Below are 107,879 nucleotides of genomic sequence, written 5' to 3'. Positions count from 1 at the left end.
ACGTGGCTCGGCGCCAACGGGCTGGGCTGGGTCGTCACCTTCGCCGTGGGCGCCGGGTTGTACGCCGCGCTCGGCGGTGCGAGGATCCGCCGATGACCGGCCGTCTCGTCCACACCGGACAGGCCATCGTCGACCTCGTGATGCGGGTCGAGGCGCTGCCGCCGCCGGGTGGCGACGTGCTCGCCTCCGACGTCCGCTTCACCGCGGGCGGCGGGTTCAACGTGATGGCCGCGGCGGCCCGCGCCGGCGCGGCGGTCGTCTACGCGGGGGAGCACGGCACCGGACGCTTCGGCGACCTGGTCCGGGAAGCCCTGACGGCCGAGGGGGTCGAGCTGGTCCAGCTCCCGGCCGCGCCGGACACCGGGGTGTGCGTCGTCCTGGTCGACGCGGCGGGGGAGCGGACGTTCATCACCGAGACCGGCGCCGAGGGCACCCTCACCGCCGAGCACCTGCGCCGCGTGCGGCCGCGGACCGGAGACCTGGTGTACGTCACCGGGTACAGCCTCTTGCGCGAGTCCAACCGCGACGCGCTGCTGGAGTGGCTGCCCTCGGTGGGGGACCACCGGGTGCTGCTGGACCCCGGGCCCCTCGCCGCCGACGTGGCCCCGGACGTCTGGCGGGCGGTGCTGCCGCACGTGGACATCCTCTCGTGCAATGCCGCCGAAGCCGCGATGATGTCCACTGTGGACGAAGTGGGAGACGTGCCGGTGCGGGTCACGCGCGTCGGCGCCGAGGGGTGCGACGTCGTCGAGAACGGGGTGACCGTGCGCGTCCCCGGGTTCCCGGTCGACCCGGTGGACACCAACGGTGCCGGGGACGCCCACGCCGGCGTGCTGGCGGCGGAGCTGCTGCGCGGAGAGTCGCTCCTCGTCGCGGCCGAACGCGCGAACGCCGCGGCCGCGATCGCGGTCCGGCGGTATGGCCCGGCTACGAGCCCCTCCCGCGCGGAGGTCGATGAGCTACTGGTTCGCCAGCAGGAACTCGGTCACCGCGGGTAGGACCGCCTCACCGACGTGCCCCACCCCCTCGACGACGTCGAAGCGCACGTCCGACCCGGAGTCCCTGAGCGCCGCGGCCAACGTCCGGGCCCGCGACAGCCGATTGGCCCCACCTTCGCTAACCATCCACGCGATCGCCGCGGGGTCCGCGTCGAGCGAGCCGATCACGATCTGGACCGGGACCCGCGTGAACGACGCTTCGCCGCCGGGCAGGGCGATCCGGCCCGGCGCGCCGATCGACACCGCCGACAGGCGCTCGGGGTGGCGGTACAGGAACCGGTGGGCGAACTGGCCGCCGCCGGAGAAGCCGTGCAGGAAGAACGCCGACGCGGCCACGTTCCAGCGGTGCGCGACCTCGTCGACCATGTCCAGCAGCACCTGGTCGAAGCGGATCCCCGCGTGCTCGAGAACCTTGTAGCCGTCGACGTCGTCGGGTGCGCTGATGCCCGCCGGGAACAGCGGCGTCATGACCACCGCGCGCTCGGCCCGGGCGAGCGCGGCCAGCCCGTCGAGGTAGACCTTCGTGCGCCGGCGCGTGCCGTGGACGAACACCCACAGCTTCGGCCGCTCGTCGTCGCGGATGTCCTCCGGGACGAACAGCGTGTAGGAGAACCGCGGGTCGGCCTGCGCGGCGAAGGCCGGCGTGTACCCGGTCAGGAGCCGGCGGCCGGCGTGGTCCGGGGGCAGCTCGGCGAGCCGGACAGCGAGAGGCGTCACGCTCGCAACCTAGGAGCGGCGCGGCACCCGGGCAACGCCACCGGCGGAAAGGCAGCCTTTCACGCCGGGAAAGCCAGCCGCTCCGGCAGGCGGGCGGCCAGGTGGCCGATCAGGTCGCTCGTGCGCCGCGGCACGTGGACGTCGTCGGCCAGCAGGGCGTAGATGTCGGCGGGCGGCGTCGGCACGCCGGGCAGCACCCGCACCAGCGCGCCGCTGTCCAGGTGGGACCGGATCTGCCACTCCGAGCGCATGACGATCCCGCGGCCCCGCAGCGCCCAGTCGGTCACGATGTCGCCGTCGTTGCTCGACAGGCTGCCGCGCACCCGCACCTGGCGCGGCTGGGCGGCGCCGCCGAAGCGCCACACGGCGAAGTCGCCCTCGTTCTCGCGCAGCACGATGCAGTCGTGGGCGGCCAGGTCCTCGATCCGCTCGGGGACGCCGCGGCGGTCCAGGTAGGACGGTGCCGCGCACGGCACCCGGCGGTTGCGGGCCAGCCGGCGCATCCGCAGCGTGGAGTCCGGCGGCGCGCCGACGTGCACGGCCAGGTCGAACTCGCGCCGGTGCGGCCGCAGGGGCAGCGCCGAGGTGTGGAGCCGGATCCGCACGCGGGGGTGCAGCGCGGTGAACTCGCCGACGAGCGGCGCGACGTGCGCGCGGCCGAGCCCGAGGGTCGCCTGGACGACGATCGAGCCCCGCAGGTCGCCGGCGGGGTGGCTGACCAGGTCGTCGAGCTCGCGCACCTGGTCGAGGATCGCCTCGACGCGCGAGGCGTACAGCTGCCCCTCGGAGGTCAGCGTGAGCCGGCGCGCGCCGCGGTGCACGAGCCGCACGTCGAGCCGGCGTTCCAGCGCCTTCAGGCGCTTGCTCACCACCGGCAGCGACACGTCCAGCTCGCGCGCGGCGGCCGTGAGCGTCTCGCTGACGGCGACCACGTGGAAGAAGCCGAGGTCGTCGAGTCTTTCCATGAGAGAAAGGATAGGTTGCCGCCGGCGTTCTTGCCGGGGCGCCGCGCGGCCGCCCACAGTGGAGGGACCCCCACGGCGAGGAGCGTCTCGTGAACCACCGCATCGCGGTCATCCCCGGCGACGGCATCGGGCGCGAGGTCGTCCCGGAAGGCCTGCGCTGCCTGCGCGCCGCCGCCGACGTCCACGGCTTCGAGCTGGAGACCACCGAATTCGGCTTCGCTTCCGCCGAGTACTGGCTGGAGCACGGCGAAATGCTGCCGCCGGACTGGCAGGACGTGCTCGCCGGCTTCGACGCGCTCTTCTTCGGCGCGGTCGGGTGGCCTGAGGTCGTCCCCGACCACGTGTCGCTGTGGGGCAGCTTGCTGAAGTTCCGCCGCGGGTTCGACCAGTACGTCAACCTGCGGCCGGTCCGGCTGCTGCGCGGGGTGCGCGGCCCGCTGCGCGGCCACGGGCCGGGCGACATCGACTTCCTCGTCGTCCGGGAGAACACCGAAGGCGAGTACTCCAGCATCGGTGGCCGCATCTTCGAGGGCACCGACCGGGAGACCGTGCTGCAGGAGACGGTGATGACCCGCGTCGGCCTCGACCGCGTGCTGCGCTACGCCTTCGACCTCGCCGCCACCCGGCCGCGCAAGCACCTGACGTGGGCGACCAAGAGCAACGGGATCTCCATCTCGATGCCCTACTGGGACGAGCGCGCGGCCGCGATGGCCGCCCACTACCCGGACGTCACCGCGGACAAGGACCACATCGACATCCTCGCGGCCAAGTTCGTGCTCAGCCCGCGGAACTACGACGTCGTCGTGGCCAGCAACCTCTTCGGCGACATCCTGTCCGACCTCGGGCCCGCGTGCACCGGCACGATCGGGATCGCCCCGAGCGCCAACATCAACCCGGACCGCACCTGGCCCAGCCTGTTCGAGCCGGTCCACGGGTCGGCCCCCGACATCGCCGGGCAGGGCATCGCCAACCCGATCGGCCAGATCTGGAGCGGCGCCATGATGCTCGACCACCTCGGCGAACCGGAAGCCGCCGCGCGGGTCGTCGCCGCGATCGAAAGCGTGCTCGACGAGCAGCCGGACGTGCTCACCCCCGACCTCGGCGGCCCGGGGACGACCGAAGGGCTCGGCACGGCGATCGCCGAGCGCATCGCCGTCGGGCAGCGGGTCACGGCATGAGCGGCTTCGACCCGATCGGCCTGGAGGTCCGCTGGGACCGGCTCGCCGCCGCGACCGACGAAGCCGCGTCGACCATGCTGCGCACCGCGTTCTCGACGATCATCCGCGAGTCCAACGACTACACCGTGGTCCTGATGGACCGCCGCGGCCGCACGATGGCCGAGTCGCGGGCCGGCATCCCGGGCTTCGCGGCTTTGATGAGCACGCTGACTTCCCTTGTCCTGGAACGGTTCCCGGCCGACGAGTGGCAGGACGGCGACGCCGTCATCACCAACGACCCGTGGATCGCGACCGGGCACCTGCCCGACATCGCCATGCTCGCGCCGATCTTCCACCGCGGCGTGCTCGCCGGCTTCACCGGCACCGCCGCGCATTCACCCGACATCGGCGGTACGCCGTCGCTCGGGGCCACGGACCTGATGTCCGAAGGCTTGCTCATCCCGCCGCTGCGGCTGTTCCGCGCCGGCCGGGTCGAGCAGGGCGTCAAGGACTTCCTGCTGGCCAACGTCCGCCTGCCCGCCGAGCTGTGGGGCGACCTCGAAGCGCAGGCCGCCGCGCACGCGGTCGGCCGGCGCCGCGCGCAGGAGTTCCTCGAGGACTTCGGCGAGCCCGACTTCGGGGAGTTCGCCGACCAGGTGCACGCCATGACCGAGGCCGCGATGCGCGCGGCGATCCGCGAGCTGCCCGACGGCGTCTACCGGGCGGGTGTCGACGCGGACGGCGTCGAAGGCCACCCGACGCACATCGAGTGCGCCGTGACGATCAGCGGGGACGCCGTCGGGATCGACTACACGGGGACTTCCCCGCAGGTCCCGTTCTCGACCAACTCCACGCTGAACTACACCCGCGCGTACTCGGTGTACCCGCTGAAGATCCTGCTCGACCCGGCCACGCGCACCAACTGGGGCTCCTACCGGGCGATCACCGTGACCGCGCCCGAGGGCACGATCGTCAACCCCGTGTTCCCCGCGCCGGTCGTCGCGCGGCACCTGACCGGGCACCTGCTCTCCTGCGCGATCTACCGCGCGCTCGCGCCGGTGCTGCCGGACCGCGTCATCGCCGACAGCGGGGGAGCGCCCGCGCTGCGCGTCCGGTTCGCCGGGGTCGACGACGCCGGCCGCCCGTTCGCGCAGATGCTCTTCGCCAACGCCGGGATGGGTGCGTCGCAGGACGCGGACGGCCTCTCGGCGACGGCGTTCCCGACCAACTCCGGCAGCGGGAGCGTCGAGGCGATGGAAGTCGCGTCGCCGCTGCGGTTCGTCCGCAAGGAGCTGCGGGCCGGGTCCGGCGGGCGGGGACGGCGGCGCGGCGGGCTCGGGCAGGACGTCGAGGTGCACAACCCGACGAGCCGCCCGGTGCAGCTGGTGCTGCTCGGCGACCGCGAACGGCACCCGGCCCTCGGCGTCGCGGGCGGGGAGGCCGGGGCGCCCGCCCAGGCCGTGCTGGACACCGGGGAGCGCGTGCCGCTGAAGTCGGTTTCGCAGCTCGCCCCGGGCGCTTCGGTCGTCATCTCGTTCGCCGGCGGCGGCGGGTTCGGCACCCCGGAGGCGGGCCGATGAGCCGCACCGTCCGGATCGGCGTGGACGTCGGCGGCACGTTCACCGACCTGCTGCTGCACGACCCCGCCCGCGGCCTGACCTGGCCGGGCAAGCTGCCCACCACCCCGCACGCGCCGCACGACGCGATCACCGCCGGCATCACCCGGCTCCTCGCGGAGACCGGCACGCCGCCGGACGCCGTCGCCGGGGTCGTCCACGGCACGACCCTGGTGACGAACACCCTGCTCGAACGCACCGGCGCGGTCGTCGGCCTGCTCACCACCGAGGGGTTCAGCGACACCCTGGAGCTGGCTCGCGAGACCCGGTTCGACACGACCGACCTGCACGCGCGCCCGGCGTCCCCGCTGGTTCCCCGGCACCGGTGCCGGGGCGTGCCGGGCCGCCTCGCCGCCGACGGCACCGAGCTGGCCCCCCTGGACGACGACGCCGTCTTGGTCGAGGTGCGGGACTTGCTGACCCACGGCGTCGAGGCGGTGGCCGTCGCGCTGCTGCACTCCTACCGCGACGACCGGCACGAACGGCGGGTCCGCGAGCTGCTCGCCCGCGCCCACCCGGACCTGCCGGTCACGCTCTCCAGCGGGGTGACCCCGGTGCTCGGCGAGTACGAGCGCGCGAGCACCGCGTGCCTCAACGCCTACGTCCAGCCGCTGGTGGCGCACTACCTCGACGCGCTGCGGGACGACCTGACCGCGCTGGGCATCGACGCGCCACTGCACGTCATGCTCTCCGGCGGTGGCGTCACGACCCTGGCCGACGCCAAGGAGTTCCCCGTCCGCCTGCTCGAATCCGGTCCCGCGGCGGGCGCGATCGCCGCCGCCGCGGTGGCCCGCCGGGCCGGCGAACCGGACGTCCTGTCGTTCGACATGGGCGGCACCACCGCCAAGATCGCGATCGTGAGCGGCGGCGCACCGCGGCGCAAGCACGACTTCGAGGCGGGCCGCGTCGACAAGTTCAAGCCGGGCTCGGGCCTGCCGGTGAAGCTGACCGTCGTGGACCTGATCGAGATCGGCTCGGGTGGCGGCTCGATCGCCGCCCCGGACGCGCTGGGCCTGCTCAAGGTCGGGCCGCGCAGCGCCGGGTCCGTGCCGGGACCGGTCGCCTACGGCCGCGGCGGCGAGCGGCCGACCGTCACCGACGCCGATCTCGTGCTCGGCTACCTCGACCCGGACGCCTTCCTCGGCGGCGAGATGCGGCTGCGCACCGCCGAAGTCCACAAGGCGGTGGCCCGGGAAGTGGGTGACCCGCTGGGCCTGGACGAGACCGGCGCGGCCGCGGGCATCGTCGAGGTCGCCACGGCGAGCATGGCCGCGGCCGCCCGGATGCACCTGGCCGAGCACGGCCGCGACCCCGCCGGGTTCGCGCTGGTGGCCTTCGGCGGCGCGGGACCCGTGCACGCCTACGGCCTGGCGAAGCAGCTGAAGATCGGCCGCGTGATCGTCCCGATGCGGGCCGGCGTGATGTCGGCGTACGGGTTCCTCGTCGCCGCGCCGACCGTCGACCAGTCGCGCAGCCTGCCGTCCCCACTGTCCGAAGTGGACTGGAACCGCGTGGAGGCCCTGTACGAGGAGATGGCCGAGCAGGCCGGCGCGGTACTCGGCACCGGGGTGCGCTCGCGGCGGTCGGCCGACCTGCGGTACCTGGGCCAGGGCTCCGGGATCGAGGTCGACCTGCCCGGCGACGGTCGTCTCCGTGACGCTTTCGAAGACGCTTACCGCGCGGCGTTCGGGCGGACGCTGGACGGACCCGTGGAGGTCGTCACCTGGCGCTTGTCGGCCCGGTTGCCCGGCCACGACATCGAGCTGGGGTGCGAGCCCGCCGACGGCGACCCACGGCGCGGGGAGCGTGACGTGCACTTCCCCGGCCACGGCCGGCTCCGCGCGACGGTCTGGGACCGCTACCGGCTGCGGCCGGGCGCGGAAATCGCCGGACCGGCCGTCTTCGAAGAGCGGGAGTCCTCCTGCTCCTTCGGGCCGGACTGCCGGATCCGCGTCGGCGACGACCTGACGCTCTTCGTCGACCTCGGCTGAGTCACCGGCCGGCGAGCAGGTCGCCGAGCCCGCCTCGAGCGTCTTCGAGCACCAGCGCCTCGGCCCGCGCCGAGTCGCCGGCCCGCAACGCGCGCACGAGCGCGCGGTGGGTCGTGTAGCGGTCCAGGCCGAACGTGTCGTCCACGCTGACGCGTTCGATCACGCGCGAGCGCCGTTCGGGGTAGGAGAACACCCGGGTCTGGTCGAGCAGGCGGACGAGCACCGGGTTGCCGGCGCACGACTCGACGAGACCGTTGAAGAGCTGCATGGCGTCGAAGAGCCGGCCGACGTGCTTGTCCACGTCCTGCCCGGACTCGTGGCGCTGCTTGATGAGGATGAGCAGGTCGTCGGCTTCGTCGAGGATCGCGTCGAGCCCGTCGAGCTGCTCGGGCGTCGCGTGCCGGGCGGCGAAGCGCGCCACCATGCCGCGCAGGCCCACCTCGACCTCGGCGAGGTCCTGGATGGCGACGCCGCCGAACATCGCCACCTTGACCGTGCGCGGGCCGGACCGTTCGAGGAGGCCGTCCTGCTCGAGGCGCCGGATGGCCTCGCGGACCGGCGTCGGGCTGACCGACAGCTGTTCGGCGAACCCCCGTTCGGTGACCTTCTGGCCCGGACGCAGCTCGCCGGTGGTGATCGCGTCGCGGATCGCGCGGTACACGCGGTCGGCCAGCGTGTCGGTCTGCAGTGCTTCGCCCCTCATGAGCCCAGCCTACTGGCCATCGCAAAACACGTTTGCAACTATTGACCATCTTGCTATAGCAAAAGTACGGTGGCGGGCATGCCCAAGGGAAGGTGCCGACGATGACGTTGACCACCCCGCGCGTCCGGGCGGGACGCATCACGTTCTTCGTGGCTCTGGCGGTCTTCGCGCAGGAGTCGACCTGGAACCTCTACGACTCGCAGGTCCCGCCGCTGCTGCGCGAGCACGTCGGCAGCGCCGCGCTCATCGGCGCGCTGATGGGCATGGACAACCTGCTCGGCATCTTCATCCAGCCGTGGATGGGCAACCGCTCGGACGGCACCCGGACCTCGTGGGGCCGGCGCATCCCGTACCTCGTCGTCGGGATGCCGGTGGCGGCCGTGCTGTTCGTGCTCATCCCGCACGCCGCGGCCTCGCTGCCGCTGCTGATCCTGGTGATGTTCGGCTACGCGCTGGTCGCGAACTCGTTCAAGCCGATCGCCGAGTCGCTGCTCCCGGACTACATCGGCCCCGAGCGGCGCAGCCGGGCGAACGCGGCGGTCAAGATCGCCTCCAGCATCACGGTGATCGTCGCCGCGCTGATCAGCATCTTCCTGATCGACGACTTCCCGAAGCTGTCCTTCGCCATCCCGGCGGTGCTGATGCTCGTGTCGGTGGGCGTGCTCGCCTGGCGGGTGCGCGACAGCAAGTCCCCGGCCTACCGAGCCGCGCTCGAAGAGGACCGCGCCGGGCACACCGAGAACGCGCCGCGCGTGCGGATGCGGGACGTCCTGCTCGACCTCGTCCGGGACACCGACCGCAGCCGGCTGCTGGTGATCCTGTCCGTGCTCGCCTTCGGCAGCGCGTGGTTCGCGTCGCGGTCGCTCATCACCAACTACGGCATGGAGACGCTGGGCATGTCCCGCGGCGACGCCGGCGGGCTGACCCTGCCCAGCGGGCTGGCGTTCATCGTCGCCGCCTACCCGGTGGCGCTGTGCGCCGAACGCTTCGGCCGGCTGCGCGTGATCCTGATCGGGATGACCGTGTTCGCCGCGGCGATGGTGCTCGGCACGCTCGTGCGGACGCCCACCGGCACGGTCACCGCGATGTGCCTGGCGGCCGCGGGAGCGTCGGCGTTCATGGTCAACATGGCGGTCGTCCTGTGGAACCTCGCGCCCTCGGCCCGGGTGCTCGGCACCTACACCGGCCTCTACACCGTCGGCTGGGCGGGCGGCGGGTTCCTCGGGCCGGCGCTGGTCGGCGGCATGGTCGACGTGACCGGGTGGCCGTTCCTGCTGCTCGACATCGCGGTCGTCACGGCGGTCGCGGTGCTCCTGGTGGCCCGGATCGCTTCGCTGCAACGACGTCGCACCGACGGACGCGCGCTGTGAGGCGCGTGCTGGTCACCGCGGACTACCTGCGTCCCGGCGACGAGGTGGACGAGTACCTGCGGGGGGCCGGGCTGGAAACCGCGTACTCGCCGATGATCGGCAAGCGCGATCCCTCGCAGCTCGTCGCGGCGCTCGACGGGATCGACGCGGCCTTGGTGGCCAACGAGCCGTTGACCGCCGAGGTGCTGGCTCGCGCTCCGAAGCTGCGCGTCATCGTGCGGACCGGCGTGGGGTACGACTCCATCGACGTCGAAGCCGCGGCCCGGCAGGGGATCAGCGTCAGCAACCTGCCCGGCGTCAACGCCAACGCCGTGGCCGAGTACACGTTCGGGCTGCTGCTCGCCGGAGCGCGGCGGCTCGTGCAGTCGGCTTCCGGGGTCGCGGCGGGGAAGTGGCCGCGCGAGGACGGCCACGAGCTGCGCGGGTCGACTCTGGGGCTCATCGGGTACGGCGCTTCGGCTCGGGCGGTCGTCCCGCTGGCTCGCGCGTTCGGCATGACGGTGGTCTGCACGTCCGGCCTGCGGGGGCCGGACGTCCGGTTCGTCGACCTGCCCGAGCTGCTGTCCACTTCGGACTACGTCTCGGTGCACACCTCGTTGACCGACCGGACGCGGGGCATGCTCGACGCGGGGGCGTTCAAGCGGATGAAGCCGACGGCGTTGCTCGTCAACACCGCGCGCGGCGCGATCGTCGACGAGGACGCGCTCGTCGCGGCCGTGCGCGCCGGCGAGATCGCCGGCGCGGCGCTCGACGTCGTGTGCGAAGAACCGTTGCCGGACACCAGCCCGTTGCGCGGGGTGGACGGGATCGTCGTCTGTTCGCACCTGGCCGGGCAGACGGCCGAAGCGCGCCGGGCCGCGGGCCTGCGCGGCGCGGAAGAACTGGTCGCGGCCCTCGACGGCCGGGCCCGGCACGTCGTGAACGGAGAGGGATGAGGGACATGGAGAAAGTGCGCGTGCTGGCGCCGAGCGGGATGCTCGGCGCGGGCTGGGACCACGCGACGGTCGAGCGGGGGATCGCCCTGGGCGCCGACGTCATCAGCATCGACGGCGGGTCGACCGACTCGGGCCCGTACTACCTCGGCGCGGCGAAGGCCAAGACGACCGCGAAGGCCGTCGCGCGCGACCTGCGCAGCCTGTTCACGGCCGCCGCGGGCGCCGGGATCCCGGTGATCGTGGGCTCGTGCGGGACGAGCGGGACCGACGCCGGCGTCGACTGGGTCGCCGGGATCGCCGCCGAGGTGCTCGCGGAGGAGGGCCTGGACCTGAGGGTCGCGAAGATCTACAGCGAGCAGGACGCGGCCGAGCTGAAGGACCACCTCGGCTCCGGCCGGGTCCACCCGTTGCCCCCACTGGGTGAGCTGGCCGCGGAGACGTTGGAGAGCTGCACGCACATCGTCGGCGCGATGGGGCACGAGCCGATCGTCGAGGCGTTGCGCGCGGGCGCCCAGGTCGTGCTGGCCGGGCGCGCGACCGACACGGCGGTGGCGGCCGCGTTCCCGCTCATGAAGGGCATGCCGGCCGGGCCGACGTGGCACGCCGCCAAGATCGTCGAGTGCGGCGGCCAGTGCACCGACAACCCGCGCGCGGGCGGCGTCCTGGCGACCATCGACGCGGACGGCTTCACGATCGAGCCGCTCGACCCGGGCGCGGCGTGCACGCCGATCCTGGTGGCGGCGCACATGTTGTACGAGACGGCGAACCCGCATCAGATGCGCGAACCCGACGGCACGCTCGACGTCCGCGAGGCGGTGTACACGGCGGTCGACGACCGGATCGTGCGGGTCACCGGGTCTCGCTTCCACATCGCGGACCAGCACACGATCAAGCTGGAGGGCGCGCGGATCACCGGGTACGAGACGATGTCGTTCTCGGCGATCCGCGACCCGCTGGTGCTCGCCGACATCGACGAGTGGGCGTCGCTGATGCGCGCGTTGATCACGCAGCGGGTGGGTCAGACGCTGGGTCTGGCGGACGACGAGTACGCGTTCGACCTGCGGCTGTACGGCCACAACGCGGTGCTCGGTGCGCTGGAACCGGAGAGCGGGCCGCCGCGCGAGGTGGGCGTGATGCTGCTGGTGAACGCGCCGGACCAGGCGACGGCGACGGCGGTGGCGAAGATCGCCAACCCGCTGATGCTCCACCTGCCGACACCGTCGATGGACTACTTGCCGAGCTTCGCGTTCCCGTCGTCCCCGGCGGAGGTCGAGCGCGGCGCGGCGTACGAGTTCGTACTGAACCACGTCGTCGACTGCGCGCCGCTGGACCTGTTCCGGATCGAGTTCGAGGGGAAGTCCCATGCCTGACACGACTTTGGCGGAGCTGGCCCACGAGGTGCGCTCCAAGAACGCGGGCCCGTTCTGGGTGACGCTGGAGCTGTTCATGAGGGACGCGGACGGCTACCGCGTGGCGGCGGACGAGACGTTCTTGAACGAGCGCGTGGTGGCTTCGCTGTACCGGGTGGACGAAGAGACGATCCAGATCTTCCGGATCCCGTCGTTGAACGTCGTGAAGATTTCGTTCCCGCGGCCGGTGAGCCAGGGGTCTTTGCTGGACAGGGACATGCACGCTGGACAGCACCACGTGCCGCTGGCGCGGATGGTGGTGCCGCGCGTCGTCGGGTGAGGTGCGTGGCCGCGCGATGATGGCCGGTCAGGTGGGGAGGGGGCGTCGGCGCTGCGGGGGAGTGCCCGCGGCGCGGATCCGGCCGACTAACGCGCACGGATTCGCGTGGGCGGCGCTGGCTCGCGCGGGCTTCGTTCCCGCGCCCGGTGAGCCAGTGGTCTTTGCTGGACCGGGATATGCACGCGGGGCAGCACCACGTGCCGCTGGCGCGGATGGTGGTCCCGCTCAGCTGAACAGGCGGGGGAACAGCCGGCGAACACCGCTCCGCAGGTCGTCGAGCGCGTCCTCGGCGCCGATGATGTGGCGCTGCAGGGCCTGCTGGAACAGGCCGTCGAACAGGGCGTACGCCTCCGGCGGTGTGCACGTCGGCTCGACCCCCGCCAAGTCCGCGTACGCCCGGACGTTGCGCCAGATCATCTCCTGCAGGCTCGCGTCGATCTCGGCGACGTCGTCGCGGAACGCTTCCTCGAACAGGGACTGCGAGCGCAGGTCGTACCAGAGCCGGTGCATGAGCGGCGCCTCTTCGAGCGCCGCCGCCAGCCCGTCCGCGCACGCCGCGGCCAGCTCGTCGGTGGTGGCCGCCCCGCCCACGCCGCCTTCGTAGCGCTTCACGCACGCGGCCTTGTACCGCCGCACGCAATACGTGATCAGCTCGACCTTGTCGGCGAAGTAGTAGTGCAGCAGCCCGTGCGAAAAGTCGGTGTGCTCCGCGATCGTGCGCAGGCTCGTGCGGGCGTAGCCGAGGTCGGCCAACGCCAGCAGGGCCGCGTCGGCGAGTTCGCGACGGCGGTCCTCGAACTTGTCGACTCGGGTGCGGCGCCGGACGGCGGCTGCGCTGGTCACCGGCCGAAGATACCACCGAGCGGTTCTCTGACCAATCGTCCAAGAAAATCTTGACATTCGTCCAAACGGCGGCCAAGGTCGTGTCCAGCGACCGACGCAGCTCGAGAGGGACGACGATGTCTCTGTACTTCTACCTGGAAAAAGGCGCCTCCCTGGACCCGGACGCGCCTTGCCTGACCCTCGACGGGAACTCCCTGTCCTACGGCCAAGTGGTCGAGTTCGCCGAGGCCGTCGCCCGCGCTCTGCGGCGCTCCGGCGTGCGGCCGGGGGACAAGGTCGGCATCCTCTCGGCCAACGACCCGACCGCGTTCAGCTGCGTCTTCGGCATCGCCCGCGCGGGTGCCGTCTGGTGCCCGATCAACCCGCGCAACGCCGCCGGCGAGAACGCCGAGCTCCTGGACCTGTTCGACTGCTCGACCTTGATCTTCCAGCCCGGCTTCGAGGACCTGGTCCGCCAGATCGCCCCGAAGCTGCCGAAGCTGACCACCCTCGTCCGCCTCGGCGAAGGCGACGACTTCGCGCCGGGCTTCCCGGACTGGCTCGACGCCGCCCGAGACGATCCGAGCGCCGAGGCGGACCAACCCGGTGACATCGCCGCGCTCGTCGGGACCGGCGGCACCACCGGACGGCCCAAGGGCGTCATGCTCACCGGCCGCAACCTTGAGGCGATGTCGGCGATCACGCTGATGAGCTACCCCTTCGACGGGCGCCCGGTGTACCTGGCCCTGGCCCCGCTCACCCACGCGGCCGGTGTCCTGTGCTTCCCCATCCTCGCCCGCGGCGGCGAAGTCGTGATCATGGCCAAGCCCGACGTCGGCCGGTTCCTGGAGCTGATCGAACGCCACCGCGTCACCCACACGTTCCTGCCGCCGACGCTGATCTACATGGTGCTCGGCCACGAAGCACTCGACCGCACTGACCTGTCGTCCCTCCAGTGCTTCTGGTACGGCGCGGCCCCGATGTCGACGGCGCGGCTGACCGAGGCCCTCGACCGCATCGGCCCGATGGCGCAGCTGTTCGGCCAGTCCGAGGCCCCGATGATGATCTCGACGATGTCGCCCGCGGACCACCGCCGACCCGACGGCACCGTCCACACGGGACGGCTGGCCTCCGCCGGCCGCCCCTCGCCGCTGGTCACGGTCGCGATCCTCGACGAGGACGGACGCCCTGTCCCGCAGGGGGACCGCGGGGAGATCTGCGTGCGCGGCTCGCTCGTGATGGCCGGCTACTACCGCAACCCCGAGGCCACGGCGGAGGCGTCCGCGCACGGCTGGCACCACACCGGCGACATCGGGTTCCTCGACGACGAGGGGTTCCTCCACATCGTCGACCGCGCCAAGGACATGGTCATCACCGGCGGCTTCAACGTCTACTCCGCCGAGGTCGAACAGGCCGTGATGGCCCACGACGCCGTCCGCGACTGCGCCGTGATCGGCCTGCCCGACGACAAGTGGGGTGAACGCGTCACCGCCGTCGTCCAGCTGCAGCCCGGCCGGGAGCTGGACACCGGCGAGCTGATCGCGTTCGTCAAGGACCGCATCGGCAGCGTCAAGGCGCCGAAGCAGATCGAGATCTGGCCGGAGCTGCCGCGCTCCACCGTCGGCAAGGTACTGAAAGCCGACATCCGCTCCACCTTCACCGAACGCAGCAAGGAGGCTGTCCGACCATGAAACTCGCGCTCTACCTGCCGAACTTCCGGGACAAGGTGACCGTCCGGGAGCTCGAAGACCTCACCGCGCTCGCCGAAGACCTCGACTTCGACTCCGTCTGGACGCTCGACCGGATCATCGTGCCGGAGGCGTCGGACCGAGGGGAGATGCAGTACCCCTTCGGAATGCTGGACGAAATGGGGAAGCAGCTCCCGGTGAGCTCGCGGGGCGAGTTCCTCCAGGGCATGCCGCTGCTCCCTTGGCTCGCCGCGAAAACCTCGAAGGTCCGGATCGGCATGAGCATCATCGACACGCCGTACCGTTCCCCCGGCGTGCTCGCCGCGGAGCTGGCCACCATCGACCACCTCTCGGGCGGCAGGCTCAACGTCGCCGTCGGTTCCGGCTGGATGCCCGAAGAGTTCGCCGCCGCCAGCGCCGCGCACATCTTCCCCAAGCGGCACAAGCACGTCCGCGAAACCCTGGAGATCATGCAGGGCATCTGGACCAACGAGGTCTTCGAGTACCACGGCGAGTTCGCCGACTTCGAGCCGGCCGGGTTCGGGGCCAAGCCGGTGCAGAAGCCGCACCCGCCGATCTTCTTCAGCGGTCTCAAGGACCCGAAGCGCTCCGCCGCGCGCATCGCGAAGTACGGGCTGTCGGGCTGGATCGGGATCCAGGACTCGCCCGAGGACATCCGGCGGTGGCGCACCGAGATCCAGCGCGAGCTCGACGAGCTCGACACCAAGCGGTCGGTCGACGACCTCGAGATCTCCAGCATGATCTGGTTCGTCATCACCGACCAGGACATGGACCAGACGCCCCGGGGCAAGGGCACGAACCTGCTCGTCGGGTCGGAAGCGCAGATCACCGACCAGCTCAAGCGGTACAAGGAAGCCGGGCTGACCATGCCGTTCCTGTGGCCGCCGTTCGCGGACGTCCCGGTCGCGAAGACGCTCGACGACCTGAAGCGTCTCAAAGAAGAGATCCTGCCCAAGATCGAAGCGATGTGAGAGGAACCAGCATGTCCGAACTCGAGGGAAAGCGCGTCTTCGTCACCGGGTCCGGCGCCGGCATCGGCAAGGCGATCGCGGCGCTGTTCACCGAACGCGGCGCCCGGGTCGTGGTCAGTGACATGAACGCCGACGCGGCCAAGCAGGCGGCCGAGGAGATCGGCGCCGCCGGCGTCGCCAACTGCGACGTCACCGACGAGGGCCAGGTCCAGTCGGCCATCCAGCAGGCGGTCGACCTCCTCGGCGGTCTCGACGTCCTGGTCAACAACGCCGGGATCGAGGTCTCCTCGCCGCTGCTGCAGCAGTCCACCGAGAGCTTCGACAAGATCTTCGCGGTGAACGTGCGCGGCACGTTCGTGACGATGAAGGCGGCGACCCCGCACCTGATGGAGTCCAAGGGCAACATCGTCAACATCGCTTCGATCGCCGGCGTCGGCGGCAGCCCGCTGCTCGGCTCCTACTGCGCGACGAAGGCGGCGGTCATCCAGCTGACCCGGGTCGCCGCGGTGGAGATGCGCCCGGCCGGCATCCGCGTCAACGCGGTCTGCCCGGGCTTCGCCGACACCGCCATGGTCGAGCGGCTCGTCCCCGACTTCGAGGCGGCCACCCAGGTCCCGTTCAAGGACCTCGTCGCGGCCAAGCAGGGCCGCCTCGGCACGCCGCAGGACATCGCGGAGGTGGCGGCGTTCCTCGCGTCCGACCGGGCGACGTGGATCACCGGCAGCCACTACGTCCTCGACGGCGGGCTGACCGCTTCGCTCGTCTGACGGCCCCCGGCCGGCGGGTCCGCGAGTGGCGGACCCGCCGGCCGTCTTGCTTTAGGAGATTGGCTTAACCCTCGGTACCTGCCGCGTCACGCTCGGGCGAGCCGCGATGCCGCGTCGTCCCGTTGTCGACGAACTGTCGACGAGGTGTGCGAGCGTCGCCGCATCGTCCGGGGAATTCGGGGTGGGGCCCGCTCCCGGGGCGGTCCGCGTGGCCGGTTGCCACGCGGCAGCCGACTTGGGGGATTGCCGTGGGGAGAACGGATGCCGCCGTCGTCGCGGAGCGCTGCTCGGCGGACGGTGAACCGGTCCTGGTGCCGGTGGACGATTGGCAGTGGTTCGACCGGGCGTCCCGGCCGAACCACGCGCGTCGACCACGTCGGAACCACGGACGGAGGTCGGCATGACCACCTTCGTCCAACCGGTCGACGTCGTCATCGACACCGGCGCACTCGTGCCGGTGGCCCGGCGCTCGCCCGGCGTCGTCGCGGTCGTCGGTGACGCCGACGGTGCCACCGCGCCCGTGTCGACGCCGCTGGTGATCACCGGCCACGCCGACGCGATCGCCCTGTTCGGCAAGGCCGGCGCCGCGACGCCGCTGAGCCGCAGCCTCGACCTGGTCCTCGCGCAGGACCCTCGGCCGAGCAAGATCTACGGCGTCCGCACGCCGGCGGCGGGGAACTACGCGGCCGCGCTCACCGGGCTGGAGGCCGCCGACGACGTCACGTTCGTCTGCCTGGCCGGGGAGACGAACGTCGGCTCGGCCACCGACGGTGCCACGCCCGCGACCGGGCTGCGCGCGCTGGCCGAGCACGTGGAAACCCTTTCGGCGGCGGGAAACCGGCGGCTGGCGGTCGCGATGATCGACCCCGCCACCGCGCCGTCCGCGACCTATGTGGACACCGTGCTGGCGGCCAACTCCTACGGCGCCCTGAGGAGCGCGACCGGCCGGATGGTCCTCGTCGCCGCGCGGGGCGCTACCACCGACGAGACGGCCGACCCGAACCCGGTCGCCGACGCGGCCGCCGCCGTGATGGGGGCGATCGCCGGCCTGGCCCCGGCCGCCGGCGTCGTGCTCGAACGGGTCCGCGGCCTCACGATGCCGATCACGCAGCAGTACGCGCCGTCGGAGGTCACCGGGCTGGCCGGCCAGGGCGTGATCCCGTTGGTCGACCCGGCGCTGGGGCCCGGCACCGGGCTGTTCCTGGGCGACGGCGGCACGTTCTCGTCCGACCCCGCCCGCACCTACGTCGACATCTGCCGGGTGCTCGACGACGTCGAGTTCCGGCTGCGGGCCGGGCTGGCCGGCGACGCGAGCATCACGAAGGCCGGCCTCACGTCGGTGCGGGTCCGGGTGGAGGGCATCCTCGGCCCGCTGCAGCTCGGCGAGGTGATCGACGACTTCTCCGTCACCATCCCGCTGCTGGCGATCCTCGCGCTGCCGGAAAGCGCCCGCACCGCCGCAGAAGAGGCCCAGGTGGTCACCGCCCGGCGGACCCGGCAGGTGTCCGTCCTCATCGGCATCACCTACGGGCCCGCGGTGCACCGGCTCAACGTGACTCTCGCCGCCCGGCGCTGAGCAGGAACGGCTACTGAATCTTGTTCCGGGGAAGCAAAGGGGAATGCGCATGATGCGAATCCGACGGCGGGCGCTGCTGGTGACCGCGGCGATCGCCACCTTGTCGATAGGGACCGCGGTGGTCGTGTCGGCGGCCGCGGTGCCCCGGGCCGGCTCGGGGGCGGGCGGGTGCTTCGACCCCGTCGCCTTCGGGGCGGTGCCGGACGACGGCCTGGACGACCGCGCGCCCGTCCAGGCCGCCCTCGACGCGGCGAGCGCCGCGGGCGGCGGCACGGTCTGCCTGGGCAGCGGGCGGTGGCGCGTGTCCCGCGCGCCGGCCGGGTCCTACGACCGGTTCGCCGCGCTGTCCACCCACGGCGCGCACGTGACGCTCACCGGCACCGGGCCGGGCTCGGTGCTCGAATTGGTCGGCGACCAGCAGGCCGCCGCCGTCGCGGTGGTCTCGCTCGACCCGGGAGCGAGCGACGTCACCGTGCAGCGGCTCCTGATCGACACGTCGGCGGCGAGCAACACCGACGAGCAGACGCACGCGATCGCGATCGGCTCCGGCGTGTGCACCACGGCGAACGGGACCTGCTCGATGCCGGTCTCCGACGTCACGGTCCGCGACGTCGTCTTCGCCCACCCGGCGACGCCCGGGTCGCGCAAGGGCGACTGCATCCGGGTGCTCGGCAACACCGCGGCCACCGCGGTCGAACGCGTGACGATCTCGGGTGGGTCATTCGTCAGCTGTGCCCGCTCGGGGATCGGGGTGCAGCGCAACGTGCTCTCGCTGGCAGTGCTGGGAAACCACTTCGGCGAGCAGATCGGCGATACCGCCTTCGACGGGGAAGCCACCGGCGGCGACTGGGACGACGGCCTGCGGCTCGAGGGGAACTCCTTCGCCGATTCGACGGTGAACTTCAGCGCGTCGCTGACCTCCTACCGGCACGCGACGATCACCGGGAACACCTTCGCCGGCAAGGGACTTTCCCTCTACCGGACCGAGGACGTCGTCGTCGCGGACAACACGTTCGACGTGACCGCGGTGAGCGGTGCCGGGGTCGTCGACTCCCAGAACGTGGCCACCGGCGACAAGATCGCCGGCAACATCATCCGGCGCCACGGCGCGTCCGGCCCCGGCATCCGGATCACCCCGCACAGCGGCGGGATCCCGGCCCAGGTGACGGTCACCGGCAACACGATCGTGCTCGACGGCGACGCGGACGGGATCTACGGCGACTCGGTGCACGAGATCGGGGTGCGCGACAACGACATCACGTTCACCGGAGCCGCGCCCGACGGTTCGGGAGTCACGCTCCAGGGCATCAGCGGGCCGATCGAAGACGCGATGATCACGGGCAACACGGTGGCGGGCGCGAGTCCCTACTTCGCCGCGATCCGTCTCGACTCCCGGCCGGAACCGTTCCGCGGCGTCACCGTCGCGCTGAACTCGGCCCGCGGCGCCGCCCGGTCGCTGCAGTGCTCGCAACGGGCGCCCGGCGGGTTCCCGCCGTCGATCGTCTCGACCGGCAACCGGTGGCCCGTCGCGCCGACCTGCCCGGTTGCCACGCTCCAGCCGGGGCAATGACCGGCACGTGACCGAAGGGAGAACCGACCATGGCCAGGGGAACCGACGTCCATCCGTTCTACCAGCGCGGCCTTCGCTGGGACCAGGTGACCGACCTCGCGTTCGCGTGGGTCAAGGTCTCCGACGGGGGAGCGCCCTACAGCCGCAAGGAAGGGAGCGTGGTCTACCGGCCGGACACCCACGTGGCCGGCGCTAAGTCGCGCGGGATCCCCGTCGGCGGCTACCACTACGCCCAGCTCACCGCCGGTCCGGAGGAGCAGGCCGACCTGCTGCTCGCCGAGGTCCGGCGGCTCGGCGCGACCGGCGTCGCGCCGATGCTGGACCTCGAAGCCCCGTTCCGCCCCGACGCGGGGGCGCGGGACTTCGGGACCGCGTTCTGCGGGTGCGTCGCGGCGGCGGGGGTCCGGCCGGCCGTCTACATGAGCGCGTCGTTCGCCGCCGCGCTGCGCCCGGACCGGTGGGAGGTGCCGGGCCTGGTCATCGTGATCGCCCGGTACGGCGCGCGCCCGGAAGCCCCCGGCGCCGGCCGGTACCCGGGCCGCTACGACGTCCACCAGTACACCAGCGGCGGCAGCCTGCCCGGCTCGGCCGGCGCCGTCGACTTCGACGAGTCCTACACCGACAACCACCTCGACCCGGAGGGTGCCATGCCGTTCACCAGCGACGACTTCGTCCAGTTCATGTGGGGCAACGTCTTCGACAGCGCCGGAAACCGCAACTACGCCCAGTTCGTCAAGGACCTGGACGCCAAGATCACGGCGCTGGGCTCCTCGCTCGACGCCGTCACCAAGCTCATCACCGACAGCTCGGCCCACCCGGTCGACCCGCAGCAGCTCGCCGCGGCGCTCGAAGGGAAGCTGGTCGCCGAGCTCGTGCCGGCCGTCACCGACGCGGTCACCCGGGCGGCCGGCACCGAGACGGCCGACGAGGTCCGGCAGATGCTCGTGGAGCGCCTCAGGTCCCCGGCCTGACTCAGGAGCGGCAGAGCAGCGCGTCCGGCGTCCGGCTCGAGCCCACCCGGCCGGTGTACGCCACCCCGGCGATGTATTCGCCCGGCGCGCACTGTCCCTTGTAGTTGCCCGAAGCGAAGTCGCCGCCGGGGTCGCCCGCCGGGCGGTTGTCGCCGCGGTCGAACCAGACCGTGCGGCCGGCGCGGCCGAGCGGGGCGGGGGAGCGGCCGCACAGCACCGCGGAAACCGCCGCGCCCCGGAGGCTGTAACCGACCACGGCGTGGTCGGGCGGGCACTGCGCCTTCGTGTACCCCGACGCCCAGTCGGTGTCCACATAGGACTCGTCGCGGACGGTCGTGTAGGCCGTGGGCGTGGGCAGCGTGCCGGTGCAGAGGCCGCGGCCGCCGGTGTGCGCGAGGCCGGTGAGGCGCTGGCCGTCGGGACAGACGCCCTTGCGGCCGCCGGAATCCCAGTCGCCCAGCGCCCGGACCGTGCGCGACTCCGGGAAGTCGGCGTAGTCCAGATTGAGCATCGACCAGTGTTCGGCCGGCGCGATCTGCCCGGTCCGCGACGGCGCGGTCACCAGCCGCTGCCAGGCCGGGCCGCGCCAGTCGGTGCCGTCGAGGACGTCGATGCGGTGGCCGGCCGCGTCCCAGGCGAGCAGCGACCAGCCGTCACCCGAGCCGTTCGTCTGGAAACCCACCGCGGGCCAGTAGGCGAAGTCGGTGTCGGTCTCGGCGAGGTAGCTCACGAAGTTCTCGAACCAGGCCCGGGAAGCGGCGTCGGTGGTGCCGCGGCCCTCGCCGAACTCGCTGATCCACAGCGGCGCGGTGTAGTGCTTGCCCGTGTCCTGCTCGACGAAGAACGCCTGCCGGTACAGGGTGTCGCGCAGCTCCTGGGGTGAGAGGTCGCGGTAGCGCGGGTCGTGGGTCTCGCCGACGCCGGTCGCGCCGGAGTGGTTCGGGCCGGTGTAGCCGTAGAAGTGCGCCGAATACACGAGCTTCCCGGAGTCGACGAGCGTGTGCGACAGCGTGCGGGCGGGCTCCAGCGTGGGCCGCCCGTGGGCGAAGCCGTCGATCGGCAGGCCGGTCCAGTTGATGCCTTCGACGATGATCAGCAGGTCGCGGTTGGCCTCGGTGAGGATGCGGTCGCCCACCTGCTGGCTCGCCCGCTGCCAGTCCTTGTCGTTGCCCCAGCCCCAGTTCGGGTCGTCGAAGACGTTGCGGCGGACCTCGTTGTAGAGATCGGCGCCGACCACCCGCTTGTTCGCGGCGTAGCGGCGGGCCATGAACAGCCAGTCGTCCTGCCACTGCTGTTCGGACTGCGCGGTGTTCCAGCGCTCGTTGCCGTCGAGCCCGCAGCACCAGCGCGACGTCGTGGTGTGGTTGTTGAGGATCACGGCGAACCCGCGCGCGGTGAGCCGGTCGACGACGCGGTCGTACACCTGCAGCGGGGTCAGGCCGTGCAGGCCGGGGTTGGCGGGCAGGTCCGGCACCGGCCGCGTGTCGTGGATCATCGCGTTGGAGAACTGCAGCCGCACGCTGTTGAGGCCCAGCTGCGCGAGCCCGTCGATCACGGTGTCGATCGAGGCGCGGTCCAGCCCGAGCGGGGTCTGGTAGGCGATCTCGCCGGCGTGGTGGTTCGCGGGGTCGTTCACGTCGCCCGACCCGGTCCACGTCCCGCTCCCGCCGTGCCAGTTGGCGGACTTCAGCTTGAAGCGGTCGCCGTTCGCGTCGACGATGTAGCGCCCGCGGGTGCTCAGCGGGCCCGCGAAGGCGGGCGGGTCGGCGGCGGCCGACGCCGGTGGCGCGGGAGCGACGACGAATCCGGCGGCGGACAGCACGGTGAGCACGACACCCAGGAACCTCACGGGCGGAGGTTAACCAACCTACCCGCCGGTTGCATACGGCCAGGTGGATCAACCCGGCGGTGGACAGGACCACGCGAACGTGTTGGGCTGGGGGTGACTTTCCGCCCCGCGACGCCTCGAGGAGCCCGGTCTGAGCCTGTGGGAGTACCTCCGCGAAAACTGGATCGACGTCGTCAACGACGCGATCCTGCACGTGGACCTCACCCTCGCGGCGGTGGCGCTGGCCGTGCTGGTGGGGATGACCGTCGGCCTGCTCACCTACCGCCGCCGGTGGCTCGGCTCCCTGGCGACCACCACGACCGCGGCGTTCCTGACCATCCCCTCGATCGCCCTGCTGGGCATCCTGATCGGCCCGTTCGGGCTGGGGCTGACCAACGTCCTGTTCGCCCTGGTGCTCTACGCGCTGCTGCCGATCACGCGCAACACGATCGTCGGGCTGCGCGGCGTCGACCCGGCCGTGGTGGACGCGGCGCGCGGCATGGGCCTCGGCCGCGCGCGGGTGCTGTGGCGCGTGCGGCTGCCGCTGGCGTGGCCGGTGATCCTCTCCGGCATCCGCGTCTCGACGCAGATCACCATCGGGATCGCCGCGATCGGCGCGTACGTCAAGGGTCCCGGGCTGGGCAACGAGATCTTCGACGGGCTCGGCCGGTTCGGCGCGGTCAACTCGCTGAACCAGGTGCTGACCGGGACGCTCGGGATCGTCGTGCTGGCGCTGCTGTTCGACCTGGCCTTCGTGGTGCTCGGCAAGCTCACCACGCTGCGACGCCGGCGCGTCCCCGAAGCGGCGCCGGCGCAGGCAGTCGGCACCGCGGGCGAGACGATCGAGCTGCGGGAGGTCAGCAAGATCTACCCCGGGCGGGCGCGGCCCGCCGTCGACCGCCTCACGCTGCGGATCCCGGCGGGCGAGATCGTCGTGCTGACCGGGCCGTCGGGGTGCGGCAAGACGACGACCATGCGGATGATCAACCGGCTCGTCGAGCCCACCTCGGGCGCGGTCACGATCGGCGGCACCGACGTGACGGCGCTCGACGTCGACGAGCACCGGCGCCACACCGGGTACGTCATCCAGCAGGTCGGGCTGTTCCCGCACCTGCGCGTGGACGCCAACATCGGTGTCGTGCCGCGAGTGCTCGGCTGGACCCGGCGCCGCGTCGCCGGCCGCGTGCGGGAGCTGCTCGACGTCGTCGGCCTCACCCCCGAGCACGGTCTCCGGTACCCGCGTGAGCTTTCCGGCGGCCAGCAGCAGCGCGTCGGCGTGGCGCGGGCGATGGCCGCGGACCCGCCGGTGATGCTGATGGACGAGCCGTTCGGCTCCACCGACCCGATCACGCGCGCCCGGCTGCAGGACGAGTTCCTGCGCCTGCAACGGGAAGTGCGCAAGACGATCGTGTTCGTCACCCACGACTTCGACGAGGCGCTCAAGCTCGGCGACCGGATCGCCGTGCTGCGCCCGCGCTCGGAGATCGCGCAGTACGACACGCCCCAGGCGATCCTCGCCGCGCCGGCCGACGACTACGTCGCGTCGTTCGTCGGCTCGAGGCGGAACCTGAAGCGGCTGGCGCTGATCCCGGTGTCGCACCTGGAACTCCGGCCGGTGACCGGCGGACTGCCCGCGGTTCCGCGGGAAGCCACGCTGCGGGACGCGCTGGACACGATGGTGCGCACCGGCAGCACCGAGGTCGCGGTCACCGAGAACGGCACCGCGCTGGGGGTGTGCGACGTCGCCGGCCTGCTCGCGGCGCTGCGGCCCACCGACGAGACACCGCTCGCGGTCACCGCGACGCCCGCTCCGGCGCCGGACCGCGAGCCGCCGGCCCGGCCCCGCCGTCGGCTCGGCCTGCTGGTCCGCCCGGCGCTCATCGCCCTCGCCCTGCTGGCGCTGTTCCTCCTCGTGCGGGCGCAGCCGATCGACTCGATCGAGCAGCGGTACCTCAACGCCGGCGAGATCTTCACCGAACTGGGCGCGCACCTGCGGCTCACGCTGATCTCGACGGTGTGCACCCTCGCCATCGCCCTCCCGCTCGGCGTCCTGCTGACCCGCCCCGGCGCCCGGTGGCTCCGGCCGATCGGCCTGGGCCTGGGCAACCTCGGCCAGGCGATCCCGTCGATCGGGCTCGTCGTGCTGCTCGCGCTCTGGATCGGCACGGGCACCGCGACGGCGGTGACGGCGCTGGTCGTCTACGCGACCTTGCCGGTGCTGCGCAACACGATGGTCGGGCTCGACGGCGTCGACCCGACCCTCGTCGACGCCGCGCGCGGCATGGGCATGACGAAGACGGCGATCCTGTGGCGGATCGAGCTGCCGCTGGCCGTCCCGGTGATCCTCGCCGGGATCCGCACGGCGCTGGTCCTCACCGTCGCGAGCGCGACGCTGGCGACGTTCATCGACGGCGGCGGTCTCGGCGGCGGGCTCGTCGCCGGGATCGGCCTGTACCGCCCGATCCTGAGCCTGACGTTCGGCATCGTCGTCGCCGCGCTGGCGCTGTTCGCCGACTGGCTGGGCCTGGTCGCGGAGGAGGTCCTGCACCCGCGCGGCCTGTAACCGACTCAAGGAGGACGTCCCATGCGACGCACGACTGCCGCTGTTCTCGCGCTCGTCGCGGTGCTTGCCGCGGGCTGCACGATCGGCAAGGACCAGACCGGCGCCCAGGTGGGCGAGGGATCCATCAAGAAGATCGACGCGCTGAGCGGCGCGCAGATCCGCGTCAGCTCCAAGGAGTTCGACGAGCAGCTGCTGCTCGGCCAGATCGCGCTCGTCGCGTTGCAGGCGGCCGGGGCGAGCCCGCAGGACAAGACCAACATCACCGGGTCGAGCAACGTCCGCCAGGCGCTCACCAGCGGCGCGGTCGACCTGTACTGGGAGTACACCGGCACCGCGTGGATCAGCTACCTCAAGCAGACCAAGCCGATCGCCGACCCGCAGGCCCAGTACGACGCGGTCAAGCAGGCCGACGCGGCCAACGGCGTCACGTGGTGGGCCCGCTCGCCCGCCAACGACACGTACGCCATCGCGGGCAACCCCGCGACGGTGGCCAAGACCGGCGTCAAGACGGTGTCGGACTACGCGGCGCTGGTGAACAAGGACCCGGGAGCGGCGTCCACCTGCATGGGCCCGGAGTTCAAGAGCCGCGACGACGGCTTCCCGGGGCTGGCCAAGACCTACGGGTTCGCGTTGCCCGACGCGCAGGTGCACCTGCTCAACGACGCCGTCGTCTACCCGAGCATCGGCAAGGGCGACCCGTGCGGCTTCGGCTCGGTCGCCTCCACCGACGGGCGCGTGGCCGGGCAGAAGCTGGCGGTGCTGGACGACGACAAGCACTTCTTCCCGACCTACAACCCGGCCATCGCGATCGCGGCCGGCGTCGCGGGCAAGTACCCGCAGCTCGAGCAGCTCTTCACCCCGATCGCGGCGAAGCTCGACACGGCGACCCTCACGGACCTGAACAAGAAGGTGAGCGTGGACGGCCAGAAGCCGGCCACCGTCGCGCACGACTGGCTCAAGGCCGCGGGCTTCATCGGCTGAGCGGGCGGGGCGTTCTTCGCATTCCGCCGAAATGCCGCGGCGGACGCCGGTGATCTGTCATGATCCGGCGAAGCCCCGTACCGCGAAGGAAGTGACGATGTCGGCCGAAATGGACCAGCTGATCGCCCAGTTCGAGACCTTCCAGTCGAAGGTGCGCCAGGCCGAAGCCCGGTTCGCCGACGTCGGCGACATGCAGGAGCGGATCGCCCGGCTCGAGAGCACCGTGACCTCGCCGGACGGCACGGTGACGGTCGTCGCGGGGGCCGGCGGGACCGTCACCGACCTGCGGCTCACCGCCGGGGCGATGCACCTGGAAGCGGGCCAGCTCGCCCAGCGGATCATGGCCACCCTGCGCCAGGCCGCGGCCGGGGCCGCCCAGCAGCAGGCCGGCATCGTCGACGAGGCGTTCGGCGACCAGCTCGGCGTGGACGTCAGCGGGCAGGTCCGGCAGGCCCAGGCCGAGGCGTTCGGAACCGCGGCGCCGGAACCCGCGTCGGAGCAGCAGGCGCCGCGGCCGCGACGCCGTCCCGCTCCGGGGGACGACGACGACTTCGACCAGGGCCCGATCCTCCGCCGCTCCTGAAACCGACCGAGGGAACTTCCGCGATGTCAGACGGAATCCAGACCAACATCGACGCGATCTCCGGATACGCGCGCCAGCTGCCCTTCTACGAAGGCGAAGCGGACAAGTTCGGCGCCAAGATCGACGCCGCCGACGTGACCGACACCGCCTGGGGCGTCGTCGGGATCTGGGCCAAGCAGGGCTACACCGACCGCCTCGGCGAGCTGCGTTCGCTGCTGGGCGAGCTGAAGGACGGCGTCGACGGCCTCACCACCAAGATGACCAAGGCCGCCGACATGTACCGCGGGACCGAAGAGGCGGGCGTGATCGCGTTCGGCCGGTACGAGGCGGAGATCGACGCGATCGGGGGGCAGGGCAAGTGACCGAGCCGAAACGGAGCATCGCCGACGCGCTGGACGTCCAGCCGTACGACGAGAGCACGAGCGCCAACCTCGACCGCGCGGCGGAGGCCACGCCGGTGGTCGGCACGCTGTACAAGTCCGGCAAGTCGATCGCCGAGCACGCCCAGCAGGCCGCCTCGGCGGACGGCGTGGGGGAGCTGGCTTCGGCGGGCAAGGCGCTGGTCGGTGACGGCGCGGGGTTCGTCGCCAGTGCCGCCACCGACATGGTCACCTTCGCGATGGACCCGATCGGCTGGCTGGTCAGCCACGGGCTCAACATGCTGCTCGAGCTGGTCCAGCCGCTGCAGGACGCGCTGCACGCGGTCACCGGCGACGGCCCGGCCATCGGGCACGCGTCGGAGAACTTCAGCACCATCGCGCACGGCTTCGTCGCCCTCGCCGAGGACTTCGAGAAGACCGGCGACACGGCGCTGGCCGAGTGGGTCGACGAGGCGGGCAAGGCGGCCAAGGAGGCGCTCGGCGACTTCTCCTCGGGCATCCGCGGCGTTGGCTCGGCGGCCGGGTCGGTCGCCGAGGTGCTGCAGATGTGGTCGATGGTCATGCAGGTCATCGAAGAGGTGATCAAGGCGATCATCACCGAGCTGGTGTCCTGGCTGATCACCATCTGGCTACCCGCGCTGGCCGCGTCGGTGATCAGCTTCGGCAGCTCGGTCGCCGCCGCGATGACGGCGTCCATCGCCAAGGCCGCGAGCGTGCTGCAGAAGGTCACCCGCTACCTCGGCAAGTTCGGCAAGCTGCTCGACACGTTCATCGAGTTCCTCGCGAAGTACTCGACGAAGGTCGTGGAGATGACGCGGAAGTTCCGGCTCGGCCGGTACGCCGGGGAGTCGCGGTTCGGCCTGGACACGCTGGAGAACACCGCGCGCGTGCCGTTCACGCCCGGCAACCGCGCGCTGACCACGATGTTCGGCACCTCGGTCGGCGCGAGCCCGCTGGTCGCGGGAGCGAGCGTGAAGGCCGGCATCGCCGCGGGCAAGACGGCGTTCAGCGAAGGCAAGGAAGCCGTCACCCCGGAGGAGGACGAACCGTGGTTCGACAAGAGCGCGATCGGCGGGGACCAGAGCCCGGAGGAGACCCGGCGGAACTTGGACATCTAGCGCGCAAGGCCGTCGAGTTCGGCGACCGCATGGAGTCCGCCGCCGACGCCGCGCAGGTGCGCCCCGGGTTCCGGGAGCGCGTCGAGACGGTGCTGCGTGAGCACTGGCGGGAGCCGGTGATCGGGCTGCGCCTGGGCGACGCGGACCTCCGGTTCGCCGTCCCCGGCCGCCGTCCGGACGGCACGGTCGAAGGCGAAGGGCTGGTCCGGGAAGGCTTCTTGACCGTCGCACGCGGGATCGGCGCGGCGGTGGGGTTCGTCGCGTACCTGGCGAGCGCGGCGGGGAGCGGCGGCGGCAAGGGCGAGCGTGCGGTCCACGTGACCGGCCCGGCGGACGCCCAGGTCCTCGAGCCGCTCGACCTGCTGCGGCGCGCGAAGGGCCCGTGGCTGGTCTGCTCGCCGACGTCGGTCGCGCTGGTGGAGACCGGTTCGACGTACCTGGACCCGGCCGACGCGCCCGAGCCGCGGATCCTCTGGGAGGCCAGGGGAGCGGACGCCCCGGCGGTCAGCTTCCGCAAGCGCACGCTGACCTGGCCGGACGGCTCGCGGTTCGCGTTCCCGTTGCGGAGCCGGACCGAAGACCAGTACCTGCGACAGTTCCTCTCGCACCCGGACGAGGTCCGCTGGCCGGAGTGACCGCCGGAACCCTCGGTGTGCGTCCGGACACGCCAGGTGACTACTCTGTTCGGAGTAGTGCGTCACCTGGTGGAGGTCCCGGTTGGTTCCCGCCCGTCGCTGGCTGGTCATCGCGGCCGTCTGCGCTGTCGTCCTGGCCGCTGTGTACTTTCTCGCCGTCCGGACGGTTCCGGGTCAGGCGCTGGAGAACGCCGCGTTGCGCGGAGCCGACGAAGCCGCCGCGCGCGACCAGGCCGCCGCCGACGGCACCCTGAGCCGGATCACCGTGTACTCGCTGGCCGCCGCCGTCGTGGTGGTCGCGCTCGTCGGCCTGCTGCGCCGGCGGGCGGACCTCGCCTTCGCCGCGGTGGGCGTGATCGTGGCCGGGCAGCTCGTGACGCAGGTGCTCAAGCGGTACGTGCTGCCCCGGCCGTCGCTCGTGCCGCTGACCGGGCACTACGCCGAGAACAGCCTGCCCAGCGGGCACACCGCGATCGCGATGACCGTGCTGTTCGCCGCCCTGCTCGTCGTGCCCTACCGCTGGCGCGGCGTGACGCTGGTGCTCCTGCTCTCCTGGGCGGTCGGCATCGGCGCGTACACGGTGACGGCGAAGTGGCACCGGCTCTCCGACACCCTCGCCGCCGACGCGATCGCCCTCGGGCTCGCCTGCCTGGCGTCGTGGTGGCTCGCGCGTCGCGGGGCCGTGCACCGGAACGACGGGCCGCGCCGGATCCCGCGGGTGCTCGTCGTGACCCTCGCCGCGCTCGGCGGAGCGGTGTTCCTGGCCCTCGGCACCCTCTTGCTCGGCGCGGCGCTGATCGGCGGCGGCTACGACGAAACCGTGCGGGACAACGCCTGGGTCGTCTACCTGGCGGCGAGCTCGTTCGCCTCCTTCGGGTCCATCGCCGCGGCGCTGGTGTTCCTCGCGACCTGGCGCCGGCTGGAGATCGCGTGAACCCGGCGCTGCTCCCGCTCGCCGCGGCCGTCTTCTGTTTCGCGGTCTTCCTGATCAGCTTCCTGCTCGACCGCCGCAAGCTGCGCAACGGCTTCTACCTGTTCTTCGCGCTCGCGTTCTTCGGGCTCGCCCTGCTCGCGCTGCTGGCGTCGATCTCGCCGGAGGCCGCGGCGATCGTCGCGTTCGGGCTGTTCGCGCTGATCCCCCTCACGATCGTGGTGCTCGCGGTGTTCCTGATCGGCAACGGCGTGACGATGCTGCGCCGCGAAGGCCGGCGCCCGGCGAACCTGCTGTCCCTGGCCGCCGGGGCCGGCATCGTGGCGCTGATCGTCTTCGGCTTCGTGGTCGGGCAGCTCGGCTGGGCGCCCCTGGAAGCGGTCCGCGACAGCGTCGACGGGATCGTCGCGTACGCGTCGTTCCTGTTCGTCTGCTTCCTGCTGTACTCCCTGGTCTACGGCCGCGTCCGCAGCCGCCGCCCGCTCGACTTCGTCGTGGTGCTGGGTTCCGGCCTGCTCGGCGGCAAGAACGTGCCACCGCTGCTGGCCGGCCGGCTGGACCGCGGGGTGCGGGTCCTTTCCGCCGAGGACCGCAAGGGCCGCGCGCCGCTGCTGGTCACCTCGGGCGGCCAGGGGCAGGGGGAGGACCTGCCGGAGTCGCACGCGATGGCGGACTACCTCGTCGCCCACGGCGTCGCCCGCGAGCGGATCGTGCTCGAAGACCGGTCCCGGACCACGCGCGAGAACCTGGCCTTCAGCGCCGGGCTCATGCGCTCGCGAAAGCCGGGCTACCGCTGCGTGGTGGTGACGAACAACTTCCACGTCCTGCGCGCGGCCCTGATCGCCCGCGAGGTGAAGGTGAACGGCCAGGTGATCGGCGCCCCGACGGCGTGGTACTTCTGGCCGAGCGCGACGTTGCGCGAGTTCGCGGCCATCCTGGTGGACCACCGGATCGTCAACGGGATCGTGTGCGCGGCGATCATCCTCGCGAGCGTGCTGAAGGCCTTCTAGCCGGGTAAGTCCGGCAGTGTGAGCGCCGAGTGCTCGGGCCGGGGCGTGGGCGCCGGTGCCTTCGTGAGCTGCCGGAGCGCGGCGTTGCGCCGCTCGAGCGCTTCCGCCGTGGTCGGGAACAACGTGGCCTTGCCTTCCCCCACCAGGGCCTGGTTGCGTTCGACGAAGCCGCGCAACCGGCTCTCGTAGGCCGCGAACGCCGCCGCGTGGTCCGGGATGGTGGCCAGGGCGTGCCCGAGCACGTACGCGCCGACCAGGGCGAGGCTGGTGCCCTGGCCGGTCAGGAAGGACGGGGCGTGGGCGGCGTCGCCGACGAGCGCGACCCGGCCGTCCGTCCACCGCGGCAGGTGGATCTGGCTGACGACGTCGAAGAACAGGTCGTCGGCTTCGCGCATCGCCGTGACCATGCGCGGGATCTCCCAGCCCTCGCCCGCGAACGTCGCGGCCACGAGATCGCGTTGGGCCTCGGGGTCCCGGAACGCCTCGATCGGCGGGTCCGTCCTGGCGAAGACCAGGAAACCGTGGATGTCCTTGCTTTCGAGGACGGCGTAGAGCGCCGCGCCCTTGCCCGGGGTGCTCCACGCGAGCCCCTCGCGGTAGAGGCCGAAGTCGTTGGGCATGGTGAAGCCGGCGAAGCTGTAGCCCAGGTAGTGGTGGAACTGCTTTTCGTCGCCGAAGACCAGCCCGCGGGTGGCCGAGTGCAGGCCGTCGGCGCCGAACACCAGGTCGTAGGTGGCCTGGCGGCCGCTGCGGAAGGTGACGTCGACGCCGCCGGCGTGTTGCGCCAGGGTCTCGATGCTGTCCTCGAACCGGAAGTCGGCGTCGTCGCGCACCAGGTCGTACAGCGTGCTCGTCAGGTCGCCCCGGCGGACCTCGACGTCTTCGCCGTCGATGCCGCCGACGATCGCGTTGGGCTCCAGCGAAGCCACTTCGCTGCCGTCGGTGTCGAGAAAGGTCAGCCGGCGGGAATCGATGTGCAGGTCCCGCAGGCGGGGGAGGATTCCCATCCGCCGGGCGGCGTCCAGGGCCGTGCCGCGGACGTCGATCGGGTAGCCGCCGTCCCGGATCGTGGCGGACTTCTCGACGACGGTGACCGCGAACCCGGCCTTCCGCAGCCAGAAGGCCAGCGCGGGGCCGGCGATGCTCGCGCCCGAGATCAGGACGGACCGTGGTGTGGTGTTCATGGTGACCCCCGATAGCTAAGTTAGGTATCTATGTTGCGGGTGCGACAATGCCGGAGAAGATCAGCGGTATGACGTAACTATATACCTAAGTTAGCTATCTAAGAGGTGTGATGGCCGCCACAGACGCCGGTGACGAGCTGCGTTCCGTGCTGCCGCGGCTCGTGCAGCTGGGCAACCTGATGAACCGCAGCGGCCTGGGGGAGCGGGCGATGAAGCAGATCGGCGCCGACCTCGACCGGCCCGGGCTGTCGATCCTGCTGGCTCTGCACATGACCGGTAAGGCGATGCGCGTCGGCGAGATCGCGGACCGGATGCAGGTCGCCGGGCCGCACGTCACGCGGCACCTGCACGTGCTCGAACGGCGCAAGCTGGTGAGCGGCCTGGCCGACCCCGACGACCGGCGCGCCCGCCTGGTCGAGCTGACCCCGGACGGCGCCGACCTGGCCGGCCGGTACGTCACGACCCTGCTCGGCTGGTTCGGCGACGCGCTGTCCGGGTGGGCCCCGGCGGACCGCCGGACTTTCTTCGACCTGCTACTGCGGTTCACCGACGACCTGGCGGCTTTCCTTTCCGCGGAGACTGAAGAGGACTGATCCCGCCCGGCTTCTTCGCTGTGGGCGAAACGCGGTAACGCATTCCGTGCAAGGACGTTTCCTGCCGTTTTCTGATATCCTTGCCGTGTTCGAACCATTGGTTCCGGTGAAATCCCTCTTTTCGACGCAGCTGCGCAGTTCTCTTGTCCGGTGCGCCAAGAAGTAAAGGGGAACGTCCATGAACGACGCTGTTCTGGCCCAGACCGCCAACATCAATCCCGGCCTCGCCGCGATCGGCTACGGGCTCGGCGCGATCGGCCCGGGAATCGGTGTCGGCCTCATTTTCGCGGCCGTCATCAATGGTACCGCCCGTCAGCCGGAAGCGCGAGGAAAATTGCAGACGATCGGCTATTCGACCTTCGTGCTGAGCGAAGTCCTCGCGTTGATCGGCATCGTCGTGTACTTCATCGCCTCCACGAAGTGAGCCCGCCCGCCGCATGCGCCCGGTCGTCGCCGGGCGCGTGCGGCGAGCTCGGGTACGTGGGTTACGTTACAGATGTTGCACGTAACTGAATCGAGGGCTACCGTCGATCGCACCGGGCACTCGAGCCCGAACCGGAAGGCGGGAGTCATGACCGAAGTCATCGCGGGCGTGGAGGTCCCCGACACCCCTGCGGTCGCCGAGGCGACGCGGCACCTCCAGGCGACGGCCGGGCCGCTCGTCTACCACCACTCGCGCCGGGTCTACTTCTTCGGCCGGATCCACGCCGAGCGCCTGGGCGCGGACCCGGACCCCGAGCTGCTCTACCTGGCGGCCATGTTCCACGACACCGGCCTCGCGACCCCGTTTTCCGAGGCGGAGCAACGGTTCGAGGTCGACGGGGCCGACCACGGGCGCCGGTTCCTGCTCGACCGCGGGTTCTCCGCGGCCGCCGCGGAGACCGTCTGGACGGCGATCGCGCTGCACACCACGCCCGGCATCCCCGGCCGGATGGGCCCGGAGATCGCCACGACGCACTTCGGCGTGCTGACCGACATCGTCGGGTTCGGCCTCGGTGAGCTGGACGACGGCCGGGTGGCGGAGATCGTCGCCGCGCACCCGCGGGGCGACTTCAAGAACGAGTTCCTGGCCGCCTACTTCGAGGGTCAGAAGAACCGCCCGGACACCACCAACGGCACCGTGAACGCCGACGTCATCGAACACTTCCTCCCGGGCTACCGGCGCACGACGACCGTCGAGCGCGTCCTCGGCTCCGCCTGGCCGAGCTGAAGCGGAGAAACCATGAAAGCCATCACCGTCACCGACCGCGACGCGGGCGTCGCCGGGTTCACCCTGACCGACCTGCCCCACCCGCACGCCGCCGAGAACGACGTCGTCGTGCGGGTCCACGCGGCCGGTTTCACCCCCGGCGAGCTCACCTGGCCCGCCACGTGGACCGACCGCGCCGGTCGCGACCGCACGCCCAGCGTGCCCGGGCACGAGCTGTCCGGCGTCGTCACCGAGCTGGGTTACGGCACCACCGGGTTGACCGTCGGCCAGCGGGTCTTCGGCCTCGCGGACTGGACGCGCGACGGCTCCCTGGCCGAATACACCGCCGTCGAGGCGCGCAACCTCGCGCCGCTGGCGGCGGACATCGAGCACACCGTGGCCGCGGCACTGCCGATCTCCGGGCTGACCGCGTGGCAAGGGCTGTTCGACCACGGCGGGCTCACCACCGGCCAGACCGTGCTGATCCACGGCGCCGCCGGCGGGGTGGGATCGATCGCCGTCCAGCTCGCCTCGGAGGCGGGCGCCCGGGTGATCGCGACCGGCCGCGCGGCCGACCGCGACCTGGCGCTCGGCCTCGGCGCCCACGCCTTCCAGGAGCCGGAAGCCGACCTGGAGGAGCAGGCCGACGTGGTCCTCGACGTGATCGGCGGCGAGGTGCTGGCGAAGTCGGCGGCACTGGTACGCCCCGGCGGCACGCTGGTGACGATCGCCGAGCCCCCGACGGTCCGGCCGAAGGACGGCCGCGCGGTGTTCTTCGTGGTCGAACCCGACCGCGTCCGGCTCGCGGACTTGGCCCAGCGGGTGCGTGACGGACGGTTGAAGCCCTTGGTCGGAGAGGTGCGCCCGCTGGCGGAGGCGTCCGACGCGTTCTCCCGGCGGCGTCGCACCCCCGGCAAGACGATCATCCAGGTGGCAGCGGACTGAGGAGCCGAGCGGGTGTGGCCGTGGTGGACCCACGCCACGTTCGCGGATCTGGCTCGGCGAGCGCGGGGCGGTAGTTTGACGTCTCCGGTCGGAGCGGTGCACCCGTTCACCAAGACGGCCGACGTGTTCGCCCGGCGGCGTCGAGTCCCCGGCGGGAGGAGCATCCGCATGGCAGCAGGCTGAAGAGCCGAGCCGGTGTGACCGCGGTGGACCGGCCCACGCTCCAGCTGCCGCTGGCGGAGGCGTCCGACGCGTTCGCCCGGCGGCGTCGCGTGCCGGGTAAGACGATCATCCAGGTGGCAGCGGACTGAGGAGCCGCGCCACGAGCACCCCTGCTCGCGGCGCGGCTCCGGGGAAGGTCAGCGGTTCTCGGCGGCGCAATACCTGTCGTGCGCCGGATGCGAGCCGCTGACCAAGAACTCCGTCACCGTCGTGTTGCCGCACCCGTTCGGCCCGAACAGGTACGCGCCGTGGCCGCCCTGGTCGATCGTCACCATGCGGGCGCGGTCGCCGAAGGCCGCGCGCAGCTTGCGGGCGCCCGCCAGCGGTGTTCCCGGGTCACGCTCGTTCTGCACCATCAGCACGTTCGCCGGCCCGCGGCCGGTGATCCGCACCTTCGGCTCCACCGGCGCCGACGGCCAGAACGCGCACGCCGCGATGTTCGCCGTCGCCGCGCCGAGCAGCGGGTAGCGGATCCGGTCGATCGCCACGTCCACCTGGTAGCCCGCCACCGACCTCGGCCAGGACGAATCCCCGCACAGCACGGCGAACCGGGCCGCGAAGAGGTTCTCGGCCGAATCGTCCGGCGTCAGGCCCGGCGTCTTCGGGGCCCGGCCCTGGTCGAGGGCCTGCCAGTTCTCCGCCAGCGGCTTCAGGTTCGTGCTGTACAGCCCCTCGAACGTCAAGCCGCGGAACAGCGATCCGGTGATGCCCTCGACCGGCTTCCGGTCCAGCCGCGCCGCCAGCTCGTGGAACTTGGCGGTCACCCGCGCCGGCGAAGTGCCGAGCCCGTACTCCGGGTGGGCCGCGGCGAACTTCGCGAAGTCCGGGAAGCGGTCCTCCATCCCGCGGCCGAAGTTGCGCATCGCGTCGATGTCGTAGCCGCCCGGCCCGAGGTTGCTGTCGAGCACGAACCGGTCGCTGCGCTCGGGGAACATGCTCGTGTACACCGCGCCCAGGTACGTGCCGTAGGACGCACCCAGATAGGACACCGTGGACTCACCGAGGGCCGCGCGGATGCGGTCCATGTCCCGCGCGGTGTTCGCCGTCGTGACGTACGGCAGCATCGGCCCGGTCCCGGCGTCGGCGCACTGCTTCGCTTCCGCCTTCGCGACCGCCGCCTGTTTGACGACGTCCGCCGGGCCGTTCGCGTACGGCAGGTTCCCGACCATCATCTGGTCGAGGGTCAGATCGCAGGTCACCGGCGTGCTGTGCCCGACGCCGCGCGGGTCGAAGCCGATGATGTCGTACTCGTCGAGCACGCTCTGCGGCAGCTTCACGAGCTTCAGCAGCTGCGGGTAGTCCAGCCCTTCGCCGCCGGGGCCGCCCGGGTTGGTCAGCAGCACGCCCCGTCGCTTGTCCGGGTTCTTGCTGGGCAGCCGCGACACCGCGACGTCGATCGTGCGGCCGTCCGGGTTCCGGTAGTCCAGCGGCACCTTCATCGTCGTGCACTGAAGGTCCGGCGTCGGGAAGGCGCCGGCCGGGCACGGGCCCCAGTCGAGCGGTGCCGCGGACGCCGCCGGCGCCAGGACGGTCGTGCCGAACACGGCCAAGGCCGCGGCGAGCAAGGTCTTGCGCATCGGAGTTCCCCTCTTGTCGTTCCGGCCGCCGGTCAGCGGCGCGGTTCCCAGCGGAAGAGCCGCGTGGCCAGCGCGACGGCGACGACGACCCAGGCCAGGGTGGGTCCGAACAGGACGAGCGAGTCGGAGAGCGGGACGCCGCCGTTCCAGGCGTTCAGCACCAGCTCGGTCGCCGAGCCGCCGGGCAGCAGGCGCTTGAGCAGCGTGAGGTCCCCGGTGCCGGTGACCCCGACCCAGCCGGACACGGCGATGACGCCGAGGCTGACCGGCAGCGTGGTGACCTGCGCGTGTTCGGGCGAGTTCGTCAGGCCGGCCGTGGCCAGGCCGAGCGCGAGCATCATGGCCACGACGGACACCACGGCCACGACCAGCAGCAGCGGGTCCGCCGGCGACCCGGCGACCATCGCGAGCGCGCCCAGGATGACGGCGATCTGCAGCACCGAGAGCACGGTGATCGGCAGCAGCAGCCCGCCGAGGATGCCGGCGTCGCCCGCCGCGGTGGAGCGCAGGCGCTTGAGGAACAGGTTCTGGCGGCGGGACGCCAGGGTGGTCACCGTCGTGGTGTAGAGCCCGATGCCGGCCACGAAGAACAGGGCCAGCGTGGCGATGTAGCCGAGGCTGCCGATTTCGGTGAAGAGGTCGTGCTTGGCGATGAAGAACGCGCTGAGCGCGGCCGGCAGCACCAGGGCGGTGACCAGGACGAGGCGGTTGCGGAAGATCTGGATCAGCTCGCCACGAGCGATCGTGAGCATGGCAGAGGTCCTCTTCTCAGGAGTGGTCGATGGCGCGGAAGACGTCGTCGAGCCGGGTCGGCCCGGCCTGGAGGTCGCGCAGCTCCACGGCGTTGTCCTGCGCCCAGCCGAGCAGCGTGTGCAGGTCCTTCTGCAGGCCGAAGGTCTCGACGAGGAACTTGCCGTCCGCGCCGCGCTTGGCGAGCAGCGGCGGCGACGGCGCGTGCGGCGGGAGTCCGAAGTGGATGGTGGCGGGCAGGGTCCGCGTCAGCTCGGCGACGGTGCCCTCGCGGTGGAAGGCGCCCTGGTGCATGAGCCCGATGCGGTCGGCGCGCTGCTGGGCTTCTTCGAGGTAGTGGGTGGTCAGGACGACGGTCGAGCCGTCCTCGCGCAGCCGGTCCACCGCGTCCCAGAGCGCGTCGCGGGACTGGATGTCGAGGCCGGTGGTGGGCTCGTCCAGGAAGACCAGCTCGGGGGTGCCGTACACGGCGGTGGCGAAGTCCAGCCGCCGCTTCTCGCCGCCGGAAAGCTGGCCGACCTTCGTCGTGGCCTTGCGCGTGAGGTCGACGACGCCGAGCACGCGGCCGACGTCGTCGGTGCGTTCGGTGAGGCCCCCGATCAGCCGGACGGTCTCCCGCACGGTCAGGTCGGGGGAGAACCCGCTCTCCTGCAACATGATTCCCATCCGCGGCCGCACCGCGGCGCGGTCGCGGGGGTCCTTCCCGAACACGCGCACGGCGCCCGAGGACGGCGCGCGGTGACCTTCGACCGTTTCGAGGGTCGAGGTCTTCCCGGCGCCGTTGGTGCCGATCAGCGCGTAGAGCTCCCCGCGTTCCACCTGGAACGAAAGGTCTTTGACGGCGGCGAACCCGCCGTAGGTGAGGTTCAGGCGATCGACGTCGATGACGGGTGTCGTGGACATGCTCCGATTCCAGCGGACCGCGCCGCCGCCGGGCAGTGTGCTGACGTCACCCAGATGTATGACGCAGTGTCACTGGTGCGGCCCGCCCGGCCCGATACGCTCGGATCATGGAGGTGCCGACGATCGCGCGCAGGAGCTCCTGGACCGGCGGGGCGGTCCAGGAACGCCTGCGCCGGATCAACCTGATCACCACGATCCCGCCGCTCGCGTTCGTCGGCGTGCTGCTGCTGGTGTTCACCGCCCGGACCTGGTGGCACGTCGTCATCCAGCTCGTGGGGCTGGTCGCGGCGCTGGCGACCGCCGAGCGCTGGACCGCGGGCGACTACCTGCGCGTCGCGCGGCCCAGCCTGGTCGTCACGGCCGTGGTCTGGCTGGCCGGGGCGCTGACCGACGACAGCGCCGCGTTCTACGGGCTGTCGCTGGTGGGGTCGTTCCTCATCCCGCCGCTGCGCCGCCACCGGATCGCGGCCCTCTTCGGGCTCGGCGCGCTGGTCGCCGTCGTGGGTGCGGCGAACCTGCTGGTGCACGACGACCGCGTCGGGCCGCGGCTGGTGCAGTACGTCGCCGTGCCCGCGGTCGCCATGCTGATCTCGACCGCGTTCATGTTCGCCAGCCAGCGGTTCTTCGACCTGATCGCGGAGCTCGAGCAGTCGCGCGAGCGGGAGGCGGAGCTGGCCGTGATCCGGGAGCGCGTGCGCTTCGCCGGCGACCTGCACGACATCCAGGGCCACACGCTGCACGTGGTGAAGCTGAAGGTCGCGCTCGCCGAGAAGCTGCTGGACAGCGACGTCGACCGGGCGCGCGAGGAGCTGGTGGAGGTGCGCAGCCTGGTCGGCGACACCATCGTGCAGACCAAGGAGCTGGCCTACGCCCAGCGCCGGCTCAACCTCTCCGCCGAGCTGGAGAACGCGAAGAACCTCTTCGAGGCGGCGGGCATCCACGTGCGCGTCGAGCGGGAGTCCGAAGTGGACGATCGGGTCGGAGAGCTGCTCGGCCAGGTCCTGCGCGAGACGACGACCAACATCCTGCGTCACGCGCAGGCGCGGCAGGTGCGGATCACCCTGTCCCGGTGCGGGATCGCGATCGTCAACGACGGCGCGAACGAGGACGGGCCGCCCGAGCTCAGCGGGCTCTCGGCGTTGCGGCACCGCCTGGGGGAGAACGGCGGCGAGCTGGAAGTGTCGCGGACGGACGGCCGCTTCCTGACGGCGGCGACGTTCCCGGCGATGAAGACCCGGGAGGACGGCCGATGACCACCGTGGTGCTCGCCGACGACGAAGCCCTGCTCCGGAAGGCTCTGGCGGCGCTGCTGCCGCTGGAGGGCGAGATCACGGTGCTCGCCGAGGCCGAAGACGGCGAGGAAGCGGTGGCGGCCACGTTGCGGCACCGCCCGGACGTGCTCGTCATCGACCTCGAAATGCCCACTGTGGACGGTCTCGGCGCCGTCGCGGAGATCCGGCGCGCGCGGCCGGAGCAGGTGATCCTGATGCTGACCCGCCACGCCCGCCCCGGTGTGCTCCGGAAGGCGCTGAAGCTGGGCGTGCAGGGGTTCGTGAGCAAGTCGGCGGAGCCGGCGCACATCACGTCGGTGATCCGGACGCTGCACGCGGGCAAGCGCTGGATCGACCCGGACGTCTCCGCGCTGGCGGTCGTCGACGACTGCCCGCTGACCGACCGCGAGCTCGACGTCCTGCGCGCGACGCGGGAGGGGTTTTCGGTGGCCGACATCGCGGGGCAGCTGCACCTGGCGGAGGGCACGGTCCGCAACTACCTGTCCAACGCGATGCAGAAGACCCAGACCCGCACCCGCCACGAAGCGGCGCGCTACGCCCGCGAGCACGACTGGCTCTAGCCGGCGCGCTCGAGGAATGTCGCGCCGGCCTTCTCCGCGGGGTCGTCAGCCGACCGGGAACTTGACCGCCGTCAGTTCCTCCGAAACCGCCCACAGGCGCTGCTGGATCCCGGCGTCGTAGGACTGCGGGGTGGACGCCACCACCTGCGGACGCCCGCGATAGCCGCCCACGCCGGCGGGGCCGTAGTACTGGCCGCCGAGCGCGGCGGGGTCGGTCGCCGCCCGCAGGGTCGGGAGGGCGCCGCGCTCCGAGCTCTGCGTGAACAGCGGGGCGACCAGCGGGAAGAGCGCGCGGGCGATGGCGGGGGTGTTGCGCATCAGCTCCGTGCGCGCCACGCCGGGGTGGGCGGCGATCGACGTCGTCGTGCCGTGCGGGGCGAGGCGGCGCTGCAGCTCGTAGGCGAACATCAGGTTGGCGAGCTTGGCCTGCCCGTAGGCCGCGACGCGGTCGTAGGACTTCTCCCACTGCAGGTCGTCGAAGTGGATCGAGGCGCGGATGCGGTGGGCGATGCTCGCGACCGTCACCACGCGGGAGCCCTCGACCGGCAGCAGCAGGTCGAGCAGCAGGCCGGTGAACGCGAAGTGCCCGAGGTGGTTCGTGCCGAACTGCAGCTCGAAGCCCTCCCGCGTGGTCTGCTTCGGCGGGTACATGACGCCGGCGTTGTTGATGAGCAGGTCGATCTTCGGCAGCGTCCCGTGCAGGTCGGCCGCGGCGGCCCGGACCGAGTCCAGCGAGCCCAGGTCCAGCTGCTGCACCGTGACGTCGGCGTTGGCGCCGAGCCGGGCGGCGGCCTGCTTGCCCTTTTCGACGTCGCGGACGGCCAGCACGACCGTCGCGCCGCGCTCGGCCAGCACCTTCGCGGTGTCGAACCCGAGTCCGGTGTTGGCCCCGGTGATGACGGCGACGCGGCCCTTCTGGCTCGGGACGTCGCGTTCGGTCCAGTTCTCGCCCATGGCGGTTCCCTCCGTGGCGGCCCTTTCGGACCGGTGGTCTGTTATGAGGACGACGCTAAGGAACCGTCGGTCTGTTGTCAAGAGACTGCCGGTCTTCAATTTCGCCCGCCGGGCGTTAGGCTGGATGGCATGACGTTCCAGCGGGCCCGCAGCGCCGAGCAGAGAGAGGAACGGCGCCGCACGATCCTCGACACGGCGCTGGCGATGCTCGACGAGATGCCGGTGGCCGACGTGAGCCTCAACGAGCTCAGCAGGCGGGTCGGGCTCGCGAAGTCGAATGTGTTGCGCTACTTCGAATCCCGTGAGGCGGTGCTGCTCGAGCTGCTCGACCGGGCGCTGTCGGACTGGCTGTCCGAACTGGCCGGCGAACTGGCCGCGGGAGTCGAGCCGGACCGGCCGGCGGGCGAGCGGGCCGAGCGGTTCGCAGCGGTCGTGGCCCACTCGCTGGCGAGGCGCACGGTGCTGTGCGACCTCATCGGCGCGCAGGCGGGTGTTCTGGAACACAACGTGTCCACCGGCGCCGTCGTGCGCTTCAAGCGGTCCGCCTTGGCCGGGCTCGGCGCGATGGCGGAGCAGGTCCGCCGGTACGTGCCGGAGGTCGGCGAGGAGGCGGCGTCAGTGTGCCTGCTGGCCATGATCCTGACCGGTGGGCTGTGGACGCACTGCCGGCCCTCGCCGAGCGCGCTCGCGGCGTACGAGGTGGACCCGGCGTTGGCGGCGCTGCACCTGGACCTGGCCCCGGCCCTGGCGAACGGCTTGGCGCTGCTGATCGGCGGCGCGATGAGGCGGAACGAGTCGGCCGCTCGAGCAGGCTGAGAGCGCACGTTTCTTTCCCGGGTTTGCGGGTAAGCTCATTTGCTAGCATGTGGGCATGCCCGACCACGCCAAGCGGCAGTTCAGCGTCTACCTGCCGGCCGAGCTCATCCGGCGGGTGAAGCACGCCTCCGTCGACGCCGACGAATCCCTTTCGGCCTACGTCGAGCGCGTGCTCGAGGACCACCTGCGACGAAGCGAGGAACGCCCGTGATGCGAGTGCTGCCGATCCGCTACAGCTCGGACGTCGAGGCCATGACGCGGTTCTACGCGGTCCTCGGCCTGACGCCCGGGCCGGTGTCGCGGCCCGGGGGCTGGGTCGAGATGCCCGCCGACGCCGGGATGCTGGCCCTCCACCGCGGCGACGCGGGCCGCTGCGAGCTGGCCTTCGAGACCGACGAGCCGCTGGAAGACGTCGCGAACCGGCTGCGGGCGGCCGGGTACGCACCCGGGCCCGTCCTCGACGAAGGGTTCGGGCGCTCGCTGCGCGTCCCGGATCCCGACGGCGTCCCGGTGCAGATCAACGCGTACGACCGCGAGCTGTACACATGACCGTGCTGCCGCGGGGAACGCTCCTCCTCGCGGTGGGGATCGTCGCGCTCGAGTTCGCCGCGGCGGTCACCGGCTTCGTCGCTTCCACGCTCCTGCCGGTCGTCGCCCGGGACCTGGCCGCGGAGGACCGGCTCGGGCTGCTGATCGCCGGCTCGACCCTGGGGTTGTTCGTCGCGCTCCCGCTGGCGAGCCGGGTGCTGGGCCGGCTCGGCACGCGGGGCACCCTCGCCGCCGGGATGCTCGCCTACGTCGGCGGCCTCGTCGTGGCGGCCACCGCCCAGGGCGCGTGGGCGTTCGCCGTGGGGCAGCTGTGCACCGGGCTCGCCAGTGGCCTGCTCGCGGTGTTCGGCGTGAGCTCCGCGATCCGGCACCTCGACGAGCGGCTGCGCCTGCGGGTGATCGCGGCGTCGTCGGCGATGTGGATCGGGCCCGCACTGGTCGGTCCGGCCGCGACGCTCGGCCTGGACCACCTCGTGGGGTGGCGCTGGACGCTGCTGGTGCCGGTGCCGTTCGTCCTCTTCGGACGATTGCTCGTCGTGCGCGCCGTCCGCGACGACCCGCCCGCCGACGCCGCGACGCGGCCGCTCGGACGCACGCTGCTGGTGCCGCTGGGCGCGGCGGGCGTCGTGCTGAGCGCGGGGTGGTGGCCGCTCGCGCTCGCCGGCGCGGTGGTCGCCGCGGCCGGGATGGTCGCGATCCTGCCGGCGGGAACGGCCCGCCTCCGGCCCGGGACGCCCGCCGCGCTCGCGGCCATGGTCCTGTTCGCCGTCGGCTACTTCGGCGCCGACAGCCTGATCACCGTCCTGCTGACGACGGGGTACGGGGCCGGCCTCGGCCAAGCCGCGATCGTCCTGAGCGCGGCGCCGCTCGCCTGGGCGGTGACCAGCCTGTTCGCGCGACGGTTCCCCGCCACCGGCTTGAGCTTGACCGCCCTCGGCACGGCGGTGCTGGCCACCGGCGCACCGTTCGCCGTGGTGCTCGCCGCGTGGACGGCGGCCGGGATCGGCGTCGGGCTCGCCTATCCCGGCCTGTACGTCCGGGCGACCACCGCGGGGCCGGGCGGTCTCACCGCGACCGAGCTGGCCACCGCGGTGATCACGGCCGAGTGCGTCGGCCAGCTCCTGGGCCGCGCGATCGGCGGCACCCTGAGCTCGGCCGGCGGGTTGTTCGCTTCCTACGTGGTGTTCGCGGTCGCGCTGGCCGCGGCCGCCGCGGTCAGCCGCCGGTGACCGGTCGCCCGGTCAGACGACCTCGGCCAGCTTCCCGGTGGCGACGTCGAACACGAAGCCCCGCACGGAATCCTTCTTCGGGACGAACGGGCTGTTCTTGATCCGCGCGATCGACTGGCGGACGTCCTCGTCGAGGTCGCTGAACGCCTCCGCGGCCCAGGCGGGCTTGACGCCGACGTCCTCCTGGATCGACTTCTTGAAGTCGTCGTCGGTGAAGGTGAGCATGCCGCAGTCGGTGTGGTGGATGAGGATGATCTCCTCGGTGCCGAGCAGTCGCTGGCTGATGGCCAGCGAACGGATCTCGTCCTCGGTGACCACGCCACCGGCGTTGCGGATCACGTGGGCTTCGCCCTCGTTCAGGCCGAGCACCCCGTAGACGTTGATGCGCGCGTCCATGCAGGCGAGCACGGCGACGTGCTTGGCGGGCGGCAGCGGCAGCGGCCCGGTGAAGTTCGCGGCGTAGTCGGCGTTGTTGGCCAGGAGCTCGTCGGTGACCGACATGGTGATCCTTCCGGCGGAGAAGCGGATGCGCCGAGTGGACCCCTTGCCGGCACCCGGACGCAATCGCGCCCAGGGCTTGGGACGTCGTGCGGCTACGGCGTGCGGAATGCCCGCCGGTAGGCACCGGGCGTCGTCCCCACCTGAGCGCGGAACCGGCGGCGCAGGTTGACCGCCGAAGTCAGGCCGACCCGGGCCGCGATCGCCTCCACCGGGAGGTCCGTCTCCTCCAGGAGCGTGCGGGCCTCCGTCACCCGGCGGGCCAGCAGCCACGCGCCCGGGCTCGTGCCGAGCTTCTCGGCGAAGCGCCGGGCCAGCGTGCGGGGCGAGACACCGGCGTGCGCGGCCAGGTCGCGCACCGGCAACGCCGTCCCGAGCCGGTCACCCGCCCAGGCCAGCAGGCCGTCCAGGGCGTCCGGGGGCGGGGGAGGCGGGGCGAACTGCGCCTGGCCGCCTTCGCGGTGCGGTGGCATCACCATGTGCCGCGCGACCAGGGCGGCGTGCGCGGCGCCGTGGTCCTTCCGGACGAGGTGCAGGCACAGGTCGATCCCCGCGCCCGCCCCGGCGCTGGTGGCGACGTCGCCGTGGTCGACGTACAGCACGTCCGGCTCCACGCGCACCTCGGGGAACTCGCGCCGCAGCTGCTCGGCGCGGCCCCAGTGGGTCGTCGCGGACCGGCCGTCCAGCAGGCCCGTGCGGGCGAGGGCGAACACGCCGGAGCAGATGGTGACGAGCCGCGCGCCGCGGGCGTGGGCCCGCAGCAGCGCGCGGCGGCAAGGAGGCCTCGACCGGGGCCCAGCCGGGGATGATCACGGTGCCGGCGCGGTCCAGTGCGGACAGGCCGCGCGAGACGGACATCGCGTACCCGGCCGTCGTCGGCACCGGCCCGGGCGTCTCCGCGCACACCTCGAACTCGTAGTGCCGGGGCACGCCCGCCCGCGGCGTGCCGAAGACCTCGGCGGCACAGCCCAGCTCGAACGTCGACTGCACCGGCCGCACCAGGGCCACCACGCGATGCATGGCAGGAAAGTACCCCGAAGTGTCTTCCCGGACACTGGCCCGGCCCCTCCGGCACGGGCATCGTGGCGCTCATGCACCCCGAGATCCTCGAGCAGGACGGCTACACCTGGGCCACCGTCCGGGAAGCACCCGTCCGCGAACTGTTCCCCGGCATCCGGTTCCGTCCACTGTGGACCGGGCCCACCGGCGCGCACGCCGGGGTACTGGAGATGGACGCCGGCACGTCGTGGCCGCGCCGGGACGTCCACGAACCCGGGCCGGAGGAGGTCTACGTCGCCGCGGGCACGTTCGACGACGGCGCGCGCGAGCACCCGGCGGGCACGTTCCTGCACGCGCCGGCGGGCACGTGGCACGTGCCCGCGAGCGCCACCGGCTGCACGCTGTTCCTGTTCTACCCGGAGGGCTGAACGCCCCACCGCCAGTCCGTTCGCCTGGCGTGGCCGGGCAGTTCGCCGCGCCCGGTCGCCCACAGCAGCGTCGACCACGGATCGGTGTCGGCCGGGGCACCGGGGAAGAAGCGGGCGAGCAGGCGGCGGCAGAGGTCGGCGTCCGGCGTCCAGGGGAGACCGAGCCCCTCGGTGACGTCGTGCATGTGCACCAGGGTTTCGCCGACGGCCATCGCGGCGAAGCCCGCCGTGTCGAGGACGCCGTCGTCGTGGTGCGCGCGGACGTCCGGCGGCGTGGTGCGCACCATGGCCACCAGGAGCGCGCCGCACGCGTCCACGCACCGCAGCAGCCCGGCCGGACCGGCGGCGCGGTCGGCGAAGAGCACGAGGCCGGGGCCGCCTTCCCGGTGCTGGGCCCACGCGAACGGCACCGAACGTCCGGTGTCGGCGACCCGCGGGCCGAGCTGGGCCGCGTAGAAGAAGAAGTTGTCGGCGATGTGCTCGACGGTTTCCCAGCAGGTCCAGTCCATCGTGCCGGCGCGGGCGTCCCAGTCGCCGCCGCGCGCTCCGGCGAGGGTCGCGGTGGTCGTCCGCACGGTGTCTTCGACGTCGGCCGCGGTGATCGACATCGGCAGAGCCTATCGGGGTACCGGCCCTGGTGCGAAGCGATTTGCTGCGGTAAAACCGGGGACGTGGCCGAGCGCGCAGGGCGCCTCGACCAGCACGCCGCGGTGGAGCGGGACGTGCTGGTCCGGTACCTCGACGCGTGGACGGCGACGGCCCTGCGCTCCCAGCGCGGCGGCACGTACGTCGAGTGCGGCGGCTTCGCGGCCGACGCGCTCCGCGTGTTCGGCGAGTTCTCCGACCGGCTCGCCGATCACCACCTGGAGCTGGTGATCGTCGGTTCGGCGGTGCCCGCGGGAGTGCCGGCGGGCCTGGCGGTGCGCGTCGCCGAAGATCCCCGCGACCTCGGGCTGACCGGGCCCGTGCTGACCCATTTGGACGGTCCGGAGGCGTGGCCGCTGGTCGCACCGATGGCCCGCGGCAAGGGGCACGAGGTGCTGATCACCGCCCCGGCGGGGAACCACCCGGAGCAGGGGTGCTCGGTCGAGCTGGTCGCGGAGGACGGCGAAGCGCGCGTGCTGGTGTTCGTCACCGCGGACGTCAAGCACCTGGCGACGTTCAAGAGCGAACTGTGGGCGGTGGACGAGTTCGCGGGCATCCGCTACCGCGACCCGCGGGACGCCGAGGGGACCCTGGTCGACATCTCGCTGACGCCACAGCTGCTGCGGTTGCGGCGAGCCCTGCTGGCAGAACTGGCGCGCCGGGGCGGGTGTCCGGTCGGCGAGTTGCAGCGGTTCACGCTGCTGGAGACGATCTACCGCCCGGAGGACGCCCTCGGGGCGTTGACGTCCGCGGTCACGGCGGGGGAGATCACCCGGGATCCGGAGAAGGGCCGGTTGACGCCGCGGACGGTGGTCGGGCTTCCCTAGCCGGCTGGGGAAGCCGTGTAGTGGGCGGCTTGGCGCAGCGCCGCGGCGGCGCGGGTCGTCGGCTCCGAAGACGACCCGCGCGCGATCGTCCGCGCCTACGCCGAGGTCGGCGACTTCGGCACGTGAGTACCCCGCCCGGGCGGGGCAAGCATTGCTGGACCTCGGGGTGAACCGGCCCGCCCTGGCGTCAGCCGAGCGTGGCGCCCAGCGACCGGGACGGGACGGCGTCCAGGGCGGCCAGCGTCTCGGCGTCGAGCACGATGTCGCCGGCGGAGATGTTGCCCGCCAGGTGATCCGCGCTCGCGGTGCCGGGGATGAGGTGGACGTTCGGGGCGTGGTGCAGCAGCCAGGCCAGCCCGACCTGCGCCGGCGTGCGGCCCAGCTCCCGGGCGGCCGCCTGCACCGCCGGTTCGTCGGTCACCTTGGGCAGGCCGGGGAAAGCGCCGCCGAGCGGGAAGAACGGCACCCAGGCGATGTTCTCCGCGAGGCAGAGTTCGAGCGAGTCTTCGTCTTCGCGGCTGACGAGGCTGTAGGCGTTCTGCACGCACGCGATCCCGGCCGGGAGCGCCCGGCGCAGGGCGTCGGAGGTCACGTGGCTGAGCCCGATCGCGCCGATCTTGCCCTCGTCGCGCAGGGCCGTCATCACCGCGAGCTGGTCGTCGAGGTCGACCACCTGGTCGCCCTCGGCCACCAGGCCGGGCCCGCGGTCCGCGCGGCGCAGGTTCACCAGCGGGATCCGGTCGAGCCCGAGCGCCCGCAGGTTGTCCTCGACGCTCGCCCGCAGCTGCTCGGGGCGTTGCGCCAAGCGGAGCGGGACGGGGCCGCCGGGGTCGGGGTCGGCGCCGACCTTGCTGACGACCAGGACGTCGTCCCCGGGCCGGACGGCGGCCCGGATGACCTCGTTGACGAAGCCGTTGCCGTAGAACTGCGCGGTGTCGACGTGGTCGACGCCGAGGTCGAAGGCTCGGCGCAGCAGCGCGACAGCCGCGTCGCGGTCGTCGTGGAGGCGTTCGAGCTGCATCGCCCCGTACCCGACGCGGGCGACGGTCCGGCCGGCGAGCGTGCCGGCGCCACCCGGTCGCGGGGCACTTTCGGTGGAAGGCATGCGTAGTCCCGTCTTCGTGCGATGATGGTCAAGCGGAGGAACCTCCGTTAAACCGACAGTAGCACAACCGGAGGTGCCTCCGTTTTGTCTTCGCCCGAACCCGGCCGCTCGGTGCGCTCCGACGCGCGGCGCAACCGGGAAAAGCTCGTCGCGATCGCGCGGGCCGCTTTCGCCATCGCCGACGGGACCGTCGCGCTGGAGGCGATCGCCCGCGAGGCCGGCGTCGGCATCGGCACGCTCTACCGCCATTTCCCGACCCGGGAGGCGCTCGTCGAGGCCGTCTACGCGGCCGAACTGGACGACGTCACCGCGAGCGCGCCGGCGCTGCTCGGGGAGCTTCCGCCGGACGCCGCGCTGCGCGCGTGGATGGACTGCTACGCGGCTTTCGTGCAGACGAAGCGCGGTATGGGCGACGTCCTGCGCGCGAGCCTGGCTTCCGGCCGCATCGCGACCCCGGCGACGCGCCGGCGCATCACCGCGGCGATCGGCACGATCCTCGACGCGGGGGCGCTCGCGGGCACGCTGCGCGCCGGGGTCGACCCGGAAGACGTCACCTTGATGCTGCTCGGCGTGTTCCTGTCCACTTCGGCCGATCAGGACGCGGAGCGGATCCGGAGGCTGCTCGACCTGATCGTCGACGCCCTGCGTCCGCAGGAGCACGTCTCATGATGTAACACGTGCTACATTCGTCCCCGTGACTGACCTTCCCCGGTGGTCGGTGCTCGTGGTGCGGGTGCCGGCCGAGCCGAGCCGCCACCGCGTCGCCGTCTGGCGCGAGCTTCGGCGCGTCGGGGCGCTGTCGCTGGGCCAGGGCGCCTGGGCCGTGCCGGACGCGCCGGTGTTCGCCGGGGGAGTGGCCCGGGTGGTCGAGCTGGCCGGGCGCGGCGACGGCGAGGTCCTGGTGCTGGACGCGACCGGGCGGTCGGCGCCGGACGCCGCCCGCCTGGAGGCGCTGTTCACCGCGGAGCGCACCGAGGAGTGGGCGGAGTTCCTGGCCGACTGCGGCAAGTTCGACGCCGAGATCGACAAGGAGATCCGCGTCGGGAAGTTCACGATGGCCGAGCTGGAAGAGGAAGAGCAGAGCCTGGAGCGGCTGCGCCGGTGGCACCGCGACATCAAGGCCCGCGACGTCTTCGGCGCCCCGGCCGCGCCGGACGCCGACGAGCGGCTGAAGCACTGCGCCGAGCGGCTGGCCGAGTACACCGACCGGGTTTTCCGCGCCCTGCACCAGATGTGACCGTGTTCCCGGGCATCGACGGGCCGCCCCGGCCGTGACGAGGTAGTGATGGACAAGCGGCTGGTCCCCGTCTACGCGGCCGGGTTCGTCACGGCGTTCGGTGCCCACAGCATCGCCGCCGGGCTCGGCGGCTACACCGAAGGCGAACACGCGTCCCTGCTGACCCTGGGTCTGCTGCTCGCGGTCTACGACGGCGCCGAGATCGTGCTGAAGCCGGTGTTCGGGGCGCTGGCCGACCGCGTCGGGCCGCGGCCCGTGCTGCTGGGCGGGCTGGTGGCGTTCGCCGTCGCGTCGACGGCCTTCGTGCTCGCGGGCGATCCCGCGCTGGTCGGCTTGGCGCGGCTCGGGCAGGGGGCCGCCGCGGCCGCGTTTTCCCCGGCCGCGGGGGCGCTGGTGGCCCGGCTGGCGCCGAAGACCGGCCACGGCCGCGCTTTCGGCGGCTACGGCGCGTGGAAGGGCCTCGGCTACACGCTCGGCCCGGCGCTGGGCGGCGTCCTGATCACGCTCGGCGGGTACGCACTGCTGTTCGGCACGCTCGGCGGGCTCGCGCTCGCGGTCGCCGCCTGGGCCGCGGCGGCCGTCCCCGTCGTGCAGCCGCTGCCCCGGACCCGGCAGACGATCCTCGACCTCGCGCGCCGGCTCGCGACCCGAGGGTTTCTCCGTCCGACCGCGACCCTCGCGGGCGCGACGGCGGCCGTCGCCGTGGGAGTGGGGTTCCTGCCCGTGGCCGGTGCCGCCGCGGGCCTCGGGCCGCTCGTCACGGGGGTGGTGGTGTCCCTGCTGGCGGCCGCGGGAGCGCTGGTCCAGCCGTGGGCCGGGCGGGCCCGCGACGCCGGCCGCATCGGCGACGCGACGGGCATTGTGGCCGGGCTCGTCCTGGCCGCGCTCGGCCTGGCGTCGGCGATCGTGCTGCCGGGGATCGCCGGACTCCTGGTGGCCGCGTTGGCCATCGGCGCCGGAACCGGCCTGGCGACGCCGATCGGGTTCGCGCACCTGGCCGCGGCGACGCCACCGGAACGCCTCGGCCAGACGATGGGAGCGGCCGAGGCGGGCCGCGAACTGGGCGACGCGGGCGGCCCACTGTTCGTCGGCGCGCTCGCCGCGGCCGGTTCGCTCGGTGTGGGCATGGCCGGGCTGGCGGGGGTGCTGGTGGTTTTCGCGGCGTCGGTGGCGTTCAGCGCGCGCCGCTAGGCGGACCGCCCCGTTCGTCGACCGCGCCCAGTAGCCCAAAAGGAACGGGCCCGGCCGATCCCCGAGGATCGGCCGGGCCCGTCACCGAGCCAAGGATCAAACCAGATCGAACCGGTCCAGCTCCATGACCTTCGTCCAAGCCGCGACGAAGTCCGCCACGAACTTCTCCCGCGCGTCGTCGCTCGCGTACACCTCGGCCAACGCCCGCAGCTGGGAGTTCGCTCCGAACACCAGGTCGACCGCCGTGGCGGTCCACTTCAGCTTGTCCGTGCTCGCGTCCAGGATCTCGTACACGTTCTCCTCGGACTCCGAGGCCTTCCAGCGCGTTCCCGGCGAAAGCAGGTTGGCGAAGAAGTCGTTCGTGAGCACGCCCGGCTTGTCCGTCAGGACGCCGTGGCGGTCGCCCGCCAGTGCGCGCAGGCCGCCGACCAGGACCGTCATCTCCGGGGCCGACAGGCTGAGCATGTACGCGCGCTCGACCAGGAGCTTCTCCGGCTGGGTCTTCTCGCCCGCCCGCAGGTAGTTGCGGAACCCGTCGGCGCGCGGCTCGAGCACCTTGAACGACTCCGTGTCGGTCTGCTCCTGGGTCGCGTCCGTGCGGCCCGGGCGGAACGGCACCGTCGTCTCGACGCCGGCGTCGCGCGCCGCCTTCTCGACCGCCGCCGAGCCCGCCAGCACGATCAGGTCGGCCAGCGAGATCTGCGCGCCGCCGGCCTCGTTGAACTCGCGCTGGATGCCCTCCAGGGCCGAAAGGACCGTCGCGAGCTGCTCGGGCTGGTTGACTTCCCAGCTCCGCTGCGGCTCGAGGCGGATGCGGGCGCCGTTCGCGCCGCCGCGCTTGTCGGTGGAGCGGAAGCTCGAGGCCGACGCCCACGCCGTGCTGACCAGCTGGCCGACCGACAGGCCGGACTCCAGCACCTTCGCCTTGAGGGCGGCGATGTCGGCGTCGCCCACGAGGTCGCCCTCGACGGCCGGTACCGGGTCCTGCCACAGCTGCGGCTCGGCGACCCACGGGCCCAGGAAACGGCTGACCGGGCCCATGTCGCGGTGCAGCAGCTTGTACCACGCCTTGGCGAACGCCAGCGCGAACTCGTCCGGGTGCTCCAGGAACCGGCGCGAAATCGGGCCGTAGACCGGGTCGAAGCGCAGCGACAGGTCCGTCGTGAGCATCGTCGGTTTGTGCTTCTTGTTCGGGTCGTACGCGTCCGGGATGATCTCCGGCGCGTCCTTGGCGACGTACTGCTTGCCGCCACCCGGGCTCGTCGTGAGCTCCCACTCGTAGCCGAAGAGGATCTCGAAGAAGCGGTTGCTCCACTCGGTCGGCTTGTCCGTCCACGTCACCTCGAGACCACTGGTGATCGTGTCCGCGCCCTTGCCGCTGCCGTGCGTGCTCAGCCAGCCGAGGCCCTGCGACTCCAGCTCCGCGCCTTCGGGCTCCGGGCCGACGTGGTCGTCGGCGACACCGGCGCCGTGGGTCTTGCCGAACGTGTGACCACCGGCGATGAGGGCGACGGTCTCCTCGTCGTTCATCGCCATCCGGCCGAAGGTCTCCCGGATGAAGTGCGCCGCGGCCTCGAAGTCCGCGCTGCCGCGGGGACCCTCGGGGTTGACGTAGATGAGGCCCATCTCGGTCGCGCCGAGGTCGGGCACCATCTCGGTGTCGCTCGCGTAGCGGTCTTCGCCCAGCCAGCTTTCCTCGGTGCCCCAGAAGATCTCCTCGGGCTCCCAGGTGTCGACGCGGCCGAAGCCGAAGCCGAAGGTCTCGAAGCCCATCGACTCCAGCGCGACGTTCCCGGCCAGCACCAGCAGGTCGGCCCACGAGATCTTCTGGCCGTACTTCTGCTTGACGGGCCACAGCAGGCGGCGCGCCTTGTCGAGGTTGGCGTTGTCGGGCCAGCTGTTCAGCGGCGCGAAGCGCTGACCGCCGTCACCGGCGCCGCCGCGGCCGTCGTGGATGCGGTAGGTGCCCGCCGCGTGCCAGCTCATCCGGATCATCAGGCCGCCGTAGTGGCCGAAGTCCGCCGGCCACCAGTCCTGCGAGGTGGTGAGCACCTCGGTGATGTCCCGCTTGAGGGCCTCGACGTCGAGCTTGGCGAACTCCTTGGCGTAGGCGAAGTTCTCGCCCAGCGGGTTGGCCTTGGTCGAGTGCGCGTGCAGCACCTTCAGGTCGAGCTGGTTGGGCCACCAGTCCTGGTTGGTGCGCGGACGGCCGCCCGTCTTCGCGGACGGGGCGTCGATCGCCGGGTTCTCGCTCTCGCTGCCGTGTGCGGTCACGGAGTCGTGCGCGACCGGGCAACCGGCGTTGTCCTGGGTGTTGCTCATCTACTTCCTTCCGAGGCGGCAATGATGGGGATGTTCGGGTCGGCCGCGCAGTCGGGGCACGTGCCCCAGTAGACGACCTCCGCCTGGTCGATCACGAAGCCGTGGTCGTCCGAGGCGGTCAGGCACGGGGTGTGGCCGACGGCGCACTCGACGTCCGCGATCGCACCGCAGGTGCGGCACACGACGTGGTGGTGGTTGTCCCCGACCCGGGACTCGTACCGGGCGGTCGCGCCCGCGGGCTGGATGCGCCGCACCAGGCCGGTGTCGGTGAGGGCCCGCAGGACGTCGTAGATCGTCTGGTGCGAGACCGTCGGGTGCTCGGCCCGGACCAGTGCGATCACCGTCTCGGTGTCGATGTGCGGGTGGTCGCGCAGCGCGGTGAGCACGGCCAGCCTCGGCCGCGTCACCCGCAACGAGACCGCCCGCAGCTGCGCCTCGAAGTCGGTCATCACGCCGGTCACCCTAGGGGGCTTCTCTGGAATGAGTCAAGTTATCGGCGGCGTGTCACCCGGCCGGGTTTTCAAGATCAGGTCGGCGGGATCCGGTGGCGGGCGATCAGCTGGGCGGCGATGACGGTGCGCTGGATCTCGTTGGTGCCCTCGCCGACGATCATCAGCGGCGCGTCGCGGAAATAGCGCTCGACGTCGTATTCCTTGGAGTAGCCGTAGCCGCCGTGGACGCGGATCGCGTCCAGCGCGACCTGCATCGCGGCCTCCGACGCGAACAGCTTCGCCATCCCCGCCTCCATGTCGGCGCGCACCCCGGCGTCGAGCTTCGCGGCGGCGTCCAGCGTCAGCAGACGCGCCGCGCGCACCTTGGTGGCCATGTCCGCCAGCAGGTTGCCGACGGACTGGTGCTGCCAGATCGGCTTGCCGAACGTCTCGCGTTCCTGGGCGTACTTCACGGCGTCGTCCAGGGCCGCCTGCCCGACGCCCACCGCTCGCGCGGCGACCTGGACGCGGCCCACCTCCAGGCCGCGCATCATCTGCGCCCAGCCCTCGTTCGGGGTGCCGCCCAGCACCGCGTCGGCGCCGACGCGCCGGCCGTCGAAGACCAGCTCGCACGCCTCGACGCCGCGGTAGCCGAGCTTGGGCAGCTTGGGGGAGACGGCCAGGCCGTCGCCGGGCTCGACGAGCAGGACGCTCATCCCGCGGTGGGCCGGCGAGGCGTCGCGGTCGGTGACGCACAGCAGGCCGATGAGCCCGGAATGGGCGGCGTTGGAAATCCACGTCTTGGAGCCGGTGATCGAGTAGCCGTCACCGTCGGGGGTGGCGTGGGTGCGCATGGCCTGCAGGTCGCTGCCGCCGCCGGGTTCAGTGAGCGCCATGGTCGCCCGGATCGTGCCTTCGGCCATGGCCGTCAGGTACTTTTCGCGCTGCTCGGGCGTGCCGAAGGTCTTGATCAGGTAGGTGATCACGGAGTGCCCGCCGATGGCGCCGGCCAGGCTCATCCAGCCGCGGGCCAGTTCCTCGGTGACCCGGGCGAAGCACGCCGTGCTGACGTCGACGCCGCCGAATTCGGCCGGGACCAGCAGGCCGAAGAACCCGAGCGCTTTCATCTCGTCGATGAGCTCGCCGGGATAGACGTCGTCGGCCTCGAATTCGCGGACGCGCGGCCGGACGCGCTCGTCGGTGAACTCCGCCACGAGGGCCACGATCCGCGTCTCGTCGTCGGTGAGCGTCATCGCCCGATCCTAACGCGGACGGCGTACCGTACCCCGGTTCCCGATCACCCGCAGTCCGGCGCCGGAATCCGCGGAGGATTCAGGCAGACCCCGAAGTCCCGATGGGCACGAGTCGCCCCGATTCGTCCGTATCGACGTACTTTCGATGGCGAAGATCTTTTCGATTCCGGAGAAAGGAACCACAATGGCGAACAACTGGACCAGAACAGCCGTCACGGTCGCGGCCGCCGCTTCGGCCGTTTCCCTGCTCGGCGCCGTTCCCGCGGCCGCCGCGGACGTCACCCGCCACTGCGTGCTGAACGCGGAAACCGGTGTGCAGCACTGTTCCACGGGCACGCAGCGCTCGCTCGCCCTCGCGGAGGCGGACGGCGACGTCGTGCAGGGCACGTTCTTCGACGGGCCCGACTACACCGGGAACTCGCTGACGATCACCGGACCCGAACTGTGCAAGAAGGACGGCTGGGTCAACTGGCAGTTCGACCTGGGCGACGACTGGAAGAACAAGATCTCCTCGGTGCAGCCGTGGGGGAACTGCTGGGTCTGGCTCTACCCGGAGCCGAACCTCGGCGGCGACCGCGACGGCCCGTTCAAGGAGAACACCGGCAACGTCGGGTCGTTCATGAACGACCGCACCCAGTCCATCGGTTTCAGCTGAGCGAGGAGTGATCACCATGACCAGCAAGCGAAACGCCTGGACGGCGGCGGGCCTCGGCCTGCTGACCGCCGCCGGCCTCGTGCTCACGGCGCCCGGCGCGTCGGCCGACGGCCAGCCCACCGCGCGGGAACTGCTCGACAAGTGCGACAACGGAACGGATTCGTGCGTGTTCCACCCGGCCGGCCCGCCGGAGGAGCACACCGGAGCCGGGCACCAGGTCGGGGAAGCGGCGTTCAACTGCACCGGCGATCTGCAGCGCAGCACGGTGAACTGGTCCGACACGACGGGCGAATCGAACAGTTTCGGCGTGTCGCTTTCCGCGGAATACGGTTTCTCGGAAGTGTTCAAGGTGTCCATCGAGACGTCTTACCAGCACACCTGGGAATCGTCGCACACCGAAGGGCAGGCGACCAACGTCGACGTCCGGCCCGGCGAAAAGGGCTGGGTGGAACGCGCGCCGAAGATGCAGAAGGTGCACGGCACCTACGAAATGCATTTCCCGGACAAGTTCTACGACCACTACATCTGGTACCAGGACTTCGACGCGGACGGCCCGGTACCCGGCTCGACCGGGGACATCACGCAGCACACCGCGCCGATGACCGACCAGGAGCGCAGCGAGCACTGCGGCTGACGGGCGCGGGCCCGGCCGTCGCCGCGCGCGGGGTGCGGCGGCGGTCGGCCCGCTCACACCCGGGAATCATTTCCGGCCGCCGGACGCTGGGACGGGTGTGAAGAAGATCGGTTTCCTCTCGTTCGGCCACTGGTCGCCGAGCCCGCACTCCGAGACCCGCTCCGCCGCGGACTTCCTGCACCAGTCGATCGACCTGGCGGTCGCGGCCGAGGAGCTGGGTGTCGACGGCGCGTACTTCCGCGTGCACCACTTCGCGCGGCAGGCGGCGAGCCCGTTCCCGCTGCTCTCGGCGATCGGGGCGCGGACCTCGAAGATCGAGATCGGCACCGGCGTGATCGACATGCGCTACGAGAACCCGCTGTACATGGTCGAGGACGCCGGGGCGGCGGACCTGATCTCGGGCGGCCGGCTCCAGCTCGGCATCAGCCGGGGATCCCCCGAGCAGGTGATCGAGGGGTGGCGCTACTTCGGGTACGCCCCCGCCGACGGCGAGACCGACGCCGACATGGCCCGGCAGCACACCGAGGTCTTCCTCAAGCTGCTCGAAGGCGAGGGCTTCGCCCAGCCGAACCCGCGGCCGATGTTCTCCAACCCGCCGGGCCTGCTGCGGCTCGAGCCGCACTCCGAGGGCCTGCGGGACCGCATCTGGTGGGGGTCGAGCTCGAACGCGACGAGCGTCTGGGCCGCGAAGCTGGGCATGAACCTGCAGAGCTCGACGCTCAAGGACGACGAGACGGGCGAGCCGCTGCACGTCCAGCAGCGCAAGCAGATCGAGGCCTACCGCGAGGCGTGGACGGAGGCCGGCCACGAGCGGGAGCCGCGCGTGTCGGTCAGCCGCAGCATCTTCGCGCTGACGAACGACCAGGACCGCGCGTACTTCGGCGGCGACCGCAACTCGCGCGACCAGGTCGGCATGATCGACGAGAACACCCGCGCGATCTTCGGGCGCTCGTACGCCGCCGAGCCGGACGAGCTGGTGCGGGAGCTCAAGGAGGACGAGGCGGTCCAGGCCGCGGACACGCTCCTGCTGACCATCCCGAACCAGCTGGGGGTCGACTACAACGTCCACGTGCTGGAGAGCATCCTGACCCACGTGGCCCCGGAGCTCGGCTGGCGCTGACGCCCGCTTCGGTCCGGTGGTGGCGGCCACCGGGCCGGAGGCGGTCAGCTGTGGGAGACGGTCAAGCCGTAGAACGCCACCCGGGCGCCCTTGGTCGTGCTGTCCGACGAGGACTGGTTGTACGAGCCCGCCTTGAAGTACTGCCTGTACGCCTTGAACGACGACGGGATCGAGTAGTGGGTGACACTGCCGTTCACCGTCAGGTCGATGGTGTTGCCGCCCGAGATGCCGATCGTGTAGGTCCAGGTCTTGCCGACCGCCACGTGCCCGACGGTGTGCGACGTCTGGCCGCCGTCGGGGGAGTTCTCCGTGCCCAGGACGATGTCGCCGCTGGACCGGTAGTACAGCTCCAGCAACGGTTTCGTCGACGAGCCGCCCGTGCCGAGGTGGACCTGGCCGACGCACACGTTCGACGTCACCGACACCACGCGCAGCGTCGCGTTCAGCTTGTGCGAGCCGCTCAGCGACCAGTTCGCGGCCGAGCCGTCGCGGTTCATCTCGCGCAGCTCGGACCGCGCGTAGTTCGAGTTCGGGGTGGTGACGCCCTTTTCCGGCGCCCAGAAGGTCATCGCGCCGTCGCGGGTGTCGGTGTAGAAGTAGCTGTCCTGGAAGCCGTTCGCGCCCTTGAGCCGGGACGACGAGATGGTGGTCGGCGAGCCGGGGGAGCCGACCGGCTCCTGCAGCTGCCAGATCCCCAGGTCGAAGTTGCCGCCCGGGGCGACGGACGGGTCGGCGGCCGATGCGGGGAGAGCGGTGGCGGCGGCCAGTGCCGGGACCGCCAGCAGGACGAGCAGGGAACGCAAGCGCATCGAGGTGTCCTTTCACGATGTAAATGGTCTGGACAACCCGGCGGCGTGGGAAAACGGTAAGTCCCTGTTGGCGTCATGTCAAGGATTGACCCGCGAGCTACCGCGTCCCGTGATTCTCCGCCACTGCTCCCGGGTACCACTCGGGTACCCCAAGGGAGATGTTCATGCAGGTAGACGGACGTTCGGTGGTGGCTCAGGCGGGACAGCTGAAGTCGTGGCGCGGCGTCTTCGGCGTCAGCAGGTAGCCGTCCACCGCCGCCAGGGTGCACGGGGTGCGCCGGTAGGCACCGTGCCCCGAGCCTTCGTAGGTCAGCAGCGTGGTGTTCGCCGGCGCCTGGCGGTGGGCGTTCACGGCCCAGGCGTACGGCGTCGCCGGGTCGTAGCGGCTGCTGAGCAGCAGGATCCGCGGCGCTTTCGAGACGTTCAGCCGGTGCGGCGGGTTCGCGGGCGGGCCGGCGACGCCGAGGCACGCGGTGGCTTCACCGTGGCCGATCGTGCTGCCGCGCATGATCGGTGACCGGCGCAGCTCTTCGGCGTGCATCGCCGAATACCGCGCGAACGTCGGCATCCACAGGTCGAAGTCCTGGCAGACGACGGCAAGGCGGACCGCCTCGTAGTTGGGGGTGAACTCGGCTCGCACCGGCGACGTGCCGGCGGCGGTGTCGGCGATCACCCGGGCCACGTCGTCCCAGTCGGGGACGCGCATGTCCGCGTACACCTGGTCGCGCAACCAGTTGTGCGGGAACGGCATCCCGTCGGCGGCCATCTGGGCCCGCCGCCAGGTCGCCAGGACGTCGCGGCCGTGCAGCGCGCAGGTCGCCGTCCGGGCGCACCAGGCGGTGAACTGCCCGAACAGCTCGTCCACGGCGGCGGCCCGGTCGCCCACGAAGTGCGCGAGATCGACGCTGTGGTCGATGACGCCGTCCAGCACCATCGCCCGGACGTGGTCGCCGTACCGCTCGGCGTACTGCTGGCCCAGCAGCGTGCCGTAGGACGCGCCGTGGAAACTGATCCGGTCTTCGCCCAGCGCGCGGCGGACGGCGTCCAGGTCGCGGGCGTTGGTGGCGGTGTCGGCGTGGTCGAAGACCGGCAGGTTCCGCGCGCGGCAGTCGGCGACCAGTTGCCGGTTGCGGGCGCGCAGCGCGTCGAACTCCGCCTGGTCGGCGGGCTCGTCGCCGGGATCGTCGGGCGTGGTCTCGCAGTCGATGTAGTCGGTGCGGCCGGTCCCGCGCAGGTCGAAGCCCACGATGTCGAACCGCGCCCGGATCTCCGCGCCGAAGTAGCCGGGGGACAACGGGATCTCCGCACCGGACGAGCCGGGGCCGCCGGCGTCGGCCAGCAGGACGCCGAGGCGGTGGGCGGGGTCGGTGGCGCGGTGCCGGGCCACGGCGAGGCCGATCGACGGCCCCTGCGGCCGGTTTCAGTCGAGGGGCACCCGGAGCGTGCCGCACTCGCCGTCGGGAACGCCGGGGTTGTCCGGGTCGTCCGGGCAGGTCGTCCAGGCGATCGGGGACGGCGACCACGTCGCGTCCGCGAGGGCGGGTGCCGCGCCGGCCATCAGGAAAGCGCTTGCCAGGACAGCTCCGAACGCCCGCACGGTGCCCCCTCCACGTGTCGGTCCGCATCCGACCGTAGAACTCGCGTGGCCGGACCACAAGCGTTCGCGGGAAGGAAAAACCACCCGGTCGGCGGGCCCTGATCGTGCTTATGCTGACGGCCCTCGTCCTCTCTCGAAAGGGTCCCCGCCATGGAACAGCCCGAGAGCCAAGCAGTCGCTTCGCCGTCCGCCGACGGCGTCAACCGGCGAAGCCTGCTCGCCGGAGTCGGCGGTCTCCTGGCCGCCGGGGGAGTCGCTTCGGCGCTCGCCCCGGCCGCGGCGGCGGACCCCGCCGCGCGGCCCGAACGGAACCCGCGGGTCGAAGACCTGCTCCGGAAGATGACCCTCGCCGAGAAGCTCGGGCAGCTCCAGCTGGTCGGCACCGAAGACCTCGCGCGGACGTCGCTCGCGACGGGTCAGCTCGGCGGGGTGTTCTCCGTGGTGGGCGCCGCGAAGCTGAACGCGCTGCAGAAGATCGCGGTCGAGCAGACCCGGTTGCGCATCCCGCTGATCTTCGGCCTCGACGTCATCCACGGCTACACCACGAACTTCCCGATCCCGCTGGCCCAGGGGTCGAGCTTCGACCCGGGCGTGCCGGCCGCCGACGCGACGGTGTCGGCGAAGGAAGCGCGGCGCAGCGGCATCCACTGGACCTACGCGCCGATGATGGACGTCACCCACGAGCCGCGCTGGGGGCGCATCGCCGAGGGCTCGGGTGAAGATCCTTACCTGGCTTCGCAAATGGCCGTGGCCAAGGTCCGCGGTTACCAGGGCGGCGACTACTCGTCCCCGGACCGCCTCGCCGCGTGCGCCAAGCACTTCGTCGCGTACGGCGGCGCGGAAGGCGGCCGCGACTACAACACCGTCGACGTTTCGCTGCAGCGCCTGCACAACCTCTACCTGCCGCCGTTCAAGGCCGCCGTCGAGGCGGGCGTGGCGACTGTGATGGCCAGCTTCAACACGATCAGCGGCGTCCCCGCACACGGCAACGGCTACGTCCTGCACGACGTCCTCAAAGGCGCGTACGGCTTCGGCGGCTTCGTCGTCAGCGACTACACCGGCGTCGAGGAGCTGATCCTGCACGGGCTGGCCGGCGACGGCGCCGACGCCGCGGCCGCCGCGCTGCCGGCCGGCGTCGACATGGAAATGGTCAGCACCAACTACGTGAAGTACGGGGAGCAGCTGCTGGCCCAGCGGCGGATCACCCGTGACCAGATCGACGACGCCGTCCGCCGCATCCTGCTGGTCAAGGTCAAGCTGGGCCTGTTCGAACGCCCGTACGTCGACGAAGCCGGCGAGACGAAGGCGCCGTCGCCGGCCGCGCTCGCCGCGTCACGGCAGGCCGCCGGGCGGTGCATGGTGCTGCTCAAGAACGACGGGCCGGTGCTGCCGCTGGCCAAGTCGGTCGGCTCGGTGGCCGTGGTCGGCCCGCTCGGCACGGCGACCTACGACCTCAACGGCACCTGGTCGGGCCTGGGCACCGGCGCGGGCACGACCCCGCCGGTGACGGTGGTCGACGGGATCAAGGCCGCGGCGCCCGGGGCGTCGGTGACCTACACCGCGGGCTGCACCGTCGACGGGACCGACACCAGTGGGTTCGCCGCCGCGCAGCAGGCCGCCCGCGCGGCCGCCGTCACCGTCGTCGTGGTGGGCGAGACCGCCGCGATGAGCGGCGAAGCGGCCGCACGGAGCAGCATCGACCTCCCCGGCGTGCAGCAGCAGCTCGTCGCGGCGATCAAGGAGACCGGGAAGCCGTTCGTGGTGGTGCTGGTCAACGGCCGGCCGCTGACGATCCCCTACCTGCACGACAACGCGCCCGCGATCCTCGAGGCGTGGGCACCGGGCGTCCAAGGTGGGCACGCGGTCGCCGACGTCCTGTTCGGCACGGTCAACCCGGGCGGCAAGCTGCCGGTGAGCTTCCCGCGCGCGGTCGGCCAGGTCCCGATCTACTACAACCACGAGAACACCGGACGTCCGGCCGACCCGAACAACAAGTACACGTCGAAGTACCTCGACCTGGAGACCGGCCCGCTCTACGAGTTCGGCTACGGCCTTTCGTACACGACGTTCCGGGTCGACGGCCTGCGGCTTTCGGACACCCGGATGTCGTCGCGCGGCGGCCGGATCCAGGTCAGTGCCCGGGTGACCAACACGGGTGGCCGCGCGGGCGACGAGGTCGTCCAGCTGTACCTGCGCGACCCGGTCGCGAGCATCGTGCAGCCCGTCCGGCGGCTGCGCGGCTTCCAGCGGGTCACCCTGGAGGCGGGTGGGTCGAAGACGGTCTCGTTCACCCTGACCCCGGACGACGTCGGCTTCTACGACAACGCCGCGAAGTTCCGCGTCGAGCCGGGGAAGATCGAGGTCTACGTCGGCACCAGCTCGGCCGCCACGCTGACCGCGAGCTTCACCGTGGGTTGAGGCCGAGGACGCAGGCCACCGGCGGATCGAGGTCGAGCCTCTCGACCCGCAGGTCGGTGAACCCCGCCTGGGTGAGCAGCTCCCGGAGTTCGCCCGCGGCCCTGGTCGTGGTGTCCCGGTTCGCGCCGGGGCACCGCGGCTGGGACGCGAGCGCGATGCGGCCGCCGGGACGCAACAGGCCACGCAGCTCGCGCAGCCGTTGTGGCGGATCGGGCCAGAAGCCGGACGAGTTCACGGCCAGGACGGCGTCGAGCGGCTCGTCGAACGACGGCAGCCGGTCCACCGAGGCGTGGATCAGCTCGATGCGGCCGGCCGCGGCCCGGGTGCGCTTGGCCGCGCGCTCGACCATGACCGCGGAGTGGTCGACGCCGTAGACGTGGCCCCGGGTGGCACGCGCGGCCAGTTCGCCGAGGGCGATCCCGGGCCCGAAGCCGACTTCGAGTACCCGGTCCTCGGGCCGGACCTCCAGCAGTTCCACCACCCAGACGTTCCGCCGCCGGTTCGAGGCCCGGTGGGCCATCACCCAGCCGGCGATCCGTCCGCCGACGCCGTGGGGGCGGTGGAACTGCCCGATCATCCGTTGCTTGAGCCCGGTCTTCACCATGCCGCGAGTCAACGGCTTCAAGTACGCTCGAAGTCAAATGTCCGAGGAACTGCTGACGATCGGCGAGCTGGCCCACCGCACCGGCGTGGCCACCTCGGCCCTGCGGTACTGGGAAGAGCAGGGGCTGCTCCCGGCGCCCGGCCGGGTCGCGGGCCAGCGGCGTTACCCGCCTTCGGCCGTCGAGCTGGTCGGCGAGATCCTGATCTTCCGCGAGGTCGGCTTCAGCCTGCGCGAGCTGAAGACGCTCATGGACCTGCGCACGTCGGCCGCGCCCGGCTGGCGCGAGCTGCACGAACGCAAGCTCGCCGAGCTCGACCGCCGGATCGCCCGGGCCCAGGCCGCCCGCACGGCGATCGCGCACGGCCTGGCCTGCCCGCGCGAGGACGTCCACGACTGCCCGAACTTCCGGCGCGGCGTCGCGGCCCGCCTGGCCGGGGCTTCGCTGGAAGAGGCCCACTCGCACTGACGACGTGTCGTCCAGCTGTGTACGCGTGTCGTCCGTCCAGGTACGCGTGTCGTCCGTTCCGGGGCGGTCAGCGGACACTGGCCGGGGCGTCGGCGCCCAGGACGCGGGCGAAGGTCTCCGGGATCCGGACGTCGTCGCGGCCGAGGTCGTGGACGCTCCGGTGGCCGAGCGCCAGCAGCGTCGAGTCGATGCCGTTGCGCAGCACGTCGAGGACGTTCTCCACGCCGGCCTGGCCGTTCGCCGCCAGGCCCCATAGGTACGCGCGTCCGATGAGGACGGCCCGTGCGCCGAGGGCGAGCGCCTTGACGACGTCGCTGCCGCGCCGGATACCGCCGTCGAGCAGGACTTCCACCTGGTCGCCGACCGCGTCCGCGATCGCCGGGAGCGCCCGGATCGTCGCCGGCGTGCCGTCGAGGTTGTTGCCGCCGTGGTTCGACACCGAGATCGCGCTGACGCCCGCGTCGACCGCGCGCCGGGCTTCGTCGACGCGGATGACGCCCTTGAGGAGGAACGGCCCGTCCCACTGCTCACGCAGCCACCGGACGTCGTCCCACGACGGCGGCGGTGTCTGCATCCACTGGCCGTACGCGCCGAAGAACGTGGGGACCGGCGTGCCGGGCTCGGCCATGTTCGGCACGCTGAGGTCGGGCAGGCGGCGGGTGCGCGCGTAGTCCAGGAGCCAGCGCGGGCGGGCCAGGCCTTCGGGCGCGAACCGCAGCAGCTCGCGGAAGGTGAGCTTGTCGGGGATGTGCGGGCTGCCCCAGTCGCGGCTGTGGGAGAACGACCAGTCGAGCGTGAGGATGAGCCCCGCCGCCCCGGCGCGCCGGGCGCGGTCCAGCCGGGCGAGGATGTCGTCACGGCTGCCGGTCCAGTAGATCTGGAAGAACGTGTCCGGGTTGGCGGCGACGACCTCTTCGATCGGCTTGCTGGCGAAGGAGCTCAGGCCGATCGCGGTGCCACGCGCCGCGGCGGCCCGGGCGACGGCGACCTCGCCGTCCGGGTGCACGGCCTGCACGCCGGTGGGGGAGATGACCACCGGCAGCGCGATCTCCCGGCCGAGCACGGTGGTGCCGAGCGCGCGTTCGCCGGAGTGCCCGGCGGTGCGCGGCGCGAAGGTCAGCTCGTCGAACGCGTCGAGGTTGTCCTTGAGCGTCAAGCCTTTCTCGGAGCCGGCGATCAGCGCGGAGTAGACGGACGCGGGCAGGCGCTTCTTCGCGCGCCGCTGCGCCTCGGCGATGGATTCGAACCAGGTGTCGGTCATCGTTTTTCCTCACGGTCGACGCGCAGGGGGCGCCAGGCGATCTCGGGCAGGACGGGTGCGGGGGTCCGGTGGGTCAGGCAGCCGGCCCAGACGCCGGCGCCGTAGGCGATGTCGTCGGCGAGCGCCGCGGCGGTGTAGCGGACGGGGTCCAGGGCGGGCCGGTCGGCGAGCCACCGGGTCAACGGCGGCCCGAGCAGCAGCGACGCGACGGCGGCGCGCCGTCCCCACCCGCGTGGCACGAGGAGCGCGGCGAGGACCGGCGCGGCGAACTGCGTCCCGTAGCGGCCGGCGCCGAGCCAGGTCTGGTGCACGGCGGTGCCCATCGCCCGGACGACGCCGTCGGTGGGGATGTCGTGGGATCGCAACGTTTTGAGCATGCTGTGGACGGCACCGCCGAAGCCGGCGGATGCAAGCAGCGGTCGCCGGGCAAGCAGCGCGGCGACGGTCAGGGCCGGCCACGGGTGCAGGACGAGCGGTGAGAGGTTCCCTGGGTGGCGCTTCGCGAGCGGGGCGGCCGAGGTCCCGTAGCGCGCCCGGCGTCCGAGAAGCGCACGCCAGGTCGTGGGTTCCTGGTGGCCGACGTGGACGTCCGGGGCGTACCGCACGCGACGGCCCGCGGCGTGCAGCCGCCAGACGAGGTCGACGTCCTCGCCGACCCGCAGCTCCGGATCGAACCCGCCGACCTCCACCAGGGCGCTCCGGCGAGCGACCAGCGCGGCGGTGGGGACGTACGACATCCGGGTGCGGGGCGAGACGCGCGCGGGCCGGTCACCGAGGTCGAGACCGCCGGCGGCGGTGGTGTACCGGCCCGCCGCGGTGTCGGGGGCCAGGGCGCGAACGCGCGGCGCGACGGCGGCGAGCAGGGGATCGGCGAAGTGGGCGGCGAGCCGATCGGCCCAGTCACCGGCCGCGACGCAGTCACTGTCCACAAAGGCCACGAGGTCGGTTTCGACGTGGTCGAGAGCGGTGTTCCGCGCGGCCGCGGGTCCACCGTTGACCTCCCGCCGCACGAGCTTGGCCCCGTGCGCGGCGGCGGTCGCGGCGATGGCGGCGGGATCGGCCGAGCCGTCGTCGACGACCAGCACGGGGTGCCGGCCGTCGAGCGCGGCCAGGCAGCGAGCCAACGGCCCGGGCCGATCGAGGACGGGGACGACGACGGTGAGCGCCGCGGGCGCGGCCGGTTCGGGCGGCACGGGATGGGCGAAGCCGGCGTCGGTGAGCCGCCGGGCGAGGGTGCCGGTGGTCGCGGAGGTGACGGGGCCGCGGGCGAGTTCCCGCCAGGCTTTTCGGCCGGCCGGGGTGAGGTGGAGGACCCGGGCGGGGGAGCCGCCGAACCAGAGGTCGTCGCGGAGCTGCTTGGTATCCGGGTCGAGAGTGATCCGGAACCCGGCGGGGAGGGGAGTGCTCATGGGGTCGGCCCTCCGACGAGACGCGTGGGCCGGACGGCCGGGTCGAGAACGGTTCGGAGGCCGCCGGGACCGGAAGTACCGCCCGGCAGCCGGATGCCTGGTTCGGCTCGAAAGCCCACCGGCACCTCCGCACGCAAGGGGGTCACAGGGCCAGCCCTCCGTCCACCGGCACCACCGCGCCGGTCGTCGCGCCGCTCTCCGGTGCCGCGAGAAACGCCAAGAACCGCGCGATCTCCGCCGGCTCCAGCAACCGGCCCACCGGCTGCTGTGCGGCGAACTCCCTCGCCCCCGGCAGGCCGTACAGCCGGGCGCTCTCGGCGAGGATCGGCGTGTCCGTCGAACCAGGGCTGACCGCGTTGGCCGTTACCCCAGTGCCGCCCAGCTCGACCCCCAGCGCCCGGATCAGGCCCGCCACCCCCGCCTTCGCCGCGCAGTACGCCGCGAGCATCGGCAACCCGCTCGTCGCCGCCGCGGAGGCGACGGCCAGGAACCGTCCCGATCTCGGCTCCGGACGGCGCAGCAACGCCGGGATCGCCGCCCGGGCCAGGTTGACCACCCCGCGCAGGTTCACCTCCAGCACCGCGTCCTCCTGCTCCGGTGGCATCTCCCACAACGGCACGCCGCCGGCGATCACTCCGGCGGCCGCGATGGCGACGTCGAGTCCTCCCCACCGTCGTTCGGCTTCGGCCACCGCCGCGGCCAGCGCCGAGGGATCCCGGACGTCGGCGACGAACGTCTCCGAGGAGACCGTGGCCAGTTCCGCCGGCGACCCCAGCGCATACGGCAGCGCGGGGTCGTCGGCGGCGATGTCGACCGCCAGCACCGCGTACCCCTCGCGCGTCAGGTGCCGGACGGTCGCGGCTCCGATCCCGCGGGCCGCTCCCGTGACGAGCGCGGTCCTCATCGCCAACCGTCCACATGGGACACCAGCTGCCTGACGAAGGAGTCCAGCAACGCCTGTCCTTGCCCGGACGTCGCGGCGGTCGGGTCGCCGAGCACCCCGGTCCGGCTCACCGCGCGCACCCCGCCCTCCCGCAGCAGCGGCAGCACCTCCCCGAGGGGACGCCGATCGCCCGCCACCGCCTGGTCCATCCGCACGGACGACGGCCGCAAAGCCAGCTGCAGCGCGGTTTCCGGGCGCCCGGCGTGCGGATCGCCGTCCCAGCGCGGCTGGAACACCTCGACGTCCCGCGACTCCGCCCGCAGCCGGGCGACGGCCCGGGCGACCGGCGCCGCGTTGCCGCCGTGCGCGGAGACGAACAGCAGCCGTCCGAACGTCTCCGCCGCGGACCGGCCCAGCTCCAGCAGCAGCAGTTCGGTCGCTTCCTGCCCGATCGAGAGCGTGCCGGCGAACCCGGCGTGCTCGCCGCTGGACCCGAACGCCACGGCGGGCGCCACCAGGACGTCCGGGCGCTTCTCCGACAGCCGGTCGCACAGTGCGAGCGCGATGTCGGTGTCCGTCGACAGCGGCAGGTGCGGGCCGTGCTGCTCGGTCGCGCCCACCGGCACCGCCAGGATCGCGCCGGACGCCGCCCGCGAGGCGACGTCCGGCCAGGTCAGGTCCGCGAGCCGCACGGTCAGCTCCGGAATCCCGCGAGCGGGCTCTCGTCGCAGGCCCGTTCCGGCGGACGGCGCATCCCGATGGTGACCGGGACCGGGCGCCGCCGGTGGGAGTGGTCGAGCGACGGCTTCGGGACGCTCGTGACGCCCGCGAGCGCCGGCTCGCCGTGGCCGCGCACGCACTCCGGGTCGGGTCCGTCGAGCGGCAGGCCGGTGAAGAACTTGGCCGCCATGCAGCCGCCGCGGCAGGCGTCGAACGCCGAGCACGACTCGCACGCCCCGCCGCTCTGCGGCGAACGCAACGACGTGAACAGCTCGGATTCCCGCCACACGCGGGTGAAACCGCCCTCGGAACGGGTGTTGCCGGCGAGAAAGGTGTCGTGGATGGCGAACGGGCACGCGTAGACGTCGCCGACCGGGTCGACCAGGCACACGACCCGCCCGGCGCCGCACAGGTTCAGCCCCGGCAGGTCGCCTTCGCCGTAGCCCGCGAGGTGGAAGAACGAGTCGCCGGTGAGGACGTTCTCGCCGCTCGCCACGAGCCAGTCGTAGAGCTGCCGCTGCTGGGCGGCGGTCGGGTGCAGCTCGCCCCAGGTGTCGGCGCCGCGGCCGGACGGGCGCAGCCGCGTGATGCGCAGCTGGGCCCGGTGGCGGTCGGCGAGGGCCTTGAACTCGTCGAGCTGGCCGACGTTGTGGCGCGTCATCACCACGGAGATCTTGAAGTTCTCGAAGCCGGCGTCGGCCAGGTTCCGCATCGCGCGGATCGCGGTGTCGTAGGAACCGGGGCCGCGGACGTGGTCGTTGACCTCGGCGGTGGCGCCGTCGAGGGAGATCTGGACGTCGACGTAGTCACTGGCGGCCAGCCGGCGGGCCACCTCGGGCGTGATCTTGACGCCGTTGGTGGAGAACTTGACGCCGACGTGGTGCGCGGTCGCGTAGTCGACCAGTTCCCAGAAGTCCGGGCGGACGGTCGGCTCGCCGCCGCCGATGTTGACGTAGAAGACCTGCATGCGCTCGAACTCGTCGATCAGCGCCTTGCACTCCGCTGTGGACAGTTCGCGCGGGTCGCGCCTTCCGGAGGAGGAAAGGCAGTGCACGCAGGAAAGGTTGCAGGCGTAGGTCAGTTCCCAGGTGAGGCAGATGGGCGCGTCGAGCCCGTACTGGAATTCGTCCACAAGGGACATCAGAGACTCCTCGGCTGGATCATGTGCGACGCGGCGAGGGCGGCCAGTGCCGCGCGGTACTTCGGCAGTTCCCCGGCGGCGACGCCGGCCTCGGCGCAGGCCGCCCGCGCGTCCGGGTGCCGGGCGAGGCCGCGGACGACGTCCAGGAGCGCCGGGCTCTTCAGGAAGGACAGCCGGCGGGTGCCGAAGTGGTACAGCAGGGCGCCGAACCGCTCGGGCCGGACCGAGACCCGGTCGTCGAGGCGCCACGCGCCGTCCAGGTCGAAACCCGCCGGCGAGTCCTCAGTAGACACCGCACATGCCGTCGATCGAGACCTCTTCGACCAGGAGTTCCTCCGTGAGGACCTCGTCGGTCTCGGCGGGTTCGGTCGTGGTGGGGTTCTCGCTCATCCTGACTCCTTCGGCAGTGATGATTTTCGGCACTGAGTGACGAATAGAGGGGAGAGTAGTGTCACCCAGTGTCAATAATCAAGGCCCTCGACGAAACGGCACCCGGATGACCGATGACACGCTCGCCCGCCCCGCGACCCGCCGGGGCCGCCCGCCGGGCACCAGCGCCCGGGAGCTCGAGGTCGCCGCGCTGCGGTTGTTCGGCGAGCAGGGTTTCCACGAGACGACGGTCGACCAGATCGCCGCGGCGGCCGGCGTCAGCAGGCGGACGTTCTTCCGCTACTACGACGCCAAGGCGGACGTGCTCTGGAACGAGTTCGACACCGAGGTCGAGACGATCCGTTCCCTGCTGGCGGAGACGCCGGCGGACCTGCCGGTGTTCGACGCGGTCCGCCGCGCGGTGCTGGAGGCCAACCACTACCGCGCGGACGACGTGCCGGAGCTGCGCCGCCGGATGACGCTGCTGAGCACGGTGCCGGACCTGGCCGCGAGCGCGGCGGTCCACTACGACGCGTGGGAGCGCGCGGTGAGCGCGTTCGTCGCCCGCCGGTCCGGGCAGCCGGAGGACTCGCTCTACCCGCTGGTGGTGGGGCGCGCGGTACTGGCGGCCTGCCGCGCGGCGTACGACCGTTGGTCCGCGCGCGCCGACGCCGACTTGACGGTGTACCTGGACGCGGCGCTGCGAGCCCTCGCGGCCGGGCTCACCGACGACGTGCTGGGGCGGGAACCGGACCCGGTGGCGGGCTGAGGCGGCGCGAGCCTGGTGTGGTGGCACCGGTCCCGGGCACGGTGGCCGTCATCGTCGACGGCTGCGTGTCCCGGTACCGCGCGCCGGCCGCTACCAGTCGGTTTCGGCGAGGACGCCGGGGAGGCCTTCGGTGAGCATCCGGCGGCGGACGCGGTGCAGCAGCCGGGACATCACGAATCCGCCGGCGCCGCGGAATCCCGTGTGGCGGTAGGTGAGGCGGGTGCCGGTTCCGGTTTCGGCCAGGTGGTACGTCACGGTGCTGGGTGGGTCGGTTTCCTGGTTGCGCCAGCTGAAGCTCAGGAGTCCGGGTGCGTCGGCCGCGAGGATCTCGCAGCGGACGATGCCGTCCCAGCCGGGGACCGGCTTTCCGATGAACCGGAATTTCGTGCCGACTTCCGGCGCGAAGCCTTCGGGGCGGCCGCCGCGGCCGGTCGACGTCCACCGCGGGACCAGGGCCGGGTCGGTGAGGGCGCGCCAGACCCGGGCGCGGGGCTGCGGATAGTCGCGGACGATCTCGAACTCGCTCATTACAGTCACTCCATTCTCTACAGTCACTGTAAACAGTACTCCTGCTGTACGATGTCCTGGTGCTGAAACCCGAGACGCTGCGAGAGCGGCGGAAGCGCGAACTGCGGCAGCAGCTGTCCGACACGGCGACCGTGATGTTCCTGGAGCGCGGGTTCGACGCGGTCCGCGTCGCGGACGTCGCGCGCGCGTGCGGGGTCACGGAAAAGACGGTGTTCAACCACTTCGGCAGCAAGGAAGAGCTGCTGGCCGACCGCTGGGACACCCACGTGGACGCGCTGGGCGCGCGGCTCGCGGAGGCGGAGCCGCTGGACGCGGCGCTCGAGGTGCTCGGCGAGGAGCTGGACTTCCTGGTGGCGTCGGCGCGGCGGCACGGGTGGGAGGAGATCCGCCGGTTCGGCGAGCTGGTCCGGACGACCCCGGCCCTGGTGGCCCACCACCGAGCGGCCCGCGACCGGCTGACGGAGGCCGCGGTGCGGGCGCTGGCCACCCGAGCCGGCACCACGCCCGACGACCCGGTGGTCCGCATCACGGCGGCGGCGGTGACGGGGTTGTGGAACGTGTACGCGCTGAGCCTCCAGCGACACCTGCCGAAGGGCGCGGCCCGCGCGGCTCGTGAGGTCCGGGCGGACCTGGCTCGAGCGGCGGACGCACTGCGCCGAGGACTCTGACCGCGATCGGCCGGTGCGTGACGCGAGCCGACCCGGCGGCCGGACAGTTTCGCTCGGGCGGCGGAGGCACTGCGCCGAGGCCTCTGTCCGCGATCGGCCGGTGCGTGACGCGAGCTGACCGGGCGGCCGGACAGTTTCGCTCGGGCGGCGGAGGCACTGCGCCGAGGAGTCTGATCGCGATCGGCCGGTGCGTGACGCGAGCCGACCCGGCGGCCGGACAGCTTCGCTTGCTCGCGCCGGGCGTATCGGGTCGCCAAGGATGGTGCGCCGCGCGTTCGGGCCCACCGCGGGTGCCCGCCGGGCAGTCGAGACCCGCCTGCCCACGCCGAGCGCATCCCGGCAGGAAGCCCGAAACCCCCGACCTCAGTGGGGGAGCGGCCCCGTCAACTGCCGCTCCGACGTCACCTGGAACGTGCACACCGCCGCGGACTTCCCGGCCAGCCAAGCCTTGCTGTCCGGATAGAAGACCCCCACCGCAGCTTCGACCGGCGGCACGTAACCCGGCCCGAACACCGCCGCCCGCTGGGCGTCGCAGCCCGCCTTCGCCTGGGCCTCCAGCATGTCCTCGCCCGGGTACTCGCCCTCGAAGTACCCCTTCAACGGCACCGTCGCGAACGCCTCGCCGTCGTGCGGCACCGTGCACGCCACCTTCGTCGCGTCGAGGCTGTACGCCGGCGGTGCCGTGTAGCACTCGCCGGGCTTGAGGCCGACGATCGTGGGAGTCGTCCCCAGCAGCTCGGCGCGGTTCACCAGGACGATCACGCCGATCGTCAGCGCGCCCACCCACAGCAGGCTGATCACTATCCCGGCGATCGCCATGCCGCGGCCGGCCTGGTTGGTCCGCCCGATCTGCACCAGCGCGACGATGCCGAAGATCAGCCCGAGCACCAGCGAGAACCCGCACACGCCGAGGATCCCCAGGATCAGCGACGCGACCGCGAACGTGTTGCGCCCTCGTGGGCCGGGCGGGGCCGGGGCCACCTGCATCCACTGCGGCGGGTTGGGCGGCGTGGCACCACCCGGGTACTGCTCGGACATCGATCCCCCCTCGGCCGGACGCCGCCGAACGGACGCCCGGCCTGAGCATAGTGGCGGATCGTGACGCGATGTCACACCTGGCCGCTTGTCGCTCGATGGGGTGACTGCTTACAGTTTTTCCTCCGGCTTCGCGGGGAGGAAGCATGCACGCCAGGCGGCGCTCGATCCGGTTCAGCGGCACGGAAGTCACCATCAGCGCGGCCGTCAAGGACGGCTTCTTCGGCACCGACCGCAAGCACACCTTCGACGTCAAGAAGATCAAGAGCATCAGCAACTCCGCGCCCGGGTTCTCCCGTCCCGGAAGGTTGACGTTCACCGTCGAAGGCGCCTCCGACGAAGTCGTGGAGAACCCGGCGAGTGGCGGCGACCGGGTGGACATGAACACGTTCTGTTACGGGAGCCTGGACACGGGCCGGGTGCGCAAGCTGGTCGCGGAGATCGAGAAGGCCAGGGAGGCGACGTAGGCGTACCCGTTGCGCTCCGAGGCGGCCAAGCTATACCGTGAGCAAACTAGAACAGGTTACAGTTTGTGGCGGGCCGGACCGAGGAGCGGACATGGCGAAGAAGGCGCCGCGCGGCGACGAAGCCGACTACGTCGTCGTCGGGTCGGGGAGCTCGGGGGCGGCGATCGCGGGCCGGCTGGCTCAGTCCGGGGCCAGCGTGATCGTCCTGGAGGCGGGCAAGAGCGACGAGCAGCTGCTCGTCAAGAAGCCCGGGCTGGTCGGCCCGATGCACGCGGTGCCCCAGCTCAAGGCCCTCAACGACTGGGGCTTCTACGGCGTCCCGCAGAAACACGTTCTCGATCGCCGGATGCCGGTGCCGCGCGGCAAGGTCGTCGGCGGCTCCAGCTCCATCAACGGCATGGTCTACGTCCGCGGCAACCGCGCCAACTTCGACTCCTGGGCCGCCGAGGGCAACACCGGCTGGGACGCCGACAGCGTCAACGCGGCGTACAAGCGCATGGAGGACTTCGAGGACGGCGAGAACGCCTTCCGCGGCGCCGGCGGCCCGATCCGGGTCACCCGCGCCAAGAACCCCCAGGAAGGCTCGCTGCAGTTCATCGACGCGACGTCCGACGCGCTCGGCTGCAAGATCCTCGACGACTACAACGCCGAGTCCCAAGAAGGCGTCAGCCGGATGCAGCAGAACGCCGCCGAAGGCTTGCGCTACAGCGCCTCGCGCGGCTACCTCCACCATCTCGCCCCGCCGACGCTGGAACTCCAGACCGGCGTGCTGGCCAAGAAAATCCTCTTCGAGAACGGCCGCGCCGCCGGGGTCGAGGTCGTCGACGGCGGCCGGCACCGCACGATCCGGGCGGGCAAGGAGGTCATCCTCTCGGCCGGGTTCGTCGGCTCCGCGCAGCTGCTCATGCTGTCCGGGATCGGCCACGCCGAGCACCTGAAGGAACACGGCATCGACGTCCTCGCCGACCTCCCGGTCGGGGACAACATGCACGACCACATGTTCCACGCGCTGACGTTCCACGTGTCCTCCAGCAAGAACAAGGGCTCCGCGCCGTACTTCGCGCGCGGCCTGGCCCGCGAACTGCTGCGGCCCGGCACCACGTTCCTGGCCAACTCGGTCTTCGAGGCGGTCGCGTTCCTGAAGACCTCGCAGGCCGAAGCCACCCCCGACCTCCAGCTGCACCTCCTGCCGTGGGCGTACGTCTCGCCCAACCAGGACGCGCCGATCCGGCACGACGTCGACAAGCGCCCGGCGCTCACCGTGCTGTCGACGCTGATCTACCCGAAGAGCCGCGGCACGCTGCGGCTCGCTTCGGCCGATCCCACGGCCGCGCCGCTGATCGACTTCCAGTACCTCTCCGAGCCCGCCGACCTGGAAGTGCTCGCCGAGGGCTCGGAGATGGTCCGCGAGATCTTCGCGTCGAAGGCGTTCAAGGGCGCGGTCAAGGAAGAGATCCACCCGGGCACGAACCTGCGCGGCCAGGAGCTGCGCGACGCGATCCTCAACCGCGCGACGTCGGTCTACCACGGCGTCGGCACCTGCCGGATGGGCGTCGACGAGCTCGCCGTCGTCGGCCCCGACCTCAAGGTGCGCGGGGTCGAGGGCCTGCGGGTCTGCGACGCCTCGATCATGCCGTCGATCACCGGCGGCAACACCAACGCGCCCGCCATCATGATCGGCGAACTGGGCGCCCGGCTCGTCCTCGGGAGCGGATCGTGACCGTGACGCCGCTGCACCTCACCCGTCCGGCGTCGGTGACCGACGCGTTCCTCACGCAGCTGGTCGCCCGCGTGCCGGGATCGTCGGGGGAGACCTGGAAGCTCACCGAGGTCTACACCGGGGAGGTGCTCGTCGAGCTGCCGCAGTCGACCCCGGCCGACATCGAGTCGGCGTTCGCCGCTGCCCGTGAGGCGCAACGGAAGTGGGCGGCGACGCCGCTCAAGCAGCGCCTGGCGGTGTTCAAGCGGGCACACGCGCTCTTCGTCGACCGCGCGCGGGCCGTCGCCGACCTCATCCAGGTCGAGAGCGGCAAGAACCGGCGGATGGCGATCGAAGAGACCTGCGACCCGGCCATGGTGATGAGCCACTACCTGCGGCGGGCCGCCAAGCTGCTGGCGCCGGTCAAGCGCGGTGGCCCGGTGCCGATGCTGACGTCGTCGACCGAGGTCCGGCAGCCCAAGGGGGTCGTCGGCATCATCGCGCCGTGGAACTTCCCGTTCGCCACCGGCATTTCCGACGCGATCCCGGCGCTGATGGCCGGCAACGCCGTGGTCCTCAAGCCGGACAACAAGACAGCGCTCTCCCCGCTCTACGGCATCCGGATGCTGGAGGAGACCGGCCTGCCGGAGGGTCTGTTCCAGGTCGTCTGCGGCGAGGGCCCCGACGTCGGCCCGACGCTCATCGACCAGGCCGACTACGTGATGTTCACCGGCTCCACGGCCACCGGACGCGTGATCGGCGAGCGGGCCGGGCGCAACCTCATCGGCTGCTGCCTGGAGCTCGGCGGCAAGAACCCGATGATCGTCCTCGACGACGCCGACCTCGCCGAAGCCGTGCCGGGCGCGATCTTCGGCGCGTTCGGCAACACCGGCCAGATCTGCATGCACATCGAGCGGATCTACCTGCCGGAGTCGCGCTACGACGAGTTCAAGGACGCGTTCGTGGCGGCGACCAAAGCGCTGGACGTCCGGGCCGCCTACGACTTCGGGCCCGACATGGGCTCGCTCGTCTCGCCCGACCACCTGCGCCGCGTCAAGGAGCACGTCGACGACGCGGTCGCGAAGGGCGCGACCGTGCTCTGCGGCGGCAAGGCGCGCCCCGACCTCGGGCCGGCGTTCTTCGAGCCGACGATCCTCGAAGGTGTCACGACGGACATGGCCTGCGGGGTCACCGAAACGTTCGGGCCGGTGATCGCGCTGCACAAGTACCGCACGGTCGACGAAGCCGTCGAGCTGGCCAACGACACCGACTACGGCCTCAACGCCTCGGTCTGGAGCCGGGACATCGGTGCCGCGCGGGCGGTCGCGGCCCGCCTGGAGTCCGGCAACGTCAACATCAACGACACCCTCGCGACGGCGTTCGCCGCCAAGGGGACGCCGTCCGGAGGGGTGAAGAGCTCCGGGGTCGGCGCCCGCCACGGCGACCAGGGCCTGCTCAAGTACACCGACGGCCAGAACCTGGCCGTGCTGAAGAAGCAGGTCATGGGCCCGCGGCCCGGACAGGGCTACGAGAAGTACGTCGAAAGCATGCTGTCCGGGCTGAAGCTCATGCGGCGGTTGCGGATCCGCTGATCAGTTGAGCTTCCGGGTGCCGGCGGGCAGGCCGCCGCCCGCGTAGACGTCCTCGGCGAGCTTGGCCAGCGCGGTCAGGGCGACGTTCTGGCTCCACGGGCCGTAGGACACGCGGGAGACGCCGAGCTCCTGCGCGCGGGCCAGGGGGATCGAGCCGGGGATGCCGATGAGGTTGACCTTGCGCTCGCCCAGTTCCTCGACGAGCCGCGCGACCTGGGCCTCGTCGAGCTTGCCGGGCACGAAGAAGTTGGACGCGCCCGCGTCGAGGTAGGCGCGGCCGCGGGTGATCGCCTCGGTCAGCGCGGTCTCGGGGTCGGTCTTGATGAAGGCGTCGGTGCGGGCGTTGAGCACGAAGTCGACGCCCGCCTTCCGCGCGGCCTCGACGGCGGCTTCGACCGCCTTCACGGCCTCACCCAGCGGCTTCATCTGGTCTTCGAGGTTGGCGCCGACCGCGCCGGCCTCGATGGCCCGGGCGATGGTGCCGCCGGGGTCGCCGTAGCCGGCTTCGAGGTCGGCGGTGACGGGCAGGTCGCCCGCCGTCCGCACGATCAGCGCGACCTCGGCGATCATCTCGTCACGCGGGATCTTCTCCCCGTCCGGGTAGCCGCGCGAGGCGGCGATGCCGTGGCTGGGGGTGGCGAGGGCCTGCGTGCCGGGCGTCTCGGCGACGACCTTGGCGGTGATCGCGTCCCAGACGTTGACGACGAGCAGCAGCTCGGGCGCGGCGTGCAGCTCCTGCAGCCGGGTGGCCTTCTCGGCGGTGGAAGTCATGCCGCCCAATCTAGGGCGAGCCGGCGATCTTCGCTTCAGCCGTCGACCAGGAGTCCACGCAGTGGTCCCTGCAGCCGGCCCGATCGCCGGGAGACGCCGGGGAGCAGCACGAGCCGGTGGGTGCGCGGCTCGCCCCGGTTCTCCCGCTCCAACTGCTCCTCGGCCAGGGGCCGCCAGAGGTGGTCGACGACGTCCGCCGGGTCGCCGTCCACCTCGGTCACGTCCCGGCCGAGGTGCTCGGCCCACAGGCGCAGCCGCGTCGTGCGGGCCAGCTGGGCGTCGTCGGTCGCGATGTTGACCTCGGTGTCGTTGAACAGCGAGTGCTCGTTGAGGTTCGCCGACCCGACGGTCAGCCACTCGTCGTCGACGATGCCGAGCTTCGCGTGGACGTAGACGGGGGAGGAGGCGTCCCCGTCATGCGCGCTGATCGTCGTCGCGAGGAGGCGGCCGTGACCGCCGTCGGCGTCGAGGAGGCGGCCCAGCTGGCCGCGGGTGGTGTCGGCGCCGTTGCTCGGCTTGCGGGGGAGCAGCAGGACCATGCGGAAGCGGTCGTCGGGCGGGTTGCGCAGCTTGTCGAGGAGCACCTCGGCGATCTCGGGCGACCAGAGGAACTGGTTCTCCAGGTAGACCAGCCGCCGCGCCGACCGCAGTGCCCGCAGGTACCCGTCGAGGATCGTGAACTCGCCCTTCGGGGCGAAGTCGTAGGTCGAGTTCGGGATCGTGCGCAGCAGCTGGACGCGGGTACCGCCCGCGGGCCCCGGCACCTTCGGCGGCGGCAGATACTCGCCCGCGACCTCCGTCCACCGCCGCGCGAAGTGGTCCGCGACGTCGGCGACGACCGGCCCTTCGAGCCGGGTGGCCAGGTCGTGCCAGCCGATCGGCCGCGGCGGGTGGTCCGGGCTGTCGTGCCGGTCGCCCTCCAGCGCCGTGAAGTCGACGCCGCCGACGAACGCGACCTCGCCGTCCACGATCACGAGCTTTTCGTGGTGGCAGTGCATGGTCCGCTCCCGGGAGTCCAGCACGCAGCGCACGGCCGAGCCGTCGGTGAACTTCCGCTGCTCCCGCCGCGCGAGACCGCGCGACGGCTGGAACGCGGGCACGGGCGGCCCGGCCCACAGCAGCACGCGCACCCCGACACCCCGGTCGGCGGTTTCGGCGAGCAGTTCCCGCAGGGTGGGGGAGCCGGGCTCGCGGGTCAGCCGGAAGTCGGCGCTGGCGTGCCAGTTGGCGAGGTGCACGTGGGACTTCGCGCCCCGGATGGCCTTCTCGATCGCCGGGAGAACCTCCTCGCCGTCGATCAGCACCTCGACGCGGTTGCCGTCGCGGACGGGCGCCCGGCCGCCGAAGCGGTCACCACCCGGCTCGAGCACGTCGCCCCAGCCCAGCGACCGGAGTCTTCGCTGGTGGTGAGCGCACAGGACGTGCTCGAGCCCGTCGCCGAGCCGTTCGTCCACCTTGTCCAGGAAAGAGTTCACCCGTCCTATGTGACTACAGATCGGCCCGGTCCGCCGATCAGCGGCTGCCGCGGAGGGTGGCGCGGCCGGCGTACCGGGCCTCGGCGCCGAGCTCCTCCTCGATGCGGATGAGCTGGTTGTACTTGGCGGTGCGGTCGGAGCGGGACAGCGAACCCGTCTTGATCTGGCCGCAGCCGGTGGCGACGGCGAGGTCGGCGATCGTGGTGTCCTCGGTCTCGCCGGAGCGGTGCGACATGACGGCCGAGTAGCCGGCCTTGTGCGCGGTGTCGACGGTCAGCAGCGTCTCGGTGAGCGTGCCGATCTGGTTGACCTTGATCAGGATCGAGTTCCCGATGCCGCGGTCGATCCCGTCCTGCAGCAGCTTGACGTTGGTGCAGAAGACGTCGTCCCCGACGAGCTGCACGCGGTCGCCGATGCCGTCGGTGAGCTGCTTCCAGCCGTCGTAGTCGTCCTGCGCGAGGCCGTCTTCGATGGAGACGATCGGGAAGCGCGTGGTCAGGTCGGCGAGGTAGGCGACGTGCTCCTCGACGCTGCGCTTGATGCCCTCGCCGCGGTAGTCGTAGACGCCGTTGTCGTAGAACTCCGACGCGGCCGGGTCGAGCAGCAGCGCGATGTCCTCGCCCGGGGTGTAGCCGCTCTCCTCGATCGCGCGCACGACGAACTCGAGCGCTTCGTCGGCGGAGGCGAGGTTGGGCGCGAAGCCGCCTTCGTCGCCGACGTTGGTCCCGTGCCCGGCCTTCTTCAGCGACGCGCGCAGGGTGTGGAAGACCTCCGAGCCCATCCGGACGGCCTCGGCGAAGGTCTCGGCGCCGACCGGGCCGATCATGAACTCCTGGAAGTCGATCGGGTTGTCGGCGTGCGCGCCGCCGTTGACGATGTTCATCATCGGCATCGGCAGCTGGTGGGCGAAGACGCCGCCGACGTAGCGGTACAGCGGCAGCGTGTTCGCCGCCGCGGCGGCCTTCGCGACGGCCAGGGAGATCCCGAGCGTGGCGTTGGCGCCGACGCGGGCCTTGTTCGGCGTCCCGTCCGCGGCGATCAGGGCGGCGTCGACCTCGGACTGCGCTTCGGCGTTCAGCCCGATGACGGCGTCGGCGAGTTCGGTGTTGACCGCGGTGACGGCCTTGCGGACGCCCTTGCCGTGGTAGCGCGCCTGGTCGCCGTCACGGAGCTCGACCGCCTCGCGCGTGCCGGTGGAGGCGCCCGACGGGACGGCGGCCCGGCCCAGCGAGCCGTCCGCCAGCACGACGTCGACCTCGACGGTCGGGTTGCCCCGGCTGTCGAGGACCTCACGACCATGAACACGGGCGATTGCCGTCATTTCAGCTCCTCGAAGAAGTTTCCCCAGGGGCGCCGGCGGCGCTGCCGTGCGCGGGTCCGCGACGCAGGCTAGCAGAGAGCTTCTGAATCGATAAGGGCCAATTCACGTGCGCGCATCGCGTGCTTGGCGGGGCATCACGCCGGGCCTCAGTCGTCGGTCGTCTGGCTGCGCTGGTGCTCGGTGATGTCGGTCAGCGTGCGCTTGAACCGCTCGTAGTCTTCGACGCCCAGGCGGTCCGCGTGGCGGCGCTGGATGGCGGCCATGATCGCGTCCGCCGCGCTCATCTGGGCGAGGCCGCGCGCGGTCGGGCAGATCAGCTTCGCGCGGCGGTCACTCGGGTCCGGCCGCCGCTCGACGTAGCCCAGTGCCTCCAGCTCGTCGATCAGCGTCCCGATGATCTGCTTGTACTGCCCCGAAAGCCGGGACAGCTCGGTCGCCCGGACACCGCCGGGGTCCAGGTAGGCGAGCACGGCGCCGTGCCGGTGCTTCAGGTCGTCGAACCCCTGGGAAGCCAGCGTCGTGAACAGTTCCCGCTGCACCGCGAACAGGAGGCGTCCCGAAAGGACACCCAGGTCGGGGTCCGTCGCGTTGCGTTCCGCGCGGGTGACCATCGGCTGTCCTCCTCACCGTCGGCCCCCACCTTAACGATCGTCAGGAGCCGAGCGTGGGAAGGAAGGCCGGGGCCCGGCGCGCCGGGGCGGCCCGCTCGAACGCCGCCGCGAAGGCGAGGACCCGGGCGTCGGCCCAGCGGCCCGCGAAGAACGACACGCCGATCGGCAGCGGGCCCGCGAACCCGGCCGGGACCGACACGTTCGGGTAGCCCGCGACGGCCGCCGGCGTCGACGAGCCGAGGACGAACGCGTCGCCGGCGGCGTAGTCCGTCTTCCACGCCGGGCTGTTGGTGGGCGCGACGATCGCGTCCAGGTGCAGCCGCGCGAGCGTCTCGTCGATCGACCGCTGCGCCAGCGAAGTGGCCGTCGCCCGCTGCTGCCGGTACGTCGGGTCGGTCGGGGCCGGCGCGGCCGCGGCCTGCTCGAACAGCTCCTGGCCGAACTTCGACAGCTCCACCGGGTCGCGCCGGTTGAACGCGCTCAGCTCGTCGAGCGTGGCGGGGTGGCCGGGCCGGTGCGTGAGGTAGGCGTTGAGGTCGCGCTTGAACTCGGTCAGCAGCGCCGGCGTCTCGGCGGCGCCGATCTGGTCCTGGTAGGGCAGGTCGACGTCGACGACCGTGGCCCCGCGCGCGGTCAGCGTCCGGACGGCGTCCCCGACCACCCGGTCGACGTCGGCGTCCAGGCCGGCCAGCCGCCAGACGCCGATCCGGGCCCCGCGCAGGGCACCGGGGTTCAGGAGGGCCGCGTAGTCGCGCGGCTGCCCGGCGGGGATCGCCGCCGTCGCCGGGTCGGCCGGGTCGCGGCCCTGCAGCACGGACAGCGTGACGGCGGCGTCGACGACGTGGCGCGCCATCGGCCCGGCCGTGTCCTGCTCGGCGGAGATCGGCACGACGCCGGTCCGGCTGACCAGCCCGAGCGTCGGCTTCTCGCCGACGACGTCGTTCGAGCCGGCCGGGCAGACGATCGAGCCGTCGGTCTCGGCGCCGATCGCGACCTGGGCCAGCGTGGCCGCGACGGCGGCGCCGGAGCCCGACGACGAGCCGCACGGGTTGCGGTCGAGCACGTACGGGTTGTTCGTCTGGCCGCCGATCCCGGACCAGCCCGACGTCGAATGCGTCGACCGGAAGTTGGCCCACTCGGAGAGGTTCGTCTTGCCGAGGATGACGGCGCCGCCGCGCTGGAGCCGGTTCACCAGCGCCGCGTCGGCGGCCGGGCGGCTGCGCGGCAGGGCCCGTGAACCCGCGGTCGCCGGCTGGGCGCGGGTGTCGATGTTGTCCTTGAGCAGCACCGGGATCCCGTCGAGCTGCCCCAGCGTCCGGTGCGCGCGGCGCCGGGCGTCGCTGGCGGCGGCGGCCCGGAGCGCGCCCGGGTCGACGGCGACGACCGAGCGGACCTTGCCGTCGACGCTGTCGATGCGGTGCAGGTAGGCCGTGGTCAGCCGGACGGCGGTGAGACCTCCGTGGTCCATCCGCTGCTGGAGTTCGGGGATGGTGGCGGCGTCGAGGTCGAAGCCGAGGCCGGTCGCGGCGGCGGCGGGAACCGGGGCCAGGAGGGAACCGGCGAGGACGACGAGCACGGCGGCCGAGCGCAGACGATTCACGGCGTCCATGCCACTCCGGAACGCGGCGCCGGTCAACCCTCCGTTGGTCGGGCACTTCCTCTGTCCACAAGGGACTCGATGCCGGGCGGCAGGCTCGCCCGGTCGGCCACGAACCCGACGATCGCGGTGCGCAACGCGCGGACGGCGCGAGTCGGCTCGACCTCCTTGCGGTAGGCCAGCTGCACGATCCGCGTCATGCCCGCTTCCGGCGCGAACCGCGTCATCACGAACCGCTCGCCGGCCACGGTGCTCGGCACGACGGCCGACCCGACGCCGGCGCGCACCAGCTCCAGCACGGCGTCCATCTCGCCGCCCTCGATCGCGAACGACGGCTCGAACCCGGCCGCGCGGCAGGCGTTGACCGTCGCTTCCCGGACGTCGTAGCCGCGGCGGAACATCACCAGCGGGACGTCCGCGAGGTCCCGGACGTCGAGGCGGCTGTGCCGCACCGGCGCGTCCGCGGGGGAGATCACCACCAGCTCCTCCAGCAGCAGGGGCGTCGCCGCCAGGTGGGGGTCACCGGACATCCGCGCACCGGCCAGCAGAGCCAGGTCCAGCGCGCCTTCGGCGAGCCGCTGCCGGAGATCGCCCGACCCGCTTTCGTGCAGCTCCAGCTGGATGCCGGGGTACCGGCGCCGGAACGCCGAGAGCATCGCGGGCAGCAGACCGGTGCACAGGCTGGGCGGCGCGCCGAGGCGAACCCGGCCGCGGTCCAGTTCGTCGAGTTCCCGGATCGCGAGCCGCGCGGACTCGGTCTCCGCCAGGATCCGCCGCGCGATCGGCAGCAGGACTTCGCCGGCTTCGGTGAGCGAGACGTTGCCGCGGATCCGGTGGAACAGCGGCGCGCCGAGGTCGTGTTCGAGCGTGCGGATCTGCTGGGACAGCGAGGGCTGCGCGACCCGCATTTCCTCGGCGGCGCGCGTGAAGTGCCGGTGCTCCGCGACGGCGACGAAGTAGGCGAGCTGGTGCAGCTGCATGACACCACGATAGCGGCTGACTATCGAATGCAGAGTTATCATGTCTTTGACCTCTGGTGACGGGGCTCTTACCGTCGATCGGGTGGTAACTGACCTCGAGCGCCGATCGAACGTCCGCCGGTTCTGGGACTCGACGATCGGCAAGAAGATCGTCATGGCGGTGAGCGGCGCCCTGCTGCTCGCGTTCGTGTTCGCGCACATGGTCGGCAACCTGAAGACGTTCCTCGGCGCCGACGACCTCAACCACTACGCGCACTGGCTGCGCACCATCGGCGAGCCGGTCCTGCACTACGCCTGGTTCCTCTGGATCCAGCGCGTGGTCCTGCTCGTCGCGCTCGTCCTGCACGTCACGGCGGCGGTGCAGCTGGTCCGGCGCGACCTGCGGGCGCGGCCGGTGCCCTACGTCCACCGGCGGCCGGTGCGCGCGACCTTCGCGGTGCGCACGATGCGCTGGGGCGGCGCGACGCTCGCGGTGTTCGTCGTCTGGCACATCCTCGACTTCACCGTGGGCACGGTGAACCGGGACTTCGTGCCGGGTGACCCGTACCACAACCTCGTGGCGGACTTCCAGGTCTGGTGGGTCAACGTGATCTACCTCGTCGCCCTCGCGATGCTCGGCCTGCACATCCACCACGGCTTCGCCAGCGCCGCGCGCACCCTGGGCGTCACCAGCGCGCGGCGGGAACGGGCGATCAAGATCCTCGGCAGCACGACGGCGGTCGTGATCGCGGGCGGCTACGCGCTCGTCCCGGTCGCGATCATGACGGGACTGGTGGATTGATGACGGACTACCTGACCGGCGGCCCGATCGCCGACACCAAGGCTCCCGGGGTTCCGCTGGAGAACCGCTGGGACGAACGGAAGTTCGCCGCGAAGCTGGTGAACCCGGCGAACCGGCGCAAGCACCGCGTGATCGTGGTGGGCACCGGGCTGGCCGGCGGGTCGGCCGGGGCGACGCTGGCCGAGCAGGGTTACCACGTGGTGCAGTTCTGCTTCCAGGACTCGCCCCGGCGGGCGCACTCGGTCGCGGCGCAGGGCGGGATCAACGCGGCCAAGAACTACCGCAACGACGGCGACTCCGTGTACCGCCTGTTCTACGACACGGTGAAGGGCGGCGACTTCCGCTCGCGGGAGTCCAATGTGTACCGGCTCGCCCAGGTGTCGGCCCAGATCATCGACCAGGCGGTGGCCCAGGGTGTGCCGTTCGCGCGGGAGTACGGCGGCCTGCTCGACACGCGCTCGTTCGGCGGCGTGCAAGTGCAGCGGACGTTCTACGCTCGCGGCCAGACGGGCCAGCAGCTGCTGATCGGCGCCTACCAGGCGTTGTCGCGGCAGATCGACGCCGGGAACGTCGAGCTGCACCCGCGCACGGAGATGCTGGACCTGGTCGTCGTCGACGGCCGGGCCCGCGGCATCGTCGCGCGCGACCTGGTGACCGGGGAGATCGAGACGCACCTCGCCGACGCCGTCGTCCTCGCGAGCGGCGGCTACGGCAACGTCTTCTACCTCTCCACCAACGCCAAGGGTTCCAACGCGACGGCGATCTGGCGAGCGCACAAGCGCGGCGCGTACTTCGCGAACCCGTGCTTCACGCAGATCCACCCGACGTGCATCCCGCGGTCGGGGGAGCACCAGTCGAAGCTGACGCTGATGAGCGAGTCGCTGCGCAACGACGGCCGGATCTGGGTGCCGAAGCGCCAGGGCGACACGCGGCCGCCGGGGGAGATCCCCGAGGACGAGCGCGACTACTACCTCGAGCGGCTGTACCCGAGCTTCGGCAACCTGGTCCCCCGGGACATCGCCTCGCGGGCGGCGAAGAACGTGTGCGACGCGGGCCTCGGCGTCGGGCCCGGCGGCCTGGGCGTCTACCTGGACTTCGCCGACGCGATCGCGCGCATGGGCCGCCCGGCGATCGAAGCCCGCTACGGCAACCTCTTCGACATGTACCAGCGCATCACGGCGGAGGACCCCTACCGCACACCGATGCGGATCTACCCGGCCATCCACTACACGATGGGCGGGCTGTGGGTGGACTACGACCTGCAGAGCACCATCCCCGGGCTGTTCGTCATCGGCGAAGCCAACTTCTCCGACCACGGCGCCAACCGGCTCGGCGCGTCGGCGTTGATGCAGGGCCTGGCCGACGGCTACTTCGTGCTCCCGGCGACCCTCAACGACTACCTCGGCGGCACCCGCCTGGACTCCGTGTCCCCGCGACACGAAGAAGTCACCCGGGTGGAAACCGAAGTGCGCGAACGGATCGCACGCCTGCTCGGCGTCGGCGGCACGCGGTCGGTCGACTCGTTCCACCGCGAGCTGGGCCTGCTGATGTGGGACCACTGCGGGATGTCCCGCAGCCGCGAGGGCCTGCGCAAGGCCCTGGACCGGATCCCGGGACTGCGCGCGGAGTTCTGGCGGGACGTCCGCATCCCCGGCGACGCGGGGGAGCTGAACCAGGAGCTGGAGAAGGCGAACCGGGTGGCGGACTTCCTTGAGCTGGCCGAGCTGCTGCTGATCGACGCGCTCGCGCGGGAAGAGTCCTGCGGCGGCCACTTCCGCGAAGAACACCAGACCGACGGCGGCGAGGCGCGACGCGACGACGAGCGGTTCTCGTACGTCGCCGCGTGGGAGTACGGCGAGAAGCCCGTGCTGCACCGCGAAGACCTCACCTTCGAGCACGTGCACCCGACCCAGCGGAGCTACACATGAAACTCACCGTCCGCGTCTGGCGGCAGGCCGGCCCGGCCACCGAGGGCAGGCTGGTCTCCTACCCGGTCGACGACCTCAGTCCGGACATGTCCTTCCTCGAGCTGCTCGACGTGCTCAACCAGGAGCTGATCGCGAACGGCGAAGAGCCGGTGGCCTTCGACCACGACTGCCGCGAGGGCATCTGCGGCTCGTGCGGCGTCGTGATCAACGGGCAGGCGCACGGCCCCGAGCGCACGACGTCCTGCCAGCTGCACCTGCGCTCCTTCGCCGACGGTGAGGTGGTCGACGTCGAACCGTGGCGTGCCAAGGGGTTCCCGGTGATCAAGGACCTGGTGGTCGACCGGTCGGCGCTGGACCGGATCGTCCAGGCCGGCGGGTACGTCAGCGCCCCGACCGGCAGCGCCCCGGACGCCCACGCGACCCCGGTGCCCAAGCCGGACGCGGACCTGGCGTTCGACAACGCGACGTGCATCGGCTGCGGCGCCTGCGTGGCGGCGTGTCCCAACGGCTCGGCGACGCTGTTCACCGCCGCGAAGGTGACGCACCTGTCGCTCCTGCCGCAGGGCCAGCCGGAACGCGCCCGGCGCGTGCTCGACATGGTGGACACGATGGACGCGGAGGGGTTCGGCGGGTGCACGAACACCGGTGAGTGCGTGGCTTCGTGCCCGAAGGGGATCCCGTTCGCGAGCATCGCGAACCTCAACCGGGAGTTCCGGAAGGCGAGCCGCTCGGGCCGTGGCTGAGCGGCTCGCCCCGGGTTCGGCGGTCGAGCGTGAAGGTGGTTCGGCTCAGCGCTTGAGCTTGGCGTACACGATCACGTTGTCGAGGTAGTTCCGGTTCGCCGCGTCGTACTTGCCGCCGCAGGTGATCAGGCGCAGCTCGGGCTCGGAAGTGTTGCCGTACACCGATTCCGTCGGGAACGACTTCTTCGCGATCTGGTCGACCTTCGTCACCTCGAACGTCAGCTTCCCGCCGTCGGCGCGGTCGACGTGCACCGGGTCGCCCGGCTTGAGCTCGTGCAGCCGCCAGAAGATGCCCTTGCGGTGGTCGCCGTCGATGTGGCCGAGGATCACGGCGGGCCCGACCTCGCCGGGTGTCGGGCCGTACTCGTACCAGCCGGCCTGCAGCGGCTGGTCGACCGGCGGCACCTCGACGGTGCGGTCGGGGTTGAGCCCGAGCGACACCAGCGTCGACTTCGCGTCGATCGCGGGGACGTCGAGCGCGGTCGGCAGGGACCGGGTCACGCCGGCGGCGGCCGGGGCCGGCGGTGGGGCGGCGGGGGTGGCCGCCGCTCCGCAGCCGGCGAGCAGCAGCGCGGAGACGACGGCGAGGAGGGCGCGGCGCAGCATCGCCTCAGCCCTCGACGGCGAGGCTGCCGTCGCCGGTCTGCGGGGCACCGGCGGGAACGACGACGACCTGGCCCGGCCCGGTCGGCTTCGGCGGCGCTTCCGGCGCGCGCTCCTTCGACGGTCCGCAGGTGACGGAGGCGAGCTTGACGTCGCCGCTGCCGAGAGCGCCGGTGGCCTTGCCGCCGAGCAGCTTGACGTGCAGGGCCGTGACTTCGAGGCTGCCGTCGTAGCGCTGGATCTGCTCGTTGACGGTCACCTCGGCGACGCCGGGGATGCCGAGCTTCTGGTTCGGCGAAGTGGCGGCGGGCAGCGTGCCGAGCCGGCCGAGGTTGACGCCGGCCAAGTCGCTGCTGCCGGTGACGTGCCCGTCGGCCGACGCGCACCGGGCGCTGATCAGCCGGATCGACGGCACGCGCCCGGCGGCCGCGGCGAGCAGCGGCAGCGTCACCTCGGCGACGCTCGCCTTCGCGGCCACGGACCCGGCGCCGTCGACGACCGAGCTGCTGATGGCCTTCGCGGTGACGAGCCCCTTGAGCGGGGCGTCGGCGACGCTCGCTTCGGCGGGCCCGGCGCTGCTCGACTCGGCCAGCTGCCCGGTGTCGACGGTGATCCCCTCGCCGCCGGTGAGGACGCCGGGCAGCAGGGAAACGCTCGCCGACGCGCCGAAAGCGGACCCGGTGACGGCGTCGTCGGCGGTGGCGACACCGGTGGCGCCGGCGAGCACGGCGACGGTCACCCCGGCCAGGCTCCCGGCTCGGAGCAGGGTCGTGCGCATGAAGAAAGTCCTTTCGCCGGAACGGAAAACGGGGAGACACCGCGGCGGGACGTGACCCGGCGGCGAGGGAAAGCCCGGCCACGCTATCAAAATCGCTACGCGGGGCAAGGATTCCTTGTGGTGACGGGGATGCCGGTGGTGCGCGATACGTGATCTTCGGATTCGGTAACGACACGAAGCGGTCATCTGAAGCTGAGGATTTTCACAATCCACGGACGCGGAGTAATGCCCGTTGCGGCATTCGAGGGGGTTCACCGCGGAATCGCACACGGACGAGTGATTACCTGGATGGGCGGCGGCGAACACTCAGCGTGATGTGACCACCACGGGCGTTTGCCGTGGCTCAGACCCGGTACGGGCCGTGGTTCCCGAGGTCCGGGCTCACCTGCGGAGACGGGCCACCCTGTCCCGAAACCGGGGTGACCGTCGTCTGCTCGATCCCGGCGGGCGGCCGGTCGGCGTCCCGCTCCTGGAAGCTCGTCTCCACGATCGTGTCCTGCCGCCGGTGGCCCAGCACCGCCAGCGTCGCCCCGTGCACCAGCGCCAGCAGCAACAGGAACACGCCCAGCCGGCCGACGAGCGCGGCCGTCGAGCCCGACCAGCCCGGGCCCACCACCGAAAGCAACGCCAGCACGCCGAACGCGACCAGGTGGAAGACCGTGACCACCATCCGCGCCATCGCGCCGGTCGCTCCGCCGCCGGTGCCGCCGCTCAGGTAGCGGCGGCCGCCGCGGTACAGGATCTGGCCGTCGGCCACCACGAAGATCAAGCCGATGATCAGGAACCCCGGGAGTTCGTTGTCGGGCATCGTGTCCTCCTCTTTGCGCGAGGGGTACCCGGGGACGCCGCGGCGATGAGCCGCTTCACCGGATCGAGCGACGACCGTCCTGGAGGAACTCCAGGTTTACGATCACGACCATGCGATTCGCCATCAAGACCTCGCCCCAGAACACCGAGTGGGCGGACATGCTCGCCGTGTGGCAGGCCGCCGACGAGATCGAGCTGTTCGAGTCCGGCTGGACCTTCGACCACTTCTATCCCATCTTCTCCGATTCGACCGGGCCGTGCCTCGAAGGCTGGGTCACGCTCACCGCGCTCGCGCAGGCCACCCAGCGGCTGCGGCTGGGCACGCTGGTCAGCGGGATGCACTACCGCCACCCGGCGCTGCTCGCGAACATGGCCGCGACCCTCGACATCGTTTCGGGCGGCCGCCTCGAAATCGGCATCGGCGCCGGCTGGAACGAAGAGGAGTCCGGCGCGTACGGCATGCGGCTCGGCTCGGTCAAGGAACGCAGCGACCGCTTCGAGGAGGGCTGCGAGGTGCTCGTCGGCCTGCTGACCCAGGAGACGACGACGTTCCAGGGCGAGCACTACCAGCTGACCGACGCCCGGTGCGAACCCAAGGGCGTGCAGAAGCCGCACCCGCCGATCTGCATCGGCGGCAGCGGTGAGAAGCGCACCCTGCGCACGGCCGCGAAGTACGCCCAGCACTGGAACTTCGTCGGCGGCACGCCCGAGGAGTTCGCCCACAAGCGCGACGTGCTGCACCGCCACTGCGCGGACATCGGCCGCGACCCGGCCGAGATCACGCTGTCCTCCCACGTCCGCCTCGACCCGGACGGCGACTACGCCAAGGTGGCGGCCGAAGCCGAAGCGCTCGGCGAGGTGGGTCTCGACCTCGCGATCGTGTACCTGCCGCCGCCGCACACCCCGGCCGTGCTGGAGCCGCTGGCGAAGGCCCTGGAACCGTTGCGCTGACGCGAACCTCACCCGGGCGTGCGGAGTGGATCACCCGGGCGAGTTGCCGCGAATTGCGCGGCTCCGCGACCGGTGGGAGCGTCGGGAAACCGCACTGATTTCCCACCACGGAACCAGGAGTCGCGCATGACCACCACCGAGATGCCCGCCGTCCACGAATGCACCGTCAGCGGGTGTTCCTACAACCACGACGGCTGCCACGCGTTCGCCATCACCGTCGGCGGCGACAACGGGTCCGCCGACTGCGGCACCTTCGTCCCGCTGAACACGAAGGGCGGTCTCGACCGCGTCGTGGCCCAGGTGGGCGCGTGCTCGCGAGCGGACTGCCGGCACAACTCGTCGCTGGAGTGCACGGCCTCGAGCGTCCGGGTCGGGCCGGGCGCGGGCGCGCACTCCGCGAACTGCCTCACCTTCGAGAAGTAGCGCTCCGCGCCCCCGGCGCCGGTCGATCCCCGACCGGCGCCGCGGCGCGCCGCCGGACGAGGTGCAGCCCGCCGGCGGCCACGACGCCGGCCGCCGTGATCACTCCGGTGTCCCAGGGACTGAGGGACTTCGACAGGCTCGGCGCCGTGCTCGGCCCGAGGAGCCAGACCGCGAGCGGCACGACGTAGGCCGCCGCCATCAGGCCGCTCCACCAGCGGGCCGCGCGCGACCGCGGGGTGCGGGCCACCACGATCGCGACCGGGATACCGGCGATTAGGGCGAACTGACCGAGAACGAAGATCGGGAACGCCCACGCTGCGACGAGCACGGCCTCCGACGGGCGGATGGGTGCGGACATCACTGCTCTCCCCGGGGACGCTGGGTGCGGGCCTCGGCGGCGATCTTGAGATCGGCCGGCCAGCGGTCGAGGCCGGGCGCGAGGTACCGGATGGCCGTGGCGGTGTCGGCTTCGATCTGCGCGCCCGTCCAGCGGATGCACCGTCCGGCCTGGACCTGCTGGACGTGATCACGAGCGTGGTGGCGGGGGAGGAGGGCGTCGCCGGAGCGGGCGTCGTCCAGCGGAACCGGGAACCCGGGTGCAGGGGGCCGGGATCCAGCCGTTTCGCGCTGGTGACGGCGGCCTGCCAGGCCGGCCACCCTTCCACGCCGGTCTGCACCTTCCAGACGGTCCTCACGGGTGCCTTGACGAACGTCTCGGTCCGGTGGTGGAGCTGGGCAGCGGCGTCGATGCCCTGACCGCGGCAGGTCAACGGGCCCGGGGTGACCGCGTTCGCCGGGGCGGCGAAGAGGCAGCGGACGCGGGGCCGAGCTCACGCGAGCGCTACCGGGCGCAGGCGCGCGCGGAGATCAAGCAGCACGCGTGGGAGCAGATCGCCGAGGCGGGCACGTCATCCGGGACTGGGCCCGGCAGGACCCCCAGCGCGACTTCCTGATCTACGGCACGCCGGTGCCCGGCTACCACGCCCCCGGCGACACCACCGCGATCTCGCACGAGGTGATGGCGGTGCTCATCGACGCGTGCGGCGAGCAGGGCAGCGGAGGTCCGGAAACCGCGTTCGACGGCCACCTCGCCGACCACCGCGAGTGGGCGGGCGGCGACCCGGCGCCGACGGTGGTGCTGCACCGCGCGCTGTCGTTCTGGACGCGGCTGCACGGGGTGCTTTCACTCGAGCCGGCCGGTCATTTCGCCGGGATGCGGTTCGATCCGGGCTTGCTGATCGACGAAGAGGTGGTGGCCCTGGCCCGGTCGGCGGTCACGGGGTGAAGCAGCTCAGCGACGGGAGTGCCGCCGTGGAGCTGTCCGACACTTCGACCAGCCACACCAGCAGGTGGATCACGACGCAGACTACGTCGTCCGGCTCCCCGCGGGACGCCAGCTCCACCTGGATGTCGCGGCTCTCCACGTCGTCGCCCAGTGCCGCGAGCAAGGCTCGCAGCGCGGCCAGCGGGCCCGGCGGCAGCCGGTCCACCTCGACCGGCCGGGCCTGGTCGTCCGCCACCGCGATGGTGAAGATCGACCCGGGACCGGCCGGGTGCCGGGCGTGGACCACGGCCGCGCACCGGTCGACCAGCTCGGCGACGACTTCGGCGGGGGCGTGCGGGGAGCCGGCGCGAGTGAGCGCGCCCAGCGTGTCGGCGACCTCCTCGTACGCTCCGGCCATCGCGGCCTCGACGAGGTCGGCGGTGAACTGCCGGATCGGCCCGCCGGGGTCTCGGTTCTCCGTCATCCGGTCGAAGTACCCCGCGGCGACGGGCCTAACCGGTCAGCGCCCCTCCGGTAGCGCGAAAAGGGTGTGCTGGGCGGGATCGTCCGGTTCGCCGCCGAGGCGCAGGCACTTGCGGCAGGTCACCGGCAGGTCGACCGGGGTGATCTCGCCCGCCGCGCCGAGCCCCGACCACCCCTGGTGGCAGGCGGGCGCGGGCAGGGTCAGCTCGTCGAGCCAGGGCACCCACGCGACCCGGTGCGCGACGCCGGACCGGCCGATCCGCAGCCGCATCCCGGTGAAGAGGCGGTGCTGCGCGGCCGCGAACCGCTCGGGATCGACGCGGGTCACCGGGAACAGCGGGATCGGTTCGCTCACCCGCCCAGTATGCGGGGCCCGGGTGCGTGTGCGCGGTGACCGGCCGGTCGGGGGGCGTGCCGCCCGGCCACCGCGAACAAAGGACTAGAGGGGACGCCGTCACGGCTATGACGGCCGGGCGGGCGGTTCACCGGTTCGAGTGACGGACGCGCCCGCGTACCTCAGCCGGCCGGGGAGGCGGCCAGCCAGTCGAGGTTGATCGAACCGGTGTCACCCGCCGCGTACGACAGCGTGACCACCGGGTCCCGCCCGGCGAGCGGGACGTCGGCGAAGGTCGTGGTGCCCCAGGCGTCCCAGCTGTCGGAGACCTTCGGGAAGCTCACCTGCCGCAGCGGGCGCCCGTCCACCGACAGCGTCATCGTGCGGGTGTCGCTGTTGGCGTTGGCGTAGCGCACGGTGATCGCGGCCGACCCCGGCGCGTCCGACGTCCGGTGCAGCGTGAACGACGACGCCGCACCCGGCGACCAGAGCCCGTCGAGGAACGCGCGGCCGGAGTAGCCGGTGTGGTTCACGTTCGTCTTCACGCCGCCGGTGTTGACCGCGTCCTCCGCTTCGAGGTGACCGGGGGCCGGGCAGCCGTCGACGGTGCCCGCGGTGTCGGCGCACCGGTCGGCGGCGTCGGGCACGCCGTCGCCGTCGCGATCGCCGGCGGCCGCGCCCGTCAGCGTGATCGCGACGGTGTGGCTGCCGCTCAGCGTCGACGGGATGGCATTGCCCGGCGCGGAACGGCCGTCGATCGTGAACGAGCCGATCTTGGTGCCCGCCCCGCGCAGCGTGATCGTGAGGTTCGCGGCGCGGTAGCCCAGGTTCCGGAGGGTGACGTCACCCCAGCCCGCCGGGAGGTCGGGCGCGAACGCGAGGCCGCGGTCGGTGAACGTCAGCCCGAACAGGCCGGTGTGGATCATGTCGAGGAACGCGGTGGCCGACCAGGTCTGGTCGGGTTCGGAGCCCCAGTGGAACTTCACGGTGTCGCCGAGCCGCTGGTAGCCGCCGTCCACGACGCCGGTGTGACCGTTGTAGATCTCCCAGAAGCCGCTGTTGTCGTCCGCCAGCTTGGCCAGGCGCGTGGTCTCGGCCGCGAAGGCGCTCTGGTTTCCCTGCCCGGCCAGCGCCTTGGCCCACAGGCCCTGCACGAGCGGCCAGACGATCGCGTTGTGCCGCCCCGGTTGCGCGTCCGAATAGCGGTCCCAGTTCGGGAAGGTGTCGGGCATGCCCCACGGCATTTCCTGGGCGCGGGCGAGGATCGACCGCGCCTGGGCCGGGTTCGCGATGCCGAAGAGCAGGGCGAACGCCAGCCCGGTGCCTTCCTGGTAGGCGCCGCGGGAGCCGTCGGCGAGGAGCTGGTAGTCGTACAGGCCGGTGTTCGCGTTCCAGAAGCGCTGGTTGATCGCGGTCTTCAGCGCGGCGGCGCGGGTCCGGTAGCCGGCGACCTCCGCGCCGGGACGGCCGAGCTTCTCCGCCATGTTCGCGGCGTTGACGTAGGCGGCGTAGTAGACCTCGTTGGTGCTCAGGTACATCCCGCTCGCCACACCGGGCCACGGCATGCTCCCGGTGCTCACCGACTCGGTGGCGTCCGCGGGCGGCGCGGGGTAGCCGGCGATGCCGTCGTTGAAGAAGGACGCGCCGGTGAACAGCCCGTACTTCGCGTTGAACCCCGCCGTGGTGGCGTGTTCGCGGATGGCCAGCGTGTCCGCCGTGGTGCGGTAGGCGTTTTCGAGGAACCCGCCGTCGCCGGTGACCAGGTAGTGGTGCCACGCGGCGGTCGCCCAGACGACCTGGTCCCACTGCTGGTCGTCCTGTTGCACGCGCAGGGCGCCGCCGGCGTCCTTGTCGACGACCGCCCACAACGTGTTCTCCGCCAAGGCGGGGGCGAGGAGGCTGGTCGCGTTCCAGCTGTTGATCGAGGCGTCGCGCGTCCAGGGCTGGCCGTACCCGCCACCCGCGCGGACGATGCCGGTGGCCGGGTCGAGCAGGCCGCTCTTGTCGTACTTCGCGTCGTAGCCGATCGTGTTGGTGCGCAACAGGTTGTCGAGCGCCGCCTGGTACGCGGTGCCGAACAGGGCCTGGCTGGCGGGGTTCGCGAACTCGAGCTTCGGCGGCGCCGGGCTGGCGACCGCCGGACCGGCGATCACCCCACCCGCGACCGCCACCGCGACGAGCGTCGAACGGACCCGTTTCCTCATGCGCGTACCTCTTCCGGCGCCGGGGGACCGGCGTCATTGCACCACGGTGCGCGGGTTTTTCCCGGGGAACGCGGGAATCCTGTCCGTTCCTGTCCGCCCGTGCGGGCCGCCGTCACGGTCCGGTAAAGACCGTTGTGCCTGGTAGCACCGTGTGATCGGGTGTCGGGACCATGATCGCGGCCGGCGAGGAGGATCGGTGACGTTCTTCCTCTCGCGGCTGTTCGCGCGCTGGGCACCGAACCGGGGCTGGCTCGTGCCGGTCGCCGTCGTGGTGGTCGTGTTCGCGACGAGCTGGCCGCTGATGGCGCTGGCCGAGCCGGCGGGCAGCGAGCTGGTCCGGCCCGGCAACTACTGGTGGTACTTCGTCGTCACGACGACCACGGTCGGCTACGGCGACTTCTCGCCTGGGACGCTCGCCGGGCACTTCGTGGGCGCGTACGTCATCGCCGGCGGGCTCGCCACGCTCACGACGGTGTTCACGAAGCTCGCTTCGGTGCTGGAACAGGCGAAGGGACGGCGGATGCAGGGGACGGAGGCGGTGCGCGCGACCGGGCACACGGTGCTGATCGGGTACGCGGCCGGGCGGACCGAGCGGATCGTCGCCCAGCTGCTCGCCGACGGCGTAACCGGGCTGGTGCTGTGCGCGCAGGTGCCGGCGCACCCGATGCCGGGGCAGCCGGTGGACTTCGTCCGCGGCGAGCCGACGGCCGCCGAGGTGCTGGAGAAGGCGGGCGTGCCACGCGCGGCCGCCGTCCTGGTCGACGTGGCCGACGACAACGAGGCGCTGGCGGTCGCGGTGACCGTGGTCCACGCCAGCCCGGCGTCGCACGTCGTGGTCACCCTGCGCGACCTCGAGCGAGCCGAGCTGGTGCGCTACGTGGACCCGCGGATCCGCTGCGTGCAGTGGCACACGCCCCGGATGGTGACCGAGGAGCTGACTTCGCCGGGGATCGCCGAGGTCTACGCGGAGCTGATGACGGCCGGCGGGGCGGACACGTTCTCGGTGACGCTCCCGGAGTCCCTCGGCCGGCTGCCGGCCTCTCGCTGCCGGACGGCGCTCGGGCGCGCGTACGGCGCGACGGTGCTGGCCGCGCGCACCGGGGAAGGGCTGGTGGTGAACCCGGGCTGGGACGCGGAGCTGGCGGCGGGCGCGGTGCTCTACTACGTCGGCCCCCGCCGCCTCACCGGCGGCGAGATCGAGATGGCATTGCGGGACGCGGAACTGTGATTCACGCGCTTTGTCCGGATTTCCGGAGGCTGGTGGTGGCCGGTTCGGGCTGCGGGTTGCATACTGCGACCATGGCGCGAGGGAAAGCGGAGGTCGCGCGGTGAGTCCCCGGGAGGGGCCACCCCGCCCGAAGTTCGGCAGGATCGACCCGTTCTGCCTGATGGCGGTGCTGCCGGTGCTGCTGGTGGCCGGCATCATCGGGTCGCTGGTCAACGTGGCACTGGGGCTGGGCTGCGCGGCGTTCGCGGCGCTGATCGTGCTGTTCGACTCGTGGGCGAACCGCCCATCCCGGGCGCCGGCCCGCGAGCCCGAGCCGGAGAGGCGCGAGCGAGCACCCCGCCCGGCCGGAGCCCGCCCCCCGGTGCGGCGCCCGCCGCCGCCGAGGCCGCAGGTCCCGCGTGGCCAGCCACCACGAGCGCAGGCGCCGCGGCCGCAGGTGCCTCGTGCGCAGGCGCCCCGGGCTCGGCAAGCTCCGCGCGAGGCGCCCTACCACTGAGCGAGGGTTCGCGCACCGCGGGTAGCCGGACGTGGACGCACCGCGGCGCTCGCTTTCCCGCGGTCGCGCCCTATCGGAGTTCGTTACGGGGCCCGAGCCGCCGAGCAGGCGGCATTGCGCACTGCTACACCGCGCGCCGGTCAGCCGCTCGCCGCTCCAATGCGGTCCGAAGTTGACGGCGAGCCTCCCGTCACACCGTTCCCATGTCCAGGGAAAGCCAGTGCTCGGGCCGCAGGAAGACCACGATGTGCTCGGCCATCTGCGTCCGCTCGAACTCCAGGTAGCCGTCCACCTTCTCCTCCGGCAGGTACCGCGCCGCCATCTCGCGGGCCCGCTCCGGGGTGTCCGGTTCCGTCCTCGTCACCGGGCCCTCCACCGAGACGTACCGGACCGTCGGGGTGGCCCGCTGCGCCAGCAAGCCGAACCGCCCGGCCGCGTCGATCGCCTTCATCTTGCGCGAGCCCGGTGCCGTGCGGACCCACAGCTCGCCGCCCGGGGTGTACTGGTACCACAGGGGAACCGTCAGGGGCGCGCGGTCCGGCCGCTCGGTCACCGACAGCGCGCCGATGTGGGGTTCCGCCAGGAACTGCTCGCGTTCCGCTACCGAAAGTGCCATATCCGTGACGCTACCGCGCACCACCGACAAGTGCGCGCGGTGAGGCAGGTGCTCCCGAACGAGCCCGGGGCCCCGGCACGGATCGCGCCGGGGCAGCGGCCTCACTGGCAGGCTTCGCAGTCCGGGTCGTCGATGCGGCAGGCCGCGCCGTCGGTCAGCTCGAAGTCGAAGTCGTCGAGCGCGGGCACCACCGGGGTGGTGGACGTGCTCTCCGGCGTCGTGGTGGCGGACATGGCCCTCCCTAGGGATTCGTACGGTTCCTACCCTCTGTAGCGCCCAAGATCCGCCCGCATTCCGTGACGCGGAGCACACCGGTTCTGGTAGCTTCCCGGCATGCGCCTCGCCTTCGCCCGGACGCTCGCGATCTTCGCATCCCTCCTCGTGTTTTCCCTGTTCAGCCCGCCTGCGAACGCGTCTTCGCGGCCCGGCTGCGAGTGCTCGACCCCCTCGATCGACCGGCTGCAGCAGTGGCTCGCGAGCGGCGAGGGCGCCACCGTCCCGCCCACCGGCACGCTTCTCGTCCCCGAAGGCCGCCGGTACGCGGCGAAGGTGACGTTTCTGAATGCCGAGTGGCACGTGGTCGTCGTCTGGCTCGGCAACCAGTTCGACGCGCAGGCCGACCTCTCCCGCTCGGCCGGCTTCTGGCTGACCTACCGCGCGACCGACGACCTCTACGTCCAGCTGCGCCCGGCGTCCCACTGGAGCGGCGGCGACAAGTGGCTGACCCCGGTGCCCTCGACCCGCGGGAAGCTCGTCACGAAGTTCTTCAGCTTCCGGCCCGAGGCTTGGACGTCGCTGCCGGAGCTGGGCACCCCGGCGTACTCGTTCGCGTCGGCCCTCGCCGAGGCCCGGGGCCTGGTGTTCGTCGGCAAGACGCCCAACCGGCTCGAGTTCCGCGGCCTGCGCGTCGACGGCTACCGGCCGCCCTGCCTCTGACGATCGCCGGCGGTCAGGCGTGGGCGGCGATGGCGTCGCCGGCCGTCGGGTAGGTCGGGAAGAAGTCCGCCAGCCCGGTCAGCGTGAGCGTTCGCGTGAGCCGGGCCGGCACGGCGACCAGCGCGACCTTCGCCTTGGCCGCCTCCGCGACGTTGCGGGCCGCGATGAGGGCCGAAATCCCGCTGGAGTCGCAAAAAGTCACATCCGCCAGGTCCACCACCAGCAGCTGGCCTGCCGTCACGGTGAGCTCCGCGATGCGCGCGCGGAGCCGGGGCGCGGTGGCCACGTCGAGCTCTCCGCGGACGGTCAGGACGGGGCCGGTGGCGGCCGGTTCGGTCGAAGTCGAGAAGGGGCTCGTCATGGCTGGTCGCCTCCGGGCAGGGGGATGCTGAACGCCAGCAGCGCGGTGTCGTCCTCGACGCCGTCGCCGAAGCCGGCCAGCAGGGCGGTGACCGCCTCGACCACCGCGGGGGCGGTGGTCGGAGCCAGGCCGGTCAGGTCGTCGCGCAGCTGCTCCTCGCTGTAGCGAGTGCGGCCGCGCGTGCGGGCTTCGGTCAGCCCGTCGGTGTAGAGGAGCACGGTGTCCCCGGGCTCGAGGCGCACGTCCACCGCGGCGAAGCGCGCGCCGGGCAGGGCGCCGACCAGCTGGCCGCCCGGGAGCGGCAGGAACGTCGTCCCGCCGGCCCGGATCAGCAGCGCCGGCGGGTGGCCGCCGCCGGCCAGGGTGACCGTCGCGCTGTCGCCGTGCGGGCGGATGCGGCCGTGGATGACGGTGCAGTAGCGCGGGTCGGTGCCGTGGAACTGCCGGTTGAGCACCGTGTTGAGAGTGCCGAGCGCGACGGTCGGGTCCGGGTCGTGGACCGCGGCCGCCCGCAGCGTGTAGCGCGCCAGCGACGTCACCACCGCGGCCGCGGCGCCCTTGCCCGAGACGTCGCCGAGGAAGAACCCCCACGTGTCGCCGGTGACCGGGAACAGGTCGTAGAAGTCGCCGCCCACCTGGTCGGCCGACGCGGGGTGGTAGTACGCCGCCACCCGCATCCCGGGCACTTCCGCCAGCGCGGGCGGCAGCAGCGTCTGCTGCAGCGTCCTCGCCAGCCGCTGCACCCGGTCGCGCTCGCGCTCGGCCTCGTCGCGCGTCCGCAGCAGCTCCTGTTCGTAGGCGCGGCGGTCGCTCGCGTCGAACACCGTCGTGCGGATCAGCTGCGCCTCGCCGTCGGAGCCGGTCTTGACCGTCGAGGTCACCAGCACCGGCAGCCGGGCGCCGCCCGCCGTCTTCATCTCGAAGGCGACGCCGCCGAGCTCGCCCTGCATCCGCAGCAGCGGTGCGAAGTGCGTCTCGTGGTAGAGCCGGCCGCCGACGGTGAGCAGGTCGGAGAACCGGCGCCGGCCGACGATCTCGTCGCGTTCGTGACCCAGCCAGGCGAGCAGCGTGCCGTTGATCTTCGCGATCGTGCCGTCGAGCAGCGTCGAGAAGTACCCGCAGGGCGCGTTTTCGTAGAGGTCCTCCGCGCTGTCTTCCAGCAGCGCGGAGAACGCCGGGCCGGTGTTCTCCCGGTCGCTCGCGCCGGCTTCGCACATCACGGGCCGCTCACGAACGCCGTGATCGCGGCCGCGGTGGCGTCGGGGGCGCTCAGCTGCGGGCAGTGCCCGGTCGCGTCGAGCGTCACCAGGCGGCTGCCCGCGATCCGCTCGTGGGTGAACCGCCCGACCTCCGGGGGCGCGATGGCGTCGTGGGCGCAGTCGAGGACCAGCGTCGGCACGGAGACCTTCGCCAGGTCGGCGCGGTTGTCGGAGAGGAACGTCGCTCTCGCGAAGACCCGCGCGATCGCGGGATCGGTCCGGCAGAAGCTGTTCGTAAGCTCCTCGCCCAGCTCCGGGCGGTCCGGGTTGCCCATGATCACCGGCGCCATCGCCGCCGACCAGCCCAGGTAGTTCGACTCCAGCGCGTCGAGGAGCTCGTCGATGTCGGCCCGGCTGAACCCGCCGCGGTAGTCCTCGTCGTCGATGTAGCACGGGGACGGCGTGAGCAGCACCAGCTTCGCGAACCGGGCCGGCTCGCGGTTGGCGGCCAGCACCGCGATCATCGCGCTGACCGAATGCCCCACGAGCACGACGTCGGTCAGGTCCAGCTCCTCGCACAGGGCCAGGACGTCGTCGGCGTACCCGTCGAGCGTGCCGTAGCGCTCCGGCGTCCATTCCGACAGGTCCGAGCGCCCGGCGCCGGTGTGGTCGAACAGCACCACGCGGTAGCGCTCGGCCAGGGCGGGGACGACGAGGCGCCACAGGTTCTGGTCGCAGCCGAAACCGTGGGCGAGCAGGACCGTCGGCCCCGTTTCGCGTCCGGTCACGACCACGTTGTTCCTGGTGCGCATGCTCACCGGGCACATCCTGCCACCCGGGCACGCGCGGCGTCGGCCGAGCCACGGCGTGGTCGGGCCCGCCCGGTCGCTACGGGCGCGGGCGCGCCGGGCTTTCCCTGCTCAGCGCGGGCGAGGCGGTGAAGGCCAGCAGCGCCTCGGCGGTCCGCGGCGGGTCTTCCAACATCGGCGAGTGACCGACGCCGGGCAGCGGCACGACCCGCGCGCCCGGCACGGCGCGATAGGCCGCGAGGGAGCTCGACGGCCGCCACCGCCGGTCGTCTTCGCCGAAGAGCACCAGCACCGGCGTGCCCAGCGCCCGCAGCCGGTCCGGGATCGCTTGCCGCGCAAGGTATTCGACGGCTCCGCGCTGGGTCGCGGTGAACGAGGTGAAGGTCATCCCGCGCACGTCGTCCACGAGCGGCGCGGGCGCCTCGTGGCCGGGCCGGCCGAACGCGGACGCCATGGCCTGGCGGATCTGCTCGTCGGTCAGCCGCGCCCACTGCCCGGCGTCGAACGCGACCTGCGGGCCGATGTAGGTGTCCAGGCTCGGTCCGGTGTCGACGAGCACGAGCGCGGTCACCAGCGCGGGTCGCCGCTCGGCGAGGGCGGTGGCGACCAGGCCGCCGCTGGAGTGCCCGACGACCACGGCGTGCCCGGCGCCGAGCCGGTCCAGCGCCTCACCGGCCCGGCGGGCCTGCTCGGGGACGTCGTACGCGGCATCGTCCGGCTTGGCCGACCGGCCGTGTCCGAGCAGGTCGATCCGGACCACGCGGTGGGTTCCGGTCAGCAGGGGGAGCAGCGCGTCCCACGAGCGGGCCGAGGACGCGGAGCCGTGGATCAGGAGGAGGACCGGGGCGTCACGGGGGCCGTCGTCGGTCGTGTGGAGGTTCGTCATGGGCCGACCCTGGCCGCTCGGGGACGCCGGTGGCTTGGACGAATGTTCCGCGTAGCTTGGGATGATGGGGCCGGTCGCCGAGGTGCTGTGGGACGTCGCGCTCCCGGCGTCGCCCTCCCGGCTGCCCGGGGCCACGATGGCCGGGTTCGCCGATCGCGGCCGTACCCCGGCGGGCCTGCGGCTGATCCCGCCGCCGGCCGTGACGCTGGCCCTGGTGTTCGGTCCCGGCGCCGTCGTCCTGTCCGGCGCGGCCGGGCGGGGCAGCGTCGTCGCCGGGCTCGGGTTCGGCACGACCCGGGTGCGGCAGGCGGCGGACTTCTCGTGCGTCCAGGTCCGCCTGCCCCCGGCCGTCGCGGGCGCGGTCCTGGGGGTCCGCCCGGCCGAGCTGGGTGGCGCTTTCGTGGCCCTGGACGACTTGTGGGGCCGCGACGCGGCCCGGCTTGCCGAGCGCTTGAGCGAAACGTCGTCGTGGGACGAGCGGTTCGCGCTGACGGACGCGGTGCTCGCCCGCCGCGCCGAGGCCGGGCCGGCGGCCGATCCGGAGGTCGCGTGGGCGTGGCGGCGCCTGGTCCGCACGCGCGGTCTGGTCCGCGTCGAGCGGCTCGCTTCCGAAGTCGGCTGGAGCCGGAAGCGCCTGTGGTCCCGGTTCCGGGCGCAGATCGGCCTGCCGCCCAAGCGCGCGGCGCGGCTGGTCCGGTTCGACCACGCCGTGCACCGGCTGGTCGCGGGTCAGGAGGCGGCCTTCGTCGCCGCCGACGCGGGGTACGCCGACCAGTCGCACCTGCACCGCGATGTCCGGGCGTTCACGGGAATCACGCCGGCGACGGTGGTGGGCGAGCCCTTCCTGACCGTCGACGACGTCGCGTGGCCGTCTTCGCGGTAGTCGCTGTGCGGTTACTGTGCGCGGGGTGAATTGTCCGATACCTATCTTTTGTCCTGTACGACGAAAGTCGGTACCGCCGCTCCCGGCCGCGGCTCACCCTCGGGCGCACCGGAACACCGGACCCCCACCGCGACCGGCGCGGCCATCCCTCGCGCCGGTTCCCCCGTGAAAGCGAGTCCCGGCATGCGCACAAGACACCTGCTCGCCCGCTCCGCCACCGGCTTGGCGGCCGCCGTCGCGGTCGCCGGCTTCCTGACGAGCCCGGCGACGGCCGGCACCGTCGACGGCTACTCGCCCGACGTGCAACGCGACGCGGTCGCCTCCCTCGCGGCAGACGCCGGGATCAGCGAGTCCGCCGCCGTCGCGGTCCTGCGGACGCAGGCGGCCGGCGTCGAGACCCTGCACCGGGTCACCGCCGCGCTCGGCGCCCGCGCCGCGGACGGCTACCTCGACGCCGCCGCGAAGCCCGTGGTGAACGTGCTCGACCAGGCGGCCGCCGACCAGGTCGTCGCCGCCGGCGGCCAGGCCCGGCTCGTCAAGCACTCGAGCGCGGCGCTGGCGGGCGCGCAGACCGCCCTGGAGGCCCTGCCCGCCGTCGCGCACACGTCGGTCGGCCTCGACCCGAAGACCAACCAGGTCGTGGTGACCGTGGCGGACGCCGCGCGGTACCGATGCCTTGCTGCGGGCCGCTTCCGCGCTCGGTGACCGGGTCCGGGTCGAGCGGGTCGCGGGCGGGATGCACGCCGCGATCTACAACGGCGAGGCCATCACCGGCGGCGGCACCCGCTGCTCGGCCGGCTTCAACACCAACCGCGGCGGCGTCGACTACATCGTCGACGCCGGCCACTGCACGCGCGCGGTGTCGCAGTGGAACGTCGGGCCGTCGCAGGGTTCGAGCTTCCCGGGCAACGACTACGGCCTGATCCGCAACACCACCGGCAGCGCCCCCGGCGCGGTCACCCTGTGGAACGGCTCCACGCAGCGGATCAGCTCCGCCGGCACGGCGACGGTCGGGCAGCGCATCAGCAAGAGCGGCAGCACGACGCACCTCACGTCGGGCTCGGTCACGCGGACGAACGTCACCGTGAACTACGCCGAGGGATCGGTGTCCCAGCTGATCCAGACCAACGCGCTGGTCAACCCGGGCGACTCGGGCGGCTGCCTGTTCGCCGGCAGCGTCGGCCTGGGCATCACGTCCGGCAAGGGCACCGGGACGTCGTTCTTCCAGCCGGTCGGCGAGGCGCTGAGCGCGTACGGCGTGGCGCTGAACTAGCGGCTAGTCCCGGCGGCTCCGGCCGAACGCCATCCGGTAGATCACCAGGATGATCAGCGCGCCGAGGACCGCGAGGCCCCAGGTGCGCAGGTCGAAGAAGGTGCCAAGGTCGGTGTGGAACAGGGTCTTGCCGACCCAGCCGCCGACGAAGGCGCCGCCGATGCCGAGCAGGATCGTGATGATGCAGCCGCCGGGGTCCTTGCCCGGCATGAGCACCTTCGCGATCACACCCGCGATGAGTCCGAGCACGATCCAGCTGATGACGCCCACGGGTGCCTCCGTCCGCCTGTCTTCCTGACCGCAAGAGGATGGCAGGCGGACGGCGCCCCGGCGCGTCGAGCCACGCCGACGTGATCGGATTCTCAGCCGGCGATGGCCCGGTAGCCCGAGCACAGGACGCGCAGCCAGCCGATTTCGCCGTCTCGCGCGGTGTAGTAGGCCTGCTGCTCGACGAGGTGGCCGACGCCGTCGCGCTCGACCCGCAGCCGGTAGGTGACGTGCTCGCAGTCCGCGACCCGCCCGGTGGTCACCGAGCACAGCTCGAGGATCTTCCGGCCGGGGCCGAACCAGCGGCCGAAGATCACGTCGTCGACGATCTCGGCCGGGTCGGTGGCCGTCCAGTGGCGGCCCGGGGTCAGTGCGGCGAAGTCGACTTCGCCGGCCAGCACCGCACGCAGCGCGGCGGAATCGCGGGCCGCGAGCGCACGGGCGAACTCTTCGCCTGGGGTGGTCATGTCAGTAGCTGAACGTCGTGACGGGCTCGTCGCCGATCCACTCCCACATCGGCACCGTGCCGCCGAGGGACGCGTTCGCGACGAGGGTGTCGTCGGTGAGGTGGCGGGCGGTGAAGCAGATCGGGCAGACGAGGAAGCGGCCGCCGGCGGCCTCGTAGCGCTTGACCAGCTCGGCCAGCGGCGGACAGCCTTCGCACGCCGTGGCCTGGGCGAAGCCGTCGAGCGCGAGCCGGACCGCCTCCTTGGTGAGGAACATCAGGGTCGCGCGGTGCTGTTCGGCGGCCCCGACGGCGACGAGGAACGCGACGGTGACCTTCTCGGGGTCTTCTAGTCCGGTGGTGAGGCTGATGACGGCTCGGGTGGGCATGGCGGGCTCCTCGGTTCGGCTGTTCGCAGGAGCTCAGCCTCGTTCGCACCCGGCCGCCGCCGCATGGGGCGGATGCCTCATCTTCCGGGGAAACCGCTGATGCCGTGTTCGAGGGCGAACAGCCCGGCGCCGGTCCGGTTCGACACCCCGGCCTTGGCGTAGATGTGCTCGACGTGGTTGCGGACGGTCTTCTCGCTGATCGACAGCGTCCGCGCGATCTCGCGGTTCGAGCCGCCGCCGGCGAGCAGGCGCAGCACCTCCACCTCGCGGCCGGTCAGCCCGGCGGGGTGCGACGGCCGTCGCCGCGCGTGCCCGGCGGCCAGCAGGACGGCGTCGACGGCGTGCGCGTCCAATCGGGACTCCCGCGCTTGCTGCCGCAGGATTTCGGCCGCGTCCACGGCGTCGCGCGCCGGGCGGTGCGGGCGCGGTTCGCGCAGCGCGTGGTAGACGTCGGCGGCGGCGAGCAGCCGGGCGTGCGGTGCCAGTGCCGCCCCGGCCGCGCCGAGCGGGTAACCGGAGCCGTCGAGCCGTTCGTGGTGCGCTGCGGCGATGACGGCGACCTGCTCCAAACCCCTTACGCGGCGCAGGATCCGGCCCGTCAGGTAGGGGTGCAGCCGGACGCGCTCCCATTCCGCTCCGGACAGCGGGCCGGGCTTTTCCCAGATGCTGTTGGGCACGCCCATCCGGCCGAGGTCGTGCACCAGCCCGGCCCGCCGGACGAGCCGGACGTCCGCTTCGGACATCCCGCTGAGGCGAGCGGCCTCGGCGGCGAGATCGGCGACCCCGCGCGAGTGCCCGAGGGCGAACGGGCACTTGAGGTCGGCGAAGTCGCCGATCGCGGTCAGCAGGTCGTCGAGCTCGGTGTCGGTGAGCGTCCGGTCGGGAGCCTGCGCCAGCGCGGTCGTCCAGACGTCGTCTTCGAGCAGGCCCGCCAGGATTTCTCCGGCGGCGTCCGTGAAGGCCTTGACGACGGCGGGGTCGAACTGGGTGCCGCTGCGCGCTTCGGCCATCGCGACGGCGGCCGGGACCCCGCCGCGCCGGAGGTACACCTCGGCGACCTCGGCGAGGTGCACCACGCGCACTTCGATCGGGAGGCCGTCGCCGCGGGCGCCGGTGGGCAGGCCGCTGCCGTCCCAGCGCTCGAAGGTGCCGGCCAGCGCGGTGCCGACCGCCGCGCCCAGTCCCAGCCGGTCGGCGAGCCGCCCGGCGGAGGTGCAGTGGGAGTGGATCAGCGCGGCGAGGCGGCCGCGGGCCCTGGCGAGGAACGCGGCGGCGAGCACGGCCCGCGCGACCGGGGCGCGGTCGCGGCCGGCGTGCGCGGCGAGCAGGCGCAGGAACGGCCGGCCCGTCCAGTCGACGCGGTAGGTGGCGGAGCGGAAGGCGATGTCGTCGCCGAACCACCCGGCCAGCTCGTGGGAGTCGGCGTGACAGCCGATCCAGGCGACGAGGGTGGCGTGGAAGGTCGTGTCGCGCTGGTCCTCGTCGAGGCCGAGCCGTTCGGCGAGCCGGGTCGCGATCAGCGTGGAGCGCAGCATGTGCTCCATGGGCTGGCCCAGGCCGAGATCGATGGCGAGCGACAGCGCGGCGAGCACCTCGGCCCGCCGTGGCCCGCTCGGCTGGACGGCCATGGGATCGCCTTTCCTTCGGGAGAAGCGTGCCACCCGGACGGCCGGTGACCAAGCTGCTCCGTCCGGGTGACCATCTGTAATGCCCCGGTCGCTCTCGGCGTCTGACTTCTCGGTGCCTGATCCTTCGGGACCCCCGACGACGCGGAGGCCGTGGATGAAGATCGACCTGTTCAACGAGATCCAGAACCCGCGGCCCTGGCCCGAAGGACACGAGCAGCTGCGGTTCCGGCAGGCGATCGAGCAGGCCGTCCTCGCCGACGAGCTGGGCTACGGGTGCTGGTGGCAGGTCGAGCACCACGGCGCGGGGGAGTTCAGCCTGTCGTCCGCGCCCGAGCTGATGCTCGCGGCGCTTTCCCAGCGCACCAGCCGGATCCGGCTCGGCCACTCCGCCGTGCTCGCGCCGGGGCGGTTCAACCACCCGATCCGCGTCGCCGAGCGCGCGGCGACGCTCGACCACCTCAGCGGTGGCCGGGTGGAGCTGGGCCTGACCCGGTCGACGATCCCGGAGTGGCGCCTGTTCGGCATCGAGCCCGACGAGGCCCGCGCCCAGACGCAGCAGGCGTTCGAGATGGTGCCGAAGATGTGGACGTCCGAGCGGTTCTCGTGGGCGAGCGACGCCTACCGCGTCGACGACGCCGGGATCGGCCCGAAGCCGCTGCAGAAGCCGCACCCGCCGCTCTGGCAGGCGGCGGCGAGCCCGGCGTCGTTCGAGGAGGCCGGGCGCCGCGGGGTGGGCGTGCTGGGCACGACGATGTGGGAGTCGCTGGAGCGCGCAAGCCGCCTGATCGGCCTGTACCGCGCGGCGGCCGCTTCGTGCACCGACCCGGTCGGGGCGTTCGTCAACGACCAGGTCGGGTTCTTCACGTTCGTCCACTGCGCGGACACCGACGAGGAGGCGATGCGAAACGGCGCGGCGGCGGCCGCGGCCTGGTACACGGTGACGGCGTTGACGTTCTTCGAAGCGGCGACGGAGTTCGTCCGCGCCAACGCCCGCAACGAAGAGCTGATGAAGTCCCCGGGCTTGACGGGCGACTTCCTCCGCGGCGAAGCGGCGGCCGCACCGTCGGAGGCGAACCTGCTGATCGCCCGGATCCTCCAGGGCGAGCCGGTCCGCGACGAGGAGGTGTTCGAGGTGCTGAGCGCGCAGGACTCGCTGATCGTGGGCAGCCCGGAGACGTGCCGCAAGAAGCTGCGCGCGTACGCGGATCTGGGGATCGACCGGCTGATGTGCCTGCAGCAGATCGGCGGGATTCCGCACGAGAAGGTCCTGAACAGCATCCGGCTGATCGGCGAGCTGATCCCGGATCTGGAATGAAGACGGTGGGGCGGCCGCGGCCGCCCCACCGCTCACGCCGTGAAGCCGCCGTCGACGGGGAGGACCACTCCGCTCAAGTGGCTCGCCCGGTCGCTCAGCAGGAACGCCGCCGTCGAGCCGACTTCCGCGCCCGTGCCCGCTTTCCGCAACGGCGTCGCCGCGATCCGGGCCTCGACCCCGCCCGGGATCGTGCGGCGCAGTTCGTCCAGCATCGGCGTTTCCGTCGGGCCCGGGGCGATCACGTTGACCCGGATGCCCAGCGGCCCGAAGTCGTGCGCCGCGGTGCGGGTCAGGCCGATCACCGCGTGCTTCGTCGCCTGGTACGCGCCCATGCCCGAACTTCCGCGCAGGCCGCCGATGCTGCTCACGTTCACGATCGACCCCGAGCCCTGGCTCTCCATCGCGCGGACCTCCGCACGCAGGCACAGCCACGTGCCCTTGACGTTCACCGCCATGATGCGGTCGAAGTCCTCCTCCGACACCGAGTCGAGACGGCCGCCGCCGCCCATGGCCGCGTTGTTGAACGCTCCGTCGAGGCGGCCGAACCGCGAGACCGTCGCCGAGACGAACGCGTCCACATCGGACGCCGAGGTGATGTCGCCCGTCGTGTACGCGACGTCGTGGTCGGACAGCTCCGCCGCGAGCTTCGCCAGCGGTTCTTCGTTCCGCGCCACCAGCATCACCGAAGCGCCGTCCGCGGCGAACACCCGTGCCGCCTCGGCGCCGATGCCCGAACTGGCCCCGACGACCAGGACCACCTTGCCGGTCAGCAAGCTCATGCCTCTCCTCCTCGTAGTGCCAGCATCGCGCGGGCGTCGGCCGGGGTCGCGATGGGCTTGCCGAAATCCTCCACCACCGCCCGGATCTTCCGGACCTGCTGGGCGTTGCTCTCGGCGAGCTTGCCCTTGCCGATCCACAGGCTGTCCTCCAGGCCGACCCGCACGTGCCCGCCGAGCCACGCGCTGTGCGTGCCGAAGCCCAGCTGCTCGCGGCCGGCGGCGAAGGCCGAAAACGCGTAGTCGTCGCCGAACAGCTTGTCCGCGATCCGCACCATGTGCTCCAGGTTCGCGTGGTCGGCGCCGATCCCGCCGAGGACGCCGAACACGCCCTGGATCAGCAACGGCGGTTTCGCCAGCCCCAGCTCGACGAAGTACGCCAGCGAGTACAGGTGCCCGATGTCGTAGCACTCGTACTCGAACCGGGTCCCGGACTCGCCGAGCGTCCGCAGCGTGTGCTCGATCTTGTCGAACGTGTTCACGAACGGCTTCGAGTACGTGTTGAGCACGTACGGCTTTTCCCAGTCGTGCTTCCACTCCGTCACCTTGTCGGCGATGCCGGAGTAGACGAAGTTCATCGACCCCATGTTCATCGACGCGAGCTCCGGCCGCAGCCGGTAGGCGGCCGCCAGCCGTTCGTCCATCGTCATCGAGGACGCGCCGCCGGTCGTGATGTTGATGACGGCGTCGGTCTCCGCGGTGATCCGCCCGACGATCTTCTCGAACACGTCGGGATCGGGCGTCGGCCGCCCGTCCGGCTCCCGGGCGTGCAGGTGGACGATCGCCGAACCCGCCTCGATCGCCTCCAAGGCCGCGTCGGCGACCTCGTCGGCCGACAGCGGCAGGTGGGGGCTCTGCGACGGGATGTTCACCGAGCCCGTGATGGCGGTGGTGATGATGACTTTCTCGGCCGTGCGCATCAATCCTCCTCTGGTGCGAGCGCCCGGTAGGCGTCGAGCTTCGCGTCGTCCAGCGGGCCGACCAGGCTCAACGCCACCTGGGTGGCGCCCGCCTCGTACTGCGCCCGCACCGTCTCGCGCACCTGGTCGGGCGTGCCGTACGCGACGAGCGCGTCGAGCAGGCGGTCGGACCCCGGCGGCGCGAGGTCCTCGTCGGTGAACCCGAGCCTCTTCAGCTTCGCGATCTGGTGGGGGAGCGTCAGGTAGTAGGCGAGCCGGTCCCGGGCCACTTCGCGCGCGGCCGCCCGGGAGCGGCCGAC

Annotated in this window: 114 protein-coding genes and 5 pseudogenes (2 of these 119 only partly in view); 62 read left to right on the top strand and 57 right to left on the bottom strand. The window is 72.2% G+C overall.

Annotated elements, in window-relative coordinates; genetic code table 11:
• Both ABZ342_RS11220 and ABZ342_RS11215 read left to right on the top strand, forming a co-directional pair.
• Positions 1-96: the 3' end of a cytosine permease gene (locus ABZ342_RS11220; RefSeq protein ID WP_360471435.1), read on the top strand. The gene continues 1,377 nt to the left of window position 1, outside the view; only the last 96 of its 1,473 coding nucleotides appear in the window; its start codon lies beyond the left edge, outside the window; the stop codon is at positions 94-96.
• Entirely contained in the window at positions 93-998 is a 906-nt protein-coding gene (locus ABZ342_RS11215; RefSeq protein ID WP_360471432.1) for a PfkB family carbohydrate kinase, read from the top strand. The genes ABZ342_RS11220 and ABZ342_RS11215 overlap by 4 nt, the downstream gene beginning before the upstream one ends.
• On the opposite strand, the gene ABZ342_RS11210 is transcribed toward ABZ342_RS11215, so the two are convergent.
• Entirely contained in the window at positions 960-1,715 is a 756-nt protein-coding gene (locus tag ABZ342_RS11210; protein WP_360471429.1) for an alpha/beta hydrolase, read from the bottom strand. The two genes, ABZ342_RS11215 and ABZ342_RS11210, sit on opposite strands and share 39 nt — an antisense overlap.
• Positions 1,716-1,774: 59 nt before the next feature.
• The gene (locus ABZ342_RS11205) at positions 1,775-2,680 is read right to left on the bottom strand and encodes a LysR family transcriptional regulator (protein ID WP_360471427.1); all 906 of its coding nucleotides are present in this window, start codon (positions 2,678-2,680) and stop codon (positions 1,775-1,777) included.
• Positions 2,681-2,769: 89 nt separating this feature from the next.
• On the opposite strand from ABZ342_RS11205, the gene ABZ342_RS11200 reads away from it, so the two are divergent.
• Genes ABZ342_RS11200 through ABZ342_RS11190 form a run of 3 tightly spaced genes read left to right on the top strand, consistent with a single transcriptional unit; the run spans position 2,770 to position 7,444 of the window.
• Entirely contained in the window at positions 2,770-3,858 is a 1,089-nt protein-coding gene (locus ABZ342_RS11200) for a tartrate dehydrogenase (protein ID WP_360471424.1), read from the top strand.
• Positions 3,855-5,417 carry a hydantoinase B/oxoprolinase family protein gene (locus tag ABZ342_RS11195; protein ID WP_360471421.1) on the top strand — a complete coding sequence of 521 codons (1,563 nt, stop codon included), beginning with the start codon at positions 3,855-3,857 and terminating at the stop codon, positions 5,415-5,417. Before ABZ342_RS11200 ends, ABZ342_RS11195 begins: the two co-directional genes overlap by 4 nt.
• A complete protein-coding gene (locus ABZ342_RS11190; protein ID WP_360471419.1) occupies positions 5,414-7,444 on the top strand; it encodes a hydantoinase/oxoprolinase family protein in 2,031 nt (676 codons plus the stop codon). The genes ABZ342_RS11195 and ABZ342_RS11190 overlap by 4 nt, the downstream gene beginning before the upstream one ends.
• Before the next feature lies 1 nt (position 7,445).
• On the opposite strand, the gene ABZ342_RS11185 is transcribed toward ABZ342_RS11190, so the two are convergent.
• A complete protein-coding gene (locus ABZ342_RS11185; protein ID WP_155547057.1) occupies positions 7,446-8,147 on the bottom strand; it encodes a GntR family transcriptional regulator in 702 nt (233 codons plus the stop codon).
• A 101-nt stretch (positions 8,148-8,248) separates the two neighbouring features.
• Here ABZ342_RS11185 and ABZ342_RS11180 point away from each other — a divergent pair, with 101 nt between their 5' ends.
• From ABZ342_RS11180 to ABZ342_RS11165, 4 genes are read left to right on the top strand one after another with little or no spacing between them, the layout of a single operon-like run.
• Positions 8,249-9,517 (top strand): MFS transporter, encoded by a 1,269-nt coding sequence (locus tag ABZ342_RS11180; protein ID WP_360471415.1) that lies wholly within the window; start codon positions 8,249-8,251, stop codon positions 9,515-9,517.
• Positions 9,514-10,452 (top strand): phosphoglycerate dehydrogenase, encoded by a 939-nt coding sequence (locus tag ABZ342_RS11175; RefSeq protein ID WP_360471412.1) that lies wholly within the window; start codon positions 9,514-9,516, stop codon positions 10,450-10,452. The genes ABZ342_RS11180 and ABZ342_RS11175 overlap by 4 nt, the downstream gene beginning before the upstream one ends.
• Before the next feature lie 5 nt (positions 10,453-10,457).
• Positions 10,458-11,822, top strand: a complete 1,365-nt coding sequence (locus ABZ342_RS11170; RefSeq protein WP_360471410.1) for an acyclic terpene utilization AtuA family protein — start codon at positions 10,458-10,460, stop codon at positions 11,820-11,822.
• Entirely contained in the window at positions 11,815-12,141 is a 327-nt protein-coding gene (locus tag ABZ342_RS11165; protein ID WP_360471408.1) for a DUF4387 domain-containing protein, read from the top strand. The genes ABZ342_RS11170 and ABZ342_RS11165 overlap by 8 nt, the downstream gene beginning before the upstream one ends.
• A gap of 225 nt (positions 12,142-12,366) precedes the next feature.
• Here ABZ342_RS11165 and ABZ342_RS11160 read toward each other — a convergent pair whose 3' ends face one another.
• Positions 12,367-12,984, bottom strand: coding sequence for a TetR/AcrR family transcriptional regulator (locus ABZ342_RS11160; protein ID WP_360471405.1), 618 nt, complete (start codon positions 12,982-12,984; stop codon positions 12,367-12,369).
• Between the two features lie 116 nt (positions 12,985-13,100).
• Here ABZ342_RS11160 and ABZ342_RS11155 point away from each other — a divergent pair, with 116 nt between their 5' ends.
• The 6 genes from ABZ342_RS11155 to ABZ342_RS11130 all read left to right on the top strand — a co-directional run bounded on the left by ABZ342_RS11155 (position 13,101) and on the right by ABZ342_RS11130 (position 20,527).
• Positions 13,101-14,654, top strand: a complete 1,554-nt coding sequence (locus ABZ342_RS11155) for a long-chain fatty acid--CoA ligase (RefSeq protein WP_360471402.1) — start codon at positions 13,101-13,103, stop codon at positions 14,652-14,654.
• The gene (locus ABZ342_RS11150; protein WP_155547064.1) at positions 14,651-15,643 is read left to right on the top strand and encodes an LLM class flavin-dependent oxidoreductase; all 993 of its coding nucleotides are present in this window, start codon (positions 14,651-14,653) and stop codon (positions 15,641-15,643) included. Before ABZ342_RS11155 ends, ABZ342_RS11150 begins: the two co-directional genes overlap by 4 nt.
• 11 nt (positions 15,644-15,654) lie before the next feature.
• On the top strand, positions 15,655-16,410 hold the full coding sequence (locus ABZ342_RS11145) for an SDR family oxidoreductase (protein ID WP_360471399.1): 756 nt from the start codon (positions 15,655-15,657) through the stop codon (positions 16,408-16,410).
• A 400-nt stretch (positions 16,411-16,810) separates the two neighbouring features.
• The gene (locus ABZ342_RS11140; RefSeq protein WP_360471397.1) at positions 16,811-17,986 is read left to right on the top strand and encodes a hypothetical protein; all 1,176 of its coding nucleotides are present in this window, start codon (positions 16,811-16,813) and stop codon (positions 17,984-17,986) included.
• A 49-nt stretch (positions 17,987-18,035) separates the two neighbouring features.
• On the top strand, positions 18,036-19,556 hold the full coding sequence (locus tag ABZ342_RS11135; RefSeq protein ID WP_360471395.1) for a right-handed parallel beta-helix repeat-containing protein: 1,521 nt from the start codon (positions 18,036-18,038) through the stop codon (positions 19,554-19,556).
• 29 nt (positions 19,557-19,585) lie between these two features.
• Positions 19,586-20,527 carry a GH25 family lysozyme gene (locus ABZ342_RS11130; protein ID WP_360471392.1) on the top strand — a complete coding sequence of 314 codons (942 nt, stop codon included), beginning with the start codon at positions 19,586-19,588 and terminating at the stop codon, positions 20,525-20,527.
• Position 20,528: 1 nt separating this feature from the next.
• Here ABZ342_RS11130 and ABZ342_RS11125 read toward each other — a convergent pair whose 3' ends face one another.
• A complete protein-coding gene (locus tag ABZ342_RS11125; protein ID WP_360471389.1) occupies positions 20,529-22,376 on the bottom strand; it encodes a cellulase family glycosylhydrolase in 1,848 nt (615 codons plus the stop codon).
• A 238-nt stretch (positions 22,377-22,614) separates the two neighbouring features.
• On the opposite strand from ABZ342_RS11125, the pseudogene ABZ342_RS11120 reads away from it, so the two are divergent.
• The 10 genes and pseudogenes from ABZ342_RS11120 to ABZ342_RS11075 form a co-directional block, all read left to right on the top strand.
• Positions 22,615-23,061: pseudogene (locus tag ABZ342_RS11120) on the top strand (ABC transporter permease); the annotation flags it as partial.
• A gap of 135 nt (positions 23,062-23,196) precedes the next feature.
• A pseudogene (locus ABZ342_RS11115) lies at positions 23,197-23,967 on the top strand (ATP-binding cassette domain-containing protein); the annotation flags it as partial.
• A gap of 63 nt (positions 23,968-24,030) precedes the next feature.
• Positions 24,031-24,918, top strand: coding sequence for an ABC transporter permease (locus tag ABZ342_RS11110; RefSeq protein WP_360471478.1), 888 nt, complete (start codon positions 24,031-24,033; stop codon positions 24,916-24,918).
• A 21-nt stretch (positions 24,919-24,939) separates the two neighbouring features.
• Positions 24,940-25,899, top strand: a complete 960-nt coding sequence (locus tag ABZ342_RS11105; RefSeq protein ID WP_360471386.1) for a glycine betaine ABC transporter substrate-binding protein — start codon at positions 24,940-24,942, stop codon at positions 25,897-25,899.
• Positions 25,900-25,996: 97 nt separating this feature from the next.
• Complete coding sequence (locus ABZ342_RS11100; protein ID WP_360471383.1) at positions 25,997-26,482, top strand: YbaB/EbfC family nucleoid-associated protein; 486 nt, start codon at positions 25,997-25,999, stop codon at positions 26,480-26,482.
• A 23-nt stretch (positions 26,483-26,505) separates the two neighbouring features.
• On the top strand, positions 26,506-26,844 hold the full coding sequence (locus ABZ342_RS11095; protein ID WP_155547073.1) for a hypothetical protein: 339 nt from the start codon (positions 26,506-26,508) through the stop codon (positions 26,842-26,844).
• Positions 26,841-27,980: a hypothetical protein gene (locus ABZ342_RS11090; protein WP_360471380.1), complete on the top strand. Its 1,140-nt coding sequence runs from the start codon at positions 26,841-26,843 to the stop codon at positions 27,978-27,980. The genes ABZ342_RS11095 and ABZ342_RS11090 overlap by 4 nt, the downstream gene beginning before the upstream one ends.
• Before the next feature lie 29 nt (positions 27,981-28,009).
• Positions 28,010-28,615: a hypothetical protein gene (locus ABZ342_RS11085; protein WP_360471378.1), complete on the top strand. Its 606-nt coding sequence runs from the start codon at positions 28,010-28,012 to the stop codon at positions 28,613-28,615.
• 82 nt (positions 28,616-28,697) lie between these two features.
• Positions 28,698-29,549 (top strand): phosphatase PAP2 family protein, encoded by an 852-nt coding sequence (locus ABZ342_RS11080; RefSeq protein ID WP_360471376.1) that lies wholly within the window; start codon positions 28,698-28,700, stop codon positions 29,547-29,549.
• On the top strand, positions 29,546-30,556 hold the full coding sequence (locus ABZ342_RS11075) for a YdcF family protein (protein WP_360471373.1): 1,011 nt from the start codon (positions 29,546-29,548) through the stop codon (positions 30,554-30,556). The genes ABZ342_RS11080 and ABZ342_RS11075 overlap by 4 nt, the downstream gene beginning before the upstream one ends.
• Here ABZ342_RS11075 and ABZ342_RS11070 read toward each other — a convergent pair.
• A complete protein-coding gene (locus tag ABZ342_RS11070) occupies positions 30,553-31,740 on the bottom strand; it encodes an FAD-dependent monooxygenase (RefSeq protein ID WP_360471370.1) in 1,188 nt (395 codons plus the stop codon). The genes ABZ342_RS11075 and ABZ342_RS11070 overlap by 4 nt on opposite strands.
• A gap of 110 nt (positions 31,741-31,850) precedes the next feature.
• Here ABZ342_RS11070 and ABZ342_RS11065 point away from each other — a divergent pair, with 110 nt between their 5' ends.
• The 4 genes from ABZ342_RS11065 (at position 31,851) to ABZ342_RS11050 (ending at position 34,467) form a co-directional block, all read left to right on the top strand.
• Complete coding sequence (locus ABZ342_RS11065) at positions 31,851-32,333, top strand: MarR family transcriptional regulator (protein ID WP_155547079.1); 483 nt, start codon at positions 31,851-31,853, stop codon at positions 32,331-32,333.
• A 178-nt stretch (positions 32,334-32,511) separates the two neighbouring features.
• Positions 32,512-32,757 (top strand): ATP F0F1 synthase subunit C, encoded by a 246-nt coding sequence (locus tag ABZ342_RS11060; RefSeq protein ID WP_155547080.1) that lies wholly within the window; start codon positions 32,512-32,514, stop codon positions 32,755-32,757.
• Positions 32,758-32,904: 147 nt separating this feature from the next.
• Positions 32,905-33,543, top strand: a complete 639-nt coding sequence (locus tag ABZ342_RS11055) for an HD domain-containing protein (RefSeq protein WP_155547081.1) — start codon at positions 32,905-32,907, stop codon at positions 33,541-33,543.
• Positions 33,544-33,555: 12 nt separating this feature from the next.
• Complete coding sequence (locus ABZ342_RS11050) at positions 33,556-34,467, top strand: NADP-dependent oxidoreductase (protein ID WP_360471366.1); 912 nt, start codon at positions 33,556-33,558, stop codon at positions 34,465-34,467.
• 359 nt (positions 34,468-34,826) lie between these two features.
• Here the strand turns inward: ABZ342_RS11050 and ABZ342_RS11045 are convergent, their stop codons facing one another.
• From ABZ342_RS11045 to ABZ342_RS11035, 3 genes are read right to left on the bottom strand one after another with little or no spacing between them, the layout of a single operon-like run.
• On the bottom strand, positions 34,827-36,266 hold the full coding sequence (locus ABZ342_RS11045; RefSeq protein WP_360471364.1) for an alpha/beta hydrolase: 1,440 nt from the start codon (positions 36,264-36,266) through the stop codon (positions 34,827-34,829).
• Positions 36,267-36,298: 32 nt separating this feature from the next.
• Positions 36,299-37,018: an ABC transporter permease gene (locus tag ABZ342_RS11040; protein ID WP_360471362.1), complete on the bottom strand. Its 720-nt coding sequence runs from the start codon at positions 37,016-37,018 to the stop codon at positions 36,299-36,301.
• 16 nt (positions 37,019-37,034) lie between these two features.
• Positions 37,035-37,919: an ABC transporter ATP-binding protein gene (locus tag ABZ342_RS11035; protein WP_360471359.1), complete on the bottom strand. Its 885-nt coding sequence runs from the start codon at positions 37,917-37,919 to the stop codon at positions 37,035-37,037.
• Positions 37,920-38,026: 107 nt separating this feature from the next.
• Between ABZ342_RS11035 and ABZ342_RS11030 the strand changes: the two genes are divergently transcribed.
• Both ABZ342_RS11030 and ABZ342_RS11025 read left to right on the top strand, forming a co-directional pair.
• Positions 38,027-39,172, top strand: coding sequence for a histidine kinase (locus tag ABZ342_RS11030; RefSeq protein ID WP_360471357.1), 1,146 nt, complete (start codon positions 38,027-38,029; stop codon positions 39,170-39,172).
• Positions 39,169-39,771 (top strand): response regulator transcription factor, encoded by a 603-nt coding sequence (locus ABZ342_RS11025; protein WP_284740782.1) that lies wholly within the window; start codon positions 39,169-39,171, stop codon positions 39,769-39,771. The genes ABZ342_RS11030 and ABZ342_RS11025 overlap by 4 nt, the downstream gene beginning before the upstream one ends.
• Positions 39,772-39,816: 45 nt before the next feature.
• Here ABZ342_RS11025 and ABZ342_RS11020 read toward each other — a convergent pair whose 3' ends face one another.
• The gene (locus tag ABZ342_RS11020) at positions 39,817-40,725 is read right to left on the bottom strand and encodes an SDR family NAD(P)-dependent oxidoreductase (protein WP_155547088.1); all 909 of its coding nucleotides are present in this window, start codon (positions 40,723-40,725) and stop codon (positions 39,817-39,819) included.
• Between the two features lie 129 nt (positions 40,726-40,854).
• Between ABZ342_RS11020 and ABZ342_RS11015 the strand changes: the two genes are divergently transcribed.
• The 4 genes from ABZ342_RS11015 to ABZ342_RS11000 are packed head-to-tail and all read left to right on the top strand — an operon-like array spanning position 40,855 to position 43,319.
• Positions 40,855-41,541 carry a TetR family transcriptional regulator gene (locus tag ABZ342_RS11015; protein ID WP_360471355.1) on the top strand — a complete coding sequence of 229 codons (687 nt, stop codon included), beginning with the start codon at positions 40,855-40,857 and terminating at the stop codon, positions 41,539-41,541.
• Between the two features lie 55 nt (positions 41,542-41,596).
• Positions 41,597-41,752 carry a CopG family transcriptional regulator gene (locus ABZ342_RS11010; RefSeq protein WP_360471353.1) on the top strand — a complete coding sequence of 52 codons (156 nt, stop codon included), beginning with the start codon at positions 41,597-41,599 and terminating at the stop codon, positions 41,750-41,752.
• Complete coding sequence (locus ABZ342_RS11005) at positions 41,752-42,090, top strand: VOC family protein (RefSeq protein ID WP_155547091.1); 339 nt, start codon at positions 41,752-41,754, stop codon at positions 42,088-42,090. Before ABZ342_RS11010 ends, ABZ342_RS11005 begins: the two co-directional genes overlap by 1 nt.
• On the top strand, positions 42,087-43,319 hold the full coding sequence (locus ABZ342_RS11000) for an MFS transporter (protein WP_360471349.1): 1,233 nt from the start codon (positions 42,087-42,089) through the stop codon (positions 43,317-43,319). The genes ABZ342_RS11005 and ABZ342_RS11000 overlap by 4 nt, the downstream gene beginning before the upstream one ends.
• A gap of 12 nt (positions 43,320-43,331) precedes the next feature.
• On the opposite strand, the gene ABZ342_RS10995 is transcribed toward ABZ342_RS11000, so the two are convergent.
• Entirely contained in the window at positions 43,332-43,820 is a 489-nt protein-coding gene (locus tag ABZ342_RS10995) for a carbonic anhydrase (protein ID WP_360471347.1), read from the bottom strand.
• 92 nt (positions 43,821-43,912) lie between these two features.
• A pseudogene (locus ABZ342_RS10990) lies at positions 43,913-44,837 on the bottom strand (helix-turn-helix domain-containing protein).
• A gap of 71 nt (positions 44,838-44,908) precedes the next feature.
• On the opposite strand from ABZ342_RS10990, the gene ABZ342_RS10985 reads away from it, so the two are divergent.
• Positions 44,909-45,244, top strand: coding sequence for a cupin domain-containing protein (locus ABZ342_RS10985; protein ID WP_360471344.1), 336 nt, complete (start codon positions 44,909-44,911; stop codon positions 45,242-45,244).
• Here the strand turns inward: ABZ342_RS10985 and ABZ342_RS10980 are convergent.
• The gene (locus ABZ342_RS10980; protein ID WP_360471341.1) at positions 45,229-45,852 is read right to left on the bottom strand and encodes a maleylpyruvate isomerase N-terminal domain-containing protein; all 624 of its coding nucleotides are present in this window, start codon (positions 45,850-45,852) and stop codon (positions 45,229-45,231) included. The genes ABZ342_RS10985 and ABZ342_RS10980 overlap by 16 nt on opposite strands.
• A gap of 63 nt (positions 45,853-45,915) precedes the next feature.
• On the opposite strand from ABZ342_RS10980, the gene ABZ342_RS10975 reads away from it, so the two are divergent.
• Complete coding sequence (locus ABZ342_RS10975; protein ID WP_360471338.1) at positions 45,916-46,716, top strand: hypothetical protein; 801 nt, start codon at positions 45,916-45,918, stop codon at positions 46,714-46,716.
• A 187-nt stretch (positions 46,717-46,903) separates the two neighbouring features.
• Here the strand turns inward: ABZ342_RS10975 and ABZ342_RS10970 are convergent, their stop codons facing one another.
• A complete protein-coding gene (locus ABZ342_RS10970; protein WP_360471336.1) occupies positions 46,904-47,821 on the bottom strand; it encodes an aldo/keto reductase in 918 nt (305 codons plus the stop codon).
• 84 nt (positions 47,822-47,905) lie between these two features.
• On the opposite strand from ABZ342_RS10970, the gene ABZ342_RS10965 reads away from it, so the two are divergent.
• From ABZ342_RS10965 to ABZ342_RS10955, 3 genes are read left to right on the top strand one after another with little or no spacing between them, the layout of a single operon-like run.
• Entirely contained in the window at positions 47,906-48,490 is a 585-nt protein-coding gene (locus ABZ342_RS10965; protein ID WP_360471333.1) for a TetR/AcrR family transcriptional regulator, read from the top strand.
• Positions 48,491-48,515: 25 nt separating this feature from the next.
• Positions 48,516-49,058 (top strand): Chromate resistance protein ChrB, encoded by a 543-nt coding sequence (locus ABZ342_RS10960; protein ID WP_360471330.1) that lies wholly within the window; start codon positions 48,516-48,518, stop codon positions 49,056-49,058.
• Between the two features lie 48 nt (positions 49,059-49,106).
• Positions 49,107-50,249: an MFS transporter gene (locus ABZ342_RS10955; RefSeq protein ID WP_360471327.1), complete on the top strand. Its 1,143-nt coding sequence runs from the start codon at positions 49,107-49,109 to the stop codon at positions 50,247-50,249.
• A 96-nt stretch (positions 50,250-50,345) separates the two neighbouring features.
• Here the strand turns inward: ABZ342_RS10955 and katG are convergent, their stop codons facing one another.
• The 3 genes from katG to ABZ342_RS10940 all read right to left on the bottom strand — a co-directional run bounded on the left by katG (position 50,346) and on the right by ABZ342_RS10940 (position 54,255).
• The gene (gene katG / locus ABZ342_RS10950; protein WP_360471325.1) at positions 50,346-52,571 is read right to left on the bottom strand and encodes a catalase/peroxidase HPI; all 2,226 of its coding nucleotides are present in this window, start codon (positions 52,569-52,571) and stop codon (positions 50,346-50,348) included.
• The gene (locus ABZ342_RS10945) at positions 52,568-53,020 is read right to left on the bottom strand and encodes a Fur family transcriptional regulator (protein ID WP_155547101.1); all 453 of its coding nucleotides are present in this window, start codon (positions 53,018-53,020) and stop codon (positions 52,568-52,570) included. Before ABZ342_RS10945 ends, katG begins: the two co-directional genes overlap by 4 nt.
• Positions 53,021-53,097: 77 nt before the next feature.
• Positions 53,098-54,255 (bottom strand): acyl-CoA dehydrogenase family protein, encoded by a 1,158-nt coding sequence (locus ABZ342_RS10940; RefSeq protein ID WP_360471322.1) that lies wholly within the window; start codon positions 54,253-54,255, stop codon positions 53,098-53,100.
• A gap of 184 nt (positions 54,256-54,439) precedes the next feature.
• Here ABZ342_RS10940 and ABZ342_RS10935 point away from each other — a divergent pair, with 184 nt between their 5' ends.
• The 3 genes from ABZ342_RS10935 to ABZ342_RS10925 all read left to right on the top strand — a co-directional run bounded on the left by ABZ342_RS10935 (position 54,440) and on the right by ABZ342_RS10925 (position 56,664).
• Positions 54,440-54,910, top strand: coding sequence for a hypothetical protein (locus tag ABZ342_RS10935; protein ID WP_360471319.1), 471 nt, complete (start codon positions 54,440-54,442; stop codon positions 54,908-54,910).
• A gap of 16 nt (positions 54,911-54,926) precedes the next feature.
• Positions 54,927-55,544 (top strand): hypothetical protein, encoded by a 618-nt coding sequence (locus tag ABZ342_RS10930; protein WP_196425672.1) that lies wholly within the window; start codon positions 54,927-54,929, stop codon positions 55,542-55,544.
• 97 nt (positions 55,545-55,641) lie between these two features.
• Positions 55,642-56,664 (top strand): LLM class flavin-dependent oxidoreductase, encoded by a 1,023-nt coding sequence (locus ABZ342_RS10925; RefSeq protein ID WP_360471316.1) that lies wholly within the window; start codon positions 55,642-55,644, stop codon positions 56,662-56,664.
• 44 nt (positions 56,665-56,708) lie between these two features.
• Here the strand turns inward: ABZ342_RS10925 and ABZ342_RS10920 are convergent, their stop codons facing one another.
• The 3 genes from ABZ342_RS10920 to ABZ342_RS10910 all read right to left on the bottom strand — a co-directional run bounded on the left by ABZ342_RS10920 (position 56,709) and on the right by ABZ342_RS10910 (position 59,070).
• On the bottom strand, positions 56,709-57,473 hold the full coding sequence (locus tag ABZ342_RS10920) for a polysaccharide lyase family 7 protein (protein ID WP_360471313.1): 765 nt from the start codon (positions 57,471-57,473) through the stop codon (positions 56,709-56,711).
• A gap of 193 nt (positions 57,474-57,666) precedes the next feature.
• Positions 57,667-58,860 (bottom strand): alpha/beta hydrolase, encoded by a 1,194-nt coding sequence (locus tag ABZ342_RS10915; protein ID WP_360471310.1) that lies wholly within the window; start codon positions 58,858-58,860, stop codon positions 57,667-57,669.
• Between the two features lie 33 nt (positions 58,861-58,893).
• On the bottom strand, positions 58,894-59,070 hold the full coding sequence (locus ABZ342_RS10910; protein WP_360471307.1) for a hypothetical protein: 177 nt from the start codon (positions 59,068-59,070) through the stop codon (positions 58,894-58,896).
• A 150-nt stretch (positions 59,071-59,220) separates the two neighbouring features.
• On the opposite strand from ABZ342_RS10910, the gene ABZ342_RS10905 reads away from it, so the two are divergent.
• Entirely contained in the window at positions 59,221-61,488 is a 2,268-nt protein-coding gene (locus ABZ342_RS10905; protein ID WP_360471304.1) for a glycoside hydrolase family 3 N-terminal domain-containing protein, read from the top strand.
• Here ABZ342_RS10905 and ABZ342_RS10900 read toward each other — a convergent pair.
• Positions 61,475-62,092, bottom strand: a complete 618-nt coding sequence (locus tag ABZ342_RS10900) for a class I SAM-dependent methyltransferase (RefSeq protein WP_360471301.1) — start codon at positions 62,090-62,092, stop codon at positions 61,475-61,477. The genes ABZ342_RS10905 and ABZ342_RS10900 overlap by 14 nt on opposite strands.
• A 37-nt stretch (positions 62,093-62,129) precedes the next feature.
• On the opposite strand from ABZ342_RS10900, the gene ABZ342_RS10895 reads away from it, so the two are divergent.
• Complete coding sequence (locus ABZ342_RS10895) at positions 62,130-62,558, top strand: MerR family transcriptional regulator (RefSeq protein WP_360471299.1); 429 nt, start codon at positions 62,130-62,132, stop codon at positions 62,556-62,558.
• A gap of 67 nt (positions 62,559-62,625) precedes the next feature.
• On the opposite strand, the gene mftD is transcribed toward ABZ342_RS10895, so the two are convergent.
• The 7 genes from mftD to mftA form a co-directional block, all read right to left on the bottom strand.
• Positions 62,626-63,819 (bottom strand): pre-mycofactocin synthase MftD, encoded by a 1,194-nt coding sequence (gene mftD, locus ABZ342_RS10890; protein ID WP_360471296.1) that lies wholly within the window; start codon positions 63,817-63,819, stop codon positions 62,626-62,628.
• Positions 63,816-65,228: a mycofactocin biosynthesis glycosyltransferase MftF gene (gene mftF / locus ABZ342_RS10885; protein ID WP_360471293.1), complete on the bottom strand. Its 1,413-nt coding sequence runs from the start codon at positions 65,226-65,228 to the stop codon at positions 63,816-63,818. Before mftF ends, mftD begins: the two co-directional genes overlap by 4 nt.
• 142 nt (positions 65,229-65,370) lie before the next feature.
• Positions 65,371-66,132, bottom strand: coding sequence for a mycofactocin-coupled SDR family oxidoreductase (locus tag ABZ342_RS10880; protein WP_360471290.1), 762 nt, complete (start codon positions 66,130-66,132; stop codon positions 65,371-65,373).
• Positions 66,129-66,803 (bottom strand): mycofactocin biosynthesis peptidyl-dipeptidase MftE, encoded by a 675-nt coding sequence (gene mftE / locus ABZ342_RS10875; RefSeq protein WP_360471288.1) that lies wholly within the window; start codon positions 66,801-66,803, stop codon positions 66,129-66,131. Before mftE ends, ABZ342_RS10880 begins: the two co-directional genes overlap by 4 nt.
• A gap of 2 nt (positions 66,804-66,805) precedes the next feature.
• Positions 66,806-67,972, bottom strand: coding sequence for a mycofactocin radical SAM maturase (mftC, locus tag ABZ342_RS10870; RefSeq protein WP_155547111.1), 1,167 nt, complete (start codon positions 67,970-67,972; stop codon positions 66,806-66,808).
• Complete coding sequence (mftB, locus tag ABZ342_RS10865; RefSeq protein WP_360471284.1) at positions 67,972-68,265, bottom strand: mycofactocin biosynthesis chaperone MftB; 294 nt, start codon at positions 68,263-68,265, stop codon at positions 67,972-67,974. Before mftB ends, mftC begins: the two co-directional genes overlap by 1 nt.
• Complete coding sequence (gene mftA / locus ABZ342_RS10860) at positions 68,255-68,362, bottom strand: mycofactocin precursor MftA (protein ID WP_360471281.1); 108 nt, start codon at positions 68,360-68,362, stop codon at positions 68,255-68,257. Before mftA ends, mftB begins: the two co-directional genes overlap by 11 nt.
• A gap of 106 nt (positions 68,363-68,468) precedes the next feature.
• On the opposite strand from mftA, the gene mftR reads away from it, so the two are divergent.
• Positions 68,469-69,110: a mycofactocin system transcriptional regulator gene (mftR, locus tag ABZ342_RS10855; protein WP_360471279.1), complete on the top strand. Its 642-nt coding sequence runs from the start codon at positions 68,469-68,471 to the stop codon at positions 69,108-69,110.
• A gap of 90 nt (positions 69,111-69,200) precedes the next feature.
• Here the strand turns inward: mftR and ABZ342_RS10850 are convergent, their stop codons facing one another.
• Positions 69,201-69,638 carry an SRPBCC domain-containing protein gene (locus ABZ342_RS10850; protein ID WP_360471277.1) on the bottom strand — a complete coding sequence of 146 codons (438 nt, stop codon included), beginning with the start codon at positions 69,636-69,638 and terminating at the stop codon, positions 69,201-69,203.
• A 59-nt stretch (positions 69,639-69,697) separates the two neighbouring features.
• On the opposite strand from ABZ342_RS10850, the gene ABZ342_RS10845 reads away from it, so the two are divergent.
• Positions 69,698-70,306, top strand: coding sequence for a helix-turn-helix domain-containing protein (locus ABZ342_RS10845; RefSeq protein WP_360471275.1), 609 nt, complete (start codon positions 69,698-69,700; stop codon positions 70,304-70,306).
• 363 nt (positions 70,307-70,669) lie between these two features.
• On the opposite strand, the gene ABZ342_RS10840 is transcribed toward ABZ342_RS10845, so the two are convergent.
• Positions 70,670-71,344, bottom strand: a complete 675-nt coding sequence (locus ABZ342_RS10840) for a DUF4190 domain-containing protein (protein WP_360471272.1) — start codon at positions 71,342-71,344, stop codon at positions 70,670-70,672.
• A 143-nt stretch (positions 71,345-71,487) separates the two neighbouring features.
• Here ABZ342_RS10840 and ABZ342_RS10835 point away from each other — a divergent pair, with 143 nt between their 5' ends.
• From ABZ342_RS10835 to ABZ342_RS10825, 3 genes are all read left to right on the top strand, one after another.
• Positions 71,488-71,808, top strand: coding sequence for a hypothetical protein (locus ABZ342_RS10835; protein ID WP_360471270.1), 321 nt, complete (start codon positions 71,488-71,490; stop codon positions 71,806-71,808).
• Positions 71,809-71,899: 91 nt separating this feature from the next.
• On the top strand, positions 71,900-73,528 hold the full coding sequence (locus tag ABZ342_RS10830) for a GMC family oxidoreductase N-terminal domain-containing protein (RefSeq protein WP_360471267.1): 1,629 nt from the start codon (positions 71,900-71,902) through the stop codon (positions 73,526-73,528).
• Entirely contained in the window at positions 73,525-75,099 is a 1,575-nt protein-coding gene (locus tag ABZ342_RS10825) for a succinic semialdehyde dehydrogenase (protein WP_360471264.1), read from the top strand. The genes ABZ342_RS10830 and ABZ342_RS10825 overlap by 4 nt, the downstream gene beginning before the upstream one ends.
• On the opposite strand, the gene ABZ342_RS10820 is transcribed toward ABZ342_RS10825, so the two are convergent.
• From ABZ342_RS10820 to ABZ342_RS10795, 6 genes are all read right to left on the bottom strand, one after another.
• Positions 75,100-75,870, bottom strand: coding sequence for an isocitrate lyase/phosphoenolpyruvate mutase family protein (locus tag ABZ342_RS10820; RefSeq protein ID WP_360471262.1), 771 nt, complete (start codon positions 75,868-75,870; stop codon positions 75,100-75,102).
• A gap of 35 nt (positions 75,871-75,905) precedes the next feature.
• The gene (locus ABZ342_RS10815; RefSeq protein WP_360471475.1) at positions 75,906-77,354 is read right to left on the bottom strand and encodes a phospholipase D family protein; all 1,449 of its coding nucleotides are present in this window, start codon (positions 77,352-77,354) and stop codon (positions 75,906-75,908) included.
• A 28-nt stretch (positions 77,355-77,382) separates the two neighbouring features.
• A complete protein-coding gene (gene eno, locus ABZ342_RS10810) occupies positions 77,383-78,666 on the bottom strand; it encodes a phosphopyruvate hydratase (protein ID WP_360471259.1) in 1,284 nt (427 codons plus the stop codon).
• A 146-nt stretch (positions 78,667-78,812) separates the two neighbouring features.
• Complete coding sequence (locus tag ABZ342_RS10805; protein ID WP_360471256.1) at positions 78,813-79,277, bottom strand: MarR family winged helix-turn-helix transcriptional regulator; 465 nt, start codon at positions 79,275-79,277, stop codon at positions 78,813-78,815.
• Between the two features lie 40 nt (positions 79,278-79,317).
• A complete protein-coding gene (locus ABZ342_RS10800) occupies positions 79,318-80,877 on the bottom strand; it encodes an amidase (RefSeq protein ID WP_360471253.1) in 1,560 nt (519 codons plus the stop codon).
• A gap of 32 nt (positions 80,878-80,909) precedes the next feature.
• Positions 80,910-81,854, bottom strand: coding sequence for a LysR substrate-binding domain-containing protein (locus ABZ342_RS10795; RefSeq protein ID WP_360471251.1), 945 nt, complete (start codon positions 81,852-81,854; stop codon positions 80,910-80,912).
• A 40-nt stretch (positions 81,855-81,894) separates the two neighbouring features.
• Between ABZ342_RS10795 and ABZ342_RS10790 the strand changes: the two genes are divergently transcribed.
• From ABZ342_RS10790 to ABZ342_RS10780, 3 genes are read left to right on the top strand one after another with little or no spacing between them, the layout of a single operon-like run.
• Positions 81,895-82,635, top strand: a complete 741-nt coding sequence (locus ABZ342_RS10790) for a succinate dehydrogenase cytochrome b subunit (protein WP_360471248.1) — start codon at positions 81,895-81,897, stop codon at positions 82,633-82,635.
• Positions 82,635-84,563: a fumarate reductase/succinate dehydrogenase flavoprotein subunit gene (locus ABZ342_RS10785; RefSeq protein ID WP_360471245.1), complete on the top strand. Its 1,929-nt coding sequence runs from the start codon at positions 82,635-82,637 to the stop codon at positions 84,561-84,563. Before ABZ342_RS10790 ends, ABZ342_RS10785 begins: the two co-directional genes overlap by 1 nt.
• Complete coding sequence (locus ABZ342_RS10780) at positions 84,560-85,306, top strand: succinate dehydrogenase/fumarate reductase iron-sulfur subunit (protein ID WP_360471243.1); 747 nt, start codon at positions 84,560-84,562, stop codon at positions 85,304-85,306. Before ABZ342_RS10785 ends, ABZ342_RS10780 begins: the two co-directional genes overlap by 4 nt.
• Positions 85,307-85,351: 45 nt before the next feature.
• On the opposite strand, the gene ABZ342_RS10775 is transcribed toward ABZ342_RS10780, so the two are convergent.
• The 3 genes from ABZ342_RS10775 to ABZ342_RS10765 form a co-directional block, all read right to left on the bottom strand.
• Positions 85,352-85,912 (bottom strand): class F sortase, encoded by a 561-nt coding sequence (locus ABZ342_RS10775; RefSeq protein WP_360471241.1) that lies wholly within the window; start codon positions 85,910-85,912, stop codon positions 85,352-85,354.
• Positions 85,913-85,916: 4 nt separating this feature from the next.
• Complete coding sequence (locus tag ABZ342_RS10770) at positions 85,917-86,687, bottom strand: choice-of-anchor P family protein (RefSeq protein ID WP_360471238.1); 771 nt, start codon at positions 86,685-86,687, stop codon at positions 85,917-85,919.
• Between the two features lie 343 nt (positions 86,688-87,030).
• Positions 87,031-87,495, bottom strand: coding sequence for a hypothetical protein (locus ABZ342_RS10765; protein ID WP_155547132.1), 465 nt, complete (start codon positions 87,493-87,495; stop codon positions 87,031-87,033).
• Between the two features lie 110 nt (positions 87,496-87,605).
• On the opposite strand from ABZ342_RS10765, the gene ABZ342_RS10760 reads away from it, so the two are divergent.
• The gene (locus ABZ342_RS10760; RefSeq protein ID WP_360471236.1) at positions 87,606-88,445 is read left to right on the top strand and encodes an LLM class F420-dependent oxidoreductase; all 840 of its coding nucleotides are present in this window, start codon (positions 87,606-87,608) and stop codon (positions 88,443-88,445) included.
• A gap of 126 nt (positions 88,446-88,571) precedes the next feature.
• Positions 88,572-88,868, top strand: coding sequence for a DUF1540 domain-containing protein (locus ABZ342_RS10755; RefSeq protein ID WP_155547134.1), 297 nt, complete (start codon positions 88,572-88,574; stop codon positions 88,866-88,868).
• On the opposite strand, the gene ABZ342_RS10750 is transcribed toward ABZ342_RS10755, so the two are convergent.
• Both ABZ342_RS10750 and ABZ342_RS10745 read right to left on the bottom strand, forming a co-directional pair.
• Positions 88,852-89,226, bottom strand: coding sequence for a hypothetical protein (locus ABZ342_RS10750; RefSeq protein ID WP_360471233.1), 375 nt, complete (start codon positions 89,224-89,226; stop codon positions 88,852-88,854). The genes ABZ342_RS10755 and ABZ342_RS10750 overlap by 17 nt on opposite strands.
• Positions 89,226-89,525: a hypothetical protein gene (locus tag ABZ342_RS10745; protein ID WP_360471230.1), complete on the bottom strand. Its 300-nt coding sequence runs from the start codon at positions 89,523-89,525 to the stop codon at positions 89,226-89,228. The genes ABZ342_RS10750 and ABZ342_RS10745 overlap by 1 nt, the downstream gene beginning before the upstream one ends.
• 209 nt (positions 89,526-89,734) lie before the next feature.
• On the opposite strand from ABZ342_RS10745, the pseudogene ABZ342_RS10740 reads away from it, so the two are divergent.
• Positions 89,735-90,153: pseudogene (locus ABZ342_RS10740) on the top strand (TetR-like C-terminal domain-containing protein).
• On the opposite strand, the gene ABZ342_RS10735 reads toward ABZ342_RS10740, so the two are convergent.
• The 3 genes from ABZ342_RS10735 to ABZ342_RS10725 form a co-directional block, all read right to left on the bottom strand.
• Entirely contained in the window at positions 90,143-90,616 is a 474-nt protein-coding gene (locus ABZ342_RS10735; RefSeq protein WP_360471228.1) for a hypothetical protein, read from the bottom strand. The pseudogene ABZ342_RS10740 and the gene ABZ342_RS10735 sit on opposite strands and share 11 nt — an antisense overlap.
• 36 nt (positions 90,617-90,652) lie before the next feature.
• Entirely contained in the window at positions 90,653-90,970 is a 318-nt protein-coding gene (locus tag ABZ342_RS10730; protein WP_360471225.1) for a hypothetical protein, read from the bottom strand.
• A gap of 161 nt (positions 90,971-91,131) precedes the next feature.
• Positions 91,132-93,153: a glycogen debranching protein gene (locus ABZ342_RS10725; RefSeq protein WP_360471222.1), complete on the bottom strand. Its 2,022-nt coding sequence runs from the start codon at positions 93,151-93,153 to the stop codon at positions 91,132-91,134.
• A 196-nt stretch (positions 93,154-93,349) separates the two neighbouring features.
• On the opposite strand from ABZ342_RS10725, the gene ABZ342_RS10720 reads away from it, so the two are divergent.
• Both ABZ342_RS10720 and ABZ342_RS10715 read left to right on the top strand, forming a co-directional pair.
• Positions 93,350-94,381: an ion channel gene (locus ABZ342_RS10720; protein WP_360471220.1), complete on the top strand. Its 1,032-nt coding sequence runs from the start codon at positions 93,350-93,352 to the stop codon at positions 94,379-94,381.
• Positions 94,382-94,481: 100 nt separating this feature from the next.
• Positions 94,482-94,877, top strand: coding sequence for a hypothetical protein (locus ABZ342_RS10715; protein WP_360471217.1), 396 nt, complete (start codon positions 94,482-94,484; stop codon positions 94,875-94,877).
• A 190-nt stretch (positions 94,878-95,067) separates the two neighbouring features.
• On the opposite strand, the gene ABZ342_RS10710 is transcribed toward ABZ342_RS10715, so the two are convergent.
• Complete coding sequence (locus tag ABZ342_RS10710; protein ID WP_155547140.1) at positions 95,068-95,493, bottom strand: pyridoxamine 5'-phosphate oxidase family protein; 426 nt, start codon at positions 95,491-95,493, stop codon at positions 95,068-95,070.
• Positions 95,494-95,594: 101 nt separating this feature from the next.
• Complete coding sequence (locus tag ABZ342_RS10705) at positions 95,595-95,726, bottom strand: hypothetical protein (RefSeq protein ID WP_277875445.1); 132 nt, start codon at positions 95,724-95,726, stop codon at positions 95,595-95,597.
• A gap of 100 nt (positions 95,727-95,826) precedes the next feature.
• On the opposite strand from ABZ342_RS10705, the gene ABZ342_RS10700 reads away from it, so the two are divergent.
• On the top strand, positions 95,827-96,429 hold the full coding sequence (locus ABZ342_RS10700; RefSeq protein WP_360471214.1) for a hypothetical protein: 603 nt from the start codon (positions 95,827-95,829) through the stop codon (positions 96,427-96,429).
• Between the two features lie 13 nt (positions 96,430-96,442).
• Here the strand turns inward: ABZ342_RS10700 and ABZ342_RS10695 are convergent, their stop codons facing one another.
• From ABZ342_RS10695 to ABZ342_RS10680, 4 genes are all read right to left on the bottom strand, one after another.
• Entirely contained in the window at positions 96,443-96,790 is a 348-nt protein-coding gene (locus ABZ342_RS10695; RefSeq protein ID WP_360471211.1) for an STAS domain-containing protein, read from the bottom strand.
• Complete coding sequence (locus tag ABZ342_RS10690; RefSeq protein ID WP_360471209.1) at positions 96,787-98,007, bottom strand: SpoIIE family protein phosphatase; 1,221 nt, start codon at positions 98,005-98,007, stop codon at positions 96,787-96,789. The genes ABZ342_RS10695 and ABZ342_RS10690 overlap by 4 nt, the downstream gene beginning before the upstream one ends.
• Positions 98,007-98,816, bottom strand: coding sequence for an alpha/beta hydrolase (locus ABZ342_RS10685; protein WP_360471206.1), 810 nt, complete (start codon positions 98,814-98,816; stop codon positions 98,007-98,009). Before ABZ342_RS10685 ends, ABZ342_RS10690 begins: the two co-directional genes overlap by 1 nt.
• Positions 98,817-98,877: 61 nt before the next feature.
• The gene (locus ABZ342_RS10680; RefSeq protein WP_360471203.1) at positions 98,878-99,684 is read right to left on the bottom strand and encodes an alpha/beta fold hydrolase; all 807 of its coding nucleotides are present in this window, start codon (positions 99,682-99,684) and stop codon (positions 98,878-98,880) included.
• 64 nt (positions 99,685-99,748) lie between these two features.
• Between ABZ342_RS10680 and ABZ342_RS10675 the strand changes: the two genes are divergently transcribed.
• Positions 99,749-100,567 carry a helix-turn-helix domain-containing protein gene (locus tag ABZ342_RS10675; protein WP_360471201.1) on the top strand — a complete coding sequence of 273 codons (819 nt, stop codon included), beginning with the start codon at positions 99,749-99,751 and terminating at the stop codon, positions 100,565-100,567.
• A 183-nt stretch (positions 100,568-100,750) separates the two neighbouring features.
• Positions 100,751-101,840, top strand: a pseudogene (locus ABZ342_RS10670) (S1 family peptidase).
• Between the two features lie 3 nt (positions 101,841-101,843).
• Here the strand turns inward: ABZ342_RS10670 and ABZ342_RS10665 are convergent.
• From ABZ342_RS10665 to ABZ342_RS10650, 4 genes are all read right to left on the bottom strand, one after another.
• Positions 101,844-102,110 (bottom strand): GlsB/YeaQ/YmgE family stress response membrane protein, encoded by a 267-nt coding sequence (locus ABZ342_RS10665; RefSeq protein WP_155547145.1) that lies wholly within the window; start codon positions 102,108-102,110, stop codon positions 101,844-101,846.
• Positions 102,111-102,202: 92 nt separating this feature from the next.
• Entirely contained in the window at positions 102,203-102,574 is a 372-nt protein-coding gene (locus ABZ342_RS10660) for a hypothetical protein (protein WP_360471198.1), read from the bottom strand.
• Between the two features lies 1 nt (position 102,575).
• A complete protein-coding gene (locus tag ABZ342_RS10655) occupies positions 102,576-102,941 on the bottom strand; it encodes a DsrE family protein (protein ID WP_360471195.1) in 366 nt (121 codons plus the stop codon).
• Between the two features lie 77 nt (positions 102,942-103,018).
• Positions 103,019-104,569, bottom strand: coding sequence for an HD domain-containing phosphohydrolase (locus ABZ342_RS10650; protein WP_360471193.1), 1,551 nt, complete (start codon positions 104,567-104,569; stop codon positions 103,019-103,021).
• 154 nt (positions 104,570-104,723) lie between these two features.
• Between ABZ342_RS10650 and ABZ342_RS10645 the strand changes: the two genes are divergently transcribed.
• Positions 104,724-105,884, top strand: coding sequence for an LLM class flavin-dependent oxidoreductase (locus tag ABZ342_RS10645; RefSeq protein WP_360471190.1), 1,161 nt, complete (start codon positions 104,724-104,726; stop codon positions 105,882-105,884).
• Between the two features lie 32 nt (positions 105,885-105,916).
• On the opposite strand, the gene ABZ342_RS10640 is transcribed toward ABZ342_RS10645, so the two are convergent.
• The 3 genes in view from ABZ342_RS10640 to ABZ342_RS10630 are tightly spaced (each overlapping or abutting the next) and all read right to left on the bottom strand, a layout consistent with a single transcriptional unit that may run on beyond the window.
• Entirely contained in the window at positions 105,917-106,663 is a 747-nt protein-coding gene (locus tag ABZ342_RS10640) for an SDR family NAD(P)-dependent oxidoreductase (RefSeq protein ID WP_155547151.1), read from the bottom strand.
• A complete protein-coding gene (locus ABZ342_RS10635) occupies positions 106,660-107,580 on the bottom strand; it encodes a 3-keto-5-aminohexanoate cleavage protein (protein ID WP_360471188.1) in 921 nt (306 codons plus the stop codon). The genes ABZ342_RS10640 and ABZ342_RS10635 overlap by 4 nt, the downstream gene beginning before the upstream one ends.
• Positions 107,580-107,879 carry the end of an LLM class flavin-dependent oxidoreductase gene (locus ABZ342_RS10630; protein ID WP_360471185.1) on the bottom strand. 540 nt of this gene lie beyond the right edge of the window, so 300 of the gene's 840 nt are visible here — the last part of the coding sequence; its start codon lies off the right edge, out of view; its stop codon occupies positions 107,580-107,582. Before ABZ342_RS10630 ends, ABZ342_RS10635 begins: the two co-directional genes overlap by 1 nt.

Source organism: Amycolatopsis sp. NPDC005961 (genome assembly GCF_040629235.1).
Lineage (GTDB): Bacteria > Actinomycetota > Actinomycetes > Mycobacteriales > Pseudonocardiaceae > Amycolatopsis > Amycolatopsis camponoti.
Note: the sequence above shows the minus strand (reverse complement) of the source record. Positions and strands in the feature narration are given on the sequence as shown.

Coding starts and splice junctions, on each gene's coding strand:
- ABZ342_RS11060 (WP_155547080.1), top strand. CDS start 32,512: ATGAACGACGCTGTTCTGGCCCAGACCGCCAACATCAATCCCGGCCTC.
- ABZ342_RS10725 (WP_360471222.1), bottom strand. CDS start 93,153: ATGAGGAAACGGGTCCGTTCGACGCTCGTCGCGGTGGCGGTCGCGGGT.
- ABZ342_RS10900 (WP_360471301.1), bottom strand. CDS start 62,092: ATGGTGAAGACCGGGCTCAAGCAACGGATGATCGGGCAGTTCCACCGC.
- ABZ342_RS11095 (WP_155547073.1), top strand. CDS start 26,506: ATGTCAGACGGAATCCAGACCAACATCGACGCGATCTCCGGATACGCG.
- ABZ342_RS11215 (WP_360471432.1), top strand. CDS start 93: ATGACCGGCCGTCTCGTCCACACCGGACAGGCCATCGTCGACCTCGTG.
- ABZ342_RS11040 (WP_360471362.1), bottom strand. CDS start 37,018: ATGCTCACGATCGCTCGTGGCGAGCTGATCCAGATCTTCCGCAACCGC.
- mftR (WP_360471279.1), top strand. CDS start 68,469: ATGACCGATGACACGCTCGCCCGCCCCGCGACCCGCCGGGGCCGCCCG.
- ABZ342_RS11010 (WP_360471353.1), top strand. CDS start 41,597: ATGCCCGACCACGCCAAGCGGCAGTTCAGCGTCTACCTGCCGGCCGAG.
- ABZ342_RS10945 (WP_155547101.1), bottom strand. CDS start 53,020: ATGACCGACTTCGAGGCGCAGCTGCGGGCGGTCTCGTTGCGGGTGACG.
- ABZ342_RS10655 (WP_360471195.1), bottom strand. CDS start 102,941: ATGCCCACCCGAGCCGTCATCAGCCTCACCACCGGACTAGAAGACCCC.
- ABZ342_RS11105 (WP_360471386.1), top strand. CDS start 24,940: ATGCGACGCACGACTGCCGCTGTTCTCGCGCTCGTCGCGGTGCTTGCC.
- ABZ342_RS10635 (WP_360471188.1), bottom strand. CDS start 107,580: ATGCGCACGGCCGAGAAAGTCATCATCACCACCGCCATCACGGGCTCG.
- ABZ342_RS11165 (WP_360471408.1), top strand. CDS start 11,815: ATGCCTGACACGACTTTGGCGGAGCTGGCCCACGAGGTGCGCTCCAAG.
- ABZ342_RS11190 (WP_360471419.1), top strand. CDS start 5,414: ATGAGCCGCACCGTCCGGATCGGCGTGGACGTCGGCGGCACGTTCACC.
- ABZ342_RS10790 (WP_360471248.1), top strand. CDS start 81,895: ATGTCTTTGACCTCTGGTGACGGGGCTCTTACCGTCGATCGGGTGGTA.
- ABZ342_RS10755 (WP_155547134.1), top strand. CDS start 88,572: ATGACCACCACCGAGATGCCCGCCGTCCACGAATGCACCGTCAGCGGG.
- mftC (WP_155547111.1), bottom strand. CDS start 67,972: ATGTCCCTTGTGGACGAATTCCAGTACGGGCTCGACGCGCCCATCTGC.
- ABZ342_RS10835 (WP_360471270.1), top strand. CDS start 71,488: ATGCACGCCAGGCGGCGCTCGATCCGGTTCAGCGGCACGGAAGTCACC.
- ABZ342_RS11020 (WP_155547088.1), bottom strand. CDS start 40,725: ATGGGCGAGAACTGGACCGAACGCGACGTCCCGAGCCAGAAGGGCCGC.
- ABZ342_RS10660 (WP_360471198.1), bottom strand. CDS start 102,574: ATGACCACCCCAGGCGAAGAGTTCGCCCGTGCGCTCGCGGCCCGCGAT.
- ABZ342_RS11025 (WP_284740782.1), top strand. CDS start 39,169: ATGACCACCGTGGTGCTCGCCGACGACGAAGCCCTGCTCCGGAAGGCT.
- ABZ342_RS10685 (WP_360471206.1), bottom strand. CDS start 98,816: ATGTGCCCGGTGAGCATGCGCACCAGGAACAACGTGGTCGTGACCGGA.
- mftD (WP_360471296.1), bottom strand. CDS start 63,819: ATGACCGACACCTGGTTCGAATCCATCGCCGAGGCGCAGCGGCGCGCG.
- ABZ342_RS10880 (WP_360471290.1), bottom strand. CDS start 66,132: ATGAGGACCGCGCTCGTCACGGGAGCGGCCCGCGGGATCGGAGCCGCG.
- ABZ342_RS10970 (WP_360471336.1), bottom strand. CDS start 47,821: ATGCCTTCCACCGAAAGTGCCCCGCGACCGGGTGGCGCCGGCACGCTC.
- ABZ342_RS10690 (WP_360471209.1), bottom strand. CDS start 98,007: ATGTGCGAAGCCGGCGCGAGCGACCGGGAGAACACCGGCCCGGCGTTC.
- ABZ342_RS10940 (WP_360471322.1), bottom strand. CDS start 54,255: ATGACGCTCACCGACGACGAGACGCGGATCGTGGCCCTCGTGGCGGAG.
- ABZ342_RS11065 (WP_155547079.1), top strand. CDS start 31,851: ATGGCCGCCACAGACGCCGGTGACGAGCTGCGTTCCGTGCTGCCGCGG.
- ABZ342_RS10795 (WP_360471251.1), bottom strand. CDS start 81,854: ATGCAGCTGCACCAGCTCGCCTACTTCGTCGCCGTCGCGGAGCACCGG.
- ABZ342_RS10645 (WP_360471190.1), top strand. CDS start 104,724: ATGAAGATCGACCTGTTCAACGAGATCCAGAACCCGCGGCCCTGGCCC.
- ABZ342_RS10770 (WP_360471238.1), bottom strand. CDS start 86,687: ATGCGCACGACCCTGCTCCGAGCCGGGAGCCTGGCCGGGGTGACCGTC.
- ABZ342_RS10765 (WP_155547132.1), bottom strand. CDS start 87,495: ATGCCCGACAACGAACTCCCGGGGTTCCTGATCATCGGCTTGATCTTC.
- ABZ342_RS10805 (WP_360471256.1), bottom strand. CDS start 79,277: ATGGTCACCCGCGCGGAACGCAACGCGACGGACCCCGACCTGGGTGTC.
- ABZ342_RS10640 (WP_155547151.1), bottom strand. CDS start 106,663: ATGAGCTTGCTGACCGGCAAGGTGGTCCTGGTCGTCGGGGCCAGTTCG.
- ABZ342_RS11000 (WP_360471349.1), top strand. CDS start 42,087: ATGACCGTGCTGCCGCGGGGAACGCTCCTCCTCGCGGTGGGGATCGTC.
- ABZ342_RS11030 (WP_360471357.1), top strand. CDS start 38,027: ATGGAGGTGCCGACGATCGCGCGCAGGAGCTCCTGGACCGGCGGGGCG.
- ABZ342_RS10955 (WP_360471327.1), top strand. CDS start 49,107: ATGGACAAGCGGCTGGTCCCCGTCTACGCGGCCGGGTTCGTCACGGCG.
- ABZ342_RS11110 (WP_360471478.1), top strand. CDS start 24,031: ATGGTGCGCACCGGCAGCACCGAGGTCGCGGTCACCGAGAACGGCACC.
- ABZ342_RS10905 (WP_360471304.1), top strand. CDS start 59,221: ATGGAACAGCCCGAGAGCCAAGCAGTCGCTTCGCCGTCCGCCGACGGC.
- ABZ342_RS10710 (WP_155547140.1), bottom strand. CDS start 95,493: ATGGCACTTTCGGTAGCGGAACGCGAGCAGTTCCTGGCGGAACCCCAC.
- ABZ342_RS11185 (WP_155547057.1), bottom strand. CDS start 8,147: ATGAGGGGCGAAGCACTGCAGACCGACACGCTGGCCGACCGCGTGTAC.
- ABZ342_RS11100 (WP_360471383.1), top strand. CDS start 25,997: ATGTCGGCCGAAATGGACCAGCTGATCGCCCAGTTCGAGACCTTCCAG.
- ABZ342_RS10935 (WP_360471319.1), top strand. CDS start 54,440: ATGGCGAACAACTGGACCAGAACAGCCGTCACGGTCGCGGCCGCCGCT.
- ABZ342_RS11130 (WP_360471392.1), top strand. CDS start 19,586: ATGGCCAGGGGAACCGACGTCCATCCGTTCTACCAGCGCGGCCTTCGC.
- ABZ342_RS10820 (WP_360471262.1), bottom strand. CDS start 75,870: ATGACTTCCACCGCCGAGAAGGCCACCCGGCTGCAGGAGCTGCACGCC.
- ABZ342_RS11170 (WP_360471410.1), top strand. CDS start 10,458: ATGGAGAAAGTGCGCGTGCTGGCGCCGAGCGGGATGCTCGGCGCGGGC.
- ABZ342_RS10850 (WP_360471277.1), bottom strand. CDS start 69,638: ATGAGCGAGTTCGAGATCGTCCGCGACTATCCGCAGCCCCGCGCCCGG.
- ABZ342_RS11055 (WP_155547081.1), top strand. CDS start 32,905: ATGACCGAAGTCATCGCGGGCGTGGAGGTCCCCGACACCCCTGCGGTC.
- ABZ342_RS11180 (WP_360471415.1), top strand. CDS start 8,249: ATGACGTTGACCACCCCGCGCGTCCGGGCGGGACGCATCACGTTCTTC.
- ABZ342_RS10760 (WP_360471236.1), top strand. CDS start 87,606: ATGCGATTCGCCATCAAGACCTCGCCCCAGAACACCGAGTGGGCGGAC.
- ABZ342_RS11050 (WP_360471366.1), top strand. CDS start 33,556: ATGAAAGCCATCACCGTCACCGACCGCGACGCGGGCGTCGCCGGGTTC.
- ABZ342_RS10675 (WP_360471201.1), top strand. CDS start 99,749: ATGGGGCCGGTCGCCGAGGTGCTGTGGGACGTCGCGCTCCCGGCGTCG.
- ABZ342_RS10750 (WP_360471233.1), bottom strand. CDS start 89,226: ATGTCCGCACCCATCCGCCCGTCGGAGGCCGTGCTCGTCGCAGCGTGG.
- ABZ342_RS11015 (WP_360471355.1), top strand. CDS start 40,855: ATGACGTTCCAGCGGGCCCGCAGCGCCGAGCAGAGAGAGGAACGGCGC.
- ABZ342_RS11155 (WP_360471402.1), top strand. CDS start 13,101: ATGTCTCTGTACTTCTACCTGGAAAAAGGCGCCTCCCTGGACCCGGAC.
- ABZ342_RS11145 (WP_360471399.1), top strand. CDS start 15,655: ATGTCCGAACTCGAGGGAAAGCGCGTCTTCGTCACCGGGTCCGGCGCC.
- ABZ342_RS10785 (WP_360471245.1), top strand. CDS start 82,635: ATGACGGACTACCTGACCGGCGGCCCGATCGCCGACACCAAGGCTCCC.
- ABZ342_RS10780 (WP_360471243.1), top strand. CDS start 84,560: ATGAAACTCACCGTCCGCGTCTGGCGGCAGGCCGGCCCGGCCACCGAG.
- ABZ342_RS11205 (WP_360471427.1), bottom strand. CDS start 2,680: ATGGAAAGACTCGACGACCTCGGCTTCTTCCACGTGGTCGCCGTCAGC.
- mftA (WP_360471281.1), bottom strand. CDS start 68,362: ATGAGCGAGAACCCCACCACGACCGAACCCGCCGAGACCGACGAGGTC.
- ABZ342_RS10775 (WP_360471241.1), bottom strand. CDS start 85,912: ATGCTGCGCCGCGCCCTCCTCGCCGTCGTCTCCGCGCTGCTGCTCGCC.
- ABZ342_RS11045 (WP_360471364.1), bottom strand. CDS start 36,266: ATGCGCAAGACCTTGCTCGCCGCGGCCTTGGCCGTGTTCGGCACGACC.
- mftF (WP_360471293.1), bottom strand. CDS start 65,228: ATGAGCACTCCCCTCCCCGCCGGGTTCCGGATCACTCTCGACCCGGAT.
- ABZ342_RS10830 (WP_360471267.1), top strand. CDS start 71,900: ATGGCGAAGAAGGCGCCGCGCGGCGACGAAGCCGACTACGTCGTCGTC.
- ABZ342_RS10700 (WP_360471214.1), top strand. CDS start 95,827: ATGCGCCTCGCCTTCGCCCGGACGCTCGCGATCTTCGCATCCCTCCTC.
- ABZ342_RS10895 (WP_360471299.1), top strand. CDS start 62,130: ATGTCCGAGGAACTGCTGACGATCGGCGAGCTGGCCCACCGCACCGGC.
- eno (WP_360471259.1), bottom strand. CDS start 78,666: ATGACGGCAATCGCCCGTGTTCATGGTCGTGAGGTCCTCGACAGCCGG.
- ABZ342_RS10695 (WP_360471211.1), bottom strand. CDS start 96,790: ATGACGAGCCCCTTCTCGACTTCGACCGAACCGGCCGCCACCGGCCCC.
- ABZ342_RS10930 (WP_196425672.1), top strand. CDS start 54,927: ATGACCAGCAAGCGAAACGCCTGGACGGCGGCGGGCCTCGGCCTGCTG.
- ABZ342_RS10985 (WP_360471344.1), top strand. CDS start 44,909: ATGCACCCCGAGATCCTCGAGCAGGACGGCTACACCTGGGCCACCGTC.
- ABZ342_RS10980 (WP_360471341.1), bottom strand. CDS start 45,852: ATGTCGATCACCGCGGCCGACGTCGAAGACACCGTGCGGACGACCACC.
- ABZ342_RS11150 (WP_155547064.1), top strand. CDS start 14,651: ATGAAACTCGCGCTCTACCTGCCGAACTTCCGGGACAAGGTGACCGTC.
- ABZ342_RS10840 (WP_360471272.1), bottom strand. CDS start 71,344: ATGTCCGAGCAGTACCCGGGTGGTGCCACGCCGCCCAACCCGCCGCAG.
- ABZ342_RS11035 (WP_360471359.1), bottom strand. CDS start 37,919: ATGTCCACGACACCCGTCATCGACGTCGATCGCCTGAACCTCACCTAC.
- ABZ342_RS11005 (WP_155547091.1), top strand. CDS start 41,752: ATGCGAGTGCTGCCGATCCGCTACAGCTCGGACGTCGAGGCCATGACG.
- ABZ342_RS11070 (WP_360471370.1), bottom strand. CDS start 31,740: ATGAACACCACACCACGGTCCGTCCTGATCTCGGGCGCGAGCATCGCC.
- ABZ342_RS10680 (WP_360471203.1), bottom strand. CDS start 99,684: ATGACGAACCTCCACACGACCGACGACGGCCCCCGTGACGCCCCGGTC.
- ABZ342_RS10705 (WP_277875445.1), bottom strand. CDS start 95,726: ATGTCCGCCACCACGACGCCGGAGAGCACGTCCACCACCCCGGTGGTG.
- ABZ342_RS10995 (WP_360471347.1), bottom strand. CDS start 43,820: ATGTCGGTCACCGACGAGCTCCTGGCCAACAACGCCGACTACGCCGCG.
- ABZ342_RS11195 (WP_360471421.1), top strand. CDS start 3,855: ATGAGCGGCTTCGACCCGATCGGCCTGGAGGTCCGCTGGGACCGGCTC.
- ABZ342_RS11135 (WP_360471395.1), top strand. CDS start 18,036: ATGATGCGAATCCGACGGCGGGCGCTGCTGGTGACCGCGGCGATCGCC.
- ABZ342_RS10920 (WP_360471313.1), bottom strand. CDS start 57,473: ATGCGCTTGCGTTCCCTGCTCGTCCTGCTGGCGGTCCCGGCACTGGCC.
- ABZ342_RS11085 (WP_360471378.1), top strand. CDS start 28,010: ATGGAGTCCGCCGCCGACGCCGCGCAGGTGCGCCCCGGGTTCCGGGAG.
- ABZ342_RS10735 (WP_360471228.1), bottom strand. CDS start 90,616: ATGACGGAGAACCGAGACCCCGGCGGGCCGATCCGGCAGTTCACCGCC.
- ABZ342_RS10650 (WP_360471193.1), bottom strand. CDS start 104,569: ATGGCCGTCCAGCCGAGCGGGCCACGGCGGGCCGAGGTGCTCGCCGCG.
- ABZ342_RS11140 (WP_360471397.1), top strand. CDS start 16,811: ATGACCACCTTCGTCCAACCGGTCGACGTCGTCATCGACACCGGCGCA.
- katG (WP_360471325.1), bottom strand. CDS start 52,571: ATGAGCAACACCCAGGACAACGCCGGTTGCCCGGTCGCGCACGACTCC.